General features: G+C 71.6%; 102 protein-coding genes and 3 riboswitches (2 of these 105 running past the window's edge). Of the genes, 65 read left to right on the top strand and 37 right to left on the bottom strand.

Translation table 11 applies throughout. From position 1 onward, the window contains the following. Positions 1–704: the 5' portion of a c-type cytochrome gene (locus tag ABH941_RS05715; protein ID WP_370127473.1), read on the bottom strand. The gene continues 100 nt to the left of window position 1, outside the view; the window shows 704 of its 804 coding nt (coding positions 1–704); it begins with the start codon at positions 702–704; its stop codon lies off the left edge, out of view. Positions 705–812: 108 nt separating this feature from the next. Next, complete coding sequence (locus ABH941_RS05720; RefSeq protein WP_370127474.1) at positions 813–1,433, bottom strand: heme-copper oxidase subunit III; 621 nt, start codon at positions 1,431–1,433, stop codon at positions 813–815. Between the two features lie 334 nt (positions 1,434–1,767). On the opposite strand from ABH941_RS05720, the gene ABH941_RS05725 reads away from it, so the two are divergent. From ABH941_RS05725 to ABH941_RS05735, 3 genes are all read left to right on the top strand, one after another. Next, a complete protein-coding gene (locus tag ABH941_RS05725) occupies positions 1,768–2,181 on the top strand; it encodes a hypothetical protein (protein ID WP_370127475.1) in 414 nt (137 codons plus the stop codon). A gap of 76 nt (positions 2,182–2,257) precedes the next feature. Continuing rightward, positions 2,258–3,328 (top strand): anthranilate phosphoribosyltransferase, encoded by a 1,071-nt coding sequence (gene trpD / locus ABH941_RS05730; protein WP_370127476.1) that lies wholly within the window; start codon positions 2,258–2,260, stop codon positions 3,326–3,328. A gap of 89 nt (positions 3,329–3,417) precedes the next feature. Next, a riboswitch (SAM riboswitch) is annotated at positions 3,418–3,552 on the top strand. A gap of 52 nt (positions 3,553–3,604) precedes the next feature. Next, a complete protein-coding gene (locus ABH941_RS05735; RefSeq protein ID WP_370127477.1) occupies positions 3,605–4,975 on the top strand; it encodes an aminotransferase class V-fold PLP-dependent enzyme in 1,371 nt (456 codons plus the stop codon). Between the two features lie 126 nt (positions 4,976–5,101). On the opposite strand, the gene ABH941_RS05740 is transcribed toward ABH941_RS05735, so the two are convergent. Beyond that, positions 5,102–5,383 carry an Lrp/AsnC family transcriptional regulator gene (locus ABH941_RS05740; RefSeq protein WP_370127478.1) on the bottom strand — a complete coding sequence of 94 codons (282 nt, stop codon included), beginning with the start codon at positions 5,381–5,383 and terminating at the stop codon, positions 5,102–5,104. Continuing rightward, positions 5,380–6,162: a rhomboid family intramembrane serine protease gene (locus ABH941_RS05745; RefSeq protein WP_370127479.1), complete on the bottom strand. Its 783-nt coding sequence runs from the start codon at positions 6,160–6,162 to the stop codon at positions 5,380–5,382. Before ABH941_RS05745 ends, ABH941_RS05740 begins: the two co-directional genes overlap by 4 nt. A 116-nt stretch (positions 6,163–6,278) precedes the next feature. On the opposite strand from ABH941_RS05745, the gene ABH941_RS05750 reads away from it, so the two are divergent. From ABH941_RS05750 to ABH941_RS05775, 6 genes are all read left to right on the top strand, one after another. Beyond that, complete coding sequence (locus ABH941_RS05750) at positions 6,279–6,551, top strand: hypothetical protein (protein WP_370127480.1); 273 nt, start codon at positions 6,279–6,281, stop codon at positions 6,549–6,551. 130 nt (positions 6,552–6,681) lie between these two features. Continuing rightward, a complete protein-coding gene (locus tag ABH941_RS05755) occupies positions 6,682–8,097 on the top strand; it encodes an NYN domain-containing protein (RefSeq protein ID WP_370127481.1) in 1,416 nt (471 codons plus the stop codon). Positions 8,098–8,279: 182 nt separating this feature from the next. Further along, complete coding sequence (locus ABH941_RS05760; RefSeq protein ID WP_370127482.1) at positions 8,280–9,353, top strand: NlpC/P60 family protein; 1,074 nt, start codon at positions 8,280–8,282, stop codon at positions 9,351–9,353. Positions 9,354–9,694: 341 nt separating this feature from the next. Continuing rightward, positions 9,695–9,843: riboswitch (cyclic di-AMP (ydaO/yuaA leader) on the top strand. 58 nt (positions 9,844–9,901) lie between these two features. Continuing rightward, complete coding sequence (locus ABH941_RS05765; protein WP_370127483.1) at positions 9,902–10,927, top strand: NlpC/P60 family protein; 1,026 nt, start codon at positions 9,902–9,904, stop codon at positions 10,925–10,927. Positions 10,928–11,141: 214 nt separating this feature from the next. Continuing rightward, on the top strand, positions 11,142–12,236 hold the full coding sequence (locus ABH941_RS05770) for an NlpC/P60 family protein (RefSeq protein WP_370127484.1): 1,095 nt from the start codon (positions 11,142–11,144) through the stop codon (positions 12,234–12,236). Between the two features lie 24 nt (positions 12,237–12,260). After that, entirely contained in the window at positions 12,261–13,541 is a 1,281-nt protein-coding gene (locus tag ABH941_RS05775; protein WP_370127485.1) for a hypothetical protein, read from the top strand. Here the strand turns inward: ABH941_RS05775 and ABH941_RS05780 are convergent. Continuing rightward, positions 13,534–14,760, bottom strand: coding sequence for a glycosyltransferase 87 family protein (locus ABH941_RS05780; protein ID WP_370127486.1), 1,227 nt, complete (start codon positions 14,758–14,760; stop codon positions 13,534–13,536). The two genes, ABH941_RS05775 and ABH941_RS05780, sit on opposite strands and share 8 nt — an antisense overlap. Positions 14,761–15,065: 305 nt before the next feature. Here ABH941_RS05780 and ABH941_RS05785 point away from each other — a divergent pair, with 305 nt between their 5' ends. Next, positions 15,066–16,196, top strand: a complete 1,131-nt coding sequence (locus tag ABH941_RS05785; protein WP_370127487.1) for a glycosyltransferase family 4 protein — start codon at positions 15,066–15,068, stop codon at positions 16,194–16,196. A 31-nt stretch (positions 16,197–16,227) separates the two neighbouring features. Here ABH941_RS05785 and ABH941_RS05790 read toward each other — a convergent pair whose 3' ends face one another. Beyond that, positions 16,228–18,024, bottom strand: a complete 1,797-nt coding sequence (locus ABH941_RS05790) for a long-chain fatty acid--CoA ligase (protein WP_370127488.1) — start codon at positions 18,022–18,024, stop codon at positions 16,228–16,230. A gap of 218 nt (positions 18,025–18,242) precedes the next feature. Between ABH941_RS05790 and ABH941_RS05795 the strand changes: the two genes are divergently transcribed. The 6 genes from ABH941_RS05795 (at position 18,243) to ABH941_RS05820 (ending at position 23,261) form a co-directional block, all read left to right on the top strand. After that, the gene (locus ABH941_RS05795) at positions 18,243–19,013 is read left to right on the top strand and encodes a metallophosphoesterase (protein WP_134010281.1); all 771 of its coding nucleotides are present in this window, start codon (positions 18,243–18,245) and stop codon (positions 19,011–19,013) included. Positions 19,014–19,063: 50 nt separating this feature from the next. After that, positions 19,064–19,528 (top strand): SRPBCC family protein, encoded by a 465-nt coding sequence (locus ABH941_RS05800; RefSeq protein ID WP_134010283.1) that lies wholly within the window; start codon positions 19,064–19,066, stop codon positions 19,526–19,528. Continuing rightward, positions 19,528–20,757: an ArsA family ATPase gene (locus ABH941_RS05805; protein WP_370127489.1), complete on the top strand. Its 1,230-nt coding sequence runs from the start codon at positions 19,528–19,530 to the stop codon at positions 20,755–20,757. Before ABH941_RS05800 ends, ABH941_RS05805 begins: the two co-directional genes overlap by 1 nt. A gap of 112 nt (positions 20,758–20,869) precedes the next feature. Further along, positions 20,870–21,325: a DUF5304 family protein gene (locus ABH941_RS05810; protein ID WP_370127490.1), complete on the top strand. Its 456-nt coding sequence runs from the start codon at positions 20,870–20,872 to the stop codon at positions 21,323–21,325. A gap of 170 nt (positions 21,326–21,495) precedes the next feature. Continuing rightward, positions 21,496–22,437 carry an ROK family glucokinase gene (locus tag ABH941_RS05815; protein WP_370127491.1) on the top strand — a complete coding sequence of 314 codons (942 nt, stop codon included), beginning with the start codon at positions 21,496–21,498 and terminating at the stop codon, positions 22,435–22,437. Positions 22,438–22,514: 77 nt separating this feature from the next. Then, on the top strand, positions 22,515–23,261 hold the full coding sequence (locus tag ABH941_RS05820; RefSeq protein ID WP_370127492.1) for an endonuclease/exonuclease/phosphatase family protein: 747 nt from the start codon (positions 22,515–22,517) through the stop codon (positions 23,259–23,261). Positions 23,262–23,395: 134 nt separating this feature from the next. Here ABH941_RS05820 and ABH941_RS05825 read toward each other — a convergent pair whose 3' ends face one another. Continuing rightward, positions 23,396–23,929 (bottom strand): hypothetical protein, encoded by a 534-nt coding sequence (locus tag ABH941_RS05825; protein WP_370127494.1) that lies wholly within the window; start codon positions 23,927–23,929, stop codon positions 23,396–23,398. A 5-nt stretch (positions 23,930–23,934) separates the two neighbouring features. Continuing rightward, a complete protein-coding gene (locus tag ABH941_RS05830) occupies positions 23,935–24,693 on the bottom strand; it encodes an alpha/beta hydrolase (RefSeq protein WP_370127495.1) in 759 nt (252 codons plus the stop codon). Between the two features lie 142 nt (positions 24,694–24,835). Between ABH941_RS05830 and ABH941_RS05835 the strand changes: the two genes are divergently transcribed. The 4 genes from ABH941_RS05835 to ABH941_RS05850 all read left to right on the top strand — a co-directional run bounded on the left by ABH941_RS05835 (position 24,836) and on the right by ABH941_RS05850 (position 28,623). Further along, complete coding sequence (locus ABH941_RS05835; RefSeq protein ID WP_370127496.1) at positions 24,836–25,564, top strand: lysophospholipid acyltransferase family protein; 729 nt, start codon at positions 24,836–24,838, stop codon at positions 25,562–25,564. Positions 25,565–25,601: 37 nt separating this feature from the next. After that, a complete protein-coding gene (gene macS, locus ABH941_RS05840) occupies positions 25,602–26,801 on the top strand; it encodes a MacS family sensor histidine kinase (protein WP_370127497.1) in 1,200 nt (399 codons plus the stop codon). Positions 26,802–26,857: 56 nt separating this feature from the next. Beyond that, on the top strand, positions 26,858–27,505 hold the full coding sequence (locus tag ABH941_RS05845; protein WP_370127750.1) for a response regulator: 648 nt from the start codon (positions 26,858–26,860) through the stop codon (positions 27,503–27,505). Between the two features lie 92 nt (positions 27,506–27,597). After that, entirely contained in the window at positions 27,598–28,623 is a 1,026-nt protein-coding gene (locus tag ABH941_RS05850) for a 6-phosphofructokinase (protein WP_370127498.1), read from the top strand. 85 nt (positions 28,624–28,708) lie between these two features. Here ABH941_RS05850 and ABH941_RS05855 read toward each other — a convergent pair whose 3' ends face one another. Next, positions 28,709–30,658 (bottom strand): anthranilate synthase family protein, encoded by a 1,950-nt coding sequence (locus tag ABH941_RS05855; RefSeq protein WP_370127499.1) that lies wholly within the window; start codon positions 30,656–30,658, stop codon positions 28,709–28,711. A 231-nt stretch (positions 30,659–30,889) separates the two neighbouring features. Between ABH941_RS05855 and ABH941_RS05860 the strand changes: the two genes are divergently transcribed. Next, entirely contained in the window at positions 30,890–32,314 is a 1,425-nt protein-coding gene (locus ABH941_RS05860; RefSeq protein ID WP_370127500.1) for a class II 3-deoxy-7-phosphoheptulonate synthase, read from the top strand. Positions 32,315–32,438: 124 nt separating this feature from the next. After that, positions 32,439–32,693, top strand: coding sequence for a bacterioferritin-associated ferredoxin (locus tag ABH941_RS05865; RefSeq protein WP_370127501.1), 255 nt, complete (start codon positions 32,439–32,441; stop codon positions 32,691–32,693). Here ABH941_RS05865 and ABH941_RS05870 read toward each other — a convergent pair whose 3' ends face one another. The 6 genes from ABH941_RS05870 to bfr form a co-directional block, all read right to left on the bottom strand. Continuing rightward, on the bottom strand, positions 32,694–34,325 hold the full coding sequence (locus ABH941_RS05870) for an SUKH-4 family immunity protein (RefSeq protein ID WP_370127502.1): 1,632 nt from the start codon (positions 34,323–34,325) through the stop codon (positions 32,694–32,696). A gap of 55 nt (positions 34,326–34,380) precedes the next feature. After that, complete coding sequence (locus ABH941_RS05875; RefSeq protein WP_370127503.1) at positions 34,381–36,354, bottom strand: hypothetical protein; 1,974 nt, start codon at positions 36,352–36,354, stop codon at positions 34,381–34,383. Continuing rightward, positions 36,351–37,106, bottom strand: coding sequence for a nucleic acid/nucleotide deaminase domain-containing protein (locus tag ABH941_RS05880; RefSeq protein ID WP_370127504.1), 756 nt, complete (start codon positions 37,104–37,106; stop codon positions 36,351–36,353). Before ABH941_RS05880 ends, ABH941_RS05875 begins: the two co-directional genes overlap by 4 nt. Before the next feature lie 43 nt (positions 37,107–37,149). After that, positions 37,150–37,911, bottom strand: a complete 762-nt coding sequence (locus ABH941_RS05885; protein ID WP_370127505.1) for a nucleic acid/nucleotide deaminase domain-containing protein — start codon at positions 37,909–37,911, stop codon at positions 37,150–37,152. Next, positions 37,908–38,603, bottom strand: a complete 696-nt coding sequence (locus ABH941_RS05890) for a hypothetical protein (RefSeq protein WP_370127506.1) — start codon at positions 38,601–38,603, stop codon at positions 37,908–37,910. The genes ABH941_RS05885 and ABH941_RS05890 overlap by 4 nt, the downstream gene beginning before the upstream one ends. Positions 38,604–38,717: 114 nt before the next feature. Beyond that, the gene (gene bfr, locus ABH941_RS05895; RefSeq protein WP_370127508.1) at positions 38,718–39,197 is read right to left on the bottom strand and encodes a bacterioferritin; all 480 of its coding nucleotides are present in this window, start codon (positions 39,195–39,197) and stop codon (positions 38,718–38,720) included. Between the two features lie 137 nt (positions 39,198–39,334). Here bfr and ABH941_RS05900 point away from each other — a divergent pair, with 137 nt between their 5' ends. Continuing rightward, positions 39,335–39,973, top strand: a complete 639-nt coding sequence (locus ABH941_RS05900) for a sulfite oxidase-like oxidoreductase (RefSeq protein WP_370127509.1) — start codon at positions 39,335–39,337, stop codon at positions 39,971–39,973. Between the two features lie 43 nt (positions 39,974–40,016). After that, complete coding sequence (locus tag ABH941_RS05905) at positions 40,017–40,562, top strand: GNAT family N-acetyltransferase (protein WP_370127510.1); 546 nt, start codon at positions 40,017–40,019, stop codon at positions 40,560–40,562. A 12-nt stretch (positions 40,563–40,574) separates the two neighbouring features. Here ABH941_RS05905 and ABH941_RS05910 read toward each other — a convergent pair whose 3' ends face one another. The 5 genes from ABH941_RS05910 to thiO all read right to left on the bottom strand — a co-directional run bounded on the left by ABH941_RS05910 (position 40,575) and on the right by thiO (position 45,607). After that, positions 40,575–41,279 (bottom strand): nitroreductase family protein, encoded by a 705-nt coding sequence (locus ABH941_RS05910; RefSeq protein ID WP_370127511.1) that lies wholly within the window; start codon positions 41,277–41,279, stop codon positions 40,575–40,577. Positions 41,280–41,347: 68 nt separating this feature from the next. Beyond that, positions 41,348–43,252, bottom strand: coding sequence for a Stk1 family PASTA domain-containing Ser/Thr kinase (gene pknB / locus ABH941_RS05915; RefSeq protein WP_370127512.1), 1,905 nt, complete (start codon positions 43,250–43,252; stop codon positions 41,348–41,350). A 141-nt stretch (positions 43,253–43,393) separates the two neighbouring features. Continuing rightward, positions 43,394–44,188 (bottom strand): thiazole synthase, encoded by a 795-nt coding sequence (locus ABH941_RS05920; RefSeq protein WP_370127513.1) that lies wholly within the window; start codon positions 44,186–44,188, stop codon positions 43,394–43,396. A 7-nt stretch (positions 44,189–44,195) separates the two neighbouring features. Next, entirely contained in the window at positions 44,196–44,420 is a 225-nt protein-coding gene (thiS, locus tag ABH941_RS05925; protein ID WP_370127514.1) for a sulfur carrier protein ThiS, read from the bottom strand. Further along, positions 44,417–45,607 carry a glycine oxidase ThiO gene (gene thiO, locus ABH941_RS05930; RefSeq protein ID WP_370127515.1) on the bottom strand — a complete coding sequence of 397 codons (1,191 nt, stop codon included), beginning with the start codon at positions 45,605–45,607 and terminating at the stop codon, positions 44,417–44,419. The genes thiS and thiO overlap by 4 nt, the downstream gene beginning before the upstream one ends. Then, a riboswitch (TPP riboswitch) is annotated at positions 45,601–45,728 on the bottom strand. Its footprint overlaps the gene before it by 7 nt. Before the next feature lie 39 nt (positions 45,729–45,767). Here thiO and ABH941_RS05935 point away from each other — a divergent pair. Genes ABH941_RS05935 through thiE form a run of 3 tightly spaced genes read left to right on the top strand, consistent with a single transcriptional unit; the run spans position 45,768 to position 48,037 of the window. Next, entirely contained in the window at positions 45,768–46,982 is a 1,215-nt protein-coding gene (locus ABH941_RS05935) for an NAD(P)/FAD-dependent oxidoreductase (protein ID WP_370127516.1), read from the top strand. 39 nt (positions 46,983–47,021) lie between these two features. Continuing rightward, positions 47,022–47,387, top strand: a complete 366-nt coding sequence (locus ABH941_RS05940; RefSeq protein WP_134010327.1) for an Rv2175c family DNA-binding protein — start codon at positions 47,022–47,024, stop codon at positions 47,385–47,387. After that, positions 47,384–48,037 carry a thiamine phosphate synthase gene (gene thiE / locus ABH941_RS05945; RefSeq protein ID WP_370127517.1) on the top strand — a complete coding sequence of 218 codons (654 nt, stop codon included), beginning with the start codon at positions 47,384–47,386 and terminating at the stop codon, positions 48,035–48,037. Before ABH941_RS05940 ends, thiE begins: the two co-directional genes overlap by 4 nt. Before the next feature lie 115 nt (positions 48,038–48,152). Here the strand turns inward: thiE and ABH941_RS05950 are convergent, their stop codons facing one another. After that, entirely contained in the window at positions 48,153–49,292 is a 1,140-nt protein-coding gene (locus tag ABH941_RS05950; protein ID WP_370127518.1) for a polyprenyl synthetase family protein, read from the bottom strand. A gap of 141 nt (positions 49,293–49,433) precedes the next feature. Here ABH941_RS05950 and metF point away from each other — a divergent pair, with 141 nt between their 5' ends. Next, entirely contained in the window at positions 49,434–50,351 is a 918-nt protein-coding gene (gene metF, locus ABH941_RS05955; RefSeq protein ID WP_370127519.1) for a methylenetetrahydrofolate reductase [NAD(P)H], read from the top strand. A 59-nt stretch (positions 50,352–50,410) separates the two neighbouring features. Then, on the top strand, positions 50,411–51,277 hold the full coding sequence (locus ABH941_RS05960) for a hypothetical protein (protein WP_370127520.1): 867 nt from the start codon (positions 50,411–50,413) through the stop codon (positions 51,275–51,277). Between the two features lie 13 nt (positions 51,278–51,290). Here ABH941_RS05960 and ABH941_RS05965 read toward each other — a convergent pair whose 3' ends face one another. Both ABH941_RS05965 and ABH941_RS05970 read right to left on the bottom strand, forming a co-directional pair. Next, complete coding sequence (locus ABH941_RS05965) at positions 51,291–52,751, bottom strand: phytoene desaturase family protein (protein ID WP_370127521.1); 1,461 nt, start codon at positions 52,749–52,751, stop codon at positions 51,291–51,293. A gap of 31 nt (positions 52,752–52,782) precedes the next feature. Further along, positions 52,783–53,364 carry a TetR/AcrR family transcriptional regulator gene (locus ABH941_RS05970; protein WP_370127522.1) on the bottom strand — a complete coding sequence of 194 codons (582 nt, stop codon included), beginning with the start codon at positions 53,362–53,364 and terminating at the stop codon, positions 52,783–52,785. 110 nt (positions 53,365–53,474) lie between these two features. On the opposite strand from ABH941_RS05970, the gene ABH941_RS05975 reads away from it, so the two are divergent. Then, entirely contained in the window at positions 53,475–55,016 is a 1,542-nt protein-coding gene (locus ABH941_RS05975) for an MFS transporter (protein WP_370127523.1), read from the top strand. On the opposite strand, the gene ABH941_RS05980 is transcribed toward ABH941_RS05975, so the two are convergent. Further along, positions 54,916–55,539 (bottom strand): DUF4126 domain-containing protein, encoded by a 624-nt coding sequence (locus ABH941_RS05980; protein ID WP_370127524.1) that lies wholly within the window; start codon positions 55,537–55,539, stop codon positions 54,916–54,918. The two genes, ABH941_RS05975 and ABH941_RS05980, sit on opposite strands and share 101 nt — an antisense overlap. 420 nt (positions 55,540–55,959) lie before the next feature. After that, complete coding sequence (locus ABH941_RS05985; protein WP_370127525.1) at positions 55,960–57,411, bottom strand: PLP-dependent aminotransferase family protein; 1,452 nt, start codon at positions 57,409–57,411, stop codon at positions 55,960–55,962. A gap of 92 nt (positions 57,412–57,503) precedes the next feature. Here ABH941_RS05985 and ABH941_RS05990 point away from each other — a divergent pair, with 92 nt between their 5' ends. From ABH941_RS05990 to ABH941_RS06010, 5 genes are all read left to right on the top strand, one after another. Continuing rightward, a complete protein-coding gene (locus ABH941_RS05990; protein WP_370127526.1) occupies positions 57,504–58,181 on the top strand; it encodes a YitT family protein in 678 nt (225 codons plus the stop codon). Between the two features lie 87 nt (positions 58,182–58,268). After that, on the top strand, positions 58,269–58,550 hold the full coding sequence (locus ABH941_RS05995) for a DUF6504 family protein (RefSeq protein WP_370127527.1): 282 nt from the start codon (positions 58,269–58,271) through the stop codon (positions 58,548–58,550). 33 nt (positions 58,551–58,583) lie between these two features. After that, complete coding sequence (locus tag ABH941_RS06000; RefSeq protein WP_370127528.1) at positions 58,584–59,168, top strand: SAV_6107 family HEPN domain-containing protein; 585 nt, start codon at positions 58,584–58,586, stop codon at positions 59,166–59,168. Positions 59,169–59,221: 53 nt separating this feature from the next. Then, entirely contained in the window at positions 59,222–59,974 is a 753-nt protein-coding gene (locus ABH941_RS06005) for a methyltransferase domain-containing protein (RefSeq protein ID WP_370127529.1), read from the top strand. Between the two features lie 268 nt (positions 59,975–60,242). Next, entirely contained in the window at positions 60,243–60,629 is a 387-nt protein-coding gene (locus ABH941_RS06010; RefSeq protein WP_134010348.1) for a DUF3040 domain-containing protein, read from the top strand. 76 nt (positions 60,630–60,705) lie between these two features. Here ABH941_RS06010 and ABH941_RS06015 read toward each other — a convergent pair whose 3' ends face one another. The 4 genes from ABH941_RS06015 to ABH941_RS06030 form a co-directional block, all read right to left on the bottom strand. Beyond that, complete coding sequence (locus ABH941_RS06015; RefSeq protein ID WP_370127530.1) at positions 60,706–63,153, bottom strand: DUF3488 and DUF4129 domain-containing transglutaminase family protein; 2,448 nt, start codon at positions 63,151–63,153, stop codon at positions 60,706–60,708. Continuing rightward, on the bottom strand, positions 63,150–64,526 hold the full coding sequence (locus ABH941_RS06020; protein ID WP_370127751.1) for a DUF58 domain-containing protein: 1,377 nt from the start codon (positions 64,524–64,526) through the stop codon (positions 63,150–63,152). The genes ABH941_RS06015 and ABH941_RS06020 overlap by 4 nt, the downstream gene beginning before the upstream one ends. 130 nt (positions 64,527–64,656) lie before the next feature. Next, a complete protein-coding gene (locus ABH941_RS06025) occupies positions 64,657–65,643 on the bottom strand; it encodes an AAA family ATPase (RefSeq protein ID WP_370127752.1) in 987 nt (328 codons plus the stop codon). Positions 65,644–65,897: 254 nt separating this feature from the next. Further along, positions 65,898–66,449 (bottom strand): carbonic anhydrase, encoded by a 552-nt coding sequence (locus tag ABH941_RS06030; RefSeq protein WP_134010354.1) that lies wholly within the window; start codon positions 66,447–66,449, stop codon positions 65,898–65,900. Positions 66,450–66,918: 469 nt separating this feature from the next. Here ABH941_RS06030 and rsmH point away from each other — a divergent pair, with 469 nt between their 5' ends. The 17 genes from rsmH (at position 66,919) to ABH941_RS06115 (ending at position 86,287) form a co-directional block, all read left to right on the top strand. Next, positions 66,919–67,890 (top strand): 16S rRNA (cytosine(1402)-N(4))-methyltransferase RsmH, encoded by a 972-nt coding sequence (rsmH, locus tag ABH941_RS06035; RefSeq protein ID WP_370127531.1) that lies wholly within the window; start codon positions 66,919–66,921, stop codon positions 67,888–67,890. A 32-nt stretch (positions 67,891–67,922) separates the two neighbouring features. Continuing rightward, entirely contained in the window at positions 67,923–68,495 is a 573-nt protein-coding gene (locus ABH941_RS06040) for a hypothetical protein (RefSeq protein WP_370127532.1), read from the top strand. 19 nt (positions 68,496–68,514) lie between these two features. Next, positions 68,515–70,503, top strand: coding sequence for a peptidoglycan D,D-transpeptidase FtsI family protein (locus ABH941_RS06045; RefSeq protein ID WP_370127533.1), 1,989 nt, complete (start codon positions 68,515–68,517; stop codon positions 70,501–70,503). Positions 70,504–70,517: 14 nt separating this feature from the next. Then, entirely contained in the window at positions 70,518–72,179 is a 1,662-nt protein-coding gene (locus ABH941_RS06050; protein WP_370127534.1) for a UDP-N-acetylmuramoyl-L-alanyl-D-glutamate--2,6-diaminopimelate ligase, read from the top strand. Between the two features lie 7 nt (positions 72,180–72,186). Beyond that, positions 72,187–73,608, top strand: coding sequence for a UDP-N-acetylmuramoyl-tripeptide--D-alanyl-D-alanine ligase (gene murF, locus ABH941_RS06055; protein ID WP_370127535.1), 1,422 nt, complete (start codon positions 72,187–72,189; stop codon positions 73,606–73,608). A gap of 59 nt (positions 73,609–73,667) precedes the next feature. Then, positions 73,668–74,732: a phospho-N-acetylmuramoyl-pentapeptide-transferase gene (gene mraY / locus ABH941_RS06060; protein ID WP_370127753.1), complete on the top strand. Its 1,065-nt coding sequence runs from the start codon at positions 73,668–73,670 to the stop codon at positions 74,730–74,732. Next, positions 74,729–76,189, top strand: coding sequence for a UDP-N-acetylmuramoyl-L-alanine--D-glutamate ligase (gene murD, locus ABH941_RS06065; protein WP_370127536.1), 1,461 nt, complete (start codon positions 74,729–74,731; stop codon positions 76,187–76,189). Before mraY ends, murD begins: the two co-directional genes overlap by 4 nt. Before the next feature lie 122 nt (positions 76,190–76,311). Then, positions 76,312–77,664, top strand: coding sequence for a putative lipid II flippase FtsW (gene ftsW / locus ABH941_RS06070; protein WP_370127537.1), 1,353 nt, complete (start codon positions 76,312–76,314; stop codon positions 77,662–77,664). Between the two features lie 6 nt (positions 77,665–77,670). Then, positions 77,671–78,765 carry an undecaprenyldiphospho-muramoylpentapeptide beta-N-acetylglucosaminyltransferase gene (gene murG / locus ABH941_RS06075; protein WP_370127538.1) on the top strand — a complete coding sequence of 365 codons (1,095 nt, stop codon included), beginning with the start codon at positions 77,671–77,673 and terminating at the stop codon, positions 78,763–78,765. Beyond that, complete coding sequence (locus ABH941_RS06080; protein WP_370127539.1) at positions 78,758–79,600, top strand: cell division protein FtsQ/DivIB; 843 nt, start codon at positions 78,758–78,760, stop codon at positions 79,598–79,600. The genes murG and ABH941_RS06080 overlap by 8 nt, the downstream gene beginning before the upstream one ends. Positions 79,601–79,896: 296 nt before the next feature. Continuing rightward, positions 79,897–81,114, top strand: coding sequence for a cell division protein FtsZ (ftsZ, locus tag ABH941_RS06085; RefSeq protein ID WP_370127540.1), 1,218 nt, complete (start codon positions 79,897–79,899; stop codon positions 81,112–81,114). A 25-nt stretch (positions 81,115–81,139) separates the two neighbouring features. After that, positions 81,140–81,880: a peptidoglycan editing factor PgeF gene (gene pgeF / locus ABH941_RS06090; RefSeq protein ID WP_370127541.1), complete on the top strand. Its 741-nt coding sequence runs from the start codon at positions 81,140–81,142 to the stop codon at positions 81,878–81,880. Then, entirely contained in the window at positions 81,880–82,629 is a 750-nt protein-coding gene (locus ABH941_RS06095; protein ID WP_370127542.1) for a YggS family pyridoxal phosphate-dependent enzyme, read from the top strand. Before pgeF ends, ABH941_RS06095 begins: the two co-directional genes overlap by 1 nt. Positions 82,630–82,782: 153 nt before the next feature. Next, a complete protein-coding gene (locus tag ABH941_RS06100; protein WP_134010378.1) occupies positions 82,783–83,370 on the top strand; it encodes a cell division protein SepF in 588 nt (195 codons plus the stop codon). 96 nt (positions 83,371–83,466) lie between these two features. Further along, positions 83,467–83,754 carry a YggT family protein gene (locus ABH941_RS06105; protein ID WP_134010380.1) on the top strand — a complete coding sequence of 96 codons (288 nt, stop codon included), beginning with the start codon at positions 83,467–83,469 and terminating at the stop codon, positions 83,752–83,754. Between the two features lie 46 nt (positions 83,755–83,800). After that, positions 83,801–85,048: a DivIVA domain-containing protein gene (locus tag ABH941_RS06110; RefSeq protein ID WP_370127543.1), complete on the top strand. Its 1,248-nt coding sequence runs from the start codon at positions 83,801–83,803 to the stop codon at positions 85,046–85,048. 183 nt (positions 85,049–85,231) lie between these two features. After that, complete coding sequence (locus ABH941_RS06115) at positions 85,232–86,287, top strand: hypothetical protein (RefSeq protein WP_370127544.1); 1,056 nt, start codon at positions 85,232–85,234, stop codon at positions 86,285–86,287. A gap of 34 nt (positions 86,288–86,321) precedes the next feature. Here ABH941_RS06115 and lysA read toward each other — a convergent pair whose 3' ends face one another. Continuing rightward, positions 86,322–87,620: a diaminopimelate decarboxylase gene (gene lysA / locus ABH941_RS06120; protein ID WP_370127545.1), complete on the bottom strand. Its 1,299-nt coding sequence runs from the start codon at positions 87,618–87,620 to the stop codon at positions 86,322–86,324. Positions 87,621–87,746: 126 nt separating this feature from the next. Further along, positions 87,747–90,890: an isoleucine--tRNA ligase gene (gene ileS, locus ABH941_RS06125; RefSeq protein ID WP_370127546.1), complete on the bottom strand. Its 3,144-nt coding sequence runs from the start codon at positions 90,888–90,890 to the stop codon at positions 87,747–87,749. Between the two features lie 692 nt (positions 90,891–91,582). Between ileS and ABH941_RS06130 the strand changes: the two genes are divergently transcribed. From ABH941_RS06130 to ABH941_RS06170, 9 genes are all read left to right on the top strand, one after another. Further along, positions 91,583–92,110: a TraR/DksA family transcriptional regulator gene (locus ABH941_RS06130; protein WP_370127547.1), complete on the top strand. Its 528-nt coding sequence runs from the start codon at positions 91,583–91,585 to the stop codon at positions 92,108–92,110. Between the two features lie 141 nt (positions 92,111–92,251). Continuing rightward, positions 92,252–92,866 (top strand): signal peptidase II, encoded by a 615-nt coding sequence (gene lspA / locus ABH941_RS06135; RefSeq protein WP_370127548.1) that lies wholly within the window; start codon positions 92,252–92,254, stop codon positions 92,864–92,866. A gap of 39 nt (positions 92,867–92,905) precedes the next feature. Next, entirely contained in the window at positions 92,906–93,844 is a 939-nt protein-coding gene (locus ABH941_RS06140) for an RluA family pseudouridine synthase (RefSeq protein WP_134010388.1), read from the top strand. 28 nt (positions 93,845–93,872) lie between these two features. Beyond that, positions 93,873–94,361 (top strand): GNAT family N-acetyltransferase, encoded by a 489-nt coding sequence (locus tag ABH941_RS06145; protein WP_370127754.1) that lies wholly within the window; start codon positions 93,873–93,875, stop codon positions 94,359–94,361. Positions 94,362–94,436: 75 nt separating this feature from the next. Further along, positions 94,437–96,032 carry a Na+/H+ antiporter gene (locus ABH941_RS06150; protein ID WP_370127549.1) on the top strand — a complete coding sequence of 532 codons (1,596 nt, stop codon included), beginning with the start codon at positions 94,437–94,439 and terminating at the stop codon, positions 96,030–96,032. Between the two features lie 836 nt (positions 96,033–96,868). Beyond that, the gene (locus ABH941_RS06155) at positions 96,869–97,243 is read left to right on the top strand and encodes a signal peptidase I (RefSeq protein ID WP_370127550.1); all 375 of its coding nucleotides are present in this window, start codon (positions 96,869–96,871) and stop codon (positions 97,241–97,243) included. 97 nt (positions 97,244–97,340) lie between these two features. Next, positions 97,341–97,850, top strand: coding sequence for a hypothetical protein (locus tag ABH941_RS06160; protein ID WP_370127551.1), 510 nt, complete (start codon positions 97,341–97,343; stop codon positions 97,848–97,850). 305 nt (positions 97,851–98,155) lie between these two features. After that, the gene (locus ABH941_RS06165; RefSeq protein WP_370127552.1) at positions 98,156–102,073 is read left to right on the top strand and encodes a Pls/PosA family non-ribosomal peptide synthetase; all 3,918 of its coding nucleotides are present in this window, start codon (positions 98,156–98,158) and stop codon (positions 102,071–102,073) included. A gap of 48 nt (positions 102,074–102,121) precedes the next feature. Next, positions 102,122–103,447, top strand: a complete 1,326-nt coding sequence (locus tag ABH941_RS06170; RefSeq protein WP_370127553.1) for a M1 family metallopeptidase — start codon at positions 102,122–102,124, stop codon at positions 103,445–103,447. 90 nt (positions 103,448–103,537) lie between these two features. Here the strand turns inward: ABH941_RS06170 and dnaE are convergent, their stop codons facing one another. The 5 genes from dnaE to ABH941_RS06195 form a co-directional block, all read right to left on the bottom strand. Next, complete coding sequence (gene dnaE / locus ABH941_RS06175; RefSeq protein WP_370127554.1) at positions 103,538–107,095, bottom strand: DNA polymerase III subunit alpha; 3,558 nt, start codon at positions 107,093–107,095, stop codon at positions 103,538–103,540. 59 nt (positions 107,096–107,154) lie between these two features. Continuing rightward, positions 107,155–107,814, bottom strand: a complete 660-nt coding sequence (locus tag ABH941_RS06180) for a hypothetical protein (RefSeq protein WP_370127555.1) — start codon at positions 107,812–107,814, stop codon at positions 107,155–107,157. 24 nt (positions 107,815–107,838) lie between these two features. Continuing rightward, on the bottom strand, positions 107,839–108,633 hold the full coding sequence (locus ABH941_RS06185; RefSeq protein WP_370127556.1) for an ABC transporter permease: 795 nt from the start codon (positions 108,631–108,633) through the stop codon (positions 107,839–107,841). Next, positions 108,630–109,640, bottom strand: coding sequence for an ABC transporter ATP-binding protein (locus tag ABH941_RS06190; protein ID WP_370127557.1), 1,011 nt, complete (start codon positions 109,638–109,640; stop codon positions 108,630–108,632). The genes ABH941_RS06185 and ABH941_RS06190 overlap by 4 nt, the downstream gene beginning before the upstream one ends. A gap of 145 nt (positions 109,641–109,785) precedes the next feature. Beyond that, positions 109,786–110,976: an NYN domain-containing protein gene (locus tag ABH941_RS06195; protein WP_370127558.1), complete on the bottom strand. Its 1,191-nt coding sequence runs from the start codon at positions 110,974–110,976 to the stop codon at positions 109,786–109,788. A 241-nt stretch (positions 110,977–111,217) separates the two neighbouring features. Here ABH941_RS06195 and ABH941_RS06200 point away from each other — a divergent pair, with 241 nt between their 5' ends. Next, the gene (locus ABH941_RS06200; RefSeq protein WP_370127559.1) at positions 111,218–111,976 is read left to right on the top strand and encodes a hypothetical protein; all 759 of its coding nucleotides are present in this window, start codon (positions 111,218–111,220) and stop codon (positions 111,974–111,976) included. A 5-nt stretch (positions 111,977–111,981) separates the two neighbouring features. Here ABH941_RS06200 and ABH941_RS06205 read toward each other — a convergent pair whose 3' ends face one another. Then, positions 111,982–112,704, bottom strand: a complete 723-nt coding sequence (locus ABH941_RS06205; protein ID WP_370127560.1) for an LON peptidase substrate-binding domain-containing protein — start codon at positions 112,702–112,704, stop codon at positions 111,982–111,984. A gap of 128 nt (positions 112,705–112,832) precedes the next feature. On the opposite strand from ABH941_RS06205, the gene hisD reads away from it, so the two are divergent. The 3 genes in view from hisD to hisB are tightly spaced (at most 5 nt apart) and all read left to right on the top strand, a layout consistent with a single transcriptional unit that may run on beyond the window. Continuing rightward, complete coding sequence (gene hisD, locus ABH941_RS06210) at positions 112,833–114,140, top strand: histidinol dehydrogenase (protein WP_370127561.1); 1,308 nt, start codon at positions 112,833–112,835, stop codon at positions 114,138–114,140. Continuing rightward, positions 114,137–115,249, top strand: a complete 1,113-nt coding sequence (locus ABH941_RS06215; RefSeq protein WP_370127562.1) for a histidinol-phosphate transaminase — start codon at positions 114,137–114,139, stop codon at positions 115,247–115,249. The genes hisD and ABH941_RS06215 overlap by 4 nt, the downstream gene beginning before the upstream one ends. A gap of 5 nt (positions 115,250–115,254) precedes the next feature. Further along, positions 115,255–115,343, top strand: partial view of an imidazoleglycerol-phosphate dehydratase HisB gene (gene hisB, locus ABH941_RS06220; RefSeq protein ID WP_134010416.1) — the 5' end (the start) only. Its footprint extends 505 nt past the window's final position; 89 of the gene's 594 nt are visible here — the first part of the coding sequence; its start codon is at positions 115,255–115,257; its stop codon lies off the right edge, out of view.

Below are 115,343 nucleotides of genomic sequence, written 5' to 3' on the forward strand. Positions count from 1 at the left end.
GGGCCCAGTGCGCCCAGGGTCAGACCACCGTAGCTGGGGTTCTTCGCCGGGTCCGTGGTGTGCTGCACGTAGGCGATGATGTCCTGCTTGTTCTGCTGGGACAGGGTGCTGTCCGGGAAGCTCGGCATGCTCTGCGGGCCGGTGAGCATGGCCTCGTAGAGGTGCTTGGCGCTCACGCCGTCCAGCGAGGGTGCGTACTTGCCCTCGGACAGCGCGCCGCCGGATCCGGCGAAGTTGTGGCACTCAGCGCAGTTGGTACGGAACAGCTCTCCACCCTTGGCGACGTCGCCGGCGGCGTACTGCTCGGACGTCGGGATCGACGGTCCGGCGCCCAGGGAGGCCACGTAGGCGGCCAGCTCGTTGATCTCGTCCTGGGTGTAGATCACCTTCTTGGCCGGGATCTGCGCGCCGGGCTGCTGGGCCGGCATCCGCCCGGTGCCCACCTGGAAGTCGACGCTGGCGGAACCCACGCCCACCAGGCTGGGCCCGATGCTCGTCCCCTCTCCGCTGAGAGCGTGGCAGCTGGAGCAGCCGACGGCGAACAGCTTCTTGCCCTGCTCGATCTGCAGGGACTGGCTGGTGTCGGCCTGGGCTGTGCCGGCCGGCGCGAACGCCGCGTACAGCCCCCCGGTCGTCGCCAGCGCAAAGAGTAGGACGACGAGCGCTGCCAGCGGGTGGCGCCGTCGTGCGGAGAGCTTTTTCACGGATTAACCCCGGTGTGAGGATCTGGAGCGTCTGGAGTCTGGTTGACCGTCAGGTCGGTCTGTGGGGAACCGCCCGGCGGTGCGCCGAGAGGACGGTCCGACCCTGGCCTACTTGATCAGATAAATGGTCGCGAAGAGGCCGATCCAGACCACGTCGACGAAGTGCCAGTAGTAGGACACGACGATCGCCGCTGTGGCCTGCTCGTGCGTGAACCGCTTGGCGGCGTACGTACGGCCGAGGACCAGCAGGAAGGCGATCAGACCACCCGTCACGTGCATGCCGTGGAAGCCGGTGGTCAGGTAGAACACCGAGCCGTAGGGGCCCGAGGACAGAGAGATGTGGTCATCCCGGACCAGGCTCGTGTACTCGTAGATCTGACCGCCGATGAACATCGCACCCATGATGAAGGTGACGATGAACCAGGCCCTGAGCTTCTTCACGTCGCCGCGCTCGGCGGCGAAGACACCCATCTGGCAGGTGAAGGAGGAGAGCACCAGCACCGTGGTGTTCACCGACGCGAAGGGAACGTTGAGGGCTTCGTTGATTGAGTGCCAGTACTCCGTCCCGGTGACCGAGCGGAGTGTGAAGTACATCGCGAAGAGGGCCGCGAAGAACATCAGCTCGGAAGCCAGCCAGACGATGGTTCCGACGCTGACCAGGTTCGGCCGGTTGACCGATCCGTGTGCGTGCCCGGTTTCTACTGCAGTTGCTGTCGCCACGACGGTCATTATGTCGGTCGCTTATTCCGTCTTCACTCCGGGGGGTGTTCCTCGGTGTGTCCGCCCGGTGACGTACCCTCCGGCGGTGGTCGGACCCCTGACGACCTCGCAGGTAGCCCGGATGGCCGGGGGCGCCGCCGGGCGGTGCCGGCGCGCGACAGGCAGCCGGGTCCCTCGAAATGGTGAACCCTGAACGGCCGGACGGCTGCCGTCCCGGCCGGCGTCCGGATCTTCCCGGTTCGCACCGGTGCTTAGGGGGGTGCTTCGGGAGTAGCATCCGGCGCAGACGACGAAGTGACCCCGATCACTTGCCGGACCGAGGACATCCCCAGGGGGACGGACCATGGCACTGCACGTTCTTGTCTACAGCGACGACCGCAGCACCCGCGAGCAGGTCCTGCTGGCGCTCGGGCACCGCCCGGCGACGGACCTGGCAGAGCTTCAGTACCTGGAGTGCGCCACCGCGCCGGCCGTCCTGAAGGCGCTGGACGCCCATGCCAAGGGGACCCGGCGGCTGGACCTGCTGGTGCTGGACGGCGAGGCCACCCCGGTCGGCGGGATGGGGCTGGGCCGGCAGCTGAAGGACGAGGTCTACGGCTGCCCGCCGGTCCTGGTCCTGATCGGCCGCCCGCAGGACTCCTGGCTGGCCGGCTGGAGCCGCGCGGACGCCGCCATCGCCGCGCCGGTGGACCCGGCGGCCCTGGCCGAGGCCGCGGTGGCGCTGCTCCGCAGCGATCGGACCCATCTCGTCGGTTGAGATCTTCCACGGGGCGGCCTGCACGGTCGCTAGGCTGGGCCTCTCCTTACTCCTTTGGACATGAGAGGCCCAGGCCATGGCGAACGTGATCCCTGCGAACGGCGGCGGCGACCCCGTGCAGGCGCGGTCCTGGCCGGATCTCCTGAGCATCCTGATCGCCGGCACCGACCTGTCGACCGACGAGACCGCCTGGGCGATGGACCGGATCATGAGTGGGGAGGCCTCGCCGATCCAGATCGCCGGCTTCCTGGTCGGGCTGCGGGCCAAGGGCGAGACGGTGGAGGAGATCGCCGGGCTGGTCGACTCCATGTACGCGCACGCGAACGTGATCGAGGTGCCGGGCCGGGCCGTGGACATCGTCGGCACCGGCGGGGACCGGGCCAGGACCGTCAACATCTCCACCATGTCGGCGATCGTCGCGGCCGGGGCCGGGGCGCTGGTGGTCAAGCACGGCAACCGGGCCGCCTCCTCCGCGAGCGGGGCCACCGATGTGCTGGAGAAGCTGGGCGTCAACCTGGAGCTGACGCCGCGTAGGGTGGCCGAGGTCGCCCTGGAGGCCGGCATCACCTACTGCCCGGCCCCGGTGTTCCACCCCTCGATGCGCCACGCCGGCCCGGCCCGGGTCGGCCTGGGCGTCCCCACCGCGTTCAACCTGCTCGGCCCGCTCACCAACCCGGCCCGGGTCGGCGCCAACGCGGTGGGCTGCTTCGACAGCAGGATGGCCGGCCTGATCGCCGGGGTGCTGGCCCGGCGCGGCGCCTCCGCGCTGGTCTTCCGCGGTGACGACGGCCTGGACGAGCTCACCGTGACCGGGACCTCCACGGTGTGGCAGGTCCGCGACGGCGAGGTCGAGCGGATCCGCTTCGACCCCCGGGACGTGGGGATCACCCCGGTCGGCATCGAGGCGCTGCGCGGCGCCGACTCCAGCTACAACGCCGAGGTGGCCCGCCGGGTGCTGGCGGGGGAGCAGGGCCCGGTCAGGGACGCGGTGCTGCTCAACTCGGCCTCGGCCCTGGTCGCCCTGGACCAGACCGACGCACCGCTGACCGAGCAGCTGGCGGCGGCGATGAAGCGCACGGCGGAGTCGATCGACTCCGGCGCGGCGGCAGCGGTACTGGCCCGCTGGGCTGCGGCGACGCACAAGTAGGCAGGGAGTCGCGCCCCGGGGAATTGGAGCGTCCCAGATTCCGGACAGGGGTTCGCCCACCGGGCGGACCTCTGGCATAGTGCTGATCAGGTCACGAGTGACAGCGCGCGGTTTCTGACCGCTGCAGCCCCGGCTTGCTGTCCGGCAACCCTCCGTCCGTGGCGGGGTGCCTCCGGGTGACGACCAGGCCCTACGGCAACAATGCCGCAGGGCAAGCGCGGATCCCTTCTGATCAGGCCTTGTGCCGGGGGTCCACTGGATTCCCTGGAGGGGTCTGTGTCGGCGTACCCGAATACTTCCACCGTGTGTCAGCCGCTCGCGGTGCTCGGCCGCGACGTCGAGGTCCCGCTGGTCAGCGGTGCCAAGGTGACCTACGCCGCGCTGGACTACGCCGCCAGCGCGCCGGCCCTGCAGCGGGTCTGGGACGACGTCGCCGCCTACGCCCCCTATTACGGCAGCGTGCACCGCGGCGCGGGCTACCTCTCGCAGCTGTCCACCGACCTGTTCGAGCAGAGCCGGGCCACCGTCGCCGAGTTCCTGGACCTGCGCGAGGACGACCAGGTGGTGTTCACCCGGGCCACCACCGACTCGCTGAACCTGCTCGCCGGCGTGCTGCCGGCCGGGACCAGGGTGTTCGCCTTCGAGACCGAGCACCACGCCTCGCTGCTGCCCTGGCGCAAGCATGACCTGACCGTCAGCTACCTGCGCGCCCCGCGCTCCCCGGAGGAGGCGGTGGCGGCGCTGGAGGAGGCGCTGGCGGGCAGCGTGCCCGGACCCAAGCTGGTCTGTGTGACCGGGGCGTCCAATGTCACGGGGGAGATCTGGCCGGTCCGGGAGCTGGCCGCGACCGCGCACCGGCACGGCGCACGGATCGTCCTGGACGCCGCCCAGCTCGCCCCGCACCACCCGGTCTCGGTCCGCGAACTGGACGTCGACTGGGTCGCCTTCTCCGGGCACAAGCTCTACGCGCCCTTCGGCGCCGGCGTGCTGGCCGGCCGCGGCGACTGGCTGGACGCGGCCGAGCCCTACCTGGCGGGTGGCGGCGCCAGCCGCACCGTGGCCAGGGAGACCGACGGCTCGGTGGCGGTGGAGTGGCACCGGGGCCCGCAGCGGCACGAGGCCGGTTCGCCCAACGTCATCGGCGCCTATGCCATCGCCTCGGCCTGCCGTGCCCTGGGCGAGGTCGGCTTCGACGCGCTGGTGGCCAGGGAGCAGTACCTGATCGACCGTCTGCGGACCGGGCTCGCCGGGATTCCGCAGGTCAGGGTGTTGACCCTGTTCGGCGAGGAGCACCCGCGGGTGGGCGTGCTGTCCTTCGTCGTCCAGGGCTGGAACAGCTCGCACTTCTCCGCCGCGCTGTCCGCGGAGTACGGCATCGGGGTGCGGGACGGGCTTTTCTGCGCGCATCCGCTGGTGCGGACGCTGCTCGGCGGGGAGGCGGCTGCGCCTTCCGAGTGCGGGGCGCCGGAAGCTTCGCTGCCGGGGGAGCGGAGTCTGAACGCCATTCGGGTGAGTTTTGGTGCGGGCACGCCGGACGAGCACGTCGATCGGTTTGTCGAGGCGGTGCGGGAGTTGGTCACTGACGGGGCCCAGTGGTCCTACCGGACCGAGGGTGGGCGGTGTGTGCCGGATACGCGGCGGGCGTGATTTTTCGGGTGCGGGTCGTGGGTGGCTTGTCGCGCAGTTCCCCGCGCCCCTAGGGGGCTGCAACTGGCCCAGTTGCACTGGCTAGGGGCGCGGGGAACTGCGCGCCCAACCATCTACGGTCCGCGCCTAGTCCTCCAGGCCCAACGCGAATGCGGCGTCCAGGTCGTGCCGGGAGTACGTGCGGAAGGCGATGTGGGTCTCCGTGGACTCGACCCCGGGGACCTTGTTGACCTGGCCGGGGATGACCTCGGCCAGGTCCTCGTGGGCCCGTACCCGGACCATCGCCACCAGGTCGTGCTGGCCGGTCACGGAGTAGACCTCGGTGACGCCGTCGATCGCTGCGATGGACTCGGCGATCTCGGGAATCCGGTCGACGGCGGTCTTGATGAGCACGATCGCGGTGATCACGGGGGGTCTCCTGGGAGTACGGCGGTGTTCGTCGGATCAGCGTAGCCGCGCCCGCGGCAGTACAGCAGCCAGGCGAAGAGGAAGCCGCCGACGAAGCCGATCAGGTGGGCCGTGTAGGCCACCCCGGTGACCGCGGCCGAGGGCGCGCCGACCGAGGCCCACTGGATCGCGAACCACACGCCCAGCACCAGCCAGGCGGGGAACCGCAGCGGCAGGAACAGCAGGAACGGCAGCAGGCTGGTCACCCGGGCCCTGGGGTGCAGCCGCAGATAGGCCCCGAGGACGCCGGCGATCGCGCCCGAGGCGCCGACCAGGGTCTGGGTGGCGCTGTCGCCGCCGGCGGCGAACACCGCGTAGCCGTAGGTCGCCAGATAGCCCAGGGCGACATAGCTGAGCAGGTACGGCAGCCGCCCCATCCGCTCCTCGGCCATCGCGCCGAAGACATAGAGGAAGAGCATGTTGCCCAGCAGGTGCAGCCAGCCGCCGTGGACGAACATCGCGGTCAGCACCGACAGGGCCGGGATCTTCGGGAAGCTGTCCGGCGCCGGGCAGCCCGGCGTCGTGGTGGCCGCCAGCGGCTGATTGTCCATCAGCTCGCTGGGGATCACCCCCCAGTGGTGGTAGTAGGCCAGCTCCGCGCAGGCGCGGGCGTTCCCGCTGCCGTACAGGGGATCGAGCCCGGAGACCGGGCCGACCAGGAAGACCAGTACGCACGCAGCGATGAGCGCGTAGGTCACCAGCGGAACGAACGGATCTTCTGCGCTTACCGGCCTCAGCATGGAGTGAGCATTCCTTAACCGGACAAATCTGACACCGGTTGTCCTGCCGTATCTGCCGGTGAGGACGAGGCCATAGGGTTGTGCAGGTAGGCGTACCCGTTGCGAGAGGACCACTCATGTCAGTTCCCCTTCCCACCGAGGGGACCCGGTGGCGCTGCACCCTGTGCGGCAACCTGACCCGCTTCGACGTGACCCGGTCCTCCCGAGTGGTCGAGTTCGTCCATCTGGACCTGGCCGGCGAGCCGCGGGTGGAGGAGCGCGAGGTGCTGAGCGAGACCGTGGAGTCCGTGCGCTGCCGCTGGTGCAACGCGGTGGACCAGGTGGAACTGGTGGACCGTCCGGGTGCGGAGGCCGAGGCGGCCGCACAGGCTGGGCGTAGCGAGGTCTGAGGTTCCGGCGGGTCGCCCTGGGGCAGGTGGGCCCGAGGCATGTGTGGCGCGGTGACGAGTAGGGGGTGGGGCGGGCGAGAATGGTTACTGCGGGCAGCAGTCCCGCAGGACCGGATCGGAGACAGCGGACGTGGTGGAGCGAGACCGGGCGGACGCCGCCGCGGGGCCCGACGGCCCCGACGAGGCGGCGGACCTCGCGCTGCCCGCCGCCGAACCGGCCGAGCCCGTCGAACCCGTCGAGCAGCTCGACCGGCCGCTGCCCGAGGGGGTGCGGCGCAGGGTCGTCGGCATCGCCGCCGACGGGCTCAGCGCCATGCCGCTCGCCGAGCTGCCGCCCCGGCTGCGTCCGTACGCCAAGTTCACCCCGGTGCAGCGGGCCAGACGCGGGGCCACCGCCATCGCTGCCGCGCTGGAGACCGAGCCGGGCTTCCGGTCGCGGATAGCGGAACGCGTCAGACAGGGCCAGCCCGACCTGGTCGCGGCACTGGAGAACGGACAGGTCCCGGCCGCCGCCGATCCGCAGGACGTCGCCGCGGTGGCGTACCTGCTGCGCCCGGTCGGCTGGAGCAAGCTGGTCGGCGACGCCGGCGAGGAGGTCGAGCGGGCCGAGTCCGAGGGCGCCGCCGCCGAGGCCGCCCGGCTGGTGGAGAAGCTGCAGGCGGAGCTGTCCGCGCTGCGCGAGACCAGCAGGGCGGAGGCGGACCGGGGCCGGGTCGAGCTGGACGAGACGAGGAAGGAGCGGGACTCGCTCCGTCGCCGGGTGCGCAGCCTGGAGGCCGACACCAAGCGCGCCGAGGCGGCCACCCGCAAGGTCGCCGCCGAGCTGGAGGCGCTGCGCGCGGCCGGCGCCACCGAGCGGGGCAGCACCGACAGCGAGGTCCGCCGGCTGAAGCACCGGCTGGCCGAGGCCGAGTCGGCCGTCGAGGCGGCCAGGCGGACTTCCAGGGAGGGGCGCAGCGCCGAGGAGATGCGGCTGCGGCTGCTGCTGGACGTGGTGCTGCAGGGCGCTCAGGGGCTGCAGCGGGAGCTGGGGCTGAAGCCGGTCAGCACCCGCCCCGCGGACACGGTGGAGGCGGTGTCGCCGACCACGGCCTCACCCCATGACGTGGCCAGACGTGCCCTGGACGGGGACGACCCCGCGCTGCTGGACCAGCTGCTGGCGCTCCCTCAGGTGCATCTGCTGGTGGACGGCTACAACGTCACCAAGAGCGGCTATCCGACGCTGCCGCTGGAGAAGCAGCGGGTCAGGCTGCTCAACGGACTGTCCATGCTCGCCGCGCACAGCGGCGCGGAGATCACCTGCGTGTTCGACGGCAAGGATCTGGACGCACCGGTGCCGATGGCTCCGCCGCGCGGGGTGAGGGTGCTCTTCAGCCGCTCCGGGGAGAACGCCGACGAGTTGATCCGCCGTCTGGTGCGGGCCGAGCCCGAGGGCCGTCCGGTGGTGGTGGTGTCGACCGACCGGGAAGTGGCCGACGGAGTACGGAAGGCCGGCGCGCGGCCGGTGCCCTCGGCGATGCTGCTGCGGCGTCTTGTCCGCACCTGAACTGAATAGTCGTCCGGGCGGCTTTAAACCCTTTCATATAAAGGACATTGCTCCCATTCATACCCGGACTTCCCGCCCAGGGCGACAGAGTCACATCTCTCTCACTAGTCTCTCCCTTCGAACCTATGTCTGTGAACCTCTGTCTGTGTTCGCCAGCGTTTGCTCGAAGGGAACCAGCTTCTGTGGCCACGCACCGTCGCCCCAAGCAACCCAGCCGCGCCAAGGTGTCGATCCTGACCGCGGCCGCCGCCACCGCTGTGGCCCTCTCGGCCCAGGCATCCGCGCAGGCAGCGCCGATGACCACCAGCGACCAGGCGAAGTCCCAGGTCGAGGCGGACCAGGCGGCGGCGAGCGCGGCGACGGAGCAGTACGACCAGGCGCAGACCCAGGAGCAGACGCTGCAGCGGCAGACCAATGTGCTCCAGGACGAGATAGCCCGGCAGCAGGCCGCGGTGAACAAGGAGTTGGGCCAGCTGGGGCAGATGGCCAGCGCTGAGTACCGCAACGGCGCCGTCGACCCGACGGTGAAGCTGCTGCTCGCCTCGAACCCGACCGAGTACCTGAGCCAGGCGTCCACCCAGAGCCGGGTCGCCGGCAGCCAGGCCGCCATGCTCCAGCAGTTGCAGAGCCAGGAGAAGACCCTGGCCGAGGAGAAGGCGCAGGCGGCCCAGGAGCTGACGGCCCAGCAGAGCCTGCTCCAGCAGATGCAGTCGGCCAAGAACACCGCCCAGTCCAAGCTCAACCACGCCCAGAGCGTGCTCAGTTCGCTCTCCGCGTCGGCCCGTGCCGCAGTGCTGGCGGCGGCCGCCAAGTCGCAGGGGACCAGCACCGGCGGCGCCTACGGCTCTGTGAACTCCACCGACAACCACATGTCGGTCTCCCAGATCAACCTCTCCGGGATATCCGCCGCCGCCCGTACGGCGATGGAGGCGGCGATGAGCAAGGTCGGGGTCGCCCCCTACTCCTTCGGCGCCTCGGGCCCCAATGCCTTCGACTGCTCCGGCCTGGTGATGTGGGCCTTCGCCCACGCCGGGATCAGCCTGCCGCACTCCTCCTTCTCCGACGAGTCCGTGGGCACCCTGGTGGCCTCCAGCGCCGACCTGAAGGTGGGCGACATCGTGGTGCTGGAGCACGGCAACCATGTCGGCCTCTACGCCGGCAACGGGATGCTGCTGAACGCCCCCGAGTACGGCTACAACGTGTCCATCCAGCCGATGTCCTACTTCGGGTCGATCGTGGCGATTCGTCGCTTCTGACGGAGAGCCACCTCCGGGTCGAAGGTTTGGGAGTCGGCTGAGGCGAGGGTTGTCTCGTGATGTGACTCACGTCACCACGGCCTCCAACGCCTCGGCCGGATGACCGATTTGACCGCCATGTCGTCGTCAGATGGTCATGCCGCGACTACGTTCCGTTCGAAATCTGATGCGGTGTCGTAACCAAAGATAGTTTTTACTTACAGGGATTTGAACGGATCACGGTTGGGTCACTAGTGTCATCGATCGAACCACCGCGAAGTCGATCACCCATCCCGGGTGACAGCGGGGGTTTCCGCCGAGTCCGACCGTACGGCAGGCCGTCCCGAAGCCATCGGGGTGACCACAGGGGAGCGCCGTCAGTCTCGGAGCCGGGGAACCACGTTCCTCGGGGTGAATCGACGCCAGGCCGGTACGCCGGTGAAGCGCCGTAGGGCACGTCTTCCAGCCCGAACCCGTCAGCTCACCCGGTAGGCGGACGTAGGAAGAAGGAGCTCGCCTTCGTGGCGTCCCATCGTCGTCCCAAAGCCCCTGGTCGCGCTCGCATAACCGTGCTCACGGCTGCAGCGGCCACCACCGTCGCCCTCTCCGCGACCGCTGCCCAGTCGGCGCAGGCGGCCCCGACGCAGACCACTGCCCAACTCAAGGCCCAGATCGACAAGCTGAACAGCGACGCCGACACGGCGGTTCAGCAGTACGACAAGGCGCAGTCCGACCAGCAGACCCTGCAGAAGCAGGTCAGCACGCTGCAGGACCAGGTCGCCCGCCAGCAGGCCTCGGTCACCGCCAAGGCCACCGCCCTCGGCTCGGTCGCCAGCGCGATGTACCGCAGCGGGTCGATCGACCCGTCGGTCCAGCTGATGCTCTCCACCGACCCGGAGTCGTACCTGAACCAGGCGTCGGCGCAGAGCCAGATCACCGCCAGCCAGTCGAACATGCTGGCCGAGTTGAAGAGCGAGCAGTCGACGCTCAACAACGAGAAGGCCGAGGCCGAGACCAAGCTGAAGGCCCTCGACGCCACCAGCAAGCAGCTCGCCGCCTCCAAGGCCGCGGTGCAGCAGAAGCTCGCCGCCGCCCAGGCGAAGCTGGACTCCCTCACCTCCGCCCAGGCGGCCGCGCTCAAGGCCGCCAACGCCGCCGCCGCCTCCAAGGCCGCCGCCGCCGTGAGCAGCTCCTCTTCCTCTTCCTCGTCCAGCAGTGCCTCGGGCTCGTCCTCGTCCAAGGCCGGCGACTCGGTGGAGGCGACCGCCTACGCCGCCGCCCAGACCAAGCTCGGCGACGCGTACGTCTACGGCGCCACCGGTCCGAACACCTTCGACTGCTCCGGGCTGACCCAGTGGGCGTACGCCCAGGCCGGGGTGTCCATCGGCCGTACCACCTACGACCAGATCAACGCCGGCACCGCGGTCAGCCGCGCCAACCTTCAGGTCGGCGACCTGGTCTTCTTCAACAGTGACTCGCACGTCGGCATCTACGCCGGCAACAACATGGTGCTGCACGCCCCGCACACCGGCACTGTGGTGAAGTACGAGAGCATCGACACGATCGGCTCCATCTACGCGATGCGCCACATCTGAGTTCGGCGAGCCGCCCAAACGGCTGTACGGGCCCGATCCCCTGACGGGGGTCGGGCCCGTCGCCGTGTCCGGGCCCACCTATTCCGACGTGGCGTTTCGTCAAGTTGTACTAATTTAGGGGATATTTTCGTCCTTGCTGGGGTTTGGACTCTATGTGTCCGACTCGCTAACGTCGGCGCTCGGCCCTCTGCTTCGACGAATGGAGCCAGTCCCCGTGGCGTCCCACCGACGTGTCCGACCGCTGGGCCAGTACTCCACCGTGGCAGCCCTGTCGCGCACCGCGGCGACCGTGGCGGCGGCCACGGCGGCGGTCCTGGCGGCCGGCGGCAGCGCGCTGGCCACTCCGGGCGACCCGGGCGGCGGCAGTTCCGGCGGTGGCGCCCCGGTCACCGCCGACGACGTGCAGCACCAGCTGGACGGCCTCTACGCGCAGGCGGAGGTGGCCGGCCAGCAGTACGACGGGGCGCGGGAGAAGGAGCGCGCGCTCCAGCGCGAGTCCGTGCTGCTGCAGCAGCGGGTCGCCGAGGAGCAGCAGCATGTGAACGCCCTGATCCAGTCCATGGGTTCGATCGCCAGCGCCCAGTACCGGCAGGGCGGCGGGGTGGACCCGCTGGTGAAACTGCTGCTCAACGCGCACCCCGACCAGTACCTGGAGCAGGCCTCGACCGCGGACCAGGCCGACACCGTGGCCGCGCTGAAGCTCCAGCAGATCGAGGAGGACCAGCGGCAGCTGGTGCAGGACCGGACCGAGGCGGTGGCCCAGCTGGCCCAGCTGGAGACGCTGCGGCAGTCCATCGCCGACAGCAAGGCCCAGGTCCAGCAGCGGCTCGGCCATGCCAAGGCGCTGCTGGACACGCTGACCGCGGCGCAGCGCGCCCAGCTCCAGCAGACCGAGGCGGACGCGGCGGGGGTGGCGGCCCAGGTCGCCGAGCAGCAGCTGCCGTCGGACCAGGGACCGGCCTCGGGGCGCGCGGCCGAGGCGCTGGCGGCCGCGGAGAGCGCCCTCGGCAAGCCCTATGTGTACGGATCCGCGGGCCCGGGATCGTTCGACTGTTCCGGGCTGATGTACTGGTCCTGGCGTCATGCCGGAGTGACGCTGCCGCGTACCTCGCAGGGCCAGGCCTTCGCCGGACAGCGGATCCCGCTGAGTCAGGCGAGGCCCGGTGACCTCGTGATCTACTACGGCGACATGCACCACGTCGGGATGTACGCAGGCAATGGGACGGTCATCCATGCGCCCTACCCGGGGGCCAGGGTCCGCTACGAGCGGGTCGGCGACATGCCCGTCGCCAGTGTGGTCCGGATCTGACCCGTCCCGGGGACGGTGCCGCTGATGGCGGCCGGACGCCGGGCGGTGCTGGCCGCCGGTGCCGCGCTGCTGGTCGCCGGCGCCCTGGGCGGCGAGGAGTGGCACGACCGGCAGCACTCCGCCGACGCCGGACCTGCCGCGGACCCGGCCACCTCAGCGGCCCTGCAGGCGGTCCTGGACCGCCGCGCCGCCGCCGTACGGGCCCGGGACCAGGCCGCGCTGGCCGCGACGGTGCTGCCCACCGCGCAGGCCCTTCGCGACAGCGGCGCCGCGATGCTGGGCAATCTGGCCCAGGTGCCCGTCGGTGCGTGGGAGTACCGGCTCAAGGCCCTGGACGCCTATCCGCTGCCGGCGGTGATCGGCGCCGAGGGCGCGGCGCGGCTCGCGACCCGGGTCGAACTGTCGTACCGGCTCAGCGGTTTCGACTCCGAGCCGGTCACCGCGACCCAGTACCTCACCTTCACGCGCAGCGCGGACGGCGGCGCGTGGCTGCTCAGCTCGGACAGCGACCACCCCGGCGGCGACGTCCAGCTCTGGGACCTCGGCCCGGTCACCGTGGTCCAGGGCCGCTCCAGCCTGGTGCTGGGGCTGCGCGACCCGGGCACGCTGCAGCAGCTCGCCGCCGAGGCGGACCGGGCGGTCCCGGCCGTCAGCGCGGTCTGGGGCACCGGCTGGGGTCAGCGGACGGTCCTGCTCGCCCCGCTCGGGCTGGACCAGTTCGGACGGCTGCTCGGCGCCGACCCGGCCGGCTACTCCGCGATCGCCGCCGTCACCACCGGGGAGCTGGGCGCGGCCGAGGCCGGCCGCACCGAGCGGATCACCGTCAACCCCCAGGTCTGGGACACCCTCAACGGGCTCGGCCGACGCGTGGTCACCATCCATGAGACCACCCATGTCGCCACCCGGGCGATCACCGAGCAGTGGACCCCGCGCTGGCTCGCCGAGGGCGCCGCCAACTGGACCGGCTACCTCGGCACCGGCCGCACCCCCGCCCAGATCGCCCCGGAACTGATCGCCGACCTCAGGGCGGGCCGGATCCCGGACCGACTCCCCGCGGACGCGTCCTTCGACGGCTCGGCGGCGGACCTCCCGCAGGCGTACGAGCAGGCTTGGTTCGCCTGCCGGAGCATCGTCCTGCGCCACGGCCAGAAGGCCCTGGTCGCCCTCTACGGCGCGGTGGCGGCGGCCGGCGGAGGCGGAGGAGCGGACGCCGCGCTGGACTCGGCGCTGCGCCGGACCGTCGGCTCCGGACTCAGCGCCTTCACGGCCGAGTGGAGGGCCGATCTTCGCTACGCGGCTAGGTAGTCTCCGGGGCGGCCGCAGCAGGCGTCTCCAGCACCGTCGCCGGCACCGTCGCCGGCAGCGCGTCCGGCACGGATTCCGGTTCCGGCCGCATCGTCTCGCGCCACAGCCGGCGGCAGGAGACCACGGCGGCCGCCGCCAGCAGCAGGTTGCGGACGATCAGCACCGAGACGCCGAGCGGCTTGAACGCCGCCAGGTCGCCGAAGAAGACCGGGAACTCCAGGAAGGTGAACAGGCTCGCGGCGGCGATCAGCCAGGCGGTGGGGCGCTGGGTGGTCTGCGGGGAGACCAGGCAGACGGCGGCGATGCCGATCAGCCAGACCAGGTACTGCGGGCTGATCACCCGGCTGGTGACGGTGAACAGCAGCAGCGCGGCCAGGGCCGCGTCGCACGGGGTCGCCGCGGTCCAGCGACGGGCGCGGAACCGCCACAGCAGCAGCCAGGCGAACGCGGCCAGCGACAGCGCCACCATCAGCTTGCCGACCAGGTCCACTCCGGTGCCCAGGAACTCCGTCGAGCCGTAGTGCATCTCGGCATGGCCGCGCCAGCCGAAGAGATGGGCCAGGTAGAAGGGCAGTGCGCCCAGCGACTCGATCTCGACGCCGCGGTTCTCCTGGAAGCTCATGAACGAGTAGGCGCCGACATTGGTGACCGCGTAGTAGAAGCCGATGGCCAGCGCCGAGACCACCATCGCGATCCAGGTCTCCCTGGTCTTCCGGCCGCGCGGGGTGCCCAGCACCATCAGCACCGGCCAGACCTTGAGCATCGCGCCCATCCCGGCCAGCACCCCGCCCAGCCGCGGCCGGGTGGCCGCGGCCAGCAGCCCGACCACCGCCACGGCGGTGACCACCAGGTCGAAGCGGCAGTAGACGGTCGGCCCGAGCAGCGGCACCACCAGGGCCCACAGCCAGGCGCCGGCCCTGCTCCGGCCGTGCCGGGAGGCCCGCAGCAGCAGACCGAGCACCACGGCGTCGGAGACGGCGACCATCACCAGGAAGCCGGTGAAGTAGGTCCACGGCAGCCAGTGCGGCACCAGCATCACCAGCGCGGTCAGCGGCGGGTACTGCCAGGTCACGTCGTCCAGCGGGAAGGTGCCGGTCTGCAGCACCTGGGCCCAGCCCTGGTAGATCACCTTGACGTCGCTGGTCACGTCGCTGGTGCCGAGCTGCAGCAGCCCCAGCACCGCCAGCATCACCAGGCTCCGGGTCACGGCCCAGCTCACGCCCACAGCCGCCCAGGCACGCCGCGTCGCCCGGTCGCGCGATGGCGCCGGGGTCTCCGCCGGTTCGGCCGGGCGGGACAGCGGGTGCAGCTGAGTAGTGATGGAATCCTCGCCCGGGGACTGGAAGCCGACAGGGAACCGCAGGGTGGATCGAACGACGTGGATCGAACGGCAGAGTGGAACACGCTCGCGGGCACTCGTGCGGTTGCCGCACTGCCCTATCGTACGGATCACGTCCCGCCGGTCACAGAACGCCTCCCGATGATTGCGGTGAGGACGGGGGTCGACCCCCGGAAAGATGGAGCATGAACAAGACGCTGATCGTCACCAATGACTTCCCGCCCCGCCCCGGTGGGATCCAGACGTTCGTGCACAACATGGCGGTGCGCATGCCGGCCGAGCAGATTGTGGTGTATGCCTCATCCTGGCGCGACGGCGCCGAGGTCGCCCGCTTCGACGCCGAGCAGCCGTTCCAGGTGGTCCGGGACCGGACCACGATGCTGCTCCCCACGCCCAGGGTCACCCGCCGGGCCGCCGAGATCCTCGCCGCCGAGGGCTGCGGCTCGGTCTGGTTCGGCGCTGCGGCGCCGCTCGGGCTGATGGCCCCCGCGCTGCGGAAGGCCGGGGCCGGGCGGCTGCTGGGGATGACCCACGGGCACGAGGCGGCCTGGGCCCAGCTCCCCGCCTCCCGGCAGCTGCTCCGGCGGATCGGCTCCGGCACGGACACCCTCACCTACCTCGGCGAGTACACCCGCTCGCGGATCGCCGCCGCGGTCGGCCCGGAGGCGGCGGCGCGGATGCGCCAGGTCCCGCCGGGCGTGGACGAGAAGACCTTCCACCCGGACTCGGGCGGGGCCGCGGTGCGGGCCGCGCTGGGGCTGAGCTCGCGCCCGGTGGTGGTGTGCGTCTCCCGGCTGGTGCCGCGCAAGGGCCAGGACACGCTGATCAGGGCGCTGCCCGGGGTGCTGGCCGCCGAACCGGACACGGTGCTGCTGATCGTCGGCGACGGGCCCTACCGGGGCGATCTGGAGAAGCTGGCGGCCTCGGTCGGGGTCTCCGCCTCGGTGCGGTTCACCGGCGCCGTGCCCTGGTCCGAGCTCCCGGCCCACTACGGCGCAGGCGACGTCTACGCGATGCCCTGCCGGACCCGCCGCGGCGGTCTGGACGTGGAGGGGCTCGGCATCGTCTACCTGGAGGCGTCCGCGACCGGACTGCCGGTGGTCGCCGGTGACTCCGGCGGGGCGCCCGACGCGGTGCTGGAGGGGGAGACCGGCTACGTGGTCCCCGGGCGCGACCAGGAGGCTCTGACGGAACGTCTGGTGACGCTGCTTCAGGACCCGTCCCTGCGCGCCCGGATGGGCGAGCGGGGACGGGCCTGGGTGGAGCAGAACTGGCGCTGGGACCTGCTGGCCGGGCGGCTGGCCGCGCTGCTCTGACGAGCGGTCGGCAGCGCGGTCGGCCGTGCGGTCAGCGGGCCGAGTAGAGGGCCTCGATCTCGGCGCCGAAGTCCTTGGCCACGACCGCGCGCTTGAGCTTCAGCGAGGGGGTGATGTGGCCCGACTCCTCGGTGAAGACGGTGTCGAGGATGTGGAACTTCTTCACCGCCTCGGCGTGCGAGACCGCGGCGTTGCCGTCGTCCACCGCGGCCTGGACCGCGGCCAGCAGGTCGGCGTCCTGGAGCAGGTCGGAGACCGAGGCCTCGTCGGGCTTGCCGTTGAGCTTCTTCCAGGTCGGGAAGAACTCCGGGTCGATGGTGATCAGGCAGGCGATGAAGGGCTTCCGGTCGCCGACCACCATGCACTCGCCGATCAGCGGATGGGCCCGGATCCGGTCCTCGATCACGGCGGGGGCGACGTTCTTGCCGCCGGCCGTGACGATGATCTCCTTCTTGCGTCCGGTGATGGTGAGGTAGCCGTCGTCGTCCAGCTCGCCGATGTCGCCGGTGGAGAACCAGCCGTCCTGCAGCGCCTCGGCGGTGGCCTCGGGGTTCTGCCAGTAGCCGGTGAAGATCTGCGGGCCCTTGAGCTGCACCTCGCCGTCGTCGGCGATCCGGATCGAGGAGCCGGGCAGCGGCTGGCCGACGCTGCCGATCCGCGGCTCGTCGTGCGGGTTGAAGGCGGTGGCGGCGCAGGACTCGGTGAGGCCGTAGCCCTCCAGCACGGTGAAGCCGATGCCCCGGTAGAAGTGGCCGAGCCGCTCGCCGAGCGGGGCCCCGCCGGAGATCGCGTGGGTGGCCCGGCCCCCCAGCGCGGCACGGAGCTTGCTGTACACCAGGGCGTCGAACAGCTTGTGCCGCAGCTTCAGCCCCAGCGAGGCGCCTTCCGCGTCCAGCGCCCGGCTGTAGGCGATCGCGGTCTCGGCGGCGCGGTCGAAGATCTTGCCCTTGCCCTCGCTCTGCGCCTTGGCCCGGGCCGAGTTGTAGACCTTCTCGAAGACCCGGGGGACGCCCAGGATCAGGGTCGGTTGGAAGGCGCTGAGCTCCGCCACGACCTCCTTGATGTCGGGCAGGTGGCCGAGTTTCACCGGTGCCAGCACGGCCGCGATCTCCGCGATCCGGCCCAGCACATGCGCCTCGGGCAGGAACAGCAGCACCGAGGACTCCCCGGTGCGGAACAGCGGATCGAGCCGGGCCACCACATTGCCCAGCTCGCCCAGGAAGTTGCCGTGGGTCAGCTGACAGCCCTTGGGGCGTCCGGTGGTTCCCGAGGTGTAGACGATGGTGGCGATGGTGTCCGGGTTCAGCGCCGAACGGCGCTCCTCCACCGTCGCGTCCGCCACGCCCTGTCCGGCGTCGGCCAGTTCGCGCAGCGCGCCGCCCTCGATCTGCCAGGTCTGCTTCAGCTCCGGCAGGTTCTCGCTGACCTGGGCCACCACCGCCTGGTGCCGGGGCAGTTCGGTGATGCAGGCCACCGCACCGGAGTTGCCGAGGATCCACTCGACCTGCTCGGCGGAAGAGGTCTCGTACACCGGGACGGTGATCGCGCCGGCGCACCAGATCGCGAAGTCCAGCAGGGTCCACTCGTAGCGGGTGCGGGACAGCAGCCCGACCCGGTCGCCGGGGCCGATGCCGGAGGCGATCAGGCCCTTGGCCGCGGAACGCACCTCGGCCAGGAACTGCACGGCCGTCAGGTCCTCCCACCGGCCGTCGGCCTTGCGGCTCACCACCGCGACGGAGGGATGCCGTTCGGCGTTGCGGTGGATGAGGTCGGTGAGGTTTGCGCCGCTCGGCACCTCGTAGAGAGCCGGAAGGCTGAACTCGCGCAAGACTGCTCCTCGGTCTGCGACGCTGCGTGACGCCAGGACGTTACTGCTCGGTACAAGTACTTCGATAGAGGAGACGGCAATTGTGTTTCCTGTGTCACACTGCCGTGAGCAGTATGTTTCCTGTGGTCGGTGGGGCGGGGCCTGGCACCGGCGACCGGAAGGGGCATGCGTCCCTCTGCCCGAAACCCTACTGCCGGACAGGTCGGTAGGGTGACCGCATGCGGGTGCATGTGGTCAGCGACGTACACGGCAACAGCGAGGCCCTGGCGCGGGCGGGGGAAGGTGCCGACGCTCTGCTGTGCCTGGGGGACCTGATCCTCTTCCTCGACTACGCGGACCATTCGCGCGGCATCTTCCCCGACCTCTTCGGCCGCGAGAACGCCGACCGGATCGTGGCGCTGCGCACCGCCCGGCGGTTCGACGAGGCCAAGGAGTTCTCCCGGCAGCTGTGGGCCGGCCTCGACATCGACCGGGAGACCGCCACCGAGCAGGCCGTGCGCCGCCAGTACGCCGAGCTCTTCGCCGCCTTCCCCAGGCCCACCTATGCCACCTACGGCAATGTCGACCGGCCCGACCTGTGGCCCGAGTACGCCGCCGACGCGGGCGTGACCGTGCTGGACGGCGAGGTCGTCGAGATCGGCGGACGCACCTTCGGCTTCGTCGGCGGCGGACTGCCCACGCCGATGCGCACCCCCTACGAGGTGGACGAGGAGACCTATGCGGCGAAGGTCTCCGCGCTCGGCCGGGTCGACGTGCTGTGCAGCCACATCCCGCCGGCCGTCCCCGAGCTGACCTACGACACCGTGGCCCGCCGCTTCGAGCGCGGCAGCGAGGCCATCCTCGACGCGATCCGCAGCACCAGCCCGGGTCATGTGCTCTTCGGGCATGTGCACCAGCCGCTGGCGCGACGGATGCGGATCGGCCGCAGCGAGTGCGTCAACGTCGGGCACTTCCGCTCCACCGGCCGCCCCTGGGTCCTTGACTTCTGAACCGGTAACCTTCCAGCAGCACCCAGGCAGCAGAGACGCGGAGGCCAGCGATGGCGGAGCACACGAGGTCGAGCACCACGATCGAGGCCACCCCCGAACAGATCATGGCGGTGATCGCGGACTTCGCGGCCTACCCGGAATGGACCGGTGAGGTCAAGGAGGTCGAGGTGCTCGCCAAGGGCGCGGACGGACGTGCCGAGCAGGTGCGGCTGCTGCTGGACGCCGGGGCCATCAAGGACGAGCACGTCCTCGCCTACACATGGGAGGGCGACCACCGGGTCAGCTGGACCCTGGTGAAGAGCCAGATGCTGAAGTCGCTGGACGGCTCCTACCTGCTGGACCCGTCCCACAGCGGCGGCACGGTGGTCATCTACCAGCTCGCCGTGGACGTCAAGATCCCGATGCTGGGGATGATCAAGCGCAAGGCGGAGAAGGTCATCATCGACCGGGCGCTGGCCGGGCTGAAAAAGCGGGTGGAGTCGGCCGACGTGAAGTCCACCGGCGTCGAGGGTTGATGGTCTCCTCAGCACCCCACTCCTCAGCACGCCACTCCTCAGCACGCCGCACCGTACTCGTCAGCGGTGGCGGCGGCAGCGGCCGCAGCACGATCGCTGCCGCGCTCGCCCGGGAAGCGGCCGGGACGGCCCGTACCCTGCTGCTCGCCGCCGACGACCCGCACCGCAGCGTCGACCGGCTGCTCGACGTACGGCTGTCGTCGGAACCGACCGAGCTGGAGGGCGGCCTGTTCGCCGCCAGGCTCGACCCGCAGGCCGCCTTCCGGGACGCCGCCGACCGGCTGCTCTCCCGCGCCAAGCCGCTGTTCGACCTGCTCGGCGTGGACCCGCTGGAGCGAGACGAGCTCAGCGCCCTGCCCGGCGCCGCGCACCTCGCCCTGCTGGACGCCCTGCGCACGCACGCGGCCCGGGGCGAGTGGGACGTGCTGGTGGTGGACGCGCCGGTGGTCGCCGACCTGCTGGCGGCGCTCGCGCTGCCCGAGCAGCTGGACCGCTACCTGGCCCGGCTGATTCCCGAACAACGGCAGGCCGCCCGGGCGTTGCGCCCGGTGCTGGCCGCCGTCGCCGGAGTGCCGATGCCCTCGGACTGGGTCTACGAGGCACGGTCCTGGGCCGCCGCCGAACTCGACGAGGTCCGGGCGGTCACCGACGCGCCGGGGACCACCGTCCGGCTGGTCCTGGACGCGCCGACCGGTCCGCGCGCCGGCGCGGCGCTGCGCCAGGCGCGGGCCGGGCTCGCGCTGCACGGCCAGCGGGTGGAGTCGCTGCTGGTCAACCGGCTGGTGCCGGATGGTGGTGAACCGTTCCTGGCCGGGCTGCACCTGGAGCAGCAGCGGCAGCTGGCCGCCCTGCGCGCCGAGTGGGACGTCCCCGTCCACGGGGTGCCGCACCTGGGGGCGGAGCCCGGGGGCGCGGCCCTGTTCGCTCGCCTGGGACTGCCGCCGATCGGCCCCTCGGGCCCGCTGCCGACCCCCTGGCCGGTGGAGGACCTGCGGGAGGGTGACGAGGGCGCGCTGGTGTGGCGGATCCCGCTGCCCGGCGCCGACCGCGCGGACCTGGACCTGGTCCGGCGCGGCGACGACTTGGTCCTCGGCGTCGGCCCCTACCGCCGCACCGTCGCGCTGCCCTCGGCGCTGCGCCGCTGCACCGTGGCCGGCGCGGCCCTGCGCGAGGGCGTCCTGGCCGTGCGGTTCACCCCTGATCCGCAGCTCTGGCCCGGGGGCCGCTGAGCCGGGCCACTGACAAGGCCTTGGCCAGAACACCGACGCGCCATGCCGGTTGAGGTAGCGTCGGAGGGGTCCCCAGGGCGCGTCCCGCGGAGCTCGAAGAAGGAGCAGAACCATGACGACTGCCGACGACCGGAACAACGAGGACGTGTGGGCCGAGGCCGTGGCCGAGGGCGGCACGGGGGACGACGTGCCCGTCCACGTCAGTGACACCCATGACGCCGACACCCATGACGCCGTCGCTGAGACCGGCGACAAGTCCTCGAAGCCCGCCTCCCCGGCGGACTTCTTCGGCCCCGAGCTGACCCCGCTGGTGGACGAGGTCCGCCGGTTCGCCACCACGCTGGGGGAGAAGGTCAGCGCCGCCTCCACCGCCGCGAGCAACGGCGACAGCCTGGGCGCCCTGCAGAACCTCGCCGCGCCGCTGCGCAGCAAGCACCCCGAGGTCTACGGCCACCTCATCGCCGCAGGTGGGGAACTGCTGGCGGCCTACCGCGCGGCGGTCTCCGCTTCGGAGAAGCGCTGGACGGCGGAGAAGCCGGCCTCCTCCGAGCAGATCGACCTCGACTGACTCCGGAAGCGGTCCCGGTCCTCCGACCAGGTTGACTACGACTCCTGAAGGCTCACCAACGTGTCCTCAGCTGTCTGTCTTCGGCTAATGTACGCACAGGTGTGTACCCGGCCCCATCCGGCCGGGTACGGTACCGGCCAGCGGGGAAGCCAGCGGAGACTGAGGGACACATGGGACTGACCATCGGCGTCGACGTCGGGGGTACCAAGATCGCAGCCGGGGTCGTCGACGAGGACGGCTCGATCCTGGCTCGAACGCGGGTACCCACCCCTGCGGACCCGCAGTGGGCGGTCGGCGCGATTGCCGACGCCATCAAGGAGTTGCAGGCGGGACACGACGTCACCGCGGTGGGCGTCGGCGCCCCCGGCTACATCGACCGGAACCGCTCCACCGTGATCATGGCTCCCAACATCAACTGGGAGAACGAGCCGCTGAAGTCCCGCATCGAGGACCTGGTGCACCTGCCCACGGTCATCGAGAACGACGCCAACGCCGCCGCCTGGGGCGAGTTCCGGTTCGGCGCGGCGGCGCAGCACAACGACATGATCATGATCACGGTGGGCACCGGCATCGGTGGCGGCATCGTGCTGGAGGGCCGGATGTACCGGGGCAGCTTCGGCGTCGCCGGCGAGATCGGCCACCTCAACATGGTCCCCGAGGGCATCCCCTGCGGCTGTGGCTCCAAGGGCTGTTGGGAGCAGTACGCCTCCGGCCGCGCCCTGCGCCGCTACGGCCGCGAGCGCGCGGCCGCCGACCCGGTGCTCGGCAAGCGGCTGCTGGAGCTGAACGAGGGCATCGCCGAGACCATCACCGGCAGCCAGATCACCCAGGCGGCGGAAGAGGGCGACCCGCTCGCCCTGGAGGTCTACGACGAGCTGGCCGACTGGCTCGGACGCGGCATGGGCGACCTGGCCTCGCTGTTCGACCCGGCCGTTTTCGTCCTCGGCGGCGGCGTCTCCGACTCCGGCAGCCTGCTGCTCGACCCGGTCGCCAAGGCCTTCGAGAAGCACCTGATCGGCGGAGTCCACCGGCCACGCGCCGAGGTGGTGCTCGCCTCCCTCGGCTCCGCCGCCGGTATCGCCGGCGCCGGCGACCTGGCCCGCCAGGTCTGATCCCGACGGGCGCCCCGCTCGGGCGCCCCGCGCACGCACTCTACGCACGCCCCCGGAGGCGGTGCGAGACTCGGCCCATGGACGCCGACGATCTCCCCGCCTCCGGTCCGCAGCCCGACGGCTCCGAAGTCGTCCGACTGCTCAGCTACAACATCCGCTCGCTGCGCGACGACCGGACGGTGCTGGCGCGGCTGATCCGCGCCTGCGCTCCGGACCTGCTGTGCGTTCAGGAGTCACCGCGGTTCTGGTTCCCCCGGCAGCAGGCCGCATGGCTGGCCCGTTCGACCGGTCTGATGATCCTGTCCGGCGGGCTCAGCGCGTCCGGGCCGCTGCTGCTGGGACGGCTGCGGGCGATGCCGCTCTCCGTCCACGACGTGCTGCTGCCGCGGACTCCCGGGCTGCACCAGCGGGGCTTCGCCACCACCGTGGTCCGCTTCGGCACGGCCGCGCCGTTCTCGGTGACGAGCTGTCACCTCTCGCTCGACCGGGACGAGCGCTACGACCAGTGCGGGATGCTGCTGGAGCAGCTGGACCGGGTCGGCGCCCCGCTCGCCGTCGTCGGCGGGGACTTCAACGAGCATCCGGACGGCCCCGGTTGGAAGCTGCTGGCCGGACGTCTCCAGGACGGCTGGGCCACCGCGCCCTGGGGCTCCGAATTCACGTCCGTCCCGGACAACCCCTACCAGCGCATCGACGCGGTCTTCGCCACCCCGGGCATCGACGTCCTCGCCTGCGGCGTCCCCGACCTCCCGCGCAAGGACCTGATCGCGGCGACGGACCATCTGCCGCTGGTCGCCGTGCTGCGGGTTCCGCCGGGGTCCTAGGTGCGGCATGTGCATGGCTCGTCGCGCAGTTCCCCGCGCCCCTGGATAGTGCAACGTGCCCGCAGTGGGTCAGTTGCAGCCCCCTGGGGGCGCGGGGAACTGCGCGACAAACCAGGCACAGCCCGCACCCGAGATCAGACCACCGCCCCCCGCTGCGGATCGTCGTCCTCGTCATCGTCGTCGTCCCGCATCCGCGCGATCAGCGTGGCGACCCCCCCGACGAACAGGCCGATCCCGAGGAACGCCCCCATCCCGCCGACCCCGGGCAGCTGCCCGAACGCCGAGTACAGAGTGAGCACCACCCCTGCGACCACCGCGGCGACGGCGAGCCGGGTCGGGGTCTCGGTGCGCGGGAGCGGCGGCGGGGGCGGTGGGACGTAGTGGTCGTCGTCCTCCGACTCCTCCGGGACCCAGCTGCGCGGGTCGACCGGCGGGATCGCCTGGATCGCCGGGAGCGGCTTGATCACCGGCCGGGGCCGCGGCGCGGGGGCCAGGTCCGCCAGGTCCTCCGCGGCCGGCCAGGACCGCGCCTCGGCGTCCACCGGGTTGTCGAAGTCCGCGACGAGCTGGGCGAACACCGCGTCGTCGTCGGTGGCCGCCCGGTCGGGGTTGCTCTCCCCGGTGGCGTCCTGGGGCGCGTCCGCGCCTTCCTCGGGCAGCTCGGGCACGGCCGTCATCCCTTCGCGGCGGGCATGAGCCGCCGCACGAAGTCGAGGCTTCCGGCAAAGATCGATTCGGCGTCGTGGTCCAGCGTGGCCACATGGAAGCTGCGCTCGCAGAGCCGCTCCTCGACATCGGTCGAGGAGATCCGGGAGAGCAGCATCTCCCCGCTGGCCGGTGTCAGCACATGGTCCTGGGGGCTGCGGAACATCAGCAGCGGCTGGGTGATCTGCGGCAGCTCCGACTGCACCAGCCGGGTGAACTGTGCCATGGAGTGTGCGGCGTGCAGCGGGGTGCGGACGTAGCCGCCCTCGTTGACCCCGGGCTTGGCCACGTCGTTGGCGATTCCCGGCAGGCTGGGCAGCAGGTGCCGTACCAGCGGCAGCGCCCGGTGCGCCTGCCCGGGCATCGTCACCAGCGGGTTGACCAGGACCAGGCCGGAGACCTCGGTGCCCTTCTGCGCCGCCAGGTGCAGCGCCAGGGCGCCGCCCATGGAGAGGCCGAAGACGAAGACCTGCTCGCAGTCCTTCGCCAGCAGGTCGAACTCCCGCTCGACGGTGGCGTACCAGTCCGGCCATCGGGTGACGTTGAGGTCGCGCCACTCGGTCCCGTGCCCCGGCAGCAGCGGCAGCGAGACGGTGAAACCCTCGTCGGCCGCGGCCTCGGCCCACGGCCGCATCGAGTACGGCGAGCCGGTGAACCCGTGGCACACCAGGACTCCGACCGGGCCGCCGTGGTGGCGATACGGTTCGGCACCGGGCATGAGCGGCATCTGCGGCTCCTTTCGCACAGCGGTCTGCACGGGACAACACGACGGGTGACCCGCATAGTCCCATGCCCGCCTGTCAGCCGTACAGCTCACCATTGCCCGAGCGGCTAAGGTTCTCCCTGGTTCGTGAATCTGGAGGCCAGGGTTGTTCTACCGACTGATGAAGATGATCGTCGCCCCGCTGCTGAAGATCTTCTTCCGTCCCTGGGTCGAGGGGATGGAGCACATCCCCGCGGACGGGCCTGCCATCCTCGCCAGCAACCACCTCTCCTTCTCCGACTCCTTCTTCCTGCCCGCGATGATGAAGCGCCGGGTGACCTTCATCGCCAAGTCCGAGTACTTCACCGGAACGGGCGTCAAGGGGAAGTTGACTGCCGCCTTCTTTCGGGGCGTCGGCCAGCTCCCAGTGGACCGCTCCGGGGTGCGCGGCGCCGGAGAGGCGGCGATCACCAGCGGGATCGAGGTCATCAAGCGGGGCGAGCTGTTCGGGGTGTACCCCGAGGGGACCCGCTCGCCCGACGGCAAGCTCTACCGCGGCAAGGTCGGCGGCGTGGCCCGGATCGCCCTGGCCACCGGGGCGCCGGTGATCCCGGTCGCGATGATCGACACCGAGAAACTGCAGCCGCCCGGCCAGGTCAAGCCGAACTTCGGGATCAGGCCCGGGATCCGGATCGGCGCCCCGCTGGACTTCTCGCGCTACCACGGCATGGAGAACGACCGCTTCATCCTGCGCTCGGTGACCGACGAGGTCATGTACGAGATCATGCGGCTGTCCGGCCAGGAGTACGTCGACATCTACGCGACCGCGGCCAAGCGGCAGATCCAGGAAGCGAAGAAGCAGGCCAAGCAGATCAGCGCGGAGAGACAGCAGTAGCCCGAGGGGCTACCGACCTTAGAGCAGGGGGCGCAGGGTGGGGACCGAGAAGCGTGCCACGGGGGTCTTCTCCGTGGAGCAGCCGCTGTGGCGGGCCGTGTCGGCCTTCCGCCTGCTCACGGTGGTGTACGCGGTGGGCCGCTACGCCGGGAACGCGCACCACTACACCCATCCCGCCGCGGCCTGGGCCTATATGGCCGTCCTCACGCTGTGGACCTTCGCGACGGTGCGGGTGTTCTCCACCAAGGCACGCTGCGGCTGGTGGTGGCTCTGGGCCGACCTGGCGCTGATCGTCGCCGGCATCCTGCTGACCCGCAGCTTCGACCAGACGGCCAGCGTCGACGCCAACGACGTGACCCTGCCGACGGTCCGCGCCGCCGCGACCGTGCTCGGCTTCGCGGTCATGGGCGGCTGGCGCCCCGCAGGCGCCGCCGGACTGCTGATCGGCCTCGCCAACATCGCCGAGCGGGGCAGGGTCACCTCCAGCAACGCCCACAACATCGTGCTGCTGATGGTCGCCGGCGTCGCCATCGGCTATGTGATCGAGCTGGCCCGCGCCAGCGAGCAGACCCTGGCCAGAGCCCTGGAGATCCAGGCGGTGACCCGGGAACGGGAGCGGCTGGCCCGCGACATCCACGACGGGGTGCTCCAGGTCCTGGCGATGGTGCAGCGCCGCGGCGCCGAGGTCGGCGGCGAGGCCGCGGAGATCGGCCGGATGGCGGGGGAGCAGGAGATCGCGCTGCGGGCGCTGATCGCCGAGGGCCTGGTGCCCAACCCGTCCTACGAGGCCCCGCGACGTCCGCGGCGGCGGTCCGATCCGGGGGAGCCGCAGGACCTGCGGGCGCTGCTCACCCCGCTGGCCGGCTCCCGGGTGACGCTGTCCGCCCCGGGGACGCCGGTGCTGCTCCCCGGCCGGGCGGCGAGTGAGCTGAGCGCGGCTGTCAGTGCCGCGGTGGACAATGTGCGCAAGCACGCGGGGGAGCAGGCGCACGCCTGGATCCTGGTCGAGGACGAGCCGGACGGGGTGGTCGTCAGCGTCCGCGACGACGGTCCCGGGTTCGCCCAGGAGCGGTTGGGAGAGGCCGAGCAGGAGGGGCGGCTCGGGGTCTCCCAGTCGATCCGGGGCCGGCTGCGGGATCTGGGCGGCAGCGCCGAGATCAGCTCGGCCGCCGGCCAGGGCACCGAGGTCGAGTTGCGGGTGCCCCGTCAGCGAGTCGAACGAGGGAGCACGCAGTGACGGTCGAACAGAACGCCGGTGGTCAGCCGGCCGAGGACCAGCAGGCGATCCGGGTGATGGTGGTGGACGACCACCCGATGTGGCGCGAGGCGGTGGCCCGCGACCTGGGCGCGGCCGGCTGCCGGGTGGTCGCCACGGCGGGGGACGGCCGCGAGGCGGTGCGCCGCGCGCCGGCCGCCGCCGCGCACGTGGTCGTCCTCGACCTGAACCTGCCGGACCTGCCCGGGGTCGAGGTCTGCCGCCAGCTGATGGCGCAGGACCCGGCGCCCCGGGTGCTGGTGCTGTCCGCCAGCGGGGAGCACGCGGACGTGCTGGAGGCGGTGAAGTCCGGCGCCACCGGCTACCTGGTGAAGTCGGCCAGCCGGGAGGAACTGCTGGACGCGGTCCGCCGTACCGCCGTCGGCGACCCGGTGTTCACCCCGGGGCTGGCCGGCCTGGTGCTGGGCGAGTACCGCCGGCTGGCGGCCGAGCCGGTGCAGGCCGGCTCCCGTACCCCGGCCGCCCCGCAGCTCACCGACCGGGAGACCGAGGTGCTGCGGCTGGTCGCCAAGGGGCTGGCCTACAAGCAGATAGCCGACCGGCTGGTGCTGTCGCCGCGCACCGTGCAGAACCACGTCCAGAACACCCTCGGCAAGCTCCAGCTGCACAACCGGGTGGAGCTGGTCCGCTACGCCATCGAGCGCGGCCTCGACGACGAGGTCTAGCCCCGACCCGCCCTGTGCACAGCAGGGTGCATCCATCCCGCCCGCAGCTACCGTGAAGTGACAGTTCGTCATACTCAGGGGAGGGGACGGATATGCGGATCGGCGTGCTCACCGGCGGAGGGGACTGCCCCGGGCTCAACGCGGTCATCAGGGGGGTCGTCCGCAAGGGCGTCGAGGTCTACGACTACGAGTTCACCGGTTTCCGGGACGGCTGGCGCGGCCCGCTGGAGGGCGCCACCCTTCCCCTCGGCATCCCTGAGGTCCGGGGCATCCTGCCGCGCGGCGGCACCGTCCTGGGCTCCTCGCGCACCAATCCGCTGAAGGTCGCCGACGGCATCCGCAAGGTCAAGGAGAACCTGGACAAGTACCAGGTGGACGCACTGATCGTGATCGGCGGCGAGGACACCCTCGGGGTCGCCGCCACCCTGCACGACAACGGCGTGAACGTCGTGGGCGTGCCCAAGACCATCGACAACGACCTCAACGCCACCGACTACACCTTCGGCTTCGACACCGCCGTCAACATCGCGACCGAGGCCATCGACCGGCTGCACACCACCGCGGAGTCGCACCGCCGGGTGCTGGTCATCGAGGTGATGGGCCGTCACGCCGGCTGGATAGCCCTGCACTCGGGCATCGCGGGCGGCGCCAATGTGATCCTGATCCCCGAGCAGCGCTTCGACATGGACCAGGTCTGCGCCTGGGTCGAGCAGCGCTTCCGGATCAACTACGCGCCGATCGTGGTGGTCGCCGAGGGGGCGATGCCGGTCGAGGGCCAGATGGTGCTCAAGGACGACACCCGCGACGCCTTCGGCCATGTCCGGCTCTCCGGCATCGGGGAGTGGCTGGCGCACGAGATCGAGGCCCGCACCGGGAAGGAGGCGCGGACCACCGTCCTCGGACACATCCAACGCGGCGGCACCCCCAGCGCCTTCGACCGCTGGCTGGCCACCCGCTTCGGCCTGCACGCGATCGACGCGATCCACGACGGCGACTACGGCACGATGGTCGCGCTGCGCGGCACCGACATCGTCCGCGTGCCGCTCGCCGACGCCACGGCGCGGATCAAAACCGTCGAACCTGCGCTGTACTCCGAGTTCGACGTCTTCTTCGGGTAGTGGGGGGTTGCTGTTCGCGCAGTTCCCCGCGCCCCTGTTCAGGGGCGCGGGGAACTGCGCGAACACCAGCCGCAGCATCGCCGCACTAGACCACCGACCGCTCCCCCAACTCAGCCAGCATCCCGGCGACGATCCCGACCCCGTCCAGCGTCAGCACCGACTCCGGATGGAACTGCACCCCCGCGAACCCCGGCCCCCGCAACGCGAAGACGTCACCCGTCACCGCGTCACGACTCACCTCGATCCCCCGTGCCGCGAGCCGCGCAACATCGCCCGAGTCGCACACCGCCGTGAACGTGTTGTAGAAGCCCACTGTCCGTGCCGACCCGAAGAGGTCGATCCGCTCCTGCGCGCCCTGGTACGGCACGGCCTTCCGTCGCAGCGGCAGTCCCAGGGACGCGCACAGCAGCTGGTGGCTCAGGCAGACCGCGAGCAGGCCGTCCGGCCGCCCGGTCGCCATGAGCTCGCCGACCACGCCCTGCATCCGGCGCATCTTCTGGTCCGTCAGATCGGCCGGGTCGCCCGGGCCGGGGCCCAGCACCAGCGGGCCCCGGTGCGCGGCGACCGCCTCGGCCAGACCGGGGAGGTCATAGCGTCGGACGGTGACCCGGTGGCCCAGCGAGCGCAGCAGATGCGCCAGCATCGAGGTGAAGGTGTCCTCGCAGTCGATCACCAGGACGTGCTGCGGGTCGGCGGCGGCCGGGGCCGGGGTCTGCATCCGCAGCCAGAACGGCGCCAGATTGTTCCGCCTGGCGTCCAGCGCCGCCTGCACCCGGTGGTTGTCGGCCAGCCGGGGTGCCCGCCCCGCCCCCGCCGTCCCGGACCCCGCCCGCGCCGGGACGGCGCCGATCGCGCCGAGCACCCCCGCCGCCTTGGCGTGCGTCTCGGCGACCTCCGCGTAGGGGTCGGAGTGCCGTACCAGTGTCGCGCCGACCCGCACTGCCAGCCTGCCGCTCGCCGGGTCGATGTCGGCGGTGCGGATCAGGATGGGGGAGTCCAGGGTCTGGCCGCCGCCGGAGGTGCGGCCGATCAGCGCCAGCGCGCCCGCGTAGTAGCCGCGCCCGGTCGGCTCGTAGCGGGAGATGACCCGGGTCGCGTTCTGCAGCGGGCTGCCGGTGACGGTGGCGGCGAACATGGTCTCCCGGAGCACCTGACGGACGTCCAGGGTGGTGCGTCCGCGCAGCTCGTACTCGGTGTGGGCGAGGTTGGCCATCTCCTTGAGGCGCGGGCCGAGCACCTGGCCGCCCAGGTCGCCCACCGCGCACATCATCTTGAGCTCCTCGTCCACGACCATGGTGAGCTCCTCCAGCTCCTTGGGGTCGTGCAGGAACGCCAGCAGCGACTCCAGGCCGGGGCCCTCGGCCGGGTAGCGGTACGTCCCGGAGATCGGGTTCATCACCACCGTCCCGCCGGCCTGCCGGACGTGGACCTCGGGACTGGCCCCCACCAGCACCCTCTCGCCGGTGTGCACCAGGAAGGTCCAGTACGCCCCGCGCTCCTGCTCCAGCAGCCGCCGGAACAGGGTCAGCGCCAGCGCCGGGGAGAAGTCCCGCAGGGTCCCGGTGAAGTCGCGGCGGATGACGAAGTTGGCCCCCTCGCCCCGGCCGATCTCGTCCTCGATCACCCGCCGGACGATCTCCGCGTAGGCGTCGTCCGAGAGGTCGAACCCGCCGTCGTCCAGCCGGACCGGGAGCTGCGGCAGCGCCGCCCGCAGCTCGGCCAGTGGCAGAGCGAACGACTCGCGCACCTTCAGGGCCTGCAGCGGGGTGCCGTCGTCCCGGGCCTCGAAGCCGCGTTCCCGCAGCTGCCGGTAGGGGACCAGGGCCAGCAGGTCGTGCACCGGGACGCCGGGAGCCTCCTCGGGCAGCGGCAGTTCCGCCAGCGTCTCAAAACGGCCGACCTCGCCGAACAGCACCTCGACGGTGTCCGGGGCGAGCCGGGGGGCGCGACGGTGCAGCAGGGCGAAGGGTTCGCCGGCGTCGACGAGCCTGGCGACCAGGGCAGCGGCATCGACCGGATCAGTGGCGTTGGTCACAGCGGGGGCCTTTCCGAGGGAGGTGCGGCGGCGGGAGGGTGCCGGCCGGCTCGGGGCGGTGTCCGCTGGAGACGCAGAACGGCCGCCCCGAGGGGCGGCCGTTGAGTCTGCGTGGGAACGCGCGATCAGTGGGCCGCCTCGGGGACGGTCCACCACCAGGAGTAGGTGCGCTGCGTATTCACAGCCCAGACCCTAGCGGATCGGGAGGCGGAGCGGCTGCAGATTCGCGGCATGTCTCAGTCAGCGGTCGCCGGGGACATTTCGGTTGCGTTACCCCGTAGCCTTGGCGCTGTGACCGTGACCGTTGAAACCCACCCCGAAGGGGACGGAGCCCAGGGCTTCTCCTGGCAGTCCCTTCCCGCGGCGCAGCAGCCCGAGTGGCCGGACCCCGAGGCTCTGCGCAAGTCCCTTGCGGACCTCGCCTCCTATCCGCCGCTCGTGTTCGCCGGCGAGTGCGACCAGCTGCGCACCCGTCTCGCCGCCGTGGCCAAGGGTGAGGCGTTCCTGCTCCAGGGCGGCGACTGCGCCGAGGCCTTCGACGGCGTGTCGGCGGACCAGATCCGCAACAAGCTGAAGACGCTGCTGCAGATGGCCGTGGTCCTCACCTACGCCGCCTCCGTCCCGGTGGTCAAGGTCGGCCGGATCGCGGGCCAGTACTCCAAGCCGCGCTCCAAGCCCACCGAGACCCGCGACGGTGTGACCCTGCCGGTGTACCGGGGCGACTCGGTGAACGGCTTCGCCTTCACGCCCGAGTCGCGCCGCCCCGACCCGGAGCGGCTGAAGCGGATGTACAACGCCTCCGCCTCCACCCTCAACCTGGTCCGCGCCTTCACCACCGGCGGCTACGCGGACCTCCGCCAGGTCCACGCCTGGAACCAGGACTTCGTCCGCAACTCGCCCTCCGGGCAGCGCTACGAGCGCCTCGCCAAGGAGATCGACAGCGCGCTGTCCTTCATGAACGCCTGCGGGGTGGACCCGGAGGAGTTCCGTACGGTCGAGTTCTACTCCTCGCACGAGGCGCTGGTGCTGGACTACGAGACGGCGCTGACCCGCACCGACTCCCGTACGGGCAAGCTCTACGACGTCTCCGGCCACATGGTCTGGATCGGCGAGCGCACCCGGCAGCTGGACCACGCCCACATCGAGTTCGCCTCGCAGATCAGCAACCCGATCGGGGTGAAGCTCGGCCCGACCACCACCGTGGACGAGGCGCTGACGCTGATCGACCGGCTGGACCCGAACCGCGAGCCGGGCCGGCTCACCTTCATCACCCGGATGGGCGCGGGCAAGGTCCGCGACAACCTGCCCGAGCTGGTGGAGAAGGTCACCGCGAGCGGCGCCGTGCCGGTGTGGATCTGCGACCCGATGCACGGCAACACCTTCGAGGCGGAGACCGGGCACAAGACCCGCCGCTTCGACGACGTGCTGGACGAGGTCAAGGGCTTCTTCGAGGTGCACCGCGCGCTGGGCACCCACCCGGGCGGCATCCATGTGGAGCTGACCGGCGACGATGTCACCGAGTGCGTGGGCGGCGGCGACGAGGTCTTCGTCGACGACCTGCACCAGCGCTACGAGACGGCCTGCGACCCGCGGCTCAACCGCAGCCAGTCGCTGGACCTGGCCTTCCTGGTTGCCGAGATGTACCGCGGCGCGTAACCCGGTCAGTGTGACGAAGACCCCTCCGGATCTGCGAAAGCGGAACCGGAGGGGTCTTTTGGCACTCGCTCCGATTAGGTAAGGTTAGCCTTGGCTCAACCGGACGCCATCGGAAAGGACCGTCATGTACGTGTGCGTGTGCCATGCGGTCACCGAGCAGCGCGTCCGTGCGGAGATCGCCTCCGGCGCCACCACGCCCCGCCAGGTCGCCAACGGCTGCAAGGCCGGAACCGACTGCGGCTCCTGCGTCCGCCGGATACAGTCCATCCTCGGCAACGAGGGCGCTCGTCCCTGCCCGACCGCCCGCCTCGCCGCACTGCTGGGCCTCCCGGCGCCGGCACCCGAGAACAAGGCGAAGGCCGGCGCCGAGGCGGCCTGACTACAGGCCCGCTTCCAGATCGCTCAGTGCGTCCGCCCACAGCGACGAGCCGCCCTCGGCGAACGCGGCGGGATCCAGGCCCCGAAGCAGCTCGGTCAGCCGCGCCGCCTGATCCGCCCGCGCTTCCGCGTCCAGGCCAGGGTCGCGTCGGCGGCGCGCCTGAGCGAGCTCCGCGGCGCAGGCGACAAAGGCGGCCAGACCGGAGTTGAGCAGCAGCGGAGCCTGGAAGTCGGACTCGGGCCCCAGCGCCTGGACCGCCCCGGCAGGGCTGAGCAGCAGGTCGCTGTCGCCCCATGAGCCCAGCCAGCGGTGCTGCTCCAGCCCCGGGGGCGGCGCCTGGACCGGTTCGTCGGACTCCTCGTCCACGCCGACCCGCGACAGCAGTTCCGGTCCGAACTCGGCCAGATCCGGATCCAGCTCCACGGTGGGCAGTGGACGCAGCGGGACCGGAAGGCCGGCCAGGGCCGCGCGGACGGTGTCGTCCAGTAGACCGGCCTCCCAGTGCTCGGGGGCGAGCACCATGACCTGGTCCGCACCCCACAGCCGCCGGGCCCGCTCGACCGCGTCGCCCGCCGGGATTTGCGCAGGCGCGGGCACAGGCGCAGGTGCGGGAAAGGCCGTGAGGTCCAGGCGGAGCTCCCGCCTCTGCCCGGTCCCCAGCAGGGCCGGATCCAGTCGCAGCGCGCCGGGGCCGGCGTCCGTGCCGAGCAGCAGCACCGCGTCGCCGCTGAGGCGCGCGCTCCGCACCTTCTGCTTCGGGCGCAGCGACAGCAGCAGCTCACCGGTGTCGGTGCGCAGCAGCTGGACCCGGTCCATGGTGATCAGGGCGGCCACCGGGACCTGCGTGCCGCTGTCGTCGGTAAGCACCGCGGCGCTCAGCTGCACGGCGCGCCCCGACAGCTCCCAGGGCGGTCCGACGGCCTCGCCGGTGAGCGGATCCCAGCGCTGCAGCCGCTGCTGGAAGTCGGCGGTCAGCAGCAGCACCCGACCGGTGGCCGGATCCACCGTCCAGGCGGTCCGCATGACGGGCGCGTCCGACTCATTGGCCCAGTGGGCGACCTGACGGAGCGTGCCGAGTTCGAAGACCCTGAGCTCATGGCCGAGGGTCAGCACCGCGTACGGGAGGCCCTCGATCGTGGTCGCGGTCAGCCCCGGGAACTCATGGCTGACCAGCTTCACCGTGCCCCGGCAGGCCACGCTGTCGAGGTCCCAGACCGCCAGACCGTGGAAGGGGTGGAAGGTCGCCAGCAGCGGGCCGACCCCGGCGACCGCCGCGACATCGCCTTCCTCGGCGGGGTAACCGCCGTCCGGATACCCGGAGCGGCGGGACTCCAGCGGCGCGACGAGCTCCTCGGTCCCGGCGGCCAGCAGCCCCTGCGCGGTGACCCCGAAGGCGAGCGCCTGACGCCCGGCGGCCAGGGCGGTCGGCGGTGCGACCCGGGCACCGCTGACGGCGTCGAAGAGCTGAAGCAGCCGGGGCGCCGTCGAACCGACGCAGCCGTACAGCAGCCGGCCGCCGAACTCCACGGTCGCGTCGGCGCCGACCGGTCCCGGCCAGTCGTCCTGGACCTCCGCCGAAGCGTCCCGGGCAGGCCGGGACCTGCCCCACAGCGCTGTGAACGGCTCGTTCAACTCCGCTCCCTCCAAGAAGGCCCCCACCAGCATCGATGGCCCAGGCTACGGGATGTCAGGAGGACCCAGGCGCGAACAGGGCGCGGGAGTCGACCACCAGCCTGACCAGGTCGTCGCCGAGGGCGATGTCGACGACCTGTTCCCCGTCGACCCGGGAGCCCGAGATCGCGGTGATGTTCCGCCCCAGGCGCAGCCGCGCGGGCACGGTCGCGTCCCGCAGCCGGGTGACCCACAGCAGGTCCCCGGCCGCGCACAGGACGGCTGCCCCGGGGCCGTCCTGCAGCAGTTCCACGGCGGTGGCGGCCTCCGGCAGTTCGACGGTGGGACGGAGCGGCGCTCCGTCGCGGCGGCGCCGTAGGTGCAGCAGGCGGTCGGCGGTGGACGCCAGCACGGCCGGCGTCCCGTCCAGTACCGCTGCCTTGGTGGCGAGGCACGGTGCGTCGGACAGCTCCCAGTCGACCACGGGTCCGTTGGGGCCGGGGCTCAGGACCCGGAGTCGACCGTTCTCCAGCAGCAGTCCGCCGTCAGACGGCGCGCTGTCGGCCGGGGCAGGGCGCTGCTCCCGGGCCCTGAAGGCCAGCCCGGGGAACGCCTGCTCGGTCGCCTCGGCGAGCGCGGACAGACCCTGGCGGACGGCGGCCACCTGGAGCTGGGCCGCCTGGGGAAGGGAGCCGGGGTACATCAGATCGAGCACCGGGCGCAGTGCCACCGTGGCCGGCTCGCCGGAGCCGTCGGCGGCGGACCGCAGCGCGTCCAGGTCGGCCCGGAGCAGCAGGCCGGGATCCGGGAGCAAAGGCGCCAGCCGCTGCGAGGCAGCGGCCTGGCGGAGCAGTTGGGACAGCTGCTCCGGGGGCGTGTCCGCCCAGCTGGGTCGTTGGACGCCTGATGCGTCGCCGCCGACCGGCACCGCATGGGCCAGGCCGTAGGTCAGGGCGGTGCGGGCCCGCTGCTCGGTCTCCGGGCCTCGCGCGGTGAGCAGCGCGTCCGCTATCGCCGGGTGGCGGAGGCGGTATGAAGTACCGTCGGAAGCGGCATCGGGGCCGTCTTCCTCCTCTTCGGCCCGCACCAGGCAGAACGCCTCCTCCAGCACCCGTTCCGGCCCGTCCGGGTCGAGGCGGCGGCCGGTGGCCGCCCGGGAGCCGAGTCGCCAGGTGGCGGCTCCGAAGCCGTAGGGGCCGGCCAGGGCCAGGCCGTAGAGCGCGTCGGCGACGGCCGGCGCGGTCGTGCTCCACCGCTCGACCAGCAGGGTCACCGCCTGCTCCAGCCCCGAGGGAAGCACCCGGATGTCCGCCGCCAGCGGCGCGGTGGGCCCGAGCAGCGCCAGCACCAGGACCTGCGCCAGCATGAAGTTGGGGAAGGACGCCTCCGCCACCGACCGGACGAACTCGGCGGCGGACGCCTCGCCGCTCCGCATCGGGCGGGCCGCCTCCGGGGGCGCCAGCTCGTCGGCAGCCGACTCGCACAGGGCGCGGACGAACGACTCGAAGGCGTCCCGGTCCGTCCACTGCGGCAGGTCGAGATCGATGACCGAGCCGGGAGGAAGCAGCGGCAGCCACTCCCGGCTGCCCTCGGTGACCAGGCGTACTTGTGGCAGTGCGGCCAGCGGCACCACCAGGTCCCTGAGCGCCCGCGCCGAGGTGCGGATGCCGACGGGGTCGGACTCGTCCAGCTCGCTGACGGCGATGCAGACCGGACGGGGATCGGCCGCCAGAACGGAGAGCAGCTCGTCCGCGGTGGCCACGTCGTACCCCAGTTGCTCCCCCAGGGCGGCGGCCAGACCGTCGGCTCCACGGCCGCGCGCACCCAGGGCCGCGTGGAAGACCGGGCCGGTCCCGGTGGCGCCGGCCGCCGAGGGCTCCTGGTCGCTCAACAGGAAGAGCCAGTTGAGGAGGGTGCTGCGGCCGGTGCCCGCGGCGCCGGTGATGTGCACATTCGTTCCGTGCGGGCTGTCGGCGAGGATCCCCTGGAATTCGGTGGCCGCCTTCCACCGGCCAAGGGGGAACGGACCCTGGTCGCTCGGAGTGGTCACGGACGGGACTCCTGGAGGTAGTCCGTCAGTTCGCCGACTCCTCGCTCCCGGTCCTCCGCCCGGGGACCGTAGTCGAAGCTGTAGGTGGACCCGGCATCGGGGAAGGTCGAGGACAGCCAGTCCGCGCAGTAGTTGCCGGGCAGCATGCAGGGTTCCAGGTCGGTGTGGATCCGGACCACTTGTTCGGGTTCCACCTCCCTGCTGCGGAGGCTCTCCCACAGCCGCCGTTCCACATGGCCCTGCCCGGGGAGGGTGTAGCCGCGGACGGTGCGCAGCGCGCCGCCGGGCGCCCGGAACTCGATGATTCCGGCAGCGGCCACGGTCGCGGTGAGCCTCAGGTCCTGGGCCACCTGCGGCCACCAGTCCGCCGGGTCGGACAGGGCTTCCGGGTCCAGCCGGCGCAGCTCGGCCTCCAGGTCGGTGGCGATCCTTACCGCTTCGGCGCCGATCGGCTGCGGGCCCAGCTCCGTCAGGGTGTCCCGCAGGGCGTCGAGGCAGCGGATCCAGGCGTCCAGTGAGGAGTTGACCCTTCCGCTGGGGTACCGGTAGGCGCAGAAGACCGACCGGACCGTGCCGTCGTCGGCGAGGCAGATCTCCGCCCCGCGGTCGGTGCCCACCCGCAGCCACTCGGCGGCGGCCGGGTCGTGCACCTTGAGACCGTTCTCCTCGGCGTATCGGGCGAGGGGCTGGGGCCGGTCCGCCGGTTCGTGGTACGGGCCCACCGGGCCGGGCAGTTCCGCGCGCGCAGCCACGGTGTGTCTCCTCTTTCTTCCGGACGGTCAGCCTTGCGGACGGTCAGCTTCGACGCTTGATCGGGGGCTTGCCGAAGAGCCATCGTATGTGGTCCTCGTGGGCCCGGTTTCCTGCCGCTTTGGAGCCCGGGTTGTGGTGGTCGTACTGGAAGGCATGGGTCCGGGCGGCGTCCGGGAAGTAGTGCCGGGTCCATGCGTTGCAGTTGGGGTTCGGCTGGTTGCAGTAGTCCCGCTCCGAGTAGATGCGGGTCACCTTGATGTTCCGGCCGCCGTCGATCTCCTTCAGCAGCGGGACGCCGGCTATCCGCTCGGAGTGGGCGCCGTCGCTGTGGCCGACCACGACATGCTTGGCGCCGGCCTCGTCCTCGTACTCGATGGCGGCGTAGTTGTTGCCCGACTCGTCGCCGTCCAGCAGGCGGCGCTGGTTGACCTTCTGCGCCAGGTCATGGGTCTTGGGGTCGACCTTGGTCGAGGTCTGCACCGGGCTCCGGTCGGCGTTCCGGGGCAGTCGGTACTTCGGGTTCTGCTTGCGCCGCTTGGGGGCGGGCGCGCCGCCGTTGCTGCTGCCCCCCGTCGACGTCCCGCCCTCGGCGGGCTTGGGGTCCTTGACGGCCTTGCGCTTCCGGTCGGCCTTCGCGACGTCCTCGGCGGTGGTGGCCTCGTTCTTGACGGTGTTCTCGGCCACGTCCTTGGCGCCCTGCTCGGTGTCCTTGAGGACTCCGTGGTAGGCGTCGGTGACGTCCTTGGCCAGCGCCTTGCCGATCTTCTTGGCCGCTCCCGTGAAGACTTCCGCTATCTCGCTCATGAGAAGTCCAGCCCGGCGAACTTGCCGGTGAAGACCGTCGCGTGGCCCTGCACCGCTGCCGCGTGCTGTCCGATCACGGCGGCGTGGGCCTTCAGGTCCTCCGGGTGGATCCGGAACCCGTCGCCCGGCCCGTTCCCCGAGACGCCCAGGGTGTCCTCCAGCGCCGAGTAGCTCATCCCGGCCACGGCCTTCTCGACGGTTCCCAGCAGAGGGGTCAGCGCCGCCTCGATCACCTGGGCGGTGATGTACTGGATCAGCATCTGCTTCAGGTACTCCACCGCCAGGTCGGCGGCCTCCACGAGCGCGGCCTCCGCCACCTCGGCGAGCCCGAAGGTGACCACCGCAGCGGCCTGGTCCGCCACGAAGGAGACCGCCAGGACCGCCAACTCGGCTATGCACTCCAGCTTCATCGCCACGATGTAGTCCGCCGCGGCGTCCAACGCGGTGGCCAGCAGGGTGCAGCCCTGGTCGAGCTCGGACATGTGACTCTGCGACAGATGCGCCCACTTGGACACCAGTAGCTCGTACGAGTTGGCCTGGTATGCCTCGCCCATCGCCTTGAGAGTGGCGGTCGCCCCTTGGTGGGTGTCGTCGATCGCCGCCGCGAAGTCACGCACATGGGTCGCGAACTCCCGTACCGAGTCCTCGTTCACCTGCGGCCACTTGACTCCGATGACCTGAAGGAACGTCACCACCGGTCCTGGCAGCTCTATCGCCACGCCCCACCCCCGCACTTGATCGCATGCGCATTCGCCAGCCGGTAAGACTAGTCACATCGCTTGGGGGTGGGGCAAGGCGCCGCGCGGTCAGCTGTCCGGCTGCTCGATCAGCGACTGGATGTAGAGCGGCTCGCCCAGTTTGTCCAGCAGTTCGAGCTGGGTGTCCAGGTAGTCGATGTGGTGCTCCTCGTCCTTGAGGATGTGCTCGAAGATGTTGGCCGAGGTCACGTCGCCCTTGGCCCGCATCACCACGATGCCGCGCCGCAGCCGGTCGATCGCCTCCACCTCGACCTGGCGGTCGGCCGTGAACATCTCGCCGACGGTCTGGCCCACCCGGATGTGGAACAGCCGCTGGTAGTTGGGCAGCCCGTCGAGGAAGAGGATCCGGTCGGTGAGGATCTCCGCGTGCTTCATCTCGTCGATGGACTCGGAGCGGGTGTACTTTGCGAGCTTGGTCCAGCCGAAGTTCTCCTGCATCTTGTAATGCAGAAAGTATTGATTGATCGCGGTCAATTCTGCAGTCAGCTGCTCATTGAGGAACTCGATGACCTCGGGGTCGCCCTGCATCGTTCGCACCCTTTCTATGCCGCTCAAGACGGTCTCCGGCATAGTTCCACCGCGGAGGATCGAGTTCCAGTAAGGTCACACTCGCCTCCGGGGTCCCCGTGTGCTGTCATCCGGCCGCGATCTGTCACCATGGAGGCATGGGTCAGTCCGAGAACGAGCAGGCCAGGGCCCAGGAGCCCGGCGAGGCGGAGCTTCCGCCGGGCCAGCGCCTGCAGCGCGGATGGCCGGTTCTGCACTACGGGCCCGTCCCCCGGTTCAAGCCTTTGACGTGGGAGTTCCAGGTATTCGGAGCAACGGCCTCGGGGGACAAGCACAGCTGGGACCACGAGGGATTCATGACCCTCCCGAGGACCACCGTCACGGCGGATCTTCACTGTGTGACGCGTTTCAGCATGCTGGGCAGCCGCTGGGGCGGCGTCTCCACGGCGACCATTCTCGAACTCGCACCGCCGGCCCCAGAAGTCACCCATGTGATGGTATGGGCCGAGTACGGCTTCAGTTCCAACCTGCGCCTCGCGGACTTCGCCGACGACTCCTCCCTCTTCGCCACTCACCGCAATGGCGACCCGCTCACGGTCGAGCACGGCTTTCCGGTCCGACTCGTCGTCCCCCATCTCTATGCCTGGAAAGGCCCCAAATGGGTCCGCGGCCTCGAGTACATGACCGCCGACCGCCGCGGCTTCTGGGAGGAACGCGGCTACCACAACATCGGCGACCCCTGGGCCGAGCAGCGCTACTCCTACCAGGAGGTCCCGGGCGACGGCCCGGAGCTCTGAAATCGGTTTGCTCTGATCAGCCGGGGTCGGCAGGATCGCGGGCATGGAGCATCCTGCTGAGGTACTGGTGTACGACCGGGTCGAGCTGCGTCGCAAGCGCCTCGTCGACGTCGACGCGCAGCACCGGCTGGTGCTGGAGTCGCTGGAGCACCTGACCCCCTGGATGCCCTGGGCCTCCGGCTACTCCCGGGACTCCCTGCTGGAGCATCTGACCGAGACTCAGGCCGCCTGGGAGTCAGGTCAGGCGTACGACTACATGGTCGTCAGCGAGGGGGAGATCGTCGGCTCCTGCAGTCTGATGCGGCGGATCGGCCCGGGCGGTCTGGAGATCGGCTACTGGATCCACCCGGAGCGCACCGGCCGGGGCCTGGTGACCATGGCCGCAGCCGCCCTCGTCGAGGCGGCCTTCGCCCTCCCCGGCACCACCCACGTCGAGATCCACCACGACGAGGCCAACACCGCCAGCGGCGCCGTCCCCCGCCGCCTCGGCTTCACCGTCGTCTCCCGCGAGAAGGACACCACCCGCGGCGGCGCCCCGGCCGAGTCCGGCATCACCGTCATCCACCGCCTGGACCGCGCGGCGCGGTAGCCTCGCCGCGGGCTACCAGCGGTTGCGGTGGAGGACGTCGGCGAGGGGGCGGCGGCGGACTGGGCCGAACTTTCCCAGGGGCCAGCCGACCGGGATGATGCCGAAGGTGTGGACGTCGGAGGGGATGCCGAGGGCGGCTTTCCACTCGCGTTCCAGGAGCAGGTGCCAGATCGTCAGGTTGGCTCCCAGGCCCAGACCGCGGGCGGCCAGGAGCAGGTTCTGGATGCCGGGGTAGACGCTGGAGGCCTCGGCGAGGAGGGTGAAGCGGCCGCCGTGGGCGGCCAGGCGGCTGAGGCCGGCGGTGCCGAGCTGGGTGACCATGCCGCGCAGGCTGTCGAAGTCGGCGGTGACCTTGGGGGAGCGGTAGCAGGGGATGACCAGGGCCGGGATGTCGGTGAAGTGGTCGCGCTGGTACTCGATCGCCGCGCGCATCCGGTCGTAGGCGCCCTCGTCCATCGGGGTGGGGACGGTCCGGCCTGCCGAGGCGAGGTAGGTGTTCACGCAGCGGGCCCAGAGCGGGGCCAGGGTGGTCATCATCTCGCGGTCGGTGACCAGGACGTACTGGTAGTCCTGGGCGTTGTGGCCGCTCGGCCCGTAGACGGCGGCCTGGACCAGCTTTTCCAGCAGCTCGTCCGGCACCGGCTCGGCGCTCAGCCGGCGCATCGCCCGCATGGTGGCCATGGTGTCGAAGAGGTCAACCGCCGCAGGTGAGGTCATGCGCACGGAGTCTACGGAGGGCCTCCGGACGAACTGTCAGCGGGGCCGCCCAAAACGATACAAGGTGCTCAGTACAACCAGATGGTGACCTTGCTGCCCATCGCCGCCTGCTGGTTCCCGCCGGGGCTCTGGTTGTGCACGGTCGGAGTGCCGAACGGGTTGAGCTTGACGGCCTGCACCTGGAAGCCGGCGCCCTGCAGGGCCTTCTTGGCGTCCTTCTCGCTCAGCCCGGTGACATCGGGGACGGTCGTCTGCTGCTGTCCCTTGGACACGGTCAGGGTGACCGTGCTGCCCTGGGACGCGGTGTCGCCGTTGGGGCTCTGCGCGGCGACCTCGCCGGCCGCGGCGTTGTCGGAGAAGACCTGGTTGGGGTCCAGCTGAACCTTGAAGCCCGCGTTCTGCAGGTCGGCGGTGGCCTGGTCGACCGACTCGCCGACCACGTTCGGCAGCGAGACCGGCTGGGAGCCGGAGCTGACGACCAGGTTGACCACGGTGTTGGGCTGCTCCTTGGTGCCTGCCGCGGGGTCGGTGCTGATCACGTTGCCCTGGGTGACGCTGTCGCTGGCCTGCTGGGTGACCTGGCCGACGGCGAGCCCGGCGGCCTTGATCGCCTGCTCGGCGGCGGACTGGGACTTGCCGGTGACGTCCGGGACGGCCGGGCGGTCCGGGCCCTTGGAGACGTCCAGGGTCACCGAGCTGTCCTTGCGGATCCTGGTTCCCACGCCCGGGTTGCTGCTGATCACCTTGCCGCTGCCGACGGTGCTGCTGAAGTCCTGGGTGACGGTGACGGTCAGCCCGTCGGCCTGCAGGGTCTGCACCGCCTGGCCCTGGGTCTCGCCGAGCACGCTGGGCATCTGCATGTAGAGCCCGTCCAGCGCCAAGGTCGCGCCACCGGCGACCAGGCCGATCACCAGCAGCACCGCCGCCGGGACGACCCAGCGGCGCCGGCGCCGCGGCGGCCGGCGGTTGCCCCGGGACGGCGGCTGGGCGTAGCGCTCCTCCGGCGGGGTGCGCCGGGGCATCACCAGGTCGGGCGGCAGCTCGCGCATGATGCTGGTGCGCTCGACCTGCGGTTGCTGCTGGAAGGGCGGCGACGGCAGCCCGGGCTCGGCGTCCAGCTGGGCCGGCGTCAGGCCGCGCCGGATGTGCTGGAGCGCGGCGAGCAGCGCGACGGCGTCGGCCGGCCTGCGGTTGGCGTCCCGGGCGGCCGCTGCCGTCGTTATGGCGTCCAGCTGCGGCGCCAGGCCGGGGACCAGCGTCGACGGCGGCGGCACGTCCGAGCTGATGTGCTGGTAGATGACCTGCATCGGGCTGTCGCCGGTGTACGGCTTGGCACCGGTCAGCATTTCGAACATCAGGATGCCGCACGCGTACACGTCCGTGCGCGGGTCGGTGGCGCCCTGCTCGATCTGTTCCGGCGCCAGATAGGAGACGGTGCCCATGACCTGACCGGTCGTCGCCTGGGTCTCCCCGCTCACCGCCCGGACCAGGCCGAAGTCGGTGACCTTGACCCGGCCGTCCTCGGTGAGCAGCACGTTCTCCGGCTTGACGTCCCGGTGCACCAGACCGGCCCGGTGCGCGGCGCCGAGCCCGGCCAGGACCGGCTCCAGGATGTCCAGCACGGTGCGCGGTGCGAGCGCGCCGCGGTCCTGCATCAGGTCGCGCAGGGTCCAGCCGGGGACGTACTCCATGGCCAGGAACACGGCGTCGCCGTCCTGGCCCTGGTCGAACACGTTCACCACGTTGGGGTGCGACAGCCGGGCCACGGCCTTGGCCTCGCGGATGAAGCGCGCGGTGAACCCGGGGTCGGCGGCCATCCCGGCGTGCATCACCTTCAGCGCGACCACCCGCTCCAGGCGGGTGTCCAGGCCCCGGTAGACGGTGGCCATGCCGCCGACGGCGATCCGCTGCTCGACCCGGTAGCGGGCATCGAGCAGCCGCCCGAGGAGGGGGTCGTACAGGGTCGTGTCCATCCCAGGGAGTTTACGGCCCTTCGGGGTCGGTTCGGGTGCACCGACGGTCGAGTTGTTGCCGGACGGTAAGGAGTGAGTGACCAGGGTCACTCCGACAGGCACAGCTCAGGAGGCCGGCCAGAAGGCCGGTCAGAAGGCCGGTCAGAACGCCGGGGCCTCCGGATCGAGGTCGGCGCGGCCGGCCATCGGGGACGAGGCCTCGGCATGGAAGCGGCGCGGGATCCGCCCGGCCCGGTGGGCCAGCCGACCTGCCTCGACGGCGTGCCGCATCGCCTCGGCCATCAGCGCGGGATACTGGGCCCGGGTGACGGCGGTGGCGAGCATCACGGCGGCGCAGCCCAGCTCCATGGCCAGCGCGGCGTCGGAGGCGGTGCCGGCGCCGGCGTCGAGGACCACCGGGACCTGGGCCCGTTCGACGATCAGCTGGAAGTTGTGCGGATTGCGGATGCCCAGGCCGGAGCCGATGGGGGAGCCCAGCGGCATCACCGCGGCGCAGCCCACGTCCTCCAGCTTGCGGGCCAGCACCGGGTCGTCGTTGGTGTAGGGGAGGACCACGAAGCCGTCGTCGACCAGGGTCTCGGCGGCGTCCAGCAGCTCGATCGGGTCCGGCAGCAGGGTCCGCTCGTCGGCGACCACTTCGAGTTTCACCCAGTTCGTACCCAGGGCCTCGCGGGCGAGCCTGGCGGTGAGCACCGCCTCGCCCGCGGTGAAGCAGCCCGCCGTGTTGGGCAGCACGGCGATGTTGTTGCGCTGCAGCACCTCCAGCACCGAGCCGCGCGCGGCCGGGTTGATCCTGCGCATGGCCACGGTGGTGAGCTCGGTGCCGGACAGCCGCAGCGCCTGCTCCAGCACCTCCAGGCTGGGCGCGCCGCCGGTGCCCATGATCAGACGGGAGCCGAAGCTGCGGTCGGCGATGGTCAGAGTGTCGTCCGACATAGTTGGGTCAGCCTCCCTGGACGGCGGTGAGGATCTCGACGCGGTCGTCGGCGGCGAGCGCGGTGGCGGGCCAGGCGCCGCGCGGCACGACCGTCTCGTTGACGGCGGCGGCGATGCCGGACGGGGCCGAGCTGAGCTCGGCGACGACCTCGGCCAGGGTGGTGCCGGGGGCGACCCGGCGCGGGTCGCCGTTGACGCGGATGGCGACGGTGGCCGTCACGGGGGGCGTCATGAACTGGCCTCCAGAAGGGAGAAGCGGGCGGGGGTGAACGGGGCGGCCTCGGGCGGCAGTACGCCGGTGGCCAGGTAGGCGGAGACGGCGTCGGCGGTGACCGGGGTCAGCAGTACGCCGTTGCGGTGGTGCCCGGTCGCGGCTACCAGGCCGGGCAGCGCGGTCGGCCCCAGCAGCGGGGCGTTGTCGGGGGTTCCCGGGCGCAGCCCCGCGCCGGTCTCCACCAGCGGCAGTTCGGTGACCCCGGGGACCAGCTCATGGGCGTCCCGCAGCAGCTCGTACACCCCGCCGGCGGTCACGGTGGTGTCAAAGCCCTGCTCCTCCATGGTCGCGCCGACGACCAGCTCCCCGTCTTCACGCGGCACCAGATAGAGGTGCACGCCGCGGACCACGGCTCGGAGGTTGCGGGAGAGGAACGGGCCGCCGGGCAGCGGCGCGCCGAGCGAGGTGGTCATCCGCAGCCGCAGGATCTGGCCTTTGACCGGGCGGACCGGCAGCCGCGCCTCCGGCGGCAGCCCGGGTATCTCCCCGGACCAGCTGCCCGCCGCGAGCACGGTCTGCCCCGCGGACAGCCGGGCGCCGTCCTCGGCGAGGGCGCCGACGACCCGGTCCTGAGCGTTCGTCAGCTCGATGCGCGCGGCCCGGGAGCGGTGGATCCGGACGCCGGCCGCGGCGCAGGCGCCCAGCAGCGCCGCGCCCAGCCGCCGCCCGTCCACCTGGTGATCACCCGTCACCAGCAGCCCGCCGCGCACCGAGGGTGCCAGCATCGGTTCGAGCCGGCGGCACTCGCGTCCGGTCAGCCACTGGGACTCCAGGCCGAGCCGCTGCTGGAAGGCGTGCACCTCGCGCAGCTCGGCGCGGTCGTCGGCGTCCAGTGCGGCGGCCAGGGTGCCGCAGGCCCGGTAGCCGGTGGGCAGCCCACTGGCCGCGGTCAGCTCGGCGGCGAAGGCGGCGTAGCGCTGGTTGGAGGCGATGCCGAGGCGCAGCAGGTCCTCCTCGCCGTACTGGAGTTCGGTGACCGGAGCCAGCATCCCGGCGGCGACCTGGTTGGCGCCCCGGCCCGGATCCGGGTCGAGCACGGTCACGGAGAGGCCGCGCTGGGCGGTCCGCCAGGCGATGGCGAGGCCGATGATCCCACCGCCGACGACCAGTACGTCGGTCAGTGCGTCGGTGTTGCTACGTGGCACAGGTGCCCACTCCCTTCGCCGGCATGACCCGGATCAGGTTCGGACGGTCGGAGGCCGGGGGCGGGGTCCGCCCTGCTGCCTCCCTCTCAGCCCGGTACGCCGGGCTCCCGTGGATGGTCTCCCCACTGTAGTCGCGCCTGCTCGGCCGTAGAGTGACGGGATGCGGATCGTCGTGGTCGGGGCCGGGATGGCCGGGGTGCAGACAGCGGTGGCGCTGCGCGAGCGGGGGCACGACGGCGAGGTGCTGCTGCTGGGTGCCGAGCCGCACCAGCCGTACGACCGTCCGCCGCTGTCCAAGGACGTGCTGCTGGGCAAGGCCGAGCACTCCCGCTTCGACATCGATTTCGCGGACCGGGGCATCGAGCTGCTGCTCGGCCGCCCCGCCACCGGGCTGGACACCGAGCGGCGGGTGCTGGACACCGACGGCGGGGAGCTGGCCTACGACCGGCTGGTGCTGGCGACCGGGGCCCGGCCGGTCGCGCTGCCCGGGCAGTCCGCGCGGACGCATCTGCTGCGCACCCATGACGACGCCGTGGCGCTCCGGGGCGCGCTGCGCCCGGGAGCCAGGATCGTGGTCGTCGGCGCCGGCTGGATCGGCGCCGAGGCGGCGACCGTGGCCCGGCAGCTGGGCTGCGAGGTCACCGTGGTCGAGGCGGCGCCGGTCCCGCTGGCGGGCGCGCTGCCCGCCGAGGTCGCCGAGGGGATGCGCCGCTGGTACGCCGAGGCCGGGGTCGAGCTGCGGACCGGCACCGCGGTAGGCGGCATCGTCGACGGGGACGTCCGGCTGGAGGGCGACCCCGGCGCGACGGTGCTGCTCACCGACGGCACCGAGCTGGGCGCGGACGCCGTGGTGGTCGGCATCGGCGCCCGCCCCGACACCGGGTGGCTCGACGGCTCGGGCATCGTCCTCGACGACCGGGGCGCGGTCGCGGCCGACGACCGGCTGCGGACCTCGGCCGACGGGGTGCTGGCCGTCGGCGACTGCGCCTCCTTCCCGTCCGCCCGCTACCGGACCCGGCTGATGGTGCACCACTGGGACAACGCGGTGCAGGGCGCCAGGGTCGCCGCCGCCAACGCGCTGGGCGCCGAGCAGCGGTACGACCCGGTGCCCTATTTCTGGTCCGAGCAGTTCGGCCGCATGGTCCAGTACGCCGGGCACCACCGCCCCGGCGACGAGCTGCTGCGGCGCGGCGACCCGGAGGCCGCGGACTGGAGCGCGCTGTGGCTGCGCGACGGCGTCCCGGTGGCGCTGCTGGCCGTGGACCGGCCCCGGGACCTGGCCCAGGGCCGCCGGCTGCTGGAGCGCGGCGCCCCCCTCGATCCGGCGCTCGCGGCCGACCCGGCGGTGCAGCTCAAGGCCGCCGTGCGCGGCTGATGGTGCGCGGGGGCGGCCGGGGATGGCAGTCTTGAGGGCGTGAGCCAGATTGATCCCAAGATTGACGCCCTGATTCCCGCGTGGATGAACATCCCCGACATCGCCGAGCAGTGGGGGGTGGTGGTGACCAAGGTCCGGCGTCTCGTCGACGACGGCACCATCCTCGCCGTCCGCCGCGGCGAGAACAACGTCCTGATGGTGCCCGCCGCCTTCATCGGCCCCAACGGCACCGTGAAGGGCATCTGCGGCCTGCTGACCCTGATGCACGACTCCGGGTTCACCGACGAGGAGATCCTGGAGTGGCTCTTCACCGAGGACCCCTCGCTGCCGGGGACTCCCGCCCAGGCCATGAATGAGAACCGCGGCACGGAGGTCAAGCGCCGCGCCCAGGCGATGGCGCTGTGAGCCGTTCGTCGGCTCTGAGCGCGCTCGACGAGGCCCGGCTCTACCTGTGCACCGACGCCCGACGCGAGCAGGGGGACCTGCCCGAGTTCCTCGACGCGGTGCTGGCCGGCGGCGTGGACATCGTCCAGCTGCGGGACAAGGGGCTGGAGGCGCGGCAGGAGCTGGCGGCGCTGGAGGTCTTCGCCGACGCGTGCCGCCGCCACGGGCGGCTGCTCGCCGTCAACGACCGCGCCGACGTCGCCCACGCGGCCCGTCCGGACGTCCTCCACCTCGGCCAGGACGACCTGCCGGTGGCCGCGGCGCGGGCGATTCTCGGCGAGGACGTCTTGATCGGCCGCTCGTGCCACGCCGAGGCGGAGGTGGACGCTGCGCTGACCGAACCGGGCGTCGACTACTTCTGCACGGGGCCGGTCTGGCCCACCCCGACGAAGCCTGGGCGGCACGCCCCTGGTCTTGAGCTGGTCTCCTACGCGGCCAAGCAGGCCCCGGCCCGCCCGTGGTTCGCCATCGGCGGGATCGATGGCTCGAACCTGGACCAGGTTCTCGACGCGGGGGCGCGGCGGATCGTGGTTGTTCGGGCGCTCACCCAGGCGGCGGATCCGTATGCGGCGGCGGGGATTCTGGCGGGCCGGGTGCGCGAGCGCGGCTGAGTTTCTGGCTGATCGCGCAGTTCCCCGCGCCCCTAGGGGGCTGCAACCGGCCCAGTTGCACATGGTCAGGGGCGCGGGGAACTGCGCGAACAGTAACCACCGCCGAGGCGAGCGCTCAGGACCGACGTGCGGTAGCGGCCCCCGCCAGACGCCGCAGAACCCTCCGGGCCTCCGGTTCCACCAGAGGCGCGTCGTCCAACGCAGAAAGAGCCTCAGCGCGCAGCACAGTGATCCTCTGCTCGATCCGCTCCGGTGCGCCACTGCGCACGATCGCGGCCCGCAGCAACCCCACCTCGTGCTCGCTCAGCTCCGATGCCCCCAGCAGGCCGTTCAGCAGCCGCCCGTCCGAAGCACTGCACTCGGCGAGCGTCTCGGCCACGAGGAGCGTGCGTTTTCCCTCGCGGAGGTCGTCGCCGGCGGGCTTCCCGGTGACTTCCGGGTCCCCGAAGACGCCGAGCAGGTCGTCGCGGAGCTGGAACGCCTCGCCCAGCGGCAGCCCGAACGCACCGTAGGCGGCCGTCAGGGCCGCGTCCGCCCCGGCGAGCAGCCCGCCGATCTGGAGCGGGCGCTCCACGGTGTACTTCGCCGCCTTGTAGTGCACGACAGTCCGCGCCCGCTCGATCGCCCCCTCCCGTTCCGCCCCGGCGAGCCCTGCAGTGGCAGGTTCCAGCAGGTCGAGGTACTGACCCGCCATCACCTCGGTCCGCATCAGGTCGAACACCGGCTTGCCCCGGCGCACCGCCGCCAGCGACAGCCCGCTGCCCCACAGCAGTTCGTCGCACCAGGCCAGCAGCAGATCGCCGAGCAGCACCGCCGAGGCGGCCCCGAACTGCGCGCCGTCCCCGTGCCAGCCCCGCTCCCGGTGCAGCGCCTCGAACCGGCGGTGCACCGAAGGCACCCCGCGCCGGGTGTCGCTGCGGTCGATCAGGTCGTCGTGGACCAGCGCGCTGGCCTGCAGCAGCTCCAGCGCCGAGCAGGCGGCCACCGCGCCGTCTTCGTCCGGATCGCCGCCGGCCCCGCGCCAGCCCCAGTAGCAGAAGGCGGGACGGAGCCGCTTGCCACCGCTGTTCAGGAGCGCCCGCACGGTGCCGGTCAGCGGGCCGAGCTCGGGCGACACGGTCGCCAGTACCGCCTGCTGACGGTCCAGGAAGTTCTCCAGCGTCCGCTCCACCCGGGAACGCAGCAGCTCCTCGTCGACCGGGCTGCGCGGGACGCGAGCGCGGTCGAGCGGGGGGACGGGATGGGCGAAGGGCACCGGTGGGCTCCGAGCGGGTTCGGGAGCAGCCAGCGTAACGCGGGGGGTCCGCGGGGCTGGTGAGCGGATCCCCGCTCGAAGCGGTATCAGTAGGTGGACGGAGGTTTCGGAAACGCTTCGAACGGCCGCTAATCTGCCTGTATGGCCCTGGGTACCTCAAGCGTCCGGCACGACAGCAAGCCCTCCATCCGGGAGCTCCTGGCGGCGGGCAACTGCTCGTACTCCTTCGAGTTCATGCCGCCCCGCAGCGCGGAGGCGGAGGTGGGGCTGTGGAAGGCGATCCGGCAGCTGGAGGGCCTCGCGCCGACCTTTGTGAGCGTGACCTACGGCGCCGGCGGCTCCACCCGGGGCCGCACGATCAACATCACCGGGCGGATCACCCAGGAGACGACGCTCACCCCGGTCGCCCATCTGACCGCGGTCGACCACAGTGTCGCCGAGCTGCGCAACATCCTGGGCCACTACGCGGACCAGGGCGTGCGCAACATCCTGGCGCTGCGCGGGGACCCGCCGGGCGACCCGCTGGGGGAGTGGGTCAAGCACCCGCAGGGGCCGGAGTACGCGTCCGACCTGGTGCAGCTGATCAAGGAGTCGGGGGACTTCTGCGTCGGCGTCGCCGCCTTCCCGGAGATGCACCCCCGGTCGTCGGACTGGGACGAGGACATCAGGCACTTCGTCGCCAAGTGCCGGGCCGGCGCCGACTACGCGATCACCCAGATGTTCTTCGACGTAGACGACTACCTGCGGTTCCGGGACCGGGTCGCGGCGGCCGGCTGCGAGACCCCGATCATCCCGGAGATCATGCCGGTCACCTCGGTCCGCTCGCTGCGGCGCATCCCCACGCTCAGCAACGCGGTCATCCCGCAGAACTTCGCCGACCGGCTGCTGGCCGCAGAGGCCGACCCCAGGGCGGTACGGGCGATCGGCATCGACTACGCCACCGAGATGTGCCGCAGGCTGATCGCCGAGGGCACTCCGGGCCTGCACTTCATGACCATGAACTTCTCGACGGTGACCATGGAGATCTATCAGAACCTCGGCCTGGACCGGCGGGGCTGAACGGTACCGTGGTGCGCAGGGGCACGGCCGTGTCCGTTGCAGGCAGAGGTAGGTAGCCCGTGGGAGTCATCGGACTTGCGGTGCTCTACGCCGCGTTCGCGCTGGTCGCGCTGTGGCTGCTCGGGGAGCTGCTGCTGCAGCACCGGGCCGGTCCGCACTGGCGGGTGCTGGCGCTGGTCGGCTTCCTCGCGCTGGTGGCGGGTGTCGCGCAGGGGTCGCTGCCGCTGATCGGCGGCGGGGTGGTGGCCTTCGGGGCGGGGCAGTACCTGGTGACCCGGTCGGTGAAGACCGGCGCGGGCCCGTACTGGTCGCTGCGCTCCCGGGACGGATCGCTGCCGGGCCCGCTGGCCGGAGTTCCGCTGCTGGCGAGCGTCTTCCCGGCGGGCGAGGCCGTGCCGGGCGGCGAAGGGGACGAGCAGGCGCAGGGGGTCCGGGTCGGCGAGGTCGGCCCGGTCGAGGAGGCGCCGCCGACGATCGCCTACGACCCGGCGTCCTTCGAGGAGGAGGCGGCGGGCGAGGAGTACCCCCGGCAGCAGCCGTTCCCGGGGTACGCCGAGGGGCAGTACGCGGAATCCCAGTACACGGAGTCCCAGTACACCCAGGAGCAGTACGGACAGCCGCAGTACACCGAGTACCCGCAGCAGGACTACGGCTACCAGTACCAGGAGTACGCCCAGCCCGCCTACGCGCAGGCACCGGCCGAGCCCCAGGTCCAGTACGACGCCAACGGCTTCCCGGTCTACCCGTCGGAGCAGCAGCAGTACGCACCGCAGGGCGACTACTCCTACGGCTACGAGCAGCAGCAGTACCAGCAGCAGGCGTACGACCCCTCGGCCTACCAGTACGGCTACCAGCCGGAGCAGCAGCAGCCCGCCGAGCAGCCGCAGCAGCCGAATCACGAGGTCTGGCAGCAGCAGTACGGCTGACAGCGGACCCTCGCTACGGCGTGCCGATCAGCTCCGCCGTGACCGCCGCCGACATCCCCACCCTGGCCAGCCCGCCGCCCGGGTGGGCCGCGCCGCCGACCAGGTAGAGGCCGGGCCGGGCGCTGCTGCGGTTGGGGGCGTGCAGCCATGCGCCGTCCGCCCCGGCCAGGGCCGGTCCGGGGACGGAGCCGCCGGTCGCCCCGGTCCGGGCCTCGGTGTCGGCGGGGGTGCGGACCTCCCGCCAGAGCACCCGCTCGCGCAGTTCGGGTGCGGCGTGGCCGAGGACGGCGTCGGCGTAGGCCTCGGCGCGCCCGGGTGCGTTCCAGTCGAGCCCGCCGTGGGCCGGGACGGTCACGGTGAGCACGGCCGCCTCGTGCCCGGCGGGCGCGAGTGTCGCATCGTCAGGACGCAGTACCTGCACGGTGGGGCGCTCACACAGCCGCGGCGACCGCCCGAACAGAGCGTCCAACTCGTCCAGCCGGTCGGCGGCGTGCACGACGGTACGGTGCGCCGTTCCGTCGGGGCGTGCGCCGCGCAGTGCGAGCAGCACGGTGAACCGGCCCGGCGCGGGGTCGGCGGGTCGTCCCTCGGCAGCGACCCCCAGCGCCGCAGGGTCGGTGTCGGCGACGACCACGTCGGCGTCCAGCTTGCTGCCGTCGGCCAGCAGCACCCCCTCGACCCGGTCGGCGCCGAGCAGGTGCTCCACCCGGGCGCCGAAGCGCAGCTGCACCCGGCGCTGCTCGCAGCGGCGCAGCACCGCGTCGGCGAGGGCGCGCATTCCGCCGGTGACGTACCAGATGCCGAAGCTCTGCTCCATGTACGGGAGTACCGTCAGCGAGGCGGGGGCCGTCCGCGGATCGAAGCCGAAGCGCAGCGCGTACCCGTCCAGCAGGGCGGTCAGCCCGGGGTGGCGCAGTTCGCGCCCGGCGACGTCGGCGAGGCCCTGCGGCGGGCGGGGCCGGCGGGTGAACAGGCCGCGCCGGGCCGGCGGCCAGGGGTAGGGGTCCTGGTGCAGGGCTGACGGGTCGTCCGGCAGCGGCTCCTCCAGCAGCGGGCGCCGGGTGGCCTCCCAGACCGCCCGCCCGCGTTCCAGCAGCTCGCCCCAGCGCACGCCGGCGCCGCCGCCCAGCGCGTCGTCCAGGGACTGGACGACCCTGGCGCGGGAGGCGTTGGCCAGCTCGACCGAGGTCCCGTCGGGCAGCCGGTGCACACTGGCCGGCTCGACGGAGCGCAGCTCGACCTCGTCCTCCAGCCGGGTGCGGCCGGTCTTGAGCATCAGGTCGCGGTAGACGGCGGGCAGGGTGAGCAGCGTCGGGCCGGTGTCGAAGCGGAAGCCCTCCCGCTGGTACTGCCCGACCATGCCGCCGTGGGTGGTGTTCGCCTCGCACACGGTGACCCGGTGGCCCACCGTGGCCAGCCGCGCCGCTGCCCCGAGCCCGCCCATACCTGCGCCGATGACGACGATTCGTGCCATGGGCACTGATCCTATGCGTCGCGGAACCTGCTCAGTCCCGCACCCGCAGGCCGTCCATGATCAGGTCGATCAGCCGGTCGGCGTCGACCTCCTTGCCCCTGTCGCAGGCCCAGGTGACCCCGCTGACCAGCGTCATCAGCTCCTTGATGGCGACGTCGGAGCGGATCCCGCCGCTCTCCTGGGCGCGGGTGAGCAGCTCCTCGGAGGTGCGGTGCAGGACCCAGGCCGGGGAGTCCTGCTTCATCTTGTCCTCCGGCGGGATCAGGGCACTGGACAGCCCGCGGAAGACCTGGACGTGGGCGACCAGTCTGCGCAGCCACACAGAGAGGGCCTCGGCCGGGTCGGCGGCCTCGCGCAGCGGCTCGGCGTCGGTCAGGACCGAGGCCATCCACTGCTGCAGCACCGCGTCGATCAGGTTCTGCCGGACCGGGAAGTGCCGGTAGAGGGTGCCGGGGCCGACGCCGGCGCGCTTGGCGATGTCGTCGAGGGAGGCGTCGGCGCCGTTCTCCAGGAATGCCTCGGTCGCGGCCGAGACCAGTCGCTCGTAGTTGCGACGGGCATCGGCGCGCATCGGGCGGGCCGGCGGAGGCAGCGGAGACGGCGGCACGGTCATCGTTCATCCCAGGGGTTGATAAACGGAGAGTACCTCCGTATCGTCGTTCTTGGAACCGGAGAGTCTCTCCGCTTATGTTCCCTTCCTCGTCATGACCTCATGGGAGAGCCATGCCCGAGAACATCATCGCTCCAGTCCCCAGCTCGACCCAAGGCGGCCGGGCCGATCCGCCCGGCGAGGACCGGCCAGGCCGGCGACCACCCCGCCCGGGCTTCGCCCTGGCGGTGATCCTCATCTGCCAGTTGATGGTCGTCCTCGACGCCACCGTGGTCTCCATCGCCCTCCCCGGCATCCAGCGGACCCTGCACTTCTCCGCCGCCGGGCTGTCCTGGGTGCCCAACATCTACCTGCTCACCTTCGGCGGGCTGCTGCTGCTCGGCGGCCGCGCCGGCGACATCCTCGGCCGGCGGCGACTGCTCACCGGGGGCATCGCCCTGTTCACCCTGGCCTCGCTGCTCGGCGGACTGGCCACCTACCCGACCATGCTGCTGGTGGCCCGTGCCGCCCAGGGCGTCGGCGCGGCCGTGGCGGCGCCGAGCACCCTGGCCCTGATCGTCAGCAATTACCAGGACGCCGGGCAGCGGGCCCGCGCGATCGGGCTGTACTCCAGCATGTCGGCCGGCGGCGGCGCCGTCGGCATGATCCTCGGGGGGCTGCTGACCTCGGCCTTCTCCTGGCGCTCCGTCATGTTCATCAACGTCCCGTTCGGGCTGGCGGTGGTGCTGCTCGCACCCAGGCTGATCCGCGAGCCCGAACGCCACCCCAGCCGCTTCGACCTGCCGGGGGCGGTCACCGCCACCCTCGGCAGCGCGGCCCTGGTCTACGGCTTCATCCGGGCCGCGACGGCGGGCTGGTCCGCGGGCTCCACGCTCGGCTGCTTCGGCGCGGCCGTGCTGCTGCTCACCGCCTTCGTGCTGATCGAGGCCCGCACCGCCCAGCCGCTGCTGCCGCTGCATCTGCTCACCCGGCGGGCCAGCGGGGGCGGTTACCTGGCCATGCTGATGCTCGCCTCGGGCATGTTCGGGATGTTCTTCTTCGTCACCCAGTACCTCCAGAACGTCCTCGGCTACAGCGCCCTGCAGACCGGCGCCGCGTTCCTGCCGCTGGTCCTGCTGCTCTTCGCGGGTGCGCGGACGGTCCCGCGGCTGGTGCCCAGGATCGGCGCCCGTCCCTTCCTCTACGGGGCGCCGGTGCTGCTCGCCTCCGGGCTGCTGCTGCTCAGCCGGGTCGGCGCCGACACCGGCTTCGCCCCCGGCATCCTGGTGCCGATGGTGCTGTTCGGCCTGGGCGCGGGCTGCACCATGGTGCCGCTGAGCCTCACCATCCTGGGCGGCGTCCGGCCGGAGGAGTCCGGCGCGGCCGCGGGGACGCTGCAGTCCATGCAACAGATGGGCGGCGCGCTGGGCACGGCGCTGCTGCTGACGGTGTTCACGGCAGCCACCCGGCACTCCGGCGGACGCAGCCCGCACGCCGTGTTCGCGCACGGGGTGGCCGACGCGATGGGCGTGGCCTCGCTGTTCGTCGCCGTCGCCCTGCTGCTGATCGTCGCGGTCATCCGCCCGAGCGGGCGTCCACGCCCTGTCGCGGCAGCACCCGGCCCTGCCGTCGCTCGCGGCGCCGTATCCAGTAGCGGCGGATCCGGGAGAGGGTGAAGCCGACGACCAGCACCCCGGTCAGCAGCAGCACCCCGGCGATGATCGCGGCGGGCACCGGGTGGAACAGCGCCAGTATGACCAGGCTCGCGACCGAGAACTCCTCGAACAGGCTGACCAGGATGTTGCTGAACGGCTCAGGGGAGGTGTTCACCCCCATCCGGATGCCGCTCTTGACCAGATGGCTGACCAGGGCGGTCGTCCCACCCATCGCCGCCGCGGCGAGCGTGGCCAGCGAGTCGTGGGCGTGCCCGGCGAGCAGCGCGGCGACGACGGCGCCGGCCACCGGCCGGATGACCGTGTGCACCGCGTCCCAGGCCGAGTCCACATAGGGGATCTTGTCGGCCACCACCTCGCACAGGCACAGCACAGCGGAGATCACCAGCACGTCCGTCCGCTCCAGACCGGGCGGGACGCTGCTGACGCCGTCGAAGCGGCCGAACAGGCCGAGCAGCAGCACCACGGCATAGGCGTTGATGCCGCTGGCCCAGCTGCTGGTGAAGATCAGTGGAATGACCGACACGGTGAATCCCCCTTGTGCCCGTGCGTCTGCAGTGCACGCTCACCGTAGTGGACGCCACCGACAACGGCCCCGTTCCCCGGGCCGATCACTGAGTACCCGTACTCAGCCCTACCCATGCGGATGGTTGAGTACAAGCGCGGATACCCCCCGACCTGCGCAAAGGGCAGAGTATGGAGCACCGGGAACGACCGGTACGGACTGGTTCGGGACCGCACCGCCGACACGGGGCGGCGGAGCGGAGCCCGGCCAGGGGCGACACGAACACGTCGCCGTCCGGGGAACGGGGGATCCGGGGGGATCAACAGGGGGAACGGGGCGGGGCGGTGCCTGCACGCCGGCGGAATGATCCGCCGGGACGCAGGCACCGTCCCTTCTCCGTTCACGGCTCCGTTCATGGATCCGTTCAGATCATGGATCCGTTCAGAGGAGTGAGAACTCCACCGGGGCCGGCGCACCGGCACCGGATCTACTGGCCGCGGCCAGGCGGCGGACGGCCTCGCGCAGGACCTCCGGCGGCTGGGCGTAGGGCAGCCGGACGAAGCGTTCCAGCACGCCGTCCACGCCGAAGCGCGGGCCCGAGCCGATCCACACGCCGAAGCCCTGGGCCGCCGCGGCCAGCGCGCTGCCGCTCATCCCGCCGTCCTCCGTCCGCACCCAGAGCGAGAGACCGCCCTGCGGCATCCGGAAGGTCCAGCCGGGCAGCTCCGTCCGGAGCGCGCCGACGAGCGCGTCACGCTGTTCCCGGTTCCGTTCCCGCTGGTAGGCCAGCACCTCCGGCAGGCACTCGGCCAGAAGATGACGGACCGCCAGCTGTTCGACCACCGGCGAGCAGACGTCCAGACTGGCCCGGTCCGCGGAGATGCGGCGGATCAGGTCGGGGGCCGCCCTGATCCAGCCGATCCGCAGGCCGCCCCAGAAGGTCTTGCCGGCCGAGCCGAGGGTGATGGACGTGCCGTTCCGGTCGAAGGCGGCCAGCGGGAGCACCGGGGGGACGTCGTCGACGGCCATCTCCGCGATGGTCTCGTCCACGATCAGCCGGGTTCCGGTGGTCCGGGCCAGGGCGACCAGCTCGCGGCGCTGCTGATCGGGCATCAGCAGGCCGGTGGGGTTCTGGAAGTCGGGGATGACATACGCGAGTGCGGGCGCGGCCTCACGCAGGGTGCGGCTCCAGGCGTCCATCGACCAGCCGTCCTGCTCCAGCGGGACCGGGACCGCCCGGCCGCCCATGACGCGGATCGCCTGCAGCGCGTTGGCGTAGCTGGGGGACTCCACCGCGATCCGCTCGGCCGGGCCGAGCAGGGCGCGGAACAGCAGCGTCAGTCCGGCGGACGCGCCGCTGGTGATCATGATCTGGTCCGGGTCGGTGGGCAGCCCGCGCTGGGCGAAACGGTCGGCGACGGCCTCCCGGAGCACCTGCAGCCCGGCCGGGAAGGTTCCGTGGGTCCGGGTGTAGGCGGGCAGCTCGGCGACGGCGGCGGTCATCGCCCGGGTGATCCAGGGTTCGGCGGCCGACCGCGCGGCCACGCCGAGATCGATCACCCCGCCCCGGTCGGTGGGGTACGGCGAGAGGCCCGCCACTGGCATCGGCCGCCCCTCGGGCAGCGCGGTCCAGCTGCCGGAGCCCCGACGGCTCACCAGAAAGCCCTCGTCGCGCAGCAGTTCGTAGGCCGCGGCCACGGTGGTCCGGCTCAGGCCCAGCGCCGTGCACAGCTCCCGTTCGGCCGGGAGCCGGGTCTCCACCGACACCCGGCCGTCCAGCACCAGCGTGCGCAGCGACCCGGCCAGCGCGCGGTAGGCGGGCTCGCGCGGCCGCTGCCAGACGCCCAGCGCCCGGTCGAGCTGGGCCGCGCCGATGGAGGATCGAACGACCATGACCAGTCCACCTTTCGCCGATTGGCCCTGGAAGGCCGGTCCACTTTCCCCCAGGGTGGCATCAGAATCCATGGAATCCAAGGGGACCACCGATGAACCGACCACCCGCGCATCTGGCCCGCCGACTCGTCCAGCTCTACGCCGGCCTCGCCCTCTACGGCGGGAGCATGGCGCTGCAGATCCGCGCCGCCCTGGGCCTGGACCCGTGGGACGTCTTCCACCAGGGCCTCACCAGGCATGTCGGGCTGTCCTTCGGCACCATCACCATGATCGTCGGCGCCGCCGTGCTGCTGCTGTGGATACCGCTGCGGCAGCGTCCGGGCCTCGGCACCATCAGCAATGTCTTCGTCATCGGCCTGTCCGTGGACGCGGCGCTCTCCGTCCTGCCGACCCTGCACAGCGTCCCGGTGCGGATCTTCGTGCTGATGGCCGGCATCGTGCTCAACGGCATGGCCGGCGGCCTCTACATCGGCGCCCGCTTCGGTCCGGGCCCGCGCGACGGCCTGATGACCGGCTTCTGCCGCAGGACCGGACGCTCGGTCCGGCTGGTCCGCACCTGCATCGAGGTCACCGTGCTGGTGGTCGGGGTGCTGATGGGCGGCAGCGTCGGCATCGGCACCGTCGCCTACGCCCTGGCCATCGGCCCGCTGGTGCAGATCTTCCTGCCGCTGTTCACCGTGCCGGGCGGAGCGGCCGTCGCCGGAAACCGGATTGTCAGTGGTGGGGTGCAGCATGGCGCTGAGGGTCCGGCTCCGGTCCTGCGGCATTGACGCGGGACCGCGGGTGGGGGCTACCCTGAGGTTGTTCGAACATAGATTCGAACAAGCGTCGACAGCAGGGAAAGGGAGGTGGCCGCGATGGCGGGGATGTCGGGCAGCACCGCGCGTGGAACCGGGCAGGCCGACCTGATCGAGGTCAGGGGCGGCCAGGAGCAGCCCACGCACTTCCTCTGGCAGGACCGGATCTACGCCGTGCGCGAGGTGCTCGGCCACTGGACCGGTCTCCGTGAGGTGTGGCGGGTGCAGGCCAGCCCCGGCCGCTGCTTCGCCGCCGACGTGTACGACCTCAGCCTCGACCGCGCCGCCGGGCGCTGGACTCTCACCCGTACGCCCATCCCGCGTACGCCGACGCCCGCCTGACGGCGGGATTCGAACGGGAGGACTGAACGAGCCATGAGCGACAAGGTGATTCCCACAGCACAGGTACTGCAGTTGCCCCTGCAGGCAGGCACCCCCGGCGGTCACGCCGACTCCGCCCATGCCCTCAACTCCGCGGCCAGGCCCTACCGCCCGCCCTCGGACGTCCATCCGGTGCTGCGCCGGGCCGGGGCGCCGCCGGCCGCGCTGGACCTGCTCGCCCAGGCATACCGGGGCCTGGACGAGGCTCGGAGCCTGGAGGGCCCGCTGGAGCGCTACGCGGTGGCGCACCTCGCCGCGCTGCGTGCCTCGGCCGCGGTGCTCGCCGTGCGCGGGGTGCCCGAGGAGAGCCCGCGCAAGCGCGGACGGATCCGCAGCGCCTGGGAGGTCCTGCCCGAGGTGGCTCCGGAGCTGGCCGAGTGGGCCGTGTACTACGCGGCGGGCGCCCCCAAGCGCGCCGCGGCCGAGGCCGGCATCGCCTCGGCCGCGACCATGCGCGACGCCGACGACCTGATCCGCAACACCGCGCTCTTCGTCCGCATGGTGCAGCGGCTGGTCGCCCTCAACCCGGTCCGCAGCGCCGAGGCCTCAGGAAGCTCCGCCGACCAGCGCGCGGTCTGACGGGCCCGTAAGGTTGGGGCAGCCAGATCCAGAACCTCCCGAGGAGCCCCTCCGTGTACCCGACGCGCCCCCGCAGTTCTCTCCGGACCGCCGTGGTGTGGGAGGTGGTAAGCGCCGCCCTCGCTCGCAGGGCGGAGGAGCTGGGGCGGCCGGTGCTGGACGTGCTGGACACCGGTGGCGGCACCGGCAACTTCGCCGTGCCGGTGGCCCGGCTCGGTCACCGGGTCACCGTGGTGGACCCCAGCCCGGACGCGCTGTTCGCGCTGGAGCGGCGGGCCGCCGAGGCCGGGGTCACCGACCTGGTGCGGGCGCTGCAGGGGGACACCCAGACCCTCGCCGAGCTGGTCGAGCCGGACAGTGTCGACGCGGTGCTCTGCCACGGCGTCCTCGAGGTCGTGGACGACCCGGCCGAGGCGTTGGGCCAGCTCACCGCGGGGCTGCGGAAGGGCGGCCTGGTCAGCCTGCTGGCGGCCAACCGCAACGGCGCCGTGCTCGCCCGGGCCATCGCCGGCCACTTCGCCGAGGCCCGCACCGTCCTGGACGACCCGGACGGGCGCTGGGGCGGCAACGACCCGATGCCCCGCCGCTTCACCGTCGAGGAGCTGCGCTCGCTGGCCGAGGGCGCGGGTCTGCGGGTCGCCGAGGTGCACGGCGTCCGGATCTTCGCCGACCTGGTCCCCGGGGTGCTGGTGGACACCGAGCCCGGCGCGGTGGAGGCACTGCTTGCCCTGGAGCAGGCGGCCGCCGCCCAGCCGGCCTTCCATGCCATCGCCACCCAGCTGCATCTGCTCGCCGAGCTGGACTGACGCCGTCGCGCAGCTCACAGCAGCCCCGGAAAAATTGGAGCACAGCGACCTTGGAAACTTCAGTGCCCCTCCGGCCGTTCAAGGGTTGGCTCCGATGACGCACCGTGCCCCAAATCAGCACGGTCGACCGTATGATTCGGGTAAAGCCAGCAAGGCATGACAGACCTGCCAGTGGGGCATACGCAACACAAGCGGGATCCAGGGGAGGACTGTCAGTCCTGACGGGGACGGCGGCGGTCGCCAGCAGCGACCAGAGTAGGAGGACGACGTGCCGCTCTCGGAGCACGAGCAGCGTCTGCTCGAGCAGATGGAGCGAGCGCTGTACGCCGAGGACCCCAAGTTCGCGACAGCGCTTGAAGGTACGGGCCTGCGAGCCCGTAGCCGCCGTACGGTCTACGCCGCTTCGGCGGGTTTCGTCGTAGGTGTGGCCCTGCTCATGGGTGTCGCCGTCACCGGGCTCTGGTGGATGGGTGTGGTGGGGTTCGCGGTCATGCTGGCCTGTGCCGCGATCGCGTTCACCGCCTGGCGCCGGGCCCCCAGGATCGGTGTCGCCGACCCGCGCACCGGGGCGCCGCTGCGCAGGCGGAAGACGGGCGTGGTGGACCGCATGGAGCAGCGCTGGCAGCGCCGCCACGACGAGCAGCGCGGGGCCTGACCGGCCGGACGCACTGACAGCGAAAAACAGATGGGCCGGGGCCGACAGCGGAAGCTGTCGGCCCCGGCCCATCTGCTCACTGCTCCTCGCCGTCCTCCGCCCGACGTCGGCGCAGGCGCAGGAGTCCCCGCGCCCGGTCGGCCAGAGACTGCCAGCCCTCCCGCAACCCGCGGATCAGCCGGGCCGAGGACGGCGGGAAGAGCACGGCGCGGACCCGTACCGCGGGGCGGGCCGAGGCCCGCAGTCCGTGCCGGACCGCCCTGACGTCCTGGCGCAGTGCCGTCGGCGGCTCCGACCTGGGTGCGTAGAGCACCTGTTCGGTGGCCAGCGCCAGCCGTCCGGCCGCGGCCCTCGGCTCCTCCTCCAGGGCTCCCAGCTCGACGATTCTTGCCACGGTGCGCCGGGGCGTCTCCGCCTCGTCCGGCGGGATGCCGACGTCCCAGGCGGAGTCGATCATCTCGCGCCAGACCGAGAGCACCTGCTGGTCGCTCAGTTCCAGGCCGCCGCCACCGCGCCCGGAGGCGGGGAGGTCGCCCGGAGCGCCGGATCCGCCGGAGCCGCGCGGCCCCCGGCGGCGCAGTCTGACGCTGCGGGCCCGCAGCCGCCACAGCATCGGCGTGAGCAGCAGCAGGACCAGCAGCCCGGCCAGCGCCAGCCCGGTCAGCTCCAGCGGGGTCGGCGCGGACGAGGTGGTGCCGGTGCCCGCCGTGCCGGTGGCGGACTCCTGGCCGCAGAAGCCCGCCCTGCGCTCCTGGACCGGGCAGCCGGCGCTGGCGCTGGTGCTCGGTCCGGCGGCGACGCTGGCCTGCGCGGTCGCGGTGCTGGGGGCGGAGGTGCCGCCGGAGCTGGCGGCCACCGTGTAGTCGGGAGTGAAGCCCACGTGCGGCGTCGGCTCGAAGCGCAGCCAGCCCACCCCGGCGAAGTAGAGCTCGGGCCAGGCGTGGGCGTTCTTGGTGCCGACCTGCCAGCTGCCGTCCGACTGGCGCTCACCGGGGGTGAAGCCGATGGCGACCCGGGCCGGGATGCCCAGCGAGCGGGCCATCGCGGCCATGGTCCCGGCGAAGTGGACGCAGAATCCCCTGCGGTTGCGCAGGAAGTCCACCATGGCGTTGCTGCTGGTGTCGTCCTTCACGGTGGTGTCGTAGGTGAAGCCGCCGGTGGTGGTGAACCAGTTCTGCAGCGCCACCGCCTTGTCGTAGACGGTGGTGGCCCCGTGGGTCACCGAGATCGCGGTGTCACGGATCACGGTGGGGAAGTTCTTCGGCAGCGCCAGATAGGTCCTGGTGATGTCCGCCGGGGGCGCCCCGGCCGCCCTGAGCGCGTCCTCGGTCGGCTCCAGCGCCAGGCTGCTGACGTTGTACTGGAGGCCGCCCGCGTTCTGGCCGCCGTCGCCGATCAGGGTCCGGCCCTCGGGTTCGTACTTCCAGTCGCCGGGCACCTGCACCGTGGTCGCCGGATAGGGCATCGGCAGCCACTGCTGGACGTAGCCGGACTGGGTGCTGACCTGGGTCTGCACCGCCTGCTGGGGCGTGTTGTTGTCCAGGCCGGTCGGGTACGGCAGCGGGTTGGGGACGGACTGGACCTGGTGCTCGCTGGGGGTCCAGGCGACGCCGTTGAAGTCGTCCAGGTCGACGATCCGCAGGTACTGGTCGCCGGGGTTCTGGGCGCTGCTGGTGTAGGTGAGGATGTTGACGTTGGTGCTCTTGTTGAGCGAGGCGCCCAGCGAGGCCAGCGGATTGACGGCGGTGATGATGTCGCCGTTCGCGCCGATCCCGCCGCCGCCGTGCCCGAACCTGCCGACCAGGCCGGTGCCGAGACCGGGCAGGGCCAGCGGCAGCAGCAGCCCGATGGCCAGGGCGGCCCCGGCGATGCGGTAGCCGGTGCTGCTGAGCGGGTTTCCGCCGGTGGTCCCGGCGAGGGTGGCGGGAGTGCCGTGGAAGACCCGGCCCCAGCGGGACAGCCGGTCCTGGCCCTCGGCCATCAGCAGCGACAGGTAGCCGAAGGCGGACAGCAGGAAGTACAGCCACACCGCGCCGTGCGGGTGCAGCCCGGTGCCGACCGAGTACAGCGCCAGCAGCGGCAGCCCGGCCAGGGCCACCCGCTGGTAGGTGGCCGCCAGCAGGTCCACCAGTAGGCCGATCAGCACCACCGAGCCGACCAGGATCAGCCGCAGTCCCTGGTGGGCCGGGGCCGGGGCCGCGTACTGGCCCATGTCGGTGATGCCGTCGCCGATCTCACCGGTCAGCGTCTGCCAGGCCCCGGGGCCCGGCAGCACCCCGCCGACGGCGGTGCCGCTCGCGTAGAACAGCGTCAGCAGCAGCACGACGAGCAGCAGTTGCGCCAGCGGGACCAGCGGTCGCGGCACCGCGAGCCGGCGCAGCCCCAGCCCGGCCGAGGTGACCAGCACGATCACGAACCCGGCCTGGACCAGCCAGTACGCGGGGGAGATCAGCGGCCACAGGCAGAGCGCCGTGAGCAGCGTCGCGGCGGCGCCGGAGAAGGCGATCCGGGTACGCCCGTTCATACGAGGTCCCTCCCTGACTCCTGGAAAGGCTGGGGCTCCTGGAAGGGCTCGGATCGTTGGAAGGGCTCGCCTCGTTGGAAGGACTCCGCCGGCTGGAACGAGCCGGTGACGACGGAGCGGTCGGCCCGCGCCCACAGCTCGGGGAGCGAGTCGCCGGAGCCGGCCGCCAGCACGTTCCATCCGGCCTCGCGGAGCAGCCGGACCTGGTCGGAGCCGACCGGTCCGGGGCCGGCCGGTACGGCCGCGTCCGCCGCCTGCCCGCGCAGGGTCCAGCTCGGGCTGTCCAGCAGCACCGCGACGGCGGTCGCGGTGCGCCTGCGCAGCCGGGACAGCTCGGCCAGCTGCTCGTCGTCCAGCGATCCGAGCAGCGCCACGACCAGGCCCTCGCCGCCGAGCCTGAGCACCTCCTCGGCCCGGGCCAGGCCCTCGCCGTCGGAGAGCTGCACCATCGCCAGGGTGTCCAGCAGCAGCCCGGCCGCCTCCTCCGAGGCCCCGCCGAGCCCGCTGCCGCCGGCCCCGGTGACCGCGTCCCCGGTGTCGGTGAGCAGCCGTACCGCGTAGCCGCGCTCCAGCAGGTGCAGACTGATCGAGGCGGCGGCGCTGACGGCCCATTCGAACGAGGACGCCGGGCCGTTTCCCCGGTGGCCCGCGGCCCGGGTGTCCAGCAGCACGGTGGCCCGGCTGCGGAGCGGCTGCTCCTCGCGACGGACCATCAGTTCGCCGTACTTGGCGGTGGAGCGCCAGTGCACCCGGCGCAGGTCGTCGCCGTGCCGGTACTCGCGCGGCACCACGTCGTCCTCGCCGGCCAGGGCGACGGCCCTGGAGTGGCTGTCGCCGTAGCCGGTCCACTCGCCGGTGAGCTTGACCGCTGCCAGTCGCTGCACCCGGGGGACCACGGTGAGGGTGTCGGAGGCGGTGAACGAGCGGGTCAGCTCGCACAGCCCGAAGGGGTCCCCGAGGCGCAGCTGGAGCGGGCCCAGCGGATAGCGTCCGCGCAGGTCGGAGCGGACCCGGTAGGACACCTCGCGGTGCCCGCGTGGCTCCACCCGGTCCAGCACGAAGCGCGGACGCGGCCCGAGCACGTACGGGACCTTGTCCTCCAGCATCAGCAGGCCGGTGGGCACCCGGGAGACGTTGTCGACCCGCAGGTGCACCCTGGCCTCCTGCCCGGCCGGCGCGCGCGAGGGCGACAGCCGCCGCCCGCTGGCGACCCGGTACCGGGTCCGCATCAGCATCAGCACGCTGACCAGCGGGAGCGCGGCGAGCAGCAGGGCGATCTTCAGCAGGGCGGGCTGGCCGAGCACATAGGCGCAGAGCGCGGCGGTGATCCCGGCGGCGAGGAAGGAGCGGCCGCGGGTGGTCAGTCCGCGCATGCCGGTGCGGAAGGTGCTGCCCTTGGCGGCACCTCGCGGCGGCGTCTTGTAGGGCGGCGTCTTGTACGGCGGCGTCTTGTTCGGTGCCGTCTTGTTCGGTGCCGTTTTGGGCGGCACGGCAGCGGACATCTCAGCGCGCCGGGTGCGGGATGGGCAGCTGGAGCACCAGGTCGCGGACGACCTGCTCGGTGGTGCGCCGGCCGAGGACGGTCTCCGCGGTGGGCAGCAGCCGGTGCGCCAGCACCGGGACGGCCAGGGCCTGGAGGTCGTCCGGGATGACGTACTCGCGGCTGTCCAGCGCGGCGGCGGCGCGGGCGGCCCGCAGCAGGTGCAGGGTGGCCCGCGGCGAGGCGCCGAGCCGCAGCTCGGGCGCGGTGCGGGTGGCCGCGACCAGGGCGACGGCGTAGCGGCGCAGCTCGTCGGCGACATGGACCCGGCGGACCGCGTCGATGGCCTTCACCACGTCGTCGGCGTGGGCGACCGGCCGCAGGTCCGCCAGCGGGGAGGCCCCGCCGTGGACGTCCAGCATCTGCAGCTCGGCGTCGGTGCTGGGGTAGCCGATGGAGATCCGGGCCATGAAGCGGTCGCGCTGGGCCTCGGGGAGGGGGTAGGTGCCCTCCATCTCGATCGGGTTCTGGGTGGCCACGACCATGAACGGGGTCGGCAGCGGGTAGCTGGTCCCGTCGACCGTGACCTGGCCCTCCTCCATCGACTCCAGCAGCGCGGACTGGGTCTTCGGCGAGGCGCGGTTGATCTCGTCGCCGACCACGATCTGGGCGAAGATCGCGCCCGGCTTGAACTCGAAGTCCCTGCGGGTCTGGTCGAACACGCTGGTGCCGGTGATGTCCGAGGGCAGCAGGTCGGGGGTGAACTGGATCCGGCGCACGGTGCAGTCCACCGACCGGGCCAGCGCCTTGGCCAGCAGCGTCTTGCCGACCCCGGGCACGTCCTCGATCAGCAGGTGGCCCTCGGCCAGCAGCACGGTGAGGGCCAGCCGCACCGCCTCCGGCTTGCCCTCCAGCACGCTCTCCACGGACGCGCGCACGCGCTCGACGACCGCGCCCAGCTCGGCCGTTCCGAGGCCCTGCGGCACTCCCGCCGCCGCCGACGGCGGCATCCCCCCGGCCTGGCGGTCCAGACTGGCGTGCTCGTTGAAGGTGGTCACCCGGTTACTCCTTGGCCCGTGTACGGGGCCTTGACCGGGCCTGCAGGAAGTGCGCAGGCCGCGGTCCGGGCCCCTCCGTGTGCGTCGACACGGCAGATGCATTGTTCCCTGTTCGGACCGAGTACGTCACTCGACCGGACGAATAGCACCTCAATGTTCTCGTTATTCGTCCGTTACGGACCAGTAATCAGACGGCATGGAGTGGGTCAGGGCTGGATCTCCCGGAGCAGACCGGTCGTCACGTCGAAGACGAACCCCCGGATGTCCTCGCGGTGCAGCAGGAACGGGGAGGTGCGGACCCGGGCCATGGACTGGCGAACGTCCTGCTCCAGGTCGGTGAAGGACTCCAGGGCCCAGGACGGCCGGATCCCGACCTCGTCCTCCAGTTCGCGCCGGAAGTCCTCGGTGAGGCTGAGCAGACCACAGCCGGTGTGGTGGATCAGCGCTATCGAGCGGGTGCCCAGCGCGCGCTGGCTGACGGTGAGTGAGCGGATGGTGTCGTCGGTGACCACGCCGCCCGCGTTGCGGATGACATGGCAGTCGCCGAGCTGCAGGCCCAGCGCGGCGTGCACGTCCAGGCGGGCGTCCATGCAGGCGACCACGGCGACGTGCTGGACCGGACGGGCGTCCATGCCGCCGTCGCGGTAGCCCGCGGCGTAGTCGCGGTTGCGGGCGACGAAGCTGTCGATGATGGAGGGCGGAGTGGCCTCGGCGGACGCAGCGGCCTGGGCTGTGGGCAGGTCGGGGGTCGTGGTCATACCTCTGACGTTAGTGGGAAACGCCTGTGGCGCCAGCTTCGGACAGGTGCACGGAACGGCGCTGTGACGCACCCCATACGCGCACAGGCGGGGTCGGCGGGCCTGCTCCATTCGCGTGATCTTCTGCCTGGAGGGGTGGTGCGACGGTCGGGCACCGGCGTGGCGCGCCCTCCGGCGGCCTCAGGAAATGCAGGCTGACCTGCAGGTTAATCGGCGTGCGCCGGGGGGCGTGCGCCGTCGCATCCGATTGACCGGGGGACGCCGTGGAGTAAAGTGACGCGACGTTCGGCGCAGGGTTCCCACAACGGCGCGGAACGCACGCTTCCCCTCGCCCGCACGACGCGCACGTACCGGCCCGGCCTCCACCCGCTCCTTACCCGCTGCCGCCCCTTCCCCGGCGGCAGAGGGTTCCTTCCCCAAGGCGAGCGGGCGGGGACCAGGCGGCACGTGCCCCCATGAGAGGTACCCATTGAGCAGCGGCCCGGAGGCCAAGCACGTCCCGGTGATGCTCCAGAGGTGCCTGGACGTCCTCGCCCCGGCGCTGACCGCGCCCGGGGCGGTCGTCGTCGACGCCACCCTCGGGCTCGGCGGCCACAGCGAGGCGCTGCTCCGCACGTTCCCCGAGGCCCGGCTGGTCGCCGTCGACCGCGACCCGGCGGCACTGCGGCTGGCGGGGGAGCGGCTGGCCCCGTTCGGGGAGCGCGCGACCCTGGTGCACGCCGTCTACGACGAGATCCCGCAGGTGCTGGCGGACCTCGGCATCGCACAGATGCAGGGCGCGCTGTTCGACCTGGGGGTCTCCTCGATGCAGCTGGACGAGGCCGACCGCGGCTTCGCCTACGCCCAGGACGCACCGCTGGACATGCGGATGGACCAGACGACCGGCATCAGCGCCGCAGAGGTGCTCAACACCTACTCCCACGGCGATCTGGCCCGGATCCTCAAGGTCTACGGCGAGGAGCGCTTCGCCGGGAAGATCGCCTCGGTGATCCTGCGCGAGCGCGAGCGGGAACCGTTCAGCAACAGCGCGCGTCTAGTGGAACTGGTGCGCAATGCCATTCCCGCGGCGACCCGCCGTACCGGCGGCAACCCGGCGAAGCGCACCTTCCAGGCCCTGCGGATCGAGGTCAACGGGGAGCTCTCGGTCCTGGAACGCGCCATCCCCGGCGCCCTGGACGTGCTCGCGGTCGGCGGCCGAATCGCCGTCATGTCGTACCACTCGCTGGAGGATCGGCTGGTCAAGCAGTTCTTCGCAGCGGGCGCGACCGCGACGGCGCCGCCCGGGCTGCCGATCGTTCCGGAGGAGCACCAGCCCCGGCTGAAGCTGCTCACCCGGGGGGCGGAACAGGCGACAGAACAGGAAATCGCCGAGAACCGCCGCGCCACACCCGTTCGACTGCGTGCGGCGGAGAGAATCAGACCGTCCGTCAGGCAGGGCTAGGCGTAGGCGCAGCGAAGGAGCGGATGCAGGTGGTGGCTCTCGGAAGAGTCGCGGGGGGGACCTCCCCGGCCCGCCGGCGGACCGCGACAGTGCGCCGGTCGGCCGGGCGGGGGCCCTTCGCGGTGCTGGTCGTGCTGATACTCACCGGCGGCCTGATCGCGCTGCTGCTGCTGAACACCGCCCTCAACCAGGGTTCCTTCCAGCTCACCAAGCTCCAGCAGCAGACCAACCGGCTGACCGACGAACGGCAGGGGCTGCAGCAGCAGATCGGGGCCTGGTCGGCGCCCGACGCCCTGTCCGCGCGCGCCAGGCTGCTGGGCATGGTGCCGGGAGGCAACCCGGCGTTCCTGCGCGACGACGGCACGGTGCAGGGCAACCCGACCCCGATCGCCGCCGCCGCGGTGCCACAGGTGGCGCAGCCGACCGCGGGCCCGTCGGCGAGCCCCAGCGCGAAGCCGAGCGCGAGCCCTGGCGCGACGGCCAAGACCGGCGCCACCGCCGGCACAACCGCCTTCAAACAGGGCATCCGAACCAGTACCAGCGCAAGCAGCACGCCAAGCCCGGGCGCCAAACCCTCCAGCACGCCGACCGGCACCGCCCACTGACGGGGAGACAGCAGCAGCCATGACCGCCCCCCGCCCACCGCGCCAGCGCCCCCCGCATCCGGCCGCGCGCCCCTCCGGGCGGGCCCCGTCCCGCCCGGCGTCCCGCCCCGCCGCGCGTCCCGCTCCGCGCCCGGCGCGGCTGCGGCTGGCCACCCCCCGGCGCCGGCTGCGGCTGCTGGTGGTCTCCCTGGGCGTGGTGCTGACCCTCTTCGTCGGCCGGCTGGTGCAGCTCCAGTTCATCGACTCCGCCACGCTCGCCGCCGCCGCCACCGTGAGCCTCTACCGGACCGACCCGCTCCCCGCCCCGCGCGGCTCGATCACCGACGCCGACGGCCGGGTCCTGGCCACCACCGTCGACGCCTACGACATCACCGCCGACCCGTACATGTTCACGCCCGGCCAGGCCCATGTCGACGACGCGCCCGCGCGAGCCGCCCAGCTGCTGTCGCCGATCGTCGGGGTGCCGGTGGCGATCCTGACCAAGGCGCTCACCTCCACCGGCAAGAGCGACCGCTATGCCCTGCTGGCCAAGCAGCAGTCGCCGCAGACCTGGAACCAGATCACCGCGCTGCAGACCAAGCTGACCAGGACCGCTTGGAGCGGCCACTGTCTGACCGAGAACAACCTGGCGCTGAAGGCCGGCGACAGCGGCCGGGTCGACGACTCCTGCGCCAACGTGCTGAACGGGGTGTTCCACGCCAAGCACGCCAAGCGGGTCTACCCGGACGGCTCCCTCGCCGCCAATGTCATCGGCTTCGTCAACAGCGACGGCGTCGGCAGCGGCGGTCTTGAGCAGCAGTACGACTCGCTGCTCAAGGGCAAGGACGGCCAGGTCACCTACGCCCAGTCCGGCGGCCGTGAGGTCCCCACCGCCGGTCAGCGGGAGACGGCCGCGGTGCCCGGGTCGACGCTCCGGCTCACCCTGGACCGGGACATCCAGTGGGACGCCCAGCAGGCCATCACCGACGAGGTGAAGGCCGCGGGCGCCCAGCGCGGCTATGTCATCGTCCAGGACGTCACCAACGGCAAGATCCTGGCGATGGCGGCGTCGCCCGGGTTCGACCCCAACGACCTCACCCACGCCAACCCCGCCGACCTGGGCAACGCCGCCCTCCAGGACGCCTACGAGCCGGGCAGCGTCAGCAAGCTGATGACCATGGCGGCCGTGCTGCAGCAGGGCGTGGCCACCCCGCTGACCCATGTCACCGTCCCCGGCACCCTGCCCCGGGCGGACCGCGTGTTCCACGACGACGTGGCCCACGGCACCGAGCAGCTCACCCTCAACGGCGTGCTCGCGCAGTCCTCCAACATCGGCACCATGCTGGCGGCCGAGCACCTGGGCTCCACCCAGAAGCAGGCGGACCAGGTGCTGTACGACTACCTGAGCAAGTTCGGCATCGGCCAGCCGACCGGTCTCGGCTTCCCCGGCGAGACCCAGGGCATCCTGGCCCAGCCGGGCAAGTGGTCCGGATCGCAGCAGTACACCATCCCCTTCGGCCAGGGCCTGTCGGTGAACGCCCTGCAGACCACCTCGGTCTACTCGACCATCGCCAACGGCGGGGTGCGGATCGCGCCCAGCCTGGTCGCCGGGACCACCGGTGCGGACGGGCGCTTCGTGGCGGCCGCGGCGCCGAAGGAGACCAGGGTGGTCAGCGAGCAGACCGCGAAGACCCTGGCGCAGATGCTGCAGTCGGTCGTCGCCAGCCAGGAGGGCACCGGGGTGATGGCCCAGATCCCCGGCTACCTGGTCGCCGGCAAGACCGGTACGGCGAACCGGGTCGACCCGGCCACCGGCCGGTACTCGGGCTACACCTCCTCCTTCATCGGCTTCGCGCCCGCGGACAGGCCCAGGGTCACCGTGTCCTGTGTGATCCAGGACCCGGTCAACGGACACTTCGGCGGTGAGCTCTGCGGTCCGGTGTTCAAGCAGGTCATGGAGTTCGCGCTGAAGACCCTGCAGGTGGCGCCGACCGGCGCCGCGGCGGCGAATCTGCCGGTGAACTGGTGAAAGGCAGTGATGGCATGACCCCTCCCACCGATCCCAAGGCTTCGCACGCACCCTCGCTTGGCCCCGGGCAGGGCGGTACCGGTAACCTCACGGCCGTGCACCGAAGTGATCAGGAGAGCCCGCCCCCACCGCGTGGAGCGGCGGCCCCGCCCCGCCCGCAGGGACTGCCCGCCGTCCCGCTCGCCGAGGTCGCGGCCCTGCTGGGGCTGGACGACGCGGGCCCGTGGCCCGGCGCTGTCACCGGCATCACCCATGACTCCCGGGCGGTCCGCCCGGGCGACGTCTACGCGGCCCTCCCGGGCGCGAACGCCCATGGCGCGGCCTTCGCCCCGCAGGCGGTCGCCAATGGCGCCGTGGCCCTGCTCACGGACCCCGACGGGGCCGTCCGCGCGGCCGACTGCGGGGTGCCGCTGCTGGTGGTGGACCACCCCAGGGGCCGGATGGGCGCGCTCGCCGCAGCCCTCTACGGCCGGGCCGCCGAGCGGCTGCTGATGATCGGCGTCACCGGCACCAACGGCAAGACCACCACCGCCTACCTGGTCGAGGGCGGCCTGCGCGGCACCGGCCGGGAGACCGGGCTGATCGGCACCGTGGAGATGCGGGTCGGCAGCGAGCGGATCAAGAGCGAGCGGACCACCCCCGAGGCCACCGACCTGCACGCGGTGCTCGCGGTGATGGCCGGGAGCGGCGCGGACGCGGTGGTGATGGAGGTCTCCAGCCACGCCCTGGTCTTCGGCCGGGTCGACGGCGTGGTCTACGACGTGGCGGTCTTCAACAACCTGACGCCGGAACACCTCGACTTCCACCCGGACATGGAGGACTACTACCGGGCCAAGGCCGGGCTGTTCACCGCACGCAGGGCCAAACTGGGCGTGGTCAACCTGGACGACCGCTACGGCCGCCGCCTGGCCGCCGAGGCGGAGACCCCGGTGGTCACCTACTCGGCCACCGGCGACCCCGACGCCGACTGGCGGGCCGAGGCCGTGCACCTGGGCCCGGCCGGATCGACCTTCCGCGTGGTGGGCCCTGACGGCGCGTCGGTCGACGCCTCGGTGCCGCTGCCGGGTCCCTTCAACGTCGCCAACGCCCTCGCGGCCATCACCGCCCTGGCATGTGCAGGACTGCCGCTGGAGGAGGTCGCCGCCGGCGTCGCCGCCGTCCCCGGGGTCCCCGGCCGGATGGAGCGGGTCGACCGGGGCCAGCCCTATGTCGCCGTGGTGGACTACGCCCACAAGCCCGACGCCCTGGAGGCCGCGCTGCGCTCGCTGCGCGAGGTCACCAAGGGACGGGTGCACGTCGTGGTCGGCTGCGGCGGCGACCGCGACCCCTTCAAGCGCGGGCCGATGGGCGCGATCGCCGCCCGGTTCGCCGACACCGCCATCCTGACCAGCGACAATCCCCGCTCCGAGGACCCGCTGGCGATCCTCCATGCCATGCTCGGCGGCGCTGCCGGGGTTCCCGAGGCAGAACGCGGCGCGGTCCTGGTCGAACCCGACCGGGCCCGTGCCATCGCCGCCGCCGTCGCCCTGGCCCACGCCGGCGACTGCATCCTGGTCGCGGGCAAGGGCCATGAACTCGGCCAGTACGTCCGCGACGAGATCCGACCCTTCGACGACCGTGCCGTGCTGGGCGAGGCGATCCTCGCGTCGCATCGCGACGGCGACGCCAAGGAGTAGAGCCAACGTGATCCCACTGACCCTCGCCGAGGTGGCCCAGGCCACCGGGGGGAAGCTGCACGACGTTCCGGACCCGCAGGCCCTTGTCACCGGCCCGGTGGTCCACGACTCCCGTCAGGTCGTCCCCGGCGCTCTGTTCGCCGCCGTGGTCGGCGAACGGGTGGACGGCCATGACTTCGCCGGGCGCGCCGTCGCCGAGGGGGCGGTGGCGGTGCTGGCCTCCCGACCGGTCGGCGTCCCCGCCGTGGTGGTCGACGACGTCGTGGCGGGGCTGAGCCGGCTGGCGCACGCCGTCACCGCGCGCACCGCCGGGACCACCGTGGTGGGTCTGACCGGTTCCGCCGGGAAGACCAGCACCAAGGACCTGATCGCCCAACTGCTGGGCGGGCTCGGCCCCACGGTCTACACCGAGGGCTCGTTCAACAACGAGATCGGCTTCCCGCTGACCGCGCTGAAGGTCGCCGACTCCACCCGCTTCCTGGTCCTGGAGATGGGTGCCCGGCACAAGGGCGACATCGCCCACCTGACTGGCATCGTCCGCCCGTCGATCGGGCTGGTGCTGAACGTGGGCACCGCCCACATCGGCGAGTTCGGCAGCCGCGAGGGCATCGCCGAGGCCAAGGGGGAGATGGTCGAGGCGCTCCCGCCCGAGGGCTGCGCCGTGCTGAACGCGGACGATCCGCTGGTCCGGGCCATGGCCGCGCGCACACAGGCGCGGGTGCTGCTCTTCGGCGAGTCCGCCGAGGCGCAGATCCGGGGCGAGGACGTCCGCCTGGACGCATCGGGTCGACCGGGGTTCACCTTGGTCACCCCCTCCGGTTCCGCGCCCGTTCAGCTCCGCCTCTACGGTGAGCACCATGTCTCCAACGCCCTCGCCGCCGCGGCCGTGGCCACCGAGTGCGGTATGGACGTGAACCAGCTCGCCGTCGCACTGGGGGAGGCCGGCAGCCTGTCCCGCTGGCGGATGGAGCTGACGGACCGTCCGGACGGCGTCACGGTGATCAACGACGCCTACAACGCCAATCCCGACTCGATGCGGGCCGCCCTGCGCGCCCTCGCCGCGATCGGGGGCAGAGGGCCCGGTGCCCGCCGTACCTGGGCGGTTCTGGGGGAGATGCGGGAACTCGGTGAGGACTCCCTCGCCGAGCACGACGCGGTGGGCCGGCTGGCGGTTCGGCTGGACATCGCGACCCTGGTCGCTGTCGGCGGCCGGGAGGCGGCCTGCATGGAGCTGGGCGCGAGGAACGAAGGTTCATGGGGTGAGGAATCGGTGCTGGTGTCCGATGTGGATGCGGCGATCGCATTGCTGCGCGAGCAGGTCGCGCCGGGGGACGTGGTGCTCGTGAAGGCGTCGCGCTCGGTCGGCCTGGAGCGGGTCGCCGAGGCGCTGCTCGCCGACGGCGTCGTGTCGAATGGAGCGGGCGCGTGAATCCGACCCTGATGGATCACGCCACGACGGTGCAGCTGGCGAGCACCAGCAGCTCGCCGATGCGTCAGATCCTGTTCGCCGCGGTCTTCGCGCTGGTCCTCTCGCTGGTCGGCACCCCGGTCCTGATCCGCATCCTGGCCAAGCACGGCTACGGCCAGATGATCCGCGACGACGGCCCCAAGGCGCACCACAGCAAGCGCGGCACGCCGACCATGGGCGGTATCGCCTTCATCCTGGCGACCCTGGTCGCCTACGCGCTGACCAAGGTCCTGGTGGGCACCCCGCCCACGGCCTCCGGCCTGCTGGTGCTGTTCCTGATGACCGGGATGGGCCTGGTCGGCTTCCTGGACGACTACATCAAGATCGTCAAGCAGCGCTCGCTGGGCCTGCGGGCCAAGGCGAAGATGGCCGGGCAGCTGATCGTCGGCGTGCTCTTCGCCATCGGCGCGCTGAGCTTCTCCGACTCGGCCGGGATCCACCCCGCGTCGACCAAGCTCTCCTTCGTCACCGACTTCGGCTGGTCGCTGGGCCCGGTGCTGTTCGCGCTCTGGGCCATCTTCATGATCCTGGCGATGTCCAACGGGGTGAACCTGACGGACGGTCTGGACGGCCTGGCCACCGGCGCCTCGGTGATGGTCTTCGGCGCCTATGTCTTCATCGGCATCTGGGAGTACGGCCAGACCTGCGGCTCCGCGGCCAGCGCGGGACCGCTCTGCTACCAGGTCAGGGACCCGCTGGACCTGGCCGTGGTCGCCGCCGCGCTGATGGGCGCCTGCTTCGGCTTCCTGTGGTGGAACACCTCGCCGGCGAAGATCTTCATGGGCGACACCGGCTCGCTGGCCCTCGGCGGCGCGCTGGCCGGTCTGGCGATCTGCTCGCACACCGAGATGCTGCTGGCGATCCTGGGCGGCCTGTTCGTGCTGATCACCCTGTCGGTGATCATCCAGGTCGGCTCGTTCCGGATGACCGGCAAGCGGGTCTTCAAGATGGCTCCGCTGCAGCACCACTTCGAACTCAAGGGCTGGTCCGAGGTCCTGATCGTGGTCCGCTTCTGGATCATCCAGGGCCTGTGCGTCGCGGTCGGGCTCGGGCTCTTCTACGCGGGCTGGGTGACCGCCACATGACCGACGCCACCCCGGAGCGGACCCCCGAGTGGAAGGGCCTGCCGGTCACCGTGGCCGGCCTGGGCGTGTCGGGCGTCCCCGCGGCCCGGGTGCTGCACGGCCTTGGCGCCCGGGTCACCGTGGTGGACGGCGGGGACGGCCCCCGGCAGCGGGCGCAGGCCGACGAACTGCGCGCGCTCGGCGTCGAGGTGCTGCTCGGGGACGGGGAGACCCTGCCCGAGGGCACCCGACTGGTCGTCACCTCGCCGGGCTGGCCGCCGCACAGCCCGCTCTTCCTGGCCGCGGCCGGGGCCGGCGTGCCGGTCTGGGGCGATGTGGAGCTGGCCTGGCGGCTGCGCAGGCCGCATCCGGCCACCGGCGAGCCCGCGCCCTGGCTGGCGGTCACCGGCACCAACGGCAAGACCACCACGGTCCAGATGCTCGCCTCGATCCTGACCGCGGCGGGCCGGCGCACGGCCGCCGTGGGCAATGTCGGGGTGTCCGTCCTGGACGCGGTGCTGGCCGAGGAGCCCTACGACGTCCTGGCCGTGGAGCTCTCCAGCTACCAGCTGCACTGGTCCTCCTCGCTGCGTCCGCACTCGGCCGTGGTGCTCAATGTCGCCGCCGACCACCTCGACTGGCACGGCTCCATGGAGGCCTACGCGGCCGACAAGGGCCGGATCTACGAGGGCAACACCGTCGCCTGCGTCTACAACACCGCCGACCCCGCCACCGAGGCGCTGGTCCGCGAGGCCGACGTGGAGGAGGGCTGCCGCGCCATCGGCTTCACCCTCGGCCCGCCCGCCCTCTCCCAGCTCGGCGTGGTGGACGGACTCCTGGTCGACCGCGCCTTCGTGACCGACCGTCACAGAAATGCGGCCGAGCTGGCCTCCGTCGAGGACGTCCAGCCCGCCGCCCCGCACAACATCGCCAACGCCCTCGCCGCCGCCGCGCTGGCCCGGGCCTACGGCGTCGAGCCGCGCGCGGTCCGGGACGGCCTGCGGGCCTTCCGTCCGGACGCGCACCGGATCGCCGAGGTGGTGCAGAGCGGCGGGGTGACCTGGATCGACGACTCCAAGGCCACCAACCCCCATGCGGCGGCCGCCTCCCTGGCCGCCTACCCGTCCGTCGTGTGGATCGCCGGCGGCCTGGCCAAGGGCGCCGACATGGACTCCCTGGTGGCCGGCGCCGCCAAGGCGCTCCGCGGCGCGGTGCTGATGGGCGCCGACCGGGCGCTGATCCGGGAGGCGCTGGCGCGACACGCCCCCGAGGTCCCGGTGATCGAGCTCCCGGACGGCCAGACTGGTGCCCCGGCCATGGACGCGGTGGTACGCGCAGCCGCCGGGCTCGCCCGTCCCGGCGACACCGTGCTGCTCGCACCGGCCTGCGCCTCCATGGACATGTTCACCAACTACGGTGAGCGCGGCGACCTCTTCGCCGCGGCGGCCCGCGCCGTCGCGCTCGCGGAGGAGCCGTAGCGGTCCTCCGCGGCGATGCCCGTGCGCCGAGGGTCACCGGCCACGGGTTCACGTGGGGCCCGGGGGTCGCCCCCAGCCCCGGAATATCGGAGCATCGGAGCATCAGGGGAGAGGGGGCCGTCGTGGCCGGTACGAAGGCGCGACCCGCCGTCCGGCCCGCCAGGCCGGGAGCGACCTCGGTCGCGGTCTTCCGCTCCAAGAGCCGCTTCACCGGTCCCGGCACCGCCCTGGGACGCTTCCAGCGCGGCCTGGAACGGCCGCTGACGCCGTACTACCTGATCCTGGGGTCCTCGGCGCTGATCCTGGTGCTCGGTCTGGTGATGGTGTTCTCCGCCTCCCAGATCGAGGCCAGGACCCTGGGTCTCTCCTTCACCTTCTTCTTCACCAAGCAGCTCACCGCGGTCGCCCTGGGCAGCGTGCTGATGTACGTCGCCGCCCGGCTGCCGGTGCGGCTGCACCGGGCGCTGGCCTATCCGCTGCTGATCGCGGTGCTCGGGCTGCTGCTGCTGGTCGCGGTGCCGGGGGTGGGCAAGGCGGTCAACGGCAACCAGAACTGGATCAGCCTCGGCGGCTCGTTCCAGATCCAGCCCTCCGAGTTCGCCAAGCTCGCGCTGGTCCTGTGGGGCGCGGACCTGCTGGCCCGCAAGCAGCAGATGCGGATGCTGGACCAGTGGAAGCACCTGCTGATCCCGCTGGTGCCGATGGCGGTGCTGCTGCTGACCCTGGTGCTGGCCGGCGGCGACATGGGCACCGCGATGATCATCTGTGCGCTGCTGTTCGGCCTGCTCTGGATCTCCGGGGCGCCGATGCGGCTCTTCGGCGGGGCCGCCGCGATCGCCCTCGGCTTCAGCACCCTGCTGATCGCGCTGGTGCCGCACCGCCTCGGCCGGATCCAGTGCATCGGGGCCACCAGTGTCCCCGCGGACGGCTCCTGTTGGCAGGCCGTTCAGGGAGTGTACGCACTGGCGGGCGGCGGTCTGACCGGTCGCGGACTGGGCGCCAGCGTCGAGAAATGGGGCCAACTCCCGGAGCCCCACACGGACTTCATCTTCGCTGTGACCGGGGAGGAACTGGGTCTGCTGGGGACGCTGTCGGTACTCGCCCTCTTCGCGGCACTAGGGTATGCGGGTATCCGCGTGGCCGGTCGCACGAGGGACCCCTTCATCAGGTATGCAGCAGGAGGCGCCACCACCTGGATCATGGCCCAGGCCATGATCAACATAGGTGCGGTGCTGGGACTCCTCCCCATCGCGGGAGTCCCGCTCCCGATGTTCTCCTACGGGGGTTCGGCGTTGCTGCCGACCATGTTCGCGGTAGGGATGCTGCTCTGCTTCGCACGCAGCGAACCCGCCGCCAGGGCTGCTCTCGCCGCCCGGAGCAAGCGGACACGCAAGAACGCCCTGGGCAGACTCATCGGTCTGCCCCAACGGACCATCGCGCGGCTCGGGAAGGCCCGGCAGCGCAGGGAGCGGTGAATTTCGGTGCATGTCGTACTCGCCGGCGGGGGGACCGCCGGTCACATCGAGCCCGCGCTCGCCCTTGCGGACGCACTGCGCAGGAACGACCCCACGATCGGGATCACGGCGCTGGGCACGGAACGCGGCCTGGAGACCAGACTGGTCCCCGAGCGCGGCTACGAACTGGCACTGATCCCCGCCGTACCGCTGCCGCGCAAGCCGACCCCGGAACTGATCACCGTTCCTGGCCGGCTGCGCGGGACGGTCAAGGCCGTCCAGGACATCCTGGAGCGCACCAAGGCGGACGCGGTGGTCGGCTTCGGCGGCTATGTCGCCATGCCCGCCTATCTCGCGGCCAAGCGGGCCCGGGTCCCGATCGTGGTGCACGAGGCCAACGCCCGTCCCGGGCTGGCCAACAAGGTCGGCGCCCGCTACAGCGACTTCGTCGCCGTCAGCACCCCGGACAGCAAGCTGCGGGACTCCCGCTACATCGGCATCCCGCTGCGCCGGACCATCGCCACCCTGGACCGCAACGCGGCCCGCCCCGAGGCCCGCGCCTACTTCGGCCTGGACCAGCGGCTTCCCACGCTGCTGGTGTCCGGCGGCTCCCAGGGCGCGCGCCGCCTCAACGAGACCGTCCAGGCCATCGCGCCGCGGCTGCAGCAGTACGGGGTGCAGATCCTGCACGCCGTGGGTCCCAAGAACGAACTGCCCGCCATCGACGACGTTCCGGGCATGCCGCCCTACCGGGTGCTGCCCTATCTCGACCGGATGGACCTCGCCTACGCCGCGGCCGACATGATGCTCTGCCGGGCCGGGGCGATGACCGTCGCCGAGCTCTCGGCGGTCGGCCTGCCCGGCGCCTACGTCCCGCTGCCGATCGGCAACGGCGAGCAGCGGCTCAACGCCCAGCCGGTGGTCCGGGCCGGCGGCGGGCTGCTGGTGGACGACGCCGAGCTGACCCCGGAGTGGGTGATCGACAATCTGCTGCCGGTGCTGACGGACCCGCAGCGGCTGTGGGACATGAGCCGGGCGGCCTCCGAGTTCGGCCGCCGGGACGCCGACGAGCTGCTGGTGGGGATGGTCTACGAGGCCATCGCCGCGCACCGCCGTGCCTGACGCCCGCCCGGCCGCCGACGCCCTCTCGGCCGCTTCGGCCGTCTCGGGCGTCCCGGCCGCCTCGGTCGGGGAGCAGCCGGACGCCGCCGGGGCCGAGGAGGCCCCGGCGGCACCGCCGCGCGCCCCGCTGCGGCTGTCCCGGCGCGGCTTCGCCGTACTGGGGCTGCTGCTGGCGGCGGTGCTGGGGACGGTCTGCTGGCTGGTGTGGTTCTCGTCGGCGCTGGATGTCAGGACCGTCAGGGTCAGCGGCAACCGGGTGCTGACCACGGATCAGGTGCTCGCCGCGGCCTCGGTCCCGCTCGGCGGGCCGCTGGAGCGGCTGGACACCGGCGCGGTACGGGCCCGGGTGCTCAAGGCGCTGCCCAGGGCGGCCGACGCGCAGGTCGGCACCTCGCTGCCGCACACCGTGCAGATCCGGATCACCGAGCGGCAGGCGATCGCCGCGATCAGGGGTTCCGACGGCGTCTACACCCAGGTCGACGCGGCGGGGGTACGCTTCGCCACCAGTCGTCAGGTTCCGAACGGAGTACCGGTGGTCGAACTGTCGCTCTCCGCCGCGGGGCGGGGCGCGCTCGCGGTCTTCCCCGAACAGGCCCTGGTCGCCGCGGCGGTGGATGTCGCCAAAGCCCTTCCGGCAGCGGTTTCCAAGCAGACCAGGTCGGTCGTCGTGCATTCGTACGACGATCTGGAACTGCAACTCGCTGACGGTTCCAAGGTGCTGTGGGGAAGTTCTGAACAGGACCAGCGAAAAGCCGTCGTGCTCACCGCGCTGCTCCGGCAGAAGGGCACGTCGTACGACGTCAGCGCACCCGACGAGCCGGCCGTGCGGCATTGACTCCGAGAACCCGTCGGCGGTGCGGTGTTGACGGACTGCCAGTTCCTCCCCGAATCTGGGTGGCCACCCCGGGTGAAAGTCCGGCACATTGATCACATAGCATCACAAGAAAAAAGCGCAGGCTCGGCGTGTCCGTTGAACGGGCAGGCTCTGAGACCTAGTGTCCTGTGACAGTAGATGATGGAAGAGTGACAGAGCATTAACCCTAAACCTCAGGTTCAGGGTTCGGGTCAGGGCCTCGCGTTCAGAGTTCCCGCCCCTTCGGCACCGTACATCCGAGGCGAGAGGCCTTCGACGTGGCAGCACCCCAGAACTACCTCGCAGTCATCAAAGTCGTCGGCATCGGCGGCGGTGGCGTCAATGCCATCAACCGGATGATCGAGGTCGGGCTCAAGGGCGTCGAGTTCATCGCGATCAACACCGATGCGCAGGCCCTCCTGATGAGCGACGCGGACGTCAAGCTCGACGTCGGCCGTGAGCTCACCCGCGGCCTCGGAGCCGGAGCCAACCCCGACGTCGGCGCCAAGGCCGCCGAGGACCACCGCGAGGAGATCGAGGAGGTCCTCAAGGGGGCCGACATGGTCTTCGTCACCGCAGGCGAGGGCGGTGGCACCGGCACCGGCGGCGCGCCCGTCGTGGCCAACATCGCCCGCACCCTCGGCGCGCTGACCATCGGCGTGGTCACCCGCCCCTTCACCTTCGAGGGCCGGCGCCGCGCCAACCAGGCCGAGGACGGCATCGCACAGCTGCGCGAAGAGGTCGACACCCTCATCGTGATCCCCAACGACCGGCTGCTGTCCATCTCGGACCGTCAGGTCAGCGTCCTGGACGCGTTCCGCTCCGCCGACCAGGTGCTGCTCTCCGGCGTCCAGGGCATCACCGACCTGATCACCACCCCCGGTCTGATCAACCTGGACTTCGCCGATGTGAAGTCGGTCATGTCGGACGCCGGTTCGGCCCTGATGGGCATCGGCTCCGCCCGGGGCGAGGACCGCGCCAAGGCGGCGGCCGTGATGGCGATCTCCTCGCCGCTGCTGGAGGCATCCATCGACGGCGCGCGCGGCGTGCTGCTCTCCATCTCCGGCGGTTCCGACCTCGGCCTCTTCGAGATCAACGAGTCGGCGCAGCTGGTCAGCGAGGCCGCGCACCCCGAGGCCAACATCATCTTCGGCGCGGTCATCGACGACGCCCTCGGCGACGAGGTGCGGGTCACCGTGATCGCGGCCGGCTTCGACGGCGGCGCGCCGCCCACCATCGTCCGCGAGCCGGTGGTGCGTTCGACCAACTCGGCCACCCCGCCGCCGCAGCAGGACCGGGCCAGCGAGTACAACCGGGCCGGCTCCACCGCCGCCGGGCGCAGCGTCCACACCATCGGCAGCGTCCCGCGCGCCGAGGAGCCGCCGCGCCACGTCGAGCCGCAGGCCCCGCCGCTGCCGCCGCACGTTCCGCAGACGCGGCCGCCCTACGTGGACAGCCCGGCCGAGGAGCTGGACGTCCCGGACTTCTTGAAGTAACCGGAGCCGCACTAGGCTGATCATCATGATCGGCCAGCGACTAGCCCTTGACGACCGTGCTCACTTCGCCTTCACCGACCGGTGGGGCGGGGTGAGCACTTCGTCGTTCCAGGAGCTGAACCTCGGCGGCGCGGTCGGCGACGACTCCGCCGCGGTCCGCGAGAACCGGCGGCTCGCCGCCACCGGGCTCGGCCTCGACCCAGCCGATGTGGCCTGGATGAACCAGGTGCACGGCAAGGCCGTCGCCGAGGTGACCCGGCGCCAGCCCGACGGCACCGCCCCGACCGCGGACGCACTGGTCGGCGCCGGTCCCGGGCAGGCGCTCGCCGTGCTGACGGCGGACTGCGTCCCGGTGCTGCTCGCCGATCCGGTCGCCGGAGTCGTCGGCGCCGCCCACGCGGGCCGCCCCGGACTGGCCGCCGGAGTGGTCCCGGCAGCCGTTGCCGCCATGCTGGAGCTGGGCGCCGAGGCGGGCCGGATCACCGCCGCGATCGGGCCCTCGGTCTGCGGCCGGTGTTATGAAGTACCCGTGAGTCTTCGTGCCGAGGTCGCCGGGGTCGAGCCCGCGACCTGGTCCGAGACCAGCTGGGGGACCCCGGCGCTGGACCTCCCGGCCGGGGTCGCGGCCCAGCTCGCGGCGCTCGGCGTCACCGTCGCCGACCTCCCGCACATCTGCACGATGGAATCGCCGAACCACTTCTCCTACCGCCGCGAGCAGCGCACCGGCCGTCTCGCGGGCTATGTCTGGCTGAACGGAACCTCCTGATGACCGACCCGCAGTCGCGCCTGGCCGAGTGGCGTCTTGTTGAGCTCAGCGCCAACCTGGCCGCTGTGGAGCGGCGCGTGGCCGACGCCTGCGCCGCCGCCGGGCGATCCCGGGACGAGGTCACCCTGATCGTGGTGACCAAGACCTACCCCGCCTCCGACGTCCGGCTGCTCTCCTCGCTCGGGGTGCGGAACGTCGCCGAGAACCGCGACCAGGACGCCGGTCCGAAGGCGCTGGAATGCCGCGATCTGCCGCTTGTCTGGCATTTCGTCGGCCAATTGCAGACCAATAAGGTCCGTTCTGTTCTGAAGTACGCCGACATGGTGCATTCCGTCGACCGGATCAGACTGGTCGACGCCCTCTCCGCCGAAGTCCAGAAGTCGGAACGCCCCGAATTGGGATGCCTTATCCAGGTCGCCCTGGAAGGCGATCCCGAGCCGGGCGCGGCCCATCGCGGCGGCGCCCGCCCCGAACAGGTGCTCCAGCTCGCCGATGCGCTGGCCGACGCCCCAGGTCTGCGACTTGACGGCGTGATGGCTGTGGCGCCTTTGCGCGGCCGGTACGCCGGTGACCCCGCGGGTGCTTTCGTGCGCCTTGTGGAAATCGCATCTCTGGTGCACCGTCAGCATCCGGCTGCCACGATGGTCTCCGCAGGGATGAGCGGCGACTTGGAACAGGCGATCGCAGCAGGGGCGACACATGTGCGCGTCGGTACGGCGGTACTGGGTGTCCGGCCGCCCCTCGGGTAACGTCACCGGTTAGAAGATCAGATCGCAGAACAAATCAGGACAAGTAGGAATCTCCCCTGCATCGCGGGGTCAGACCGTGGATCGTAGAACCACCTCGCGCGAGCGGGGCGGCCGGTGACGGACCCGATCCACCACAGAGCGGAGGACAGGAGTATGGCCAGCGCACTGCGCAGGATGGCGGAATACCTCGGCCTCGTGGAGGACGAACGCTACGACGTTCAGGGTTACGACCCGGACGACGAGGACTACGGCCCCGAGCCCGAACCGATTCGCAACGCCGCCCGCACCGAGGAGGTACCCCGCCCCGCCCCCGCGCCGGTAGCGCAGCCGGCGGCCGCGGCGGTCGTCGCCCCGATGCGGTCGGAGCCAAGGATGGCGCCAGTGTCGTCCATCACACCTGAACGTCGTCACGTGGAGAAGAGTGCCCCGGTGATCATGCCCAAGGCCGCCTCCGAGCGGGAGCCCTACCGGATCACGACACTTCATCCCCGAACCTACAACGAGGCCCGTACCATCGGGGAACACTTCCGTGAGAGCACCCCGGTGATCATGAATCTCACGGAGATGGACGACACGGATGCCAAGCGCCTCGTAGACTTCGCGGCTGGACTGGTCTTCGGTCTCCACGGCAGCATCGAACGCGTGACTCAGAAGGTGTTCCTTCTGTCTCCTGCTAACGTCGATGTAACGGCGGAGGACAAGGCCAGGATCGCCGAGGGTGGGTTCTTCAACCAGAGCTGACCAGAGCAGGACGATACGTGCGGATCACGTGACGCCGGGTAGCGGGGCTTCCGCTCCCGGCGGGCAGGCAGCAGGACGAGTTCGAGGGGACGAGCGGTGAACGTTGTATGGCAGGTGCTGTACATCGTGCTGATGGTTTTCTTCGTCATCCTGTTGGCCCGGCTGGTGATGGACTGGGTGCAACAACTAGCCCGCGAATGGCGGCCCGGCCGCGGGATGATTGTTGTGCTGGAGTGCATCTACACCGTCACCGATCCACCACTCAAACTGCTGAGGCGGTTCATCCCGCCGCTGCGGTTCGGGGGCGTGGCGCTCGACCTGTCCTTCCTCGTACTGATCATCATTGTTTCGATCCTGATCTCCGTCGTGCAGGGGGCCATGTGAACCCCGCAGGCCGCCGATTGTCCGACGATCACGTTGAGGTGAAGAGATGCCATTGACCCCCGAGGACGTGCGGAACAAGCAGTTCACGACCGTCCGCCTCCGCGAAGGCTATGACGAGGACGAGGTCGATGCCTTCCTCGACGAGGTCGAAGGAGAGCTGACCCGACTGCTCCGCGAGAACGAGGACCTGCGCGCCAAACTGGCCGCCGCGACTCGCGCGGCCGCGCAGAACCAGCAGAACATGCGCAAGGAGCAGGACCAGCACCAGCGCCCCGGCCCCCCGGTGCCGGCCGCCATATCTGGTCCGCCCGTGCCGCAGCAGGGCATGCCGCCGCAGATGCAGCAGCCCGGCCAGATGCAGCAGCAGGGCCAGATGCAGGGCCAGATGCAGCAGCAGATGGGCCAGCCCGGCCCGCCGCAGCTGCCCAGCGGCGCCCCGCAGCTCCAGGGCCCGCCCCAGCTTCAGGGCGGCACCATGGGCGGCCAGCAGGGCTTCGGCCAGCAGATGCAGCAGCCCGGCCAGATGATGCAGCCGCAGGGCCAGATGCAGCAGCAGCAGATGGGTGGCCTGCAGCAGATGCAGCAGCCGCACTTCCCGCAGCAGCAGGGCCAGAACAACGACAGCGCGGCCCGCGTGCTGGCGCTCGCCCAGCAGACCGCGGACCAGGCCATCGCCGAGGCGCGGTCCGAGGCCAACAAGATCGTCGGTGAGGCCCGCAGCCGCGCCGAGGGTCTGGAGCGCGACGCCCGTGCCAAGGCCGACGCCCTGGAGCGGGACGCACAGGAGAAGCACCGCGTCGCGATGGGCTCCCTGGAGTCCGCCCGCGCCACGCTGGAGCGCAAGGTCGAGGACCTGCGTGCCTTCGAGCGCGAGTACCGCACCCGGCTGAAGTCCTACCTGGAGACCCAGCTCCGTCAGCTGGAGTCGCAGGCGGACGACTCGCTGGCGCCTCCGCGCCAGCCGGCCACCGCGTCGCTGCCGCCGTCCTCCATGTCCCAGCCGTCGATGTCGCAGCCGTCGATGAGCCCGGTCGGCGCGTCGCCGATGGGCGGGCAGACCTTCGGCGGTCAGCAGAGCTTCGGTGGTCAGCAGAGCTTCGGCGGCGGCCAGCAGCAGCCCAGCTTCGGCGGGAACAGCTTCAACCCGGGCGCCCAGCACCAGAGCGCCGGCGGCCAGCAGCAGATGGCTCCCGCGATGACGCAGCCGATGGCCGCGGTCCGCCCGCAGCCCCCGCTGCAGCAAGCCCCGCAGCCGATGCGCGGCTTCCTGATCGACCAGGACGACGAGGGCTGACAGGCCCTCACCGCCCGACCGCACAAGCCCGCTGCCCTCCGCCGGAACGTTCCGGCAGAGGGCAGCGGGCTTCTGCGCGTCAGGGGGCGGCTTCTTGTCACGCCCGAGCCGAGCGATCACACTGGTCTGCATCTGACGGGGGAGGCGCCGGTGGCCGGTCGGTCCGGTTCTTTGCAGGGCTTAGTGCTCCAGAAGGCGGTACTGGTCAGCCTGTTGCTGCTGGTCGCGGGAAGCTGGCTGTTCGTCGTCACGACGTCCGTCTCGCAGGGCCCCAAGCTCCAGCAGTGGGTGGCCCTGATCGGCGGGACGCTGGTGCAGACCGGCGCCATCGCGCTGATCATCGACTATGTGAACATGCGCAGCTACGCGACCGGCGAGGTCGTCGAGGCGATCCTCAGCAGCGAGGACTTCCTGCGGACGTTGAGCGGCGAGGAGCAGATCGCCCATGTCCGACGGGCGCTGCACGCCCGCTTCCGGGGCGACGACGGCGTCGACCGGGCGGTCGAGTGGCTGACGGTGACTCTGGCCGCGCCGGCCCGGATCCGCTACGCCGCCAAGCTCACCCTGCTGCAGGAGCAGATCACCGAGCTCTTCCCGGACGGCGAGGTGCTCGTCCCGGACAGCGTGCTGCGGGTGCGCGCCGAGTTCGCCTACACCACCAGCGGCAACCTTTCCCGTCGGCCGGAGCTGATCAACGGCGACGGTGTGATCCACACCCAGATCATCCCGATACCCAGGACCACCGAGCTGACCCGGCGCTTCCAGGCCGGGGAACTGCACAGCTCGGAGGCGCGCGAGGCCTGGGTGCGCCATGTGCTGCAGCCCAAGGTCTGGGTGAAGCTCGGCCAGGGGGACGAAGCCGAGATCCGCCCGTTCGTGCCGCGCACCCGGCTGAGCGAGGCGGCCAACGGGACGGTCTGGCTCGACTTCGACATCACCTGTGACGCGTATGTCCAGCCGGGGCAGCAGGTGAGCGTCGTCTACAGCCACCGGCAGCTCTGCCACCGCAGGGACAGCTACGTCTGGCGGGCCTCGGCGCGAACCTATGACTTCACCTTCAACGCCCGTGGCTTCCAGGAGTACCGGCTGCTCCCCATCGCGACCCCGGCGAGGGACTCGGACCTGACCGAGCTCGAGGTGCTGCGCGACGAGATCCGCTGCACCGGGCTGATCCTGCCCGAGTCGATGTTCGCCTTCGCCTGGAGCCCGCGAGTGGACTCGGAGTCCCCGACCCTCTAGGACACCCCCGACCCTCTAGGACACCCCCGACCCTCTAGGACACCCCCTGGCTCCAGACCTCGCTCGCATACAGCGAGGACCACTCCTCGCGCGGACGCGAGACCCGGGCGACGCCGTTCTCGACGACGACTTCCGGTGGGTTGCGGTTGGTGTTGTAGTGGGAGGCCATCACCATGCCGTAGGCGCCGGCGTCCATGAAGGCGACCAGGTCGCCGGGCACCAGGTCGGGGAGTTCCGCGTGCTCCGAGAAGGTGTCGGTCGACTCGCAGACCGGGCCGACGACCACGGTGGGTCCGGCCGAGGGCCCGTGGACCACCGGCAGGATGCGGTGCACGTCGGTGCGGTAGAGCGCCGGGCGGATCAGGTGGTGCATCCCGGTGTCCAGGACCAGCATCCGCTGCCCCGGCCGGTGCTTGCGGTAGAGGACCTTGGCGACGAGCACTCCGGCCGGTCCGGCGATGGAGCGACCGGGCTCCAGGTACACGTCCAGCTCACTTCGGCCGCCGAGGAGCGGGGTGAGCGCGGCGGCGAAGTCCTCGACCGTCGGCACGGCGGGGCCGCCGTAGTCGATGGGGAAGCCGCCGCCGATGTCGAACCTGCGGAACTCCTCCAGTCCCCGCTGCTGTGCGTACTCCAGGACGTCCAGCAGCACCTCGCAGCCCCTGACCACGCCGCTGGGCTCGGGCACCTGCGAGCCGACGTGCATATGGACGCCGACCGGCGTCAGCCGCGGGTAGCGCCCGGCGAGCCAGGCGTCGACCAGCGCCCGCGCTTCGGTGGCGGGCACGCCGAACTTGGCCTTGGCGCTGCCGGTCTGCATCGGCGCGAGAGTGTCCACGGTCACGCCGGGGTTGATCCGGATCCCGCAGCGGACCGTGCGGCCGAGCGCCGCGGCCACCCGGTTCAGGGCCTCGCACTCGTCGCTCGACTCGATGTTGACCAGGACGTCGTGCCGTACGGCGAGGGCGAGTTCCTCGTCGGTCTTGCCGACCCCGGCGAAAGTGGTCCGGGCGGGGTCGCCGCCGACGGCCAGCACCCGGCTGAGCTCGCCGCCGCTGACCACGTCGAATCCGGCCCCCATCCGGACCATCCGGGCCAGCACGGCCAGGTTGGAGTTGGCCTTCACCGAGTAGGAGACCTCGCCGCCGAGCGGGGCGAACGCGACGCGGGCGCGTTCCATCGCGGCGGCCATGACATCCAGCGAGTACACATAGGCGGGACTGCCCACCTCCGCCACGACGTCGTCGAGGGCCAGGCCGTCCAGCGAGAGCACTCCGTTCGTGTAGCGGACGTGGTCGGTGGAGGGGAGGTGGAACGTGGACGTGCCTTCCATGGTGGCCTTCGGCCTTCCTTGATCAGCTGGACCGCTCGATGTGAGGAACAACTGACAAGGATAGACACGTGGGTGCAGGCGTACTCGGTTGCGCCTGCACCCACGCCGACCGGTGTTGACGCCGGGTCAGGCCTTGCGGAGCCAGAAGGTCAGAGCCAGGGACTCGTCGGTGAACGGCGTCGCCTCGGGCCAGTCGGCTTCGCCGGAGGCGAAGTCGGTGGCGAGGACCTCGTCGGCGATCAGGCCGGCGTGGGCTGTCAGGGCTTCCACGGTCGCCTCGTCGGTCGCGGTCCAGCGAAGGACGATACGGTCCGCCACGTCCAGGCCGCTGTTCTTCCGGGCCTCCTGAACCTGACGGATGGCGTCCCGGGCGATGCCGGCCAGCCGCAGCTCCGGGGTGATGTGCAGGTCGAGGGCGACCGTCGCGCCCGCCTCGTTGGCGACGGCCCATCCCTCCCGCGGGGTCTCCGTGATGATGACCTCCTCGGGCGTCAGCTCGACCGTCTCGCCGCCGAGTTCCACCGAGGCGACCCCGTCTGCCCGCAGCGATGCGGAGAGCACGGCCGCGTCCGCCGCGGCGACCGCCTTGGCGACCTCCTGCACGCCCTTGCCGAACCGCTTGCCCAGGGCGCGGAAGTTGGCCTTGGCCGTGGTGTCCACCAGCGACCCGCCCACCGCCGACAGCGACTCCAGGCCCGCCACATTCAGCTCCTCGGCGACCTGCGCCACCAGCTCCGACGGGAGTTCCTCATACCCCTGCGCCGCGACCAGCGCGCGCGACAGCGGCTGACGGGTCTTCACCCCGGAGTCGGCGCGGGTGGCCCGCCCCAGCTCCACCAGCCGCCGCACCAGCGCCATGTGGCGCGACAGATCGGTGTCGATCAGCGACTCGTCCGCGACCGGGAAGTCCGCGAGGTGCACCGAGACGGGCGCGGCCGGGTCCACGGCGACGACCAGGTCCTGCCAGACCCGCTCGGTGATGAACGGCGTCAGCGGCGCCATCAGCCGGGTCACCGTCTCCAGCGCCTCGTGCAGGGTCGCCAGCGCGGCCGGCTCGCCCTGCCAGAAGCGTCGCCGTCCGCGCCGGACGTACCAGTTGGAGAGGTCGTCGACGAACGCGGACAGCAGCTTGCCGGCCCGCTGGGTGTCGAAGCCGTCCAGCGCCGCGTCCACCTCCTTGACCAGGGTGTTCAGCTCGGACAGCACCCACTTGTCCAGCAGCGGACGGTCCGCCGGAGCGGGGTCGGCCGCGGACGGCGCCCACCCGGCCGTGCGGGCGTAGAGGGCCTGGAAGGCGACCGTGTTCCAGTAGGTCAGCAGGGTCTTGCGGACCACCTCCTGGATGGTGGTGTGCCCGACCCGGCGCGCGGACCAGGGCGAGCCGCCGGCCGCCATGAACCAGCGCACCGCGTCAGCGCCGTGCTGGTCCATCAGCGAGATGGGCTCCAGGATGTTGCCGAGGTGCTTGGACATCTTGCGGCCGTCCTCGGCGAGGATGTGGCCCAGGCAGACCACGTTCTCGTACGAGGACTTGTCGAACACCAGCGTTCCGACCGCCATCAGCGTGTAGAACCAGCCACGGGTCTGGTCGATCGCCTCGGAGATGAACTGGGCCGGGTAGCGCTTCTCGAACAGCTCGGCGTTCTTCAGCGGGTAGCCGTACTGGGCGAAGGGCATGGAGCCCGAGTCGTACCAGGCGTCGATGACCTCGGGCACCCGGACCGCGTCCAGCGCGCAGCCGCTCTCGGTGCAGCGGAAGACGACCTCGTCGATGAAGGGGCGGTGCGGGTCCAGCTCGGACAGGTCCCGGCCGGTGAGGTCGCTGAGCTCGGCCAGCGAGCCCACGCAACTCAGGTGGCCCTCCTCACAGCGCCAGATCGGCAGCGGGGTGCCCCAGTAGCGGTTGCGGGAGAGCGCCCAGTCGATGTTGTTGTTCAGCCAGTCGCCGAAGCGGCCGTACTTGACCGTCTCCGGGTACCAGTTGGTCTTCTCGTTCTCCTCCAGCAGCCGCTGCTTGACCTCGGTGGTGCGGACGTACCAGGACGGCTGCGCGTAGTAGAGCAGCGCGGTGTGGCAGCGCCAGCAGTGCGGGTAGCTGTGCTCGTACGGGACATGACGGAACAGCAGGCCGCGCGCGTCCAGGTCGGCGACCAGGGCCTCGTCGGCCTTCTTGAAGAACTGCCCGCCGACCAGCGGCACGTCCGGCTCGAAGGTGCCGTCCGGCAGCACCGGGTTGACCATCGGCAGGCCGTAGGCGCGGCAGGTGGCGAGGTCGTCGGCGCCGAAGGCGGGCGCCTGGTGGACCAGGCCGGAGCCGTCCTCGGTGGTGACGTACTCGGCGTTGACGACGAAGTGCGCACCCTCGATGGGGACCAGCTCGAACGGCCGCCGGTAGCTCCAGCGCTCCATCTCGGCGCCGGTGAAGCGCTCGCCGGTGGCGGTCCAGCCCTCGCCGAGGGACTTCTCCAGCAGCGGCTCGGCGACGACTACCCTCTCGTTGCCGTCCGTCGCCACCACGTAGGCGACGGCGGGGTGCGCGGCGACGGCGACGTTGGAGACCAGGGTCCACGGGGTGGTCGTCCACACCAGCAGACTGGCCTCCCCGGCCAGCGGCCCGGAGGTGAGCGGGAAGCGGACGTAGACCGAGGGGTCGACGACGGTCTCGTAGCCCTGCGCCAGCTCGTGGTCGGACAGACCGGTGCCGCAGCGCGGGCACCACGGGGCGACCCGGAAGTCCTGGGTCAGCAGGCCCTTGTCGAAGATCTGCTTCAGGGACCACCACACCGACTGGATGTAGTCCGGGTCCATGGTGCGGTAGGCGTCGTCCAGGTCGACCCAGTAGCCCATCCGGTTGGTGAGGGTGGCGAAGGCGTCGGTGTGCCGGGTCACCGACTCGCGGCACTTGGCGTTGAACTCGGCGATGCCGTAGGCCTCGATGTCCGGCTTGCCGGAGAAGCCCAGCTCCTTCTCGACGGCGAGCTCGACCGGCAGGCCGTGGCAGTCCCAGCCGGCCTTGCGGGCGACATGGTGGCCCTTCATGGTCTTGTAGCGGGGGAAGACGTCCTTGAAGACCCGGGCCTCGATGTGGTGCGCGCCGGGCATGCCGTTGGCGGTGGGCGGGCCCTCGTAGAACACCCACTCCGGGCGGCCCTCGGACTGCTCCAGGCTGCGCTGGAAGATCTTGTTGTCCTGCCAGAAGGAGAGGATCCCGTGCTCGAGCACGGGCAGGTCCACCTGGGCGGGGACGGAGCGGTACTGGGGCTGGGGCATGGGTCCTCGGTTCATCAGGTGGTGCCTCCGGCGGGCGCGTCCGAGCTGTGCGGCTTCCGACGAAGGGACGAGGCCGAGTGCTGCGGGCCCCGCGGTACCACCCTTCTTGGCTGCGGCACGCGGACGCGCCGAGCCCCCTCATTAGGGATTGCTGCCGGTTCTACTCGGACCGCCACTGCGCTGCAGTGCGGTGCCTTTCCTCCGACGGCTCCGGGGTGATCTTCCCGTCGCGCACACCCCCGGGCTTCCACCAACCCCGGGTCGCTCTCGGCTGCGTTCGGCGGTACTCGTCCCCATCCACGCCTTGCAGCCCCGAGTCTATAGGGCCGGACAAGAAGATTTTCCGCGCCCGGCGCGACCCGCGCGCCGGTGACGCACCAGTAACGATGACAGAAGGCGATTATCAGGTCACGTTCTGGGCACACATCCGTCGAGCCGGACATGAGTCAGCAACCCGTGAGCTCCGTTGCGGTATGTCCCGTTGTGGATGGATTCAGTACGCATTATCGTTCCGGCACCATGCTTTGCCACGGCGTGGCGCCACCCAGCAGCTCGCAGACGACAGGTCGCAGACGCAAACGCACTCTCGCAAAGGGGTCATACGCATGGCGGACAAGGCAAGGAGCGGGGCTGCGGGGGTACGCCGCGCGGAGACGTCCGTGGCGGGTCCCGGAGATGTGGGGGAGGGAAACGTGGTCCGACGCAAGACCGAGGCCGTGACCAGGCCGGCCGCGACCCGGCCGGGCGGCAGCCGGGCCAGGACCGCCCCGGCCGGAAGCATGCCCGACACGGCGGCCGACACGCCGGTGGAGGCCCCGGCCGCGGCCGGCACCCTTCCGGTGCGGCCGGGCGAGGAGTCCTGGACCGAGGCCGAGGTCACCGAGCTGAGGCAGGAGCTGGTGAGCGAGGCCGCCGCGCTCGGCGCGGAGATCGCCGCCTCCGAGGAGGCCGTCAGCGGCCTGATGCGGGACTCCGGCGACGGCGCCGGCGACGACCAGGTCGACGCCGGGACCAAGAACATCTCCCGGGAGCACGAGCTGTCGCTGGCCGCCAACGCCCGCGACATGCTGGCCCAGACCGAGCGGGCCCTGGCGCGGCTCACCGGCACCGGCTTCGGACTCTGCGAGTCCTGCGGCGAGCCCATCGGCAAGGCCAGGGTCCAGGCCTTCCCCCGGGCCACCCTCTGCGTCCAGTGCAAGGCCAAGCAGGAGCGCCGGTAGCGGCCGTGACGGGTGGTGCGGACCAGTCCGCGCCACCCGGTGGGCGTACCGTACGCTCGACGTAAGACCACCCGTCTCGGTGTAGCGGAGAGCATCATCAGTACCCCAGGTTTCCAGAAGGCTCCGGCGGCTGACTCTGCCGTGCCGGTCGACCCTGCCGCCCCCGCCGACTCTGCCTCGTCCACTGATCCGCTCGCCTCCGAGCGGCCGCTCCGGCGCAGGCGCAGGATCGGTGTGCTGCTCTCGGTCGCCCTGCTCGCGTACCTGCTGGACCTCGGCAGCAAGCTGCTGGTCGTCGCCAGGCTGGAGTACCACGAGCCGATCAGGATCGCCGGTGACTGGGTGATGCTCCAGGCCATCCGCAACCCCGGCGCCGCCTTCGGCATGGGCGCGGCGATGACCATCGTCTTCACCGTCATCGCCACCACCGTGGTGGTGGTCATCTGCCGGCTCGCCCGCAAGCTCTACAGCCTGCCCTGGGCCATCGCCCTGGGCCTGCTGCTGGGCGGCGCCTTCGGCAATCTGACGGACCGTATCTTCCGCTCGCCGTCCACCTTCCGCGGCGCGGTCGTGGACTTCATCTCGGTCAAGCACTTCGCCGTCTTCAACCTCGCCGACTCGGCGATCGTCTGCGGCGGCATCCTGGTGGTGCTGCTCTCCTTCCTCGGCACCAACCCGGACGGGACCACGATGCGCGAGCACGAGGGCGAGGGCGGGGAGCGGGCCGCCTCCGAGGACGGCGACAGCAAGGCCTGATGGCGGGCCGGTCCCGGGCAGTCCGGCATACTCGTTCAGGTGACCACCGTTCCGCAGATCCGAAACCTGCCCGTACCCGACGGCCTTGAGGGCGAGCGTGTCGACGCCGCCATCGCCCGGATGTTCGGGTTCTCCCGCACCAAGGCCGCCGAGCTGGCCGCGGAGGGCAAGGTGACGCTGGACGGCTCCGTGGTGGGCAAGTCCGACCGGGTGATGGCCGGGGCCTGGATGGAGGTCGAGATCCCGGCGCCGCCCGCGCCGGTACAGATCGTCGCCGAGCGCATCGACAATATGAAGATCGTCTACGACGATGACGACCTGGTCGTCGTGGACAAGCCGGTCGGCGTCGCCGCCCACCCCAGCCCCGGCTGGACCGGCCCCACCGTCATCGGCGGCCTGGCCGGCGCCGGCTACCGGATCTCCACCTCCGGCGCCGCCGAGCGCCAGGGCGTGGTGCACCGTCTGGACGTCGGCACCTCCGGGCTGATGGTGGTCGCCAAGTCCGAGCGCGCCTACACCCTGCTCAAGGGGCAGTTCCGCGACCGGGTCGTGGAGAAGAAGTACAACGCCCTGGTCCAGGGACACCCCGACCCCATGTCCGGCACCGTGGACGCACCCATCGACCGGCACCCCAGCAGCGACTGGAAGTGGGCCGTCGTCGCCAACGGCAAGCCGTCGATCACGCACTACGACCTGATCGAGGCGTACCGGGCCGCCTCGCTGCTGGACATCAAGCTGGAGACCGGCCGCACCCACCAGATCCGGGTGCACATGTCCGCGCTCCGGCACCCCTGCGTCGGCGACATCACCTACGGCGCCGACCCCACCCTGGCCAAGCGGCTCAAGCTGACCCGGCAGTGGCTGCACGCCGTCCAGCTGGGCTTCGAGCACCCCGGCAGCGGGGAGTGGGTCGAGTTCCGCAGCGAGTACCCCGAAGACCTGGCCCGCGCCCTGGAGATCATCAGTGCCGAAAGCTGACACGCCTGACTCGGCTGCCACGCCTGCCATACCTGACTCGCCTGCCACACCTGACTCGGCCGACATCCGCGTCGCCGTCTCGTCGGCCGACCTGGAGACCGTCCACGCCATCAGGCGCGAGGTGTTCATCGTCGAGCAGAACGTCCCCGAGGACGAGGAGTGGGACGACCTCGACGCGACCTCGCTGCATCTGCTGGCCTTCGGCGCGGACGGCACCCCGCTCGGCACCGGCCGGCTGATCCACGGCGAACAGGCCCTGAAGATCACCGGCCGGGAGGGCGCCGTGCTGCTCGGCCGCCTCGCGGTCAGCGCCGCCGCCCGCGGCACCGGCCTCGGCGTGGCCCTGGTCCGCGCCATCGAGGAGCAGGGCCGCGCCCGCGGCGCCGTCGAGCTGGAGCTGCACGCGCAGACCCACGCGCTGGGCTTCTACGAGCGCCTCGGCTATGTCGCGGAAGGCCCCGAGTACCTGGACGGCGGTATCCCCCACCGCACGATGACCCGATCCCTGGCAGGCTGATCAAGAGCTGTTCGGAGACGGAGACGGAGACGGAGACGGAGACGGTGGCGGCGAGCGGGAGGGGTGGGCGGCGGGATGACCCAGCTGATGCTGCTCTTCATCGTGCTGCTCGCCTCGGTCATCACCACTCCGCTCGCGGATCGCATCGGCTTCCCGCAGCCGGTGATGATGACCCTGGTCGGCATCGTGATGGCGGTACTGCCGTTCGTCCCCAACATCACCCTTGAGCCGGACCTGATCCTGCCGCTGGTGCTCCCGCCGCTGATCTACGCCGCGGCCCAGCGCTCCACCACCCGCTACTTCCGGGCGAACTCCCGGGTCATCCTGCTGCTGGCGGTCGCCCTGGTGCTGGTCACCACCGCGGTGGTGGCCTGGGCGGCGCACTGGATCATGCCCGCGCTGCCGCTCGCCGCCGCCGTCGCCCTGGGCGCGATCATCTCCCCGCCCGACCCGATCGCGGCCGCCGCGGTGGCCGGCAGCGTCGGCCTGCCGCGCCGGCTCATGGGCATCCTGGAGACCGAGGGACTCTTCAACGACGTCACCGCGCTGGTGGTGTACGGGCTGGCCGTGGACGCCGTGGTCAGCGGCCACTTCTCGACCCTGAACGCGGTCGGGCTGCTGGTGCTCTCGGCCGTCCTCGCGGTGGTCATCGGCGTGGGCCTGGGCTGGCTCAGCGGCAAGATCATGAGCATGCTCGACGACCCCACCCTGCAGGTCGCGCTCAGCCTGCTGGTGCCCTTCGCGGCCTACTCGCTGGCCGAGCAGCTGCACGGCTCGGGCGTCCTGGCCGTCCTGGTCTGCTCGCTGTGGATCAACGACCGCACGGTGGGCGCCGACGACGTCGGCTACCGCCTGGTCGGCAGCGCCTTCTGGGACGTGGTGGAGCTGCTGATCTCCGGCATGGCCTTCGGCCTGATCGGCCTGGAGCTGGCCAGCGTCCTCAAGGAGGTCGGCCACCAGTGGACCGGCATGCTCGGGGACGCCGGGCTGGTCATCGTGGTGGTGGTCGGGGTCCGCCTGCTCTGGCTGCTCCCCGGCGCGTGGGTCCTCCAGCAGTGGGACCGGCGCCGCGGCGAGCAGGAGGAGGCCGCGCCGCTGAGCTGGCGCGAGTCCATGGTGCTGTGGTGGTCCGGGATGCGCGGAGTGGCCTCGGTCGCCCTCGCCCTGGCCATCCCGCTCACCGTGCACAGCGGCGGGTCGTTCCCGGGCCGGGACGAGATCGTCTTCATCGCCTTCTGTGTGGTCCTGTTCACCCTGCTGGTCCAGGGCATGACGCTGTCCTGGGTGGTCAAGCGCCTCCATCTGAGCCGCGACGAGGACGCCGAGGACGCCGCCGAACGCCAGCTCTGGTACCGCGTCTCCAAGGCCGGCCTGCGCCGCCTCAAGGAACTCGCCCAGGCCGAGGACCTCCCGGAGGAACTGGTCGACCGCCTGAAGCAGCGTCAGACCGACCGCCTGGCCCGCAACCGCCCGGACATGTACGACGAGGACCAGCGGCTGGAACTGAAGAAGCGCGTCCAGCAGGTCCGCCTCTTCCAGCAGGTGGAGCAGGAGATGCTCGCGGCGGGCCGGGTCGAGATGCAGGAGGCCCGGATGGAACCGGGGGCGGACCCGGAGCTGGTGGACCGGGTGATCCGGAGGCTGGACATCCGGAGTGCGCCGCAGCGGTAGGGGGTGGGGGCTGTGGTTCGGGGAGGCGGGGCATTTCCGCAGGTCGCGGCGGCTGTAGGTGGCTTACATGGCGGCACCGATGCCGAGTGGCACGCCCGTGGCTTGTTGCTGTTGCTCGCTACGCTCGCGGGCCAACTGCAGCGGGGGAGCCGGGTCGGGGCCGGGCGCCGTTCCCGGGCTGGGGGTCGCGGGTGGGGCGTGCGGAAACGGTTCTGCGGCAGGGCTTCGGGCGAACCGGGGTCACTTTTGGTACACCGGGGCAGTTTTGGTACGCCAGGACCGGGCAAATCGGGCATTACGGCATGATCAAGTGACACCTTGTCCCGAAAGTGACCCCGGTTCCCTCTCGGGCCGAGCTTTTCGGGTCACTCCCTATACGTTCGGGTCACTCCCTCGACGCCCAATCCGGACATTGCGGGCAGGAGGCGTCGGATGAGTGACCCGAATGTATGGGGAGTGACCCCAAACCGGCCAGCCCCACAGCAGAAGCGTTTCTGCACGCCCCACCACCAACCGCCCCGCCGCCCTGCAGCGGCGGGCCGCCCGCACCCCTCCCCGGCCTTGTCGCCGCGAGCGAAGCGAGCTACAGCAACAAGCCACGGACGGGGGTGGGCGGCAACGGTGGCGCCATGTAAGCCACTCACAGCTGCCGCCCCCGGCAACGGTGAGAGCCCGCACCCTCCCCGCTCTTGTCGCCGCGAGGCGGAGCCGAGCAGCAGCAACAAGCCACGGGCGGGGGTGGGCGGCAACGGTGGCGCCATGTAAGCCACCCGCAGTTTCCGCTGACCGGCGGTGCCGCCCCGCCTCCCCCACCCCCCGCGATAGCGTCCCCTCCCATGAACGACAGCGTGTATGTGGGCAATGCGGGCAAGGATGCGGCGTTGGACCGGGGGTGGTTGCTCGGGCACTTCAAGGACGTCAGCGATCCCCGGCACAGTGAGGCCGTGGAGATCAAGTGGGGGGTTCACCCGCGTGGTGACGAGCGGGCCGAGTGGGTGCGGGGTGAGGAGCGGACCGCGCTGCTGGTGCTCGTCAGCGGGCGGTTCCATGTGCAGCTTCCGGGCCGCAGCGTGGTGTTGGCGGAGCAGGGTGACTATGTGGTGTGGGGTCACGGGGTCGACCACTCCTGGTTCGCGGAGGAGGAGTCGGTGGTGCTGACGGTCCGTTGGCCATCTGTGCCCGGGTATGCGGTGGCCGCTACGCACGATTGACGAACTGGCGTATGGGATTTGCGAGTTGTGAGTGTTCTGCAGTGATCAGGTGAGTACCGTGTGACGGCACTGAAGGTCCGAGTCTTGGAGGACTCCTGTGCCGACCACCCGCATATCCAGATCCGCCCGCCGTCTCACGGCCGGTTTCGCTGCCCTGGCCGTCGCCGCCCTGGTGGCCGCCTGCGGCCCGACCGCAGGGGCGGCTTCGGCCGCGCATCAGCCGACCGCGACGGTCTCCGCGTCGGTGGCGCCGTCCGCCCCGGCGCCGACGACCGCGGCTCCCACCGCCTCGGCGCCGGCCACGACGCACCCCAGCGCCACGCCGTCACCCCATCGGACCACTGCCGCGCCGACCCACAGGGCCACCACCGTCGCCTCGACGACCAAGCCGGCGGCCACGACGACGACCAAGGCCCCCACCCAGGCGCCGACGAAAGCCGCCACCAAGCCCGCCACCGGCTGCACGATCGTCTCCGCCGCCGGCAACTGCTACAAGGCCGGCCAGTTCTGCCGCACCTCCGATCTCGGGAAGACCACCGACGACGCCAACGGCAGGCTGCTGAAGTGCGCCATGGAGAGCGGTCGGCCGCACTGGCAGTACGCCTGAGTGCAGGCAGCGGGTGCCGGAAATCGTGGTGTTGGATACACTATGTTATGAATGATGCACCCCGAGTAGCGGGTCGCAGGTTTCCGGCATGTGTCGTCGGTCTCACTTCGGGATTTCCCCGACGGTCCGTCAGATTTGGCTGACGGTCCGTCAAGTGTCAGGGCCAGCAGTGCGCCTATTCACTGACAGTACGTCAGAAAACATGCGGTGGAAGGCCATTGCCGGTCCGATGTGCTTCCGACTTCGATACCGCCGGCGCGCCCGCCGGACTAGCATCGACCGGGTTGTCGACGAGATGAGGACCGATGGCCACGGCCGTGTACGCCCCGTACCTGGAGAATGCCGAAGCCCCGAGCGGGCTCGCGCTGTTCCCCGGGCGCCCCGCACACGCCCCGCGCACCCTGCTCGACATCCTCGACGCCGCCGTCGCCGCGCATCCCGAGGAGCCCGCGCTGGACGACGGCCGCACCGCTCTGAGCTACCGGGCCCTGGCGGCCGAGGTGGATGCGCTGCGGCGCACCCTCGCCGCCGCCGGGGTCGGCCGGGGGGACCGGGTCGGGGTGCGGGTGCCCTCCGGGACGGCCGACCTCTACGTCGCGATCCTCGCCGTGCTGGCCGCCGGCGCCGCCTACGTCCCGGTGGACGCCGAGGACCCCGACGAGCGCGCCGCGCTGGTGTTCGGCGAGGCCGAGGTCTGCGCGGTGCTGGGCGCGGACTGGGCGCTCACCCTGACGGAACACGCCCCCAAGGCCCCCGAGTCCCCTGCAGCCCCCGCGGCCCCCACCGCGGCGCCGGGCCGCCCTGGCCTCGGCGACGACGCCTGGATCATCTTCACCTCCGGATCCACCGGGAAGCCCAAGGGCGTGGCCGTCACCCACCGCAGCGCCGCCGCCTTCGTCGACGCCGAGGCCGCGCTGTTCCAGCAGGAGGAGCCGCTCGGCCCGGGCGACCGGGTGATGGCCGGGCTCTCGGTCGCCTTCGACGCCTCCTGCGAGGAGATGTGGCTCGCCTGGCGCTACGGCGCCTGCCTGGTCACCGTCCCGCGCTCGCAGGTTCGCAGCGGTGCGGACCTCGGCCCCTGGCTGGTCGAGCAGGAGATCACCGTGGTCTCCACCGTCCCCACGCTGGCCTCGCTCTGGCCCGCCGACGCGCTCGGCGACGTCCGGCTGCTGATCTTCGGCGGCGAGGCCTGCCCGCCCGAGCTGGCCGAGCGACTGGCCACCGAGGGTCGCGAGGTCTGGAACACCTACGGCCCCACCGAGGCCACCGTCGTCGCCTGCGCCGCGCCGCTCAGCGGCGACGCCCCGGTCCGGATCGGGCTGCCGCTGGACGGCTGGGAGCTCGCCGTCGTCGACGAGCAGGGCCAGGTCGTCGGCATGGGCGAGAGCGGTCAGCTGGTCATCGGCGGCGTCGGTCTGGCCCGCTACCTCGACCCTACGAAGGACGCCGAGAAGTACGCCCCGCTGGAGTCCGTCGGCTGGGAGCGCGCCTACCGCAGCGGCGACCTGGTACTGGCCCAGCCCGAGGGGCTGGTCTTCCTCGGCCGGGCCGACGAGCAGATCAAGCTCGGCGGCCGCCGGATCGAGCTCGGCGAGGTCGATGCCGTACTCCAGGCGCTGCCCGGGGTCACCGGCGCAGCGGCCGCCGTCCGCACCGCCCGCAGCGGCAACCAGCTCCTGGTCGGCTACCTGGTCACCGACGAGGCGTTCGACCAGGAGGCGGCCGTCCAGCAGCTGCGGGCCGAGCTGCCCGCCGCCATGGTCCCGCTGCTCGCCCTGGTCGAGGACCTGCCGGTGCGCACCTCCGGCAAGGTCGACCGCAACGCCCTGCCCTGGCCGCTGGCCCAGCTGGAGACCAAGGGCGCCGCCGAACAGCTCTACGGCACCGAGGCCTGGCTCGCCGAGCAGTGGGCCGAGGTGCTCGGCGTGCCGGTGGGCAGCGCCAAGGACGACTTCTTCGCCGTCGGCGGCAGCAGCCTCGGCGCGGCCCGGCTGGTCACCCTGATCCGCGCCCGCTACGCGGCCATCGCCGTCAGCGACATCTACCAGGCCCCGGTCCTGCGCGACCTGGCCCGCAGGCTGGAGACCTCCGCCCAGGCCACCGGCGCCGTCCGCGAGGTCGCGCCGACCCCGCGCCGGGCCGGCATCGTGCAGACCCTGCTCACCGTCCCGCTGCTGACCGTGGTCGGGCTGCGCTGGACCGTGGCGCTCGCCGCGCTGGCCCATCTGCTCGGCTGGTGGGGCTTCGGCGCCTCGGCCTGGGCCTCCTGGTGGGCCCTGGTCCCGGCCGCCGCCGTGCTGTGGTCCCCGGTCGGACGCATTGCCCTCGCGGCCGGCGGCGCCCGGCTGCTGCTGCGCGGCGTCCAGCCCGGCACGCACCCGCGCGGCGGCAGCGTGCACCTGCGGCTGTGGACCGCGGAGCGCCTCGCCGAGCTGAGCGGCGCCACCGACCTCTCCGGCTCCTGGCTGCTCCGCTACGCCCGCGCGCTCGGCGCCAAGGTCGGCCCGGACGTGGACCTGCACACCCTGCCGCCGGTCACCGGGATGCTGAAGCTCGGCAAGGGCTGCGCGGTCGAGGCCGACGTCGACCTCAGCGGCTGGTGGCTGGACGGCGACCTGCTGCACCTCGGTGCGGTCCGGGTCGGCGCCGGAGCCGTCGTCGGCACCCGCTCCATCCTGTTCCCCGGCTCACGGGTCGGAAAGCGTGCCGAGATCGCCCCCGGGTCCGGGGTCACCGGCCAGGTCCCCACCGGCCAGCGCTGGGCCGGCGCCCCGGCCGCCAAGACCGGCCGCGCCAACCACGCCTGGCCCAAGGAGCGTCCGGCCCGCACCAGGGGCTGGGCCGCGATGTACGGGCTCAGCGGGGCCTGCCTCAGCCTGCTGCCGCTGCTCGCCGCGTTGCCCGCGGTGGCCGTCCTGGCCGCCTTCGTCAGCCCCGGGACGGTCGGCAGCGTCCTGGTCCAGGCCCTGGCCGCCGTGCCGCTCGCCACCCTCGCCGGGTTCGCCGCCTACGCGCTGCTGGTCCTGGTCGCCGTCCGGCTGCTCGGCATCGGGCTGCGCGCCGGGCACCACCCGCTGCACAGTCGCACCGCCTGGCAGGCCTGGACCGTGATCCAGCTGATGGACCTCGCCCGCGGCAGCCTCTTCCCGCTCTACGCCAGCCTGTTCACCCCCGCCTGGCTGCGCGCCCTCGGCATGAAGGTGGGTCGCGGCGTCGAGGCATCCACCGTGCTCGCCCTGCCCAGCATGACCACCGTCGGCGACGGCGCCTTCCTCGCCGACGACACCCTGATCGCCCCCTACGAGCTCGGCGGCGGCTGGCTGCGCATCGACGAGGCCGAGATCGGCGAACGCGCCTTCCTCGGTAACTCCGGGATGACCGCACCCGGACGCAGCGTCCCGGACCGCGGGCTGGTCGGCGTGCTCTCGGCCACCCCCAAGAAGGCCAAGAAAGGCAGCTCCTACCTCGGCATGCCGCCGATGAAGCTGCCGCGCCGGGCCGAGACCGGCGACCAGAGCCTCACCTACGCCCCGGCGCGGCGGCTCAAGCTGATGCGCGGCGCCATGGAGCTGTTCCGGATTCTCCCGGTGATGGCCGCCATGGCGCTCGGTTTCTGCGTGCTGGGCGTCCTGGCGCTGCTCGCCGAACAGGGCGGGCTGCTGCTCGCCGCCGTCTGCTCTGGCGCCGTGCTGCTGGCCGCCGGGGTGACCGCCTGCGCGGTGTCCCTGGCCGCGAAGTGGCTGCTCATCGGCCGTTTCACGGCCGTCGAGCACCCGCTCTGGAGCAGCCATGTCTGGCGCAACGAGCTCGCCGACACCTTCACCGAGGTCCTCGCCGCGCCCTGGCTGCTGAACGCGGTGCCCGGCACGCCGGTGCTCAACCTCTGGCTGCGCGGACTCGGCGCGAGCATCGGCCGCGGCGTCTGGTGCGAGAGCTACTGGCTGCCCGAGGCCGACCTGGTCACCCTCGGTGAAGGGGTCAGCGTCAACCGTGGCTGCGTGCTGCAGACCCACCTGTTCCACGACCGGATCATGCGGATGGACACCGTCACCCTCCAGGAGGGTGCCACCCTGGGCCCGCACGGTATCGTCCTGCCCGGAACCACCATCGGCGCACGCACCACCCTGGGACCCGCGTCCCTGGTGATGCGCGGCGAGTCCGTGCCCGCGGACAGCCGCTGGCTGGGGAACCCGATCGCGCCCTGGGTCTGCTCCGTCCCCTAGGACGGGGAGGACCCGCCTGAGCACCAACCGCACTGGAGCAGAGCAGCATTGAGCGCCAAGCAGTCGTCGCCCCGTCCCCAGTCGGGAACAGACCCGTACTTCCCGACCCACGGCGACGTCCGCTACCACGTGCACCGTTACGAGCTGACGCTCGACTACCGCCCCGCGCCCAACCGGCTCGCCGGGGCCGCCAGGCTCACCTGCCTGACCGGCCCCGAGCCGCTCGCGGACGTGGTGCTGGACTTCGCCGATTTCCGGATCACCCGGGTCCTGGTCGACGGCCGCACGGTCCGCTGGACCCACCGGGCCGGCAAGCTGCGGCTGCGGCCGGCCCGCGCGCTGCGGCCCGGTGCCGCGTTCACCGTCGAGGTGCACTACAGCGGCAATCCGCGCCCGGTGCGCAGTGAGTGGGGGACGCTGGGCTGGGAGGAGCTGGAGGACGGCTCGCTGGTCGCCAGCCAGCCGATCGGCGCGCCCTCCTGGTATCCCTGCAACGACCGTCCTGCGGACAAGGCCGCGTACCAGATGTCGATCACCGCGCCGAGCCCGTACGCGGTCGTCGCCAACGGCAGGCTGCTCACCCGCACCACCAGGGCCAGCAGCACCACCTGGGTGTACGAGCAGCCCGCGCCCACCGCGAGCTACCTGGCCACCGTCCAGGTCGGCCAGTACCAGCAGCTGCAGATCTCGGCGGGCCCGGTCGTGCAGACGGTGTACGCCCCGGCCCGGCTGATCGCTTCCTGCGTGCACGACTTCGCCCACCAGCCGGCCATGATGAGCCTGTTCGTCGATGTCTTCGGCCCGTATCCCTTCGGCGAGTACGCCGTCGTGGTGACCGACGAGGAGCTCGACGTCCCGGTCGAGGCCCAGGGGTTGTCCACGTTCGGCGCCAACCATGTCGACGGCCGCCGGGGCAGTGAGCGGCTGGTCGCGCACGAGCTGGCGCACCAGTGGTTCGGCAACAGCGTGGGCGTCGCCGACTGGCGGCACATCTGGCTCAACGAGGGCTTCGCCAAGTACGCGGAGTGGCTCTGGTCCGAGCGCTCGGGTGGGCGTGGCGCCGCGGCGCACGCGGCGGCGGCCTATGCGGGGTTGCGGGCGCTGCCGCAGGATCTGGTCCTGGCGGACCCGGGCCGCAGCCTGATGTTCGACGACCGCCTCTACCAGCGCGGCGGGTTGGTGCTGCATGCGCTCCGGGGGGTGCTCGGCGAAGCGGGGTTCTTCGCTCTGCTCAAGGAGTGGGCCGCGATACACCGTCATGGCACGGTCACCACCGCCGACTTCACCTCACTGGCCCAGCACCACAGCCCCCGCCCCCTGCACGCCTTCTTCACCGAATGGCTCTACGCCGGAACCCTGCCGCCTCTCTTTTAGCTTTTAGGGGCGCGGGGAACTGCGCTGCCAACCATGCACCTCCGTAGAGGGCTGGTCGCGCAGTTCCCCGCGCCCCTAAAGAAAAAAGAGCTATGCCGCCGCCCACACTCCGGGGCCGAGGAGCCCCTTGATGTCGCTGGCGAAGCCGCTCTCCGCGTCGACCAGGAAGCCGAGTTCGAAGAGGACACTCTTCACCCGGCCCTCCAGCAGCAGCCGGACCGGCGTCTCCCCGGGGTGGGCCCGCATCGTGCGCTTGAGTTCGGCGACCAGCTGCGGGGTGATCTTCCGTTCCGGGATGGTGAGTTGGATCGGCGGCTTGCCGCCCAGCTCGGCCGAGGAGATGTCCAGCGGGGCCATCTCCGAGCCGAAGATCGACAGTGCGCCGTCGCGCTCGTTGAGGCGGCCCTTGACGGCGACCACGTTGTCCTCGATCAGCTCCTGCTGGATGAGCATGTAGTTCTTGGGGAAGAACAGCACCTCCACCGAGCCGTCGCGGTCGGCCAGGGTGACGATCGCCCACGCGTTGCCGGCCTTGTTGATCCGCCGGTCCACGCCGGTGATCAGGCCGGCCAGCTTGACCTCGCCTTCGGTCCGCCCGGAGCCCAGCAACTCCGCGATGGACACATCGCGGTTGCGGGCCAGGATGTGCTCGGCGCCGTCCAGCGGGTGGCTGGAGACGTAGAGGCCCAGCATCTCCCGCTCGGTGGAGAGCAGGTGCTTGCGCGGCCACTCCTTGTCGTCGAGGGTGAAGTCCAGGCCGATGCCGGGGGAGTCGCTGCCGTCGTCGATCGCGCCGAACAGGTCGTCCTGGCCGATCGCGGCCTGCTTCTTGACGCCGATGACCGCGTCGATCGCGCTCTCGGCGACGGCGACCAGTCCGCGCCGGGTGTGGCCGAGGGAGTCGAACGCGCCGGCCTTGATCAGTGAGTCCACCGCGCGCTTGTTGCACACCGGCAGCTCGACCTTGTCGAGGAAGTCGGGGAAGGCGGTGTACTTGCCCTTGGACCTGCGGGTCTCCACAAGCGAGTCGATGACGTTCTCGCCGACGTTGCGGATGGCCTTGAGGCCGAAGCGGACGTCCTCGCCGACGGCGGTGAAGTCGGTGACGGACTCGTTGATGTCGGGGGAGAGGATCCTGATCCCGGCGGCACGGGCGTCCGCCAGGTAGATCGCCATCTTGTCCTTGTCGTCGCCGACCGAGGTCAGCAGTGCGGCCATGTACTCGGCCGGGAAGTTGGCCTTGAGGTAGGCGGTCCAGTAGGAGACCAGGCCGTAGGCGGCGGAGTGCGACTTGTTGAACGCGTAGCCGGCGAAGGGGACCAGCACGTCCCACACCGCCTGGATGGCCTCGTCGCTGTAGCCGCGCTCCTTGCAGCCCGCGTGGAAGGGGACGAACTCCTTCTCCAGGACCTCTTTCTTCTTCTTGCCCATGGCCCGGCGGAGCAGGTCGGCCTGGCCCAGGCTGTAGCCGGCCAGCACCTGCGCGGCTCGCTGCACCTGCTCCTGATAGACGATCAGACCGTACGTGGGGCCGAGGACTTCGCTGAGCGGTTCCTCCAACTGCGGGTGGATCGGGGTGATCTCCTGCTGGCCGTTCTTGCGCAGCGCGTAGTTGGTGTGCGAGTTCATGCCCATCGGGCCGGGCCGGTAGAGCGCCGAGACGGCCGAGATGTCGGCGAACTCGGTGGGCTTCATCAGCCGCAGCAGGGCCCGCATGGGGCCGCCATCGAGCTGGAACACGCCCAGGGTGTCGCCGCGCTGGAGCAGTTCGAAGGTGACCGGATCGTCCAGCGGGATGTCGTCGCAGACGATGTCCTGGCCCCGGTTGGCCTTGATGATCTTGATGCAGTGGTCGATGATGCCCAGGTTGCGCAGACCCAGGAAGTCCATCTTGATCAGCCCCATGTTCTCACATGAGGGGTAGTCGAACCCGGTGATGATCACGCCGTCCTTGTCACGGCGGTGCAGCGGGATCAGTTCCAGCAGCGGCGTCGAGGAGAGGATCACCGCGGCCGCGTGCACGCCGGTACCGCGGATCAGGCCCTCGATGCCGAGGCCGGTGTCGATGATCTTCTTGACGTCGGGCTCGTTCTCGTACATCGCCCGGATCTCGCCGCCCTCGGAGTACCGGGGGTGCTCGCTGTTGAAGAGGTCCTTGAGCGGGACGCCCTTGCCCATCACGTCCGGCGGCATCGCCTTGGTGATCCGGTCGCCCATGGCGAAGGGGTAGCCGAGGATGCGGGAGGAGTCCTTGACGGCGGCCTTGGCCTTGATCGTGCCGAAGGTGTTGACCTGCGCGGTGTAGGCGGCGCCGTACTTCTCGCTGACGTAGCGGACCATCTGGTCGCGCTGGCGGTCGTCGAAGTCGATGTCGACGTCCGGGGGGTTGATCCGCTCGGGGTTGAGGAAGCGCTCGAACAGCAGGTCGTGCTCGATCGGGTCGAGCTGGGTGATGCCGGTGAGGTAGGCGATCATCGAGCCGGCCGCCGAACCACGGCCGGGGCCGACGGAGATGCCGTTGTCGCGGGCGTACTGGCAGATGTCGGCGACCACGAGGAAGTAGCTGGAGAAGCCCATCGGGTCGATGACGCTCATTTCGAGCTCGATCCGGTCCAGCACCTCCTGGCCCGGCTCGTCGCCGAAGCGGTGCTTCAGGCCCTCGTCGATCTTCTTGCGCAGGTAGCTGACCTGGTTCTCGCCCTCGGGCACGTCGAACTGCGGCATCCGGTCGACGTAGGTGAAGACCTCCTGGTACGACTCGATCCGCTCGGCGATGGCGAGGGTGTTGTCGCAGGCCTCCGGGAGTTCGCGGAACAGCTCGCGCATCTCCTCGGAGGTCTTCAGGTAGTAGCCCGAGCCGTTGAACTTGAAGCGGTTCGGGTCGTCCTTGTTCTTGCCCACGCCGATGCACAGCAGGTTGTCGTGCGCGTCCGCCTGGTCGGCGGTGACGTAGTGCGAGTCATTGGTGGCGAGCAGCGGGATGTTCAACTGCTTGGCCAGCCGCAGCAGATCGTCGCGGACGTCGCGCTCGATGCCGAGGCCGTGGTCCATCAGCTCCAGGAAGTAGTTCTCCTTGCCGAAGATGTCCTGGTACGCGCCGGCGGCCTTGACGGCCTCCTCGTACTGCCCCAGCCGCAGCCGGGTCTGCACCTCGCCGGAGGGGCAGCCGGTGGTGGCGATGATGCCCTCGGCGTTCTGCGAGATCAGCTCGCGGTCCATCCGGGGCTTCATGTAGTAGCCCTCGATGGAGGCGAGCGAGGAGAGCTTGAAGAGGTTGCGCAGGCCCCTGGCGTTCTGCGCCCACATGGTCATATGGGTGTAGCGGCCACCGCCGGAGACGTCCTTGCCACCCTCACCGCTGGCGTCCGCGCCGCCCGGACGGCCGCCCTGCTGGCCCCAGAAGGTCTGCTTCTTCTCGAAGCGCGAACCGGGCGCGACATACGCCTCGATCCCGATGATCGGGGTCACCGGGCTCTTGTCGGCGAGTTGGAAGAACTCGTAGGCCCCGAACATGTTGCCGTGGTCGGACATGGCGATCGCGGGCATGCCCTGCCGCTCGACCTCGGCGATCATCTTGCCGTTCTTCGCGGCCCCGTCCAGCATCGAGAATTCGGTGTGAACATGCAGGTGAACGAAGCTGTCGGCCACGGTTGGGGCGCTCCTCGGGCAAGGGGGCGAGTGCGGGAAGCCTCTACCCTAGCGCGCGCTCACGGTGTGTCGGGACCGTCCTGCGCAGGTGTCTGCCAGACCGTCGGCGGGGTTTGCGGCTTGGGGGTGAAGAGGGCGGTGAGACCGATGAGGACGACCATGGCGGCGGCCGGCCAGGTGAGCAGGACGCCCTTGGCGGTGAGCTTCAGCGGGCCGTAGAAGGTGGATCCGGTGGGCACCGACTTGGCGGTGGCGATGACGTTCCCGCCGGGGCCGAGCGCGGTGCCGAGCTTCATGGCGAGGTAGCCGCCGAGCAGTCCGCCGGCGGCCAGCCCGAGCGCGACGGTGACCCCGCCCTGGCGGCGGCGGGTGAGCCAGTAGGCGGCTGTGGCCGCGACCAGGCCGGCGCCGGCGCCGATGATCGCGAAGGTGCCGTCGGCGCCGATCGCCTGTTCGCCCTCCGGGTCCTTGAGGTAGACCGCCGAGCTGTCCGCGTAGAGCGGGACCTTGGGGGCCAGCCAGTGCCAGAGGAATCCCGCCAGCACGCCGAGGAGTGCGGAGCCCGCGAGCAGGAGGACGGCGATCAGGGCCTCGGTACGGGCGCTGCGCGGCGTCTTCCCAGCGGGGGCGTGCGCTGTCTCGGCCTTCGCAGGGGCGTCCGGTGGGGAGTCCTGGATCGGATCCTCGTGGGGGTTGTGAGAGGTGTCGGGTGCGGTCACGGCGTCATCGTCGCACGTGCGTGCTCAGGCGCGGGTGGCGGCACGGCGGTAGGCCCAGGCGGCCAGCGCCAGCGAGAGCACGCCCACGGCGGCGCACACGGCCAGGTCCACCGCGACGGCGGGCCAGTCCGGGTGCGTGGCGAAGGTACGGGCCAGCGCCTCGACGCCGTAGGTGGACGGCAGCAGGTCCCGGAGCCACTGGACCGCCGTGGGCATATGGCTCGGCGGCAGCACCCCGAGCAGCAGCGCGGCCGACATGCCGAGCTGGCCCAGCAGCGTCGCGATCTCCTGACGGTTCGCCAGCAGCCCGCAGGCCGCGCCGATCCCGGACAGCGCCGCGCCCGACAGCGGCACGACCAGGACCAGCACCCACAGGTGCACCCAGCTGAGCTGGAACAGCGCGCAGCCCACCGCCGCGGTGACCACCGTCCCGGGCACCGTGAACGAGGCGTACGCCCCGGCCGTGCCCAGCACCACCGAGGCGGCCGACACCGGCAGGGTCGCATAGTGGTCCAGGCCGCCGGTGGCGCGCAGCCGGCCGAAGTACTGGGCCAGCAGGTTGAGCGCGACGAAGGCCACCACCAGCACGGTCGCCCCGGCCACCACGTCCCGGGCGGCCGCGGCGTCGGCGGATCCGGTGGTCACCACGCCGCGCATCATCACCATGATCCCCAGGGACTGGAAGGTGGCGACGAACAGCAGCGGAAGGCGGGCGACCCGGGCCCGGGAGAGCTGGGCCCGGTAGACCGCGCCCAGTGCGGGGAGCAGGGCGGCGCGGGGCGCGGGCAGTACGGCCGTGCTCAGGTGACCTGTGCTCACTTGACCAGTCCTTCGTGTCGGCCGCCGAGCAGCAGGTACACGTCCTCAAGGCTGGGGGTGGCGAGTGAGAAGTCGTCCAGGGCGGCGAAGGCCGGTCCGCCGGTAACCTGGGCGACCAGGTCGCGGGCCTCGTCGGGGCTGGTGCGGACGGTCCAGCGGCGGCCGTTCGCGGTGGCGCGCGGGTAGAGCGCGGCGACCAGCGGCAGGTGCAGCGGGGGCTCCTCGCGCCAGACCAGGTCCAGCCGGACGTCACCGTCCACCAGGGCCTTGAGCCCGCCCGGTGTGTCGCAGGCGATGACCCGGCCCTCGTCGACGACCGCGACCCGGTCCAGGACGGTCTCGGCCTCGATGACGTTGTGGGTGACCAGCAGCACGGTCGTGCCGCTGTCGGCGCGGCGGCGGTCCACGGCGGCCCAGACGGCGCGGCGGGCGACCGGGTCCATCCCGGTGGTGGGCTCGTCCAGGACCAGCAGCGGGCGCTCGCCGACGAGCGTGGTGGCGAAGCAGGCGAGGCGGCGCTGGCCGCCGGAGAGCTTGGCCAGCGGGCGGTGCGCGAGGGGTTCGAGCGCCAGCTCGGCCAGGACCGCGTCCCGCGCGGCGCCGGCGGCGGGACGGGAGAGTCCGCGCAGCCGGGCCGTGGTCTCCACGGCGAGGGACACCGTCAGCTCGTCCAGCGCGGTGGACTCCTGCCCGAGGTAGGCCAGCAGCGTGGAGGCGCGGTCGGGACGGCGGACGATGTCGTGGCCGAGCACCTCGATCCGCCCCTGGTCGGGACGGAGCAGCCCGGTGAGCTGGCGGACCAGGGTGGACTTCCCCGCACCGTTGGGGCCGAGCAGCCCGAAGACCTCGCCCCGGCGGATCTCCAGCGAGATGTCGTTGTTGGCGAGGACGGTCTTCGCCTTCGCACCGCGGCCGGTGCGGTAGGCCTTGGTCAGGCCGGTGACCTTGCAACAGTTCTCCGCGGGCGGCGCGGGGGCCGGGGGCGCGGGGGTTGCCTGGGTGTTCACGTGGTGACTTTAGCGGGTTCGCGGTGTGGGGGTTCCGGGGGGATTGCCGGGCTCGCGTCGGTGGGGGTGACTGTTCGCGCAGTTCCCCGCGCCCCTGTAGGGGCGCGGGGAACGGCGCGAGGGCAACCACCCGCTACCGAAACTGTCAGCTGTCGACGGTAACCGCCTCGCCACCTGGTACTCGCCCCGCCAGCTCACGCCAGAACCCGGCCCGGATCGCATACCGGTCGTGCTCGTCGATCTGGTCGTCCTTGTGGGCCAGCAGCCCGAACCTCGCCGCGTAGCGGAGCAGCTCCCCGTCCACCCGGTGCGGAATCCGGGGGTAGTCCGGCCACAGCACCGTAAGCCGCGAGGGGTCGCCGAGCCGATCGGTCCAGCGCCGGGCGAAGACCTGACCGACCTCGGTGGGGTCGCCGCCGACCGCGGTGATGTCCTCCTCGCGGTCGGCCCACTTCTGCTCGGCCGTGGTGAGCTGGGCCAGGGTGGGGATGTTGTCGGCCGGGCCGCTGCCCTCGCCGGGACGGTCGACCATGCCGCGCTCGGAGGACCAGCGCAGCAGCGAGGGCGCGGGCGGCGGCGCGGACGCCGTCCGCGCGGCGCCGAGCCCCGCGGCGATCTCCTTCGGGGTGGGGACCTTGGGCGCGCTCGGCGGAGCGGGTTGCACGGACGCCGTCGCCGCGGCCGTGACCAGCTCCTCCGGGGTGTCGGGGACCGCCGCAGGCTGCGGCGCGGAGAGGATCTTGGCGAAGTCGGGACGGGGGTCCGCGTTGACCGCGGGGACGACGACCTCGCGCAGCTGCACCGAGCGGGTGATCCACTCCCGGTCCAGCACCCGCCGTTCGTCGGCCTCGGCGACCAGGTCCTCGGACTGGTTGAAGTCGCCGTCGGCGGCCTGCACCGCCCACAGGTGCACGGCCACCCCGTAGTCCTTGGCGGCGGTCATCCCCGGCAGCAGGTCGCCGTCGCCGGTCACCAGTACCACGTCCGCGCAGGCGCGGTTGCGGGCCAGCTCGGACAGCTCGGCGTGCATCGCCGCGTCCACGCCCTTCTGCACCAGCCGGCCCTCGGCCCGGGTCAGCGCCCCGAGCCGGACGGTGACCCTGGGCATCACCCGCAGCCGCCGGTGCTCCGGCATCGGCCGGCGGTCGGGCGCGGCGTCGAACCAGTAGATCCGCAGCAGCGGCAGCCCGGTCTCGGCCTCGGCCCGCTCGCGCAACTGTCCGATCAGCTCGTTCTGGTCGACGTTGATCCGGGAGCGGGAACTCTCCCCGGCGAGCAGGCTGGCCGCGGCCCCCAGCAAGTATCCGGCATCCACCAGGACGACACAGCGATCCACGTCCAACACCTGCTTTCGTAAGCCGAGCGTTCTCGGGCCGGCCGGTGTTCGGGGTGGAAGTGGTCGGAGTGACCGGCCGCGCCCCGAAAAACAAACTTGGAGAACAGGCCCATACCCCACCGGAACTCAGCGTATCCAAGTGCGGGGACACACTGGAGGGGACACGCGCACATTGCCCCCGGGTGCACAGGGCGCCGGTGCAGAATGGTTGTGGCGGGGATGCGAACGGTGCAGGGAGATCATGCGTAGACGGTCGGTCCTGCTGCTGGTGTCCGGCGCGCTCGCGGTCGCGGGTGTGCTGGTGCCCTCACTGGCGATCAAGCAGTCGCACGGGAACACCAGGATCACCGGCGTGGTGGTGAACGGCGGCAAGCCGGTCGTGCTGGGGCCCACCGGCAAGGTCGCCTTCGGCTTCAGCATCACCGCCGAGGACACATCGGGGATCAGCTCGGTGGACGGCGTCGGTTTGTGGGGTTCCGACTACGGCGCGCTGCGCTCCTCGGCGATCCAGTGCACCGCGAAGTCGTCGACGGTGTCGGTGTGCTCCGGAACGTCCTCGGTGGACGTCGCCGAGCAGCAGATCTTCGACTCCATGGCCGGCACCTGGTACGTCCAGGCGACCGCGCACGGTCGGGACGGCGACCAGCGCACCGAGACCAAGGCGGGGACCTTCTCCATCCTCAAGGCGGGTCGGCTCACCAGCTTCGGGTCTCCGCAGACCGCCGTGCCGGGTGCGACGATCTCCATCAGCGGGCTGCTGGAGCGCCCCGACTGGAAGACCCAGCAGTGGGTGCCCAGCCCGGACCAGCAGATCCGGCTGGAGTTCTGCGCCACGGGCTGCACCACCCCGGAGACCGTGGCCACCGTCGCCTCGGACAGCCAGGGGCAGTTCACCGCGAGGGTGCGGGCGGACCGCACCGGGACGTACACCTGGTCCTGTCCGGGCAAGGACTGGGCCGAGCCGGTCTCCTCGTACGGGGTCCAGGTGACGATGCGCTGACCTGCTCAGTTGGGGTTGAAGGCCTGCCGGGTGAGTTCCACGGCCGGCAGCGACGGCAGCTTCGCCAGCACCGCGGTCTCCTGCCGGAGCAGCGCCAGCTCCGCGGTGAGCCGCTCGCTGGCCGAGCCGGCCCCGAGCAGCCGCTGCTTGTCCGAGGTGTCGAGCACGGAGGCCGCCGCGACCAGGTAGGACAGCACCATCGGGTCGTCGGGGAGCTCCTGCAGCCCGGTCACGGTGCTCTCCCGGGCGCCGGCCAGACGCTTCTGGTAGGTCCGGAACAGCCGTTCGACGGCCTGCCCGAGCACCGACGCCTCCGGGCCGACGACCTCGGGCAGCCGTTCGACCTCGGCGGTGATATAGGGGCCGGAGGCGTCAAAGTCGAGCACCTTGAACCGGGTGGTGCCGGTCGCGATCAGGTCGTAGCCGCCGTCCTCCCGGGTCTCGGCGGAGGCGATCTCGGCGACGCAGCCCAGGTCGTACAGGGCGCGCGCCGGGTCGGGGCCGAAGCCGCCCAGCGCCTGGGCGCCGGGGTCGGCCCCCGGGTCCAGCCCGGTCGGCGCGGTCTCCCGGCCGGCCCGGATGCCCACCACGCCGAAGCGGTGCGGCTCCGGCCCCGCCAGCAGGTCCGCCAAGAGACGGCGGTAGCGCTCCTCGAAGACGTTCAGGGGCAGCACCAGGCCGGGATAGAGCACTGTGCCCAAGGGAAAGAGGGGGAGCCGTTCCGTCACGAGCGCAAGAGTACTCAGACGGGAAGGCCCGGCCGTACCGCTTTGAGCCCGCGGCCGGGCCGCGCCACGCCGTCCCAAGTCGTGATATGCGCAAACGGTCGTTGCCGTGGCTCCGTAGACTGGCGGGTGTGATTTCGCGAATCGACCTCCGAGGTTCCACCGACGACCCGCGCGCCGTACTGCCGCGCGCCGAGCTCGACGTCGAGGCCGCGCTTGAGAAGGTGCGACCCATCTGCGAGGACGTGCGCCATCGGGGCGTCGAGGCGCTGATCGAGATCACCGAGCGTTTCGACGGGGTACGGCTCACCGACATCCGGGTGCCGCGGGCGGCCATCGCCGCCGCGCTGGAGCAACTGGACCCCGACATCAGGGCCGCGCTGGAGGAGTCCATCCGCCGGGTCCGCATCGTGCACCACGAGCAGCGACGCACCGACCACACCACCACCGTCGTCCCCGGCGGCACGGTCACCGAGCGCTGGGTGCCGGTCGACCGGGTCGGCCTCTACGTCCCCGGCGGCCTGGCGCCGCTGGCCTCGTCCGTGGTGATGAACGTGGTGCCGGCGCAGGAGGCCGGGGTTCCGAGCCTGGCGCTGGCCTCGCCGCCGCAGAAAGAGCACGGCGGTCTCCCGCATCCCACCATCCTGGCCGCCTGCGCGCTGCTCGGCGTGGACGAGGTGTACGCGGTCGGCGGCGCCCAGGCGGTCGCGATGTTCGCCTACGGCGCGGGGGAGTGCCGCCAGGTCGATCTGGTGACCGGCCCCGGGAACATCTTCGTGGCCGCGGCCAAGCGGCTGCTCAAGGGCCGGATCGGCATCGACGCCGAGGCCGGCACCACCGAGATCGCGATCCTGGCCGACGACACCGCCGACGCCCGCCATGTCGCCGCCGATCTGATCAGCCAGGCCGAGCACGACCCCAACGCCGCCTCGGTGCTGGTCACCGACTCGCTCGCGCTGGCCGACGCGGTGGAGACGGAGCTGAAGAGCCAGGTCGCCGCCACCCGGCACGAGCCGCGGGTGCGCGCGGCGCTCTCCGGCAAGCAGTCCGGGATCATCCTGGTGGACTCGCTGGAGCAGGGCCTGGAGGTGGTCAACGCCTACGCGGCCGAGCACCTGGAGATCCAGACCGCGGACGCCCCGGCCGTCGCGGCCCGGGTCCGCAACGCCGGTGCGATCTTCGTCGGCGCCTACTCGCCGGTGTCGCTGGGCGACTACGCGGCCGGGTCCAACCACGTGCTGCCCACCGGCGGCTGCGCCTGCCACTCCTCGGGCCTGAGCGTTCAGTCCTTCTACCGCGGTATCCACGTCGTGGACTACTCCCAGGAGGCACTGGCCGGGGTCGCCAAGCACGTGGTGACCTTCGCCAACGCGGAGGACCTGCCCGGACACGGCGACGCCGTGCGGGCTCGCTTCAATTGGACGGTTCCCGAGGTATGAGCGAGATGCGCATGAGGATCGACGACCTGCCGATCCGTGACGAGCTCAAGGGCAAGTCGCCGTACGGGGCACCGCAGTTGGACGTCCCGGTGCTGCTGAACACCAATGAGAACCCCTACCCGCTGCCCGAGGACCTGGTCGCCAGGATCGCGGAGCGGGTGGCCGAGGCCGCCCGGAACCTCAACCGCTACCCCGACCGGGACGCGGTGGAGCTGCGCGAGGGCCTGGCCGCCTATCTGACCGGGTCCACCGGCTTCCACGTGGCCCGGGAGAACGTCTGGGCGGCCAACGGCTCCAACGAGGTGCTGCAGCAGCTGCTGCAGACCTTCGGCGGCCCGGGGCGCACGGCGCTGGGCTTCGCGCCCACCTATCAGATGCACGACCTGATCGCCCGGGGCACCGGCACCCACTGGACCCAGGGCCCGCGTGACGACGACTTCACCATCGACCTGGACGTCGCCCTCGCCGCGATCGCGGTGCAGCGGCCCGACGTGCTGTTCGTCTGCTCGCCGAACAACCCCACCGGCACCGCCGTGCCGCGCGAGACCGTGCTGGCGCTGTACGAGGCCGCGCAGGCGGTCAAGCCGACGCTGGTGATCGTCGACGAGGCCTACATCGAGTTCTCGCACCAGCCCTCGCTGCTGCCGCTGATCGAGGGCCGGCCGCTGCTGGTGGTCACCCGCACCATGTCCAAGGCCTTCGGCGCGGCCGGGCTACGGCTCGGCTACCTGGCCGCCGACCCGGCCGTGGTGGACGCGGTGCAGCTGGTCCGGCTGCCGTACCACCTGTCCTCGGTCACCCAGGCCACCGCGCTGGCGGCGCTGGAGTTCACCGACGTCCTGCTGGGCTACGTCGAGCGGCTCAAGGCCGAACGCGACCGCATCGTCACCGAGCTGCGCGCGATGGGTCTTGAGGTCACCGACTCCGACGCCAACTTCGTCCAGTTCGGCGAGTTCCAGGACACCCACGCGGTCTGGCAGGCGATCCTCGCCCGGGGCGTGCTGGTCCGCGACAACGGCGTCCCCGGCCGACTGCGGGTCACCGCGGGCACCCCGGCCGAGAACGACGCCTTCCTCGAAGCTGTCCGCGCCGCAATCAAGGAGCTGTAGCACCAATGTCCCGGATCGGGCGCGTCGAGCGCACCACCAAGGAGACCTCCGTCAAGGTCGAGATCGACCTCGACGGACGCGGCACGACCGACAT

Source organism: Streptacidiphilus sp. EB103A (assembly GCF_041261405.1).
Classification (GTDB): Bacteria; Actinomycetota; Actinomycetes; order Streptomycetales; family Streptomycetaceae; genus Streptacidiphilus.

What these genes read in the sequence shown, in the direction of transcription:
- ABH941_RS05865 (WP_370127501.1), top strand. Translation starts at nt 32,439, where the DNA reads ATGTACGTGTGCGTGTGCCATGCGGTCACCGAGCAGCGCGTCCGTGCG.
- ABH941_RS05995 (WP_370127527.1), top strand. Translation starts at nt 58,269, where the DNA reads ATGGCGGGGATGTCGGGCAGCACCGCGCGTGGAACCGGGCAGGCCGAC.
- ABH941_RS05965 (WP_370127521.1), bottom strand. Translation starts at nt 52,751, where the DNA reads ATGGCACGAATCGTCGTCATCGGCGCAGGTATGGGCGGGCTCGGGGCA.
- ABH941_RS05775 (WP_370127485.1), top strand. Translation starts at nt 12,261, where the DNA reads ATGGCGGCCGGACGCCGGGCGGTGCTGGCCGCCGGTGCCGCGCTGCTG.
- ABH941_RS06155 (WP_370127550.1), top strand. Translation starts at nt 96,869, where the DNA reads ATGAACGACAGCGTGTATGTGGGCAATGCGGGCAAGGATGCGGCGTTG.
- mraY (WP_370127753.1), top strand. Translation starts at nt 73,668, where the DNA reads ATGCGTCAGATCCTGTTCGCCGCGGTCTTCGCGCTGGTCCTCTCGCTG.
- lysA (WP_370127545.1), bottom strand. Translation starts at nt 87,620, where the DNA reads ATGGAAGGCACGTCCACGTTCCACCTCCCCTCCACCGACCACGTCCGC.
- ABH941_RS06095 (WP_370127542.1), top strand. Translation starts at nt 81,880, where the DNA reads ATGACCGACCCGCAGTCGCGCCTGGCCGAGTGGCGTCTTGTTGAGCTC.
- ABH941_RS06150 (WP_370127549.1), top strand. Translation starts at nt 94,437, where the DNA reads ATGACCCAGCTGATGCTGCTCTTCATCGTGCTGCTCGCCTCGGTCATC.
- ABH941_RS06015 (WP_370127530.1), bottom strand. Translation starts at nt 63,153, where the DNA reads ATGAACGGGCGTACCCGGATCGCCTTCTCCGGCGCCGCCGCGACGCTG.
- ABH941_RS05725 (WP_370127475.1), top strand. Translation starts at nt 1,768, where the DNA reads ATGGCACTGCACGTTCTTGTCTACAGCGACGACCGCAGCACCCGCGAG.
- ABH941_RS06215 (WP_370127562.1), top strand. Translation starts at nt 114,137, where the DNA reads ATGAGCGAGATGCGCATGAGGATCGACGACCTGCCGATCCGTGACGAG.
- ABH941_RS06030 (WP_134010354.1), bottom strand. Translation starts at nt 66,449, where the DNA reads ATGACCACGACCCCCGACCTGCCCACAGCCCAGGCCGCTGCGTCCGCC.
- ABH941_RS05970 (WP_370127522.1), bottom strand. Translation starts at nt 53,364, where the DNA reads ATGACCGTGCCGCCGTCTCCGCTGCCTCCGCCGGCCCGCCCGATGCGC.
- ABH941_RS05910 (WP_370127511.1), bottom strand. Translation starts at nt 41,279, where the DNA reads ATGACCTCACCTGCGGCGGTTGACCTCTTCGACACCATGGCCACCATG.
- ABH941_RS05920 (WP_370127513.1), bottom strand. Translation starts at nt 44,188, where the DNA reads ATGTCGGACGACACTCTGACCATCGCCGACCGCAGCTTCGGCTCCCGT.
- ABH941_RS05785 (WP_370127487.1), top strand. Translation starts at nt 15,066, where the DNA reads ATGAACAAGACGCTGATCGTCACCAATGACTTCCCGCCCCGCCCCGGT.
- ABH941_RS06100 (WP_134010378.1), top strand. Translation starts at nt 82,783, where the DNA reads ATGGCCAGCGCACTGCGCAGGATGGCGGAATACCTCGGCCTCGTGGAG.
- ABH941_RS05745 (WP_370127479.1), bottom strand. Translation starts at nt 6,162, where the DNA reads ATGCTGAGGCCGGTAAGCGCAGAAGATCCGTTCGTTCCGCTGGTGACC.
- ABH941_RS06000 (WP_370127528.1), top strand. Translation starts at nt 58,584, where the DNA reads ATGAGCGACAAGGTGATTCCCACAGCACAGGTACTGCAGTTGCCCCTG.
- ABH941_RS05845 (WP_370127750.1), top strand. Translation starts at nt 26,858, where the DNA reads ATGGTGGTGGACGACCACCCGATGTGGCGCGAGGCGGTGGCCCGCGAC.
- ileS (WP_370127546.1), bottom strand. Translation starts at nt 90,890, where the DNA reads ATGCCCCAGCCCCAGTACCGCTCCGTCCCCGCCCAGGTGGACCTGCCC.
- ABH941_RS05975 (WP_370127523.1), top strand. Translation starts at nt 53,475, where the DNA reads ATGCCCGAGAACATCATCGCTCCAGTCCCCAGCTCGACCCAAGGCGGC.
- ABH941_RS05935 (WP_370127516.1), top strand. Translation starts at nt 45,768, where the DNA reads ATGCGGATCGTCGTGGTCGGGGCCGGGATGGCCGGGGTGCAGACAGCG.
- ABH941_RS05750 (WP_370127480.1), top strand. Translation starts at nt 6,279, where the DNA reads ATGTCAGTTCCCCTTCCCACCGAGGGGACCCGGTGGCGCTGCACCCTG.
- ABH941_RS05795 (WP_134010281.1), top strand. Translation starts at nt 18,243, where the DNA reads ATGCGGGTGCATGTGGTCAGCGACGTACACGGCAACAGCGAGGCCCTG.
- trpD (WP_370127476.1), top strand. Translation starts at nt 2,258, where the DNA reads ATGGCGAACGTGATCCCTGCGAACGGCGGCGGCGACCCCGTGCAGGCG.
- ABH941_RS05990 (WP_370127526.1), top strand. Translation starts at nt 57,504, where the DNA reads ATGAACCGACCACCCGCGCATCTGGCCCGCCGACTCGTCCAGCTCTAC.
- ABH941_RS05885 (WP_370127505.1), bottom strand. Translation starts at nt 37,911, where the DNA reads ATGAGCGAGATAGCGGAAGTCTTCACGGGAGCGGCCAAGAAGATCGGC.
- pgeF (WP_370127541.1), top strand. Translation starts at nt 81,140, where the DNA reads ATGATCGGCCAGCGACTAGCCCTTGACGACCGTGCTCACTTCGCCTTC.
- pknB (WP_370127512.1), bottom strand. Translation starts at nt 43,252, where the DNA reads ATGGACACGACCCTGTACGACCCCCTCCTCGGGCGGCTGCTCGATGCC.
- bfr (WP_370127508.1), bottom strand. Translation starts at nt 39,197, where the DNA reads ATGCAGGGCGACCCCGAGGTCATCGAGTTCCTCAATGAGCAGCTGACT.
- ABH941_RS06110 (WP_370127543.1), top strand. Translation starts at nt 83,801, where the DNA reads ATGCCATTGACCCCCGAGGACGTGCGGAACAAGCAGTTCACGACCGTC.
- thiS (WP_370127514.1), bottom strand. Translation starts at nt 44,420, where the DNA reads ATGACGCCCCCCGTGACGGCCACCGTCGCCATCCGCGTCAACGGCGAC.
- ABH941_RS05905 (WP_370127510.1), top strand. Translation starts at nt 40,017, where the DNA reads ATGGAGCATCCTGCTGAGGTACTGGTGTACGACCGGGTCGAGCTGCGT.
- ABH941_RS05720 (WP_370127474.1), bottom strand. Translation starts at nt 1,433, where the DNA reads ATGACCGTCGTGGCGACAGCAACTGCAGTAGAAACCGGGCACGCACAC.
- ABH941_RS06200 (WP_370127559.1), top strand. Translation starts at nt 111,218, where the DNA reads ATGCGTAGACGGTCGGTCCTGCTGCTGGTGTCCGGCGCGCTCGCGGTC.
- ABH941_RS05985 (WP_370127525.1), bottom strand. Translation starts at nt 57,411, where the DNA reads ATGGTCGTTCGATCCTCCATCGGCGCGGCCCAGCTCGACCGGGCGCTG.
- ABH941_RS06045 (WP_370127533.1), top strand. Translation starts at nt 68,515, where the DNA reads ATGACCGCCCCCCGCCCACCGCGCCAGCGCCCCCCGCATCCGGCCGCG.
- ABH941_RS06025 (WP_370127752.1), bottom strand. Translation starts at nt 65,643, where the DNA reads ATGCCGCCGTCGGCGGCGGCGGGAGTGCCGCAGGGCCTCGGAACGGCC.
- ABH941_RS05820 (WP_370127492.1), top strand. Translation starts at nt 22,515, where the DNA reads ATGGACGCCGACGATCTCCCCGCCTCCGGTCCGCAGCCCGACGGCTCC.
- murD (WP_370127536.1), top strand. Translation starts at nt 74,729, where the DNA reads ATGACCGACGCCACCCCGGAGCGGACCCCCGAGTGGAAGGGCCTGCCG.
- ABH941_RS05810 (WP_370127490.1), top strand. Translation starts at nt 20,870, where the DNA reads ATGACGACTGCCGACGACCGGAACAACGAGGACGTGTGGGCCGAGGCC.
- ABH941_RS05800 (WP_134010283.1), top strand. Translation starts at nt 19,064, where the DNA reads ATGGCGGAGCACACGAGGTCGAGCACCACGATCGAGGCCACCCCCGAA.
- ABH941_RS05805 (WP_370127489.1), top strand. Translation starts at nt 19,528, where the DNA reads ATGGTCTCCTCAGCACCCCACTCCTCAGCACGCCACTCCTCAGCACGC.
- ABH941_RS05860 (WP_370127500.1), top strand. Translation starts at nt 30,890, where the DNA reads ATGTCTCAGTCAGCGGTCGCCGGGGACATTTCGGTTGCGTTACCCCGT.
- ABH941_RS06165 (WP_370127552.1), top strand. Translation starts at nt 98,156, where the DNA reads ATGGCCACGGCCGTGTACGCCCCGTACCTGGAGAATGCCGAAGCCCCG.
- ABH941_RS05830 (WP_370127495.1), bottom strand. Translation starts at nt 24,693, where the DNA reads ATGCCGCTCATGCCCGGTGCCGAACCGTATCGCCACCACGGCGGCCCG.
- ABH941_RS05900 (WP_370127509.1), top strand. Translation starts at nt 39,335, where the DNA reads ATGGGTCAGTCCGAGAACGAGCAGGCCAGGGCCCAGGAGCCCGGCGAG.
- ABH941_RS05815 (WP_370127491.1), top strand. Translation starts at nt 21,496, where the DNA reads ATGGGACTGACCATCGGCGTCGACGTCGGGGGTACCAAGATCGCAGCC.
- ABH941_RS05850 (WP_370127498.1), top strand. Translation starts at nt 27,598, where the DNA reads ATGCGGATCGGCGTGCTCACCGGCGGAGGGGACTGCCCCGGGCTCAAC.
- ABH941_RS06050 (WP_370127534.1), top strand. Translation starts at nt 70,518, where the DNA reads ATGACCCCTCCCACCGATCCCAAGGCTTCGCACGCACCCTCGCTTGGC.
- metF (WP_370127519.1), top strand. Translation starts at nt 49,434, where the DNA reads ATGGCCCTGGGTACCTCAAGCGTCCGGCACGACAGCAAGCCCTCCATC.
- ABH941_RS06020 (WP_370127751.1), bottom strand. Translation starts at nt 64,526, where the DNA reads ATGCGCGGACTGACCACCCGCGGCCGCTCCTTCCTCGCCGCCGGGATC.